96 protein-coding genes, 3 tRNA genes and 10 pseudogenes (2 of these 109 cut by a window edge) are annotated in these 115,343 nt (G+C 71.0%); 64 read left to right on the top strand and 45 right to left on the bottom strand.

Features of this window, described 5'->3' with window-relative positions; all coding sequences use genetic code 11:
* The 4 genes from OG559_RS13045 to OG559_RS13030 form a co-directional block, all read right to left on the bottom strand.
* Positions 1–3,135, bottom strand: partial view of a LamG domain-containing protein gene (locus tag OG559_RS13045; RefSeq protein WP_405115520.1) — the 5' portion only. 99 nt of this gene lie to the left of the window's left edge; the window shows 3,135 of its 3,234 coding nt (coding positions 1–3,135); it begins with the start codon at positions 3,133–3,135; its stop codon lies off the left edge, out of view.
* Positions 3,132–6,884 carry a hypothetical protein gene (locus OG559_RS13040; RefSeq protein ID WP_405115518.1) on the bottom strand — a complete coding sequence of 1,251 codons (3,753 nt, stop codon included), beginning with the start codon at positions 6,882–6,884 and terminating at the stop codon, positions 3,132–3,134. Before OG559_RS13040 ends, OG559_RS13045 begins: the two co-directional genes overlap by 4 nt.
* Before the next feature lie 1,476 nt (positions 6,885–8,360).
* Positions 8,361–9,281 carry a serine protein kinase RIO gene (locus OG559_RS13035; RefSeq protein WP_405115516.1) on the bottom strand — a complete coding sequence of 307 codons (921 nt, stop codon included), beginning with the start codon at positions 9,279–9,281 and terminating at the stop codon, positions 8,361–8,363.
* Between the two features lie 247 nt (positions 9,282–9,528).
* Positions 9,529–9,681 (bottom strand): hypothetical protein, encoded by a 153-nt coding sequence (locus OG559_RS13030; RefSeq protein ID WP_405115514.1) that lies wholly within the window; start codon positions 9,679–9,681, stop codon positions 9,529–9,531.
* Between the two features lie 82 nt (positions 9,682–9,763).
* Here OG559_RS13030 and OG559_RS13025 point away from each other — a divergent pair, with 82 nt between their 5' ends.
* The 3 genes from OG559_RS13025 to OG559_RS13015 all read left to right on the top strand — a co-directional run bounded on the left by OG559_RS13025 (position 9,764) and on the right by OG559_RS13015 (position 15,603).
* Positions 9,764–10,363, top strand: coding sequence for a putative immunity protein (locus tag OG559_RS13025; RefSeq protein WP_405115512.1), 600 nt, complete (start codon positions 9,764–9,766; stop codon positions 10,361–10,363).
* A gap of 277 nt (positions 10,364–10,640) precedes the next feature.
* Positions 10,641–13,340 (top strand): IPT/TIG domain-containing protein, encoded by a 2,700-nt coding sequence (locus tag OG559_RS13020; protein WP_405115510.1) that lies wholly within the window; start codon positions 10,641–10,643, stop codon positions 13,338–13,340.
* A gap of 265 nt (positions 13,341–13,605) precedes the next feature.
* Positions 13,606–15,603 (top strand): hypothetical protein, encoded by a 1,998-nt coding sequence (locus OG559_RS13015; protein WP_405115508.1) that lies wholly within the window; start codon positions 13,606–13,608, stop codon positions 15,601–15,603.
* Positions 15,604–15,673: 70 nt separating this feature from the next.
* Here the strand turns inward: OG559_RS13015 and OG559_RS13010 are convergent, their stop codons facing one another.
* Positions 15,674–18,193, bottom strand: a complete 2,520-nt coding sequence (locus OG559_RS13010) for a tetratricopeptide repeat protein (RefSeq protein WP_405115506.1) — start codon at positions 18,191–18,193, stop codon at positions 15,674–15,676.
* A gap of 224 nt (positions 18,194–18,417) precedes the next feature.
* Between OG559_RS13010 and OG559_RS13005 the strand changes: the two are divergent.
* Positions 18,418–18,736: pseudogene (locus OG559_RS13005) on the top strand (transposase); the annotation flags it as partial.
* 125 nt (positions 18,737–18,861) lie between these two features.
* Here the strand turns inward: OG559_RS13005 and OG559_RS13000 are convergent.
* Positions 18,862–20,016: a PrsW family intramembrane metalloprotease gene (locus OG559_RS13000; RefSeq protein WP_405115504.1), complete on the bottom strand. Its 1,155-nt coding sequence runs from the start codon at positions 20,014–20,016 to the stop codon at positions 18,862–18,864.
* Between the two features lie 72 nt (positions 20,017–20,088).
* Between OG559_RS13000 and OG559_RS12995 the strand changes: the two genes are divergently transcribed.
* From OG559_RS12995 to OG559_RS12960, 8 genes and pseudogenes are all read left to right on the top strand, one after another.
* Entirely contained in the window at positions 20,089–20,445 is a 357-nt protein-coding gene (locus tag OG559_RS12995; RefSeq protein ID WP_405115502.1) for a hypothetical protein, read from the top strand.
* Positions 20,446–20,802: 357 nt separating this feature from the next.
* Positions 20,803–21,084, top strand: a complete 282-nt coding sequence (locus OG559_RS12990) for an NAD-dependent epimerase/dehydratase family protein (protein WP_405115500.1) — start codon at positions 20,803–20,805, stop codon at positions 21,082–21,084.
* The gene (locus OG559_RS12985) at positions 21,081–21,290 is read left to right on the top strand and encodes a hypothetical protein (RefSeq protein WP_405117141.1); all 210 of its coding nucleotides are present in this window, start codon (positions 21,081–21,083) and stop codon (positions 21,288–21,290) included. The genes OG559_RS12990 and OG559_RS12985 overlap by 4 nt, the downstream gene beginning before the upstream one ends.
* Entirely contained in the window at positions 21,194–21,478 is a 285-nt protein-coding gene (locus OG559_RS12980) for a BBE domain-containing protein (RefSeq protein WP_405116624.1), read from the top strand. The genes OG559_RS12985 and OG559_RS12980 overlap by 97 nt, the downstream gene beginning before the upstream one ends.
* Positions 21,479–21,617: 139 nt before the next feature.
* On the top strand, positions 21,618–21,851 hold the full coding sequence (locus tag OG559_RS12975; RefSeq protein ID WP_405115498.1) for a nucleotide disphospho-sugar-binding domain-containing protein: 234 nt from the start codon (positions 21,618–21,620) through the stop codon (positions 21,849–21,851).
* 133 nt (positions 21,852–21,984) lie between these two features.
* A pseudogene (locus tag OG559_RS12970) lies at positions 21,985–22,187 on the top strand (transcriptional regulator); the annotation flags it as partial.
* 376 nt (positions 22,188–22,563) lie between these two features.
* Positions 22,564–22,857, top strand: a complete 294-nt coding sequence (locus tag OG559_RS12965; protein WP_405115496.1) for a transposase family protein — start codon at positions 22,564–22,566, stop codon at positions 22,855–22,857.
* Between the two features lie 33 nt (positions 22,858–22,890).
* Positions 22,891–22,992, top strand: a pseudogene (locus OG559_RS12960) (IS5/IS1182 family transposase); the annotation flags it as partial.
* Positions 22,993–23,100: 108 nt separating this feature from the next.
* Here OG559_RS12960 and OG559_RS12955 read toward each other — a convergent pair.
* A pseudogene (locus OG559_RS12955) lies at positions 23,101–23,290 on the bottom strand (IS6 family transposase); the annotation flags it as partial.
* A gap of 184 nt (positions 23,291–23,474) precedes the next feature.
* Between OG559_RS12955 and OG559_RS12950 the strand changes: the two are divergent.
* The 3 genes and pseudogenes from OG559_RS12950 to OG559_RS12940 all read left to right on the top strand — a co-directional run bounded on the left by OG559_RS12950 (position 23,475) and on the right by OG559_RS12940 (position 27,864).
* The gene (locus OG559_RS12950) at positions 23,475–25,820 is read left to right on the top strand and encodes a chitinase C-terminal domain-containing protein (protein WP_405115494.1); all 2,346 of its coding nucleotides are present in this window, start codon (positions 23,475–23,477) and stop codon (positions 25,818–25,820) included.
* 415 nt (positions 25,821–26,235) lie between these two features.
* Positions 26,236–26,842 (top strand): annotated as a pseudogene (locus OG559_RS12945) (IS6 family transposase); the annotation flags it as partial.
* Positions 26,843–26,916: 74 nt separating this feature from the next.
* Positions 26,917–27,864: a transposase family protein gene (locus tag OG559_RS12940; protein ID WP_405115448.1), complete on the top strand. Its 948-nt coding sequence runs from the start codon at positions 26,917–26,919 to the stop codon at positions 27,862–27,864.
* Positions 27,865–27,957: 93 nt separating this feature from the next.
* Here OG559_RS12940 and OG559_RS12935 read toward each other — a convergent pair whose 3' ends face one another.
* The 3 genes from OG559_RS12935 to OG559_RS12925 all read right to left on the bottom strand — a co-directional run bounded on the left by OG559_RS12935 (position 27,958) and on the right by OG559_RS12925 (position 30,896).
* Positions 27,958–28,737 carry a transposase family protein gene (locus OG559_RS12935; RefSeq protein WP_405116622.1) on the bottom strand — a complete coding sequence of 260 codons (780 nt, stop codon included), beginning with the start codon at positions 28,735–28,737 and terminating at the stop codon, positions 27,958–27,960.
* A 339-nt stretch (positions 28,738–29,076) separates the two neighbouring features.
* A complete protein-coding gene (locus tag OG559_RS12930; RefSeq protein WP_405115492.1) occupies positions 29,077–29,841 on the bottom strand; it encodes an endonuclease/exonuclease/phosphatase family protein in 765 nt (254 codons plus the stop codon).
* A gap of 26 nt (positions 29,842–29,867) precedes the next feature.
* Positions 29,868–30,896 carry a glycoside hydrolase family 43 protein gene (locus tag OG559_RS12925; protein ID WP_405115490.1) on the bottom strand — a complete coding sequence of 343 codons (1,029 nt, stop codon included), beginning with the start codon at positions 30,894–30,896 and terminating at the stop codon, positions 29,868–29,870.
* Between the two features lie 435 nt (positions 30,897–31,331).
* On the opposite strand from OG559_RS12925, the pseudogene OG559_RS12920 reads away from it, so the two are divergent.
* From OG559_RS12920 to OG559_RS12895, 6 genes and pseudogenes are all read left to right on the top strand, one after another.
* Positions 31,332–31,517 (top strand): annotated as a pseudogene (locus OG559_RS12920) (winged helix-turn-helix transcriptional regulator); the annotation flags it as partial.
* A 208-nt stretch (positions 31,518–31,725) separates the two neighbouring features.
* The gene (locus OG559_RS12915) at positions 31,726–32,430 is read left to right on the top strand and encodes a TetR/AcrR family transcriptional regulator (protein ID WP_405115488.1); all 705 of its coding nucleotides are present in this window, start codon (positions 31,726–31,728) and stop codon (positions 32,428–32,430) included.
* 135 nt (positions 32,431–32,565) lie between these two features.
* Positions 32,566–33,705 carry an FAD-dependent oxidoreductase gene (locus OG559_RS12910; protein WP_405115486.1) on the top strand — a complete coding sequence of 380 codons (1,140 nt, stop codon included), beginning with the start codon at positions 32,566–32,568 and terminating at the stop codon, positions 33,703–33,705.
* A gap of 39 nt (positions 33,706–33,744) precedes the next feature.
* Positions 33,745–34,500: an alpha/beta fold hydrolase gene (locus tag OG559_RS12905; RefSeq protein ID WP_405115484.1), complete on the top strand. Its 756-nt coding sequence runs from the start codon at positions 33,745–33,747 to the stop codon at positions 34,498–34,500.
* A gap of 9 nt (positions 34,501–34,509) precedes the next feature.
* Positions 34,510–34,569 (top strand): annotated as a pseudogene (locus OG559_RS12900) (hypothetical protein); the annotation flags it as partial.
* Between the two features lie 13 nt (positions 34,570–34,582).
* Positions 34,583–34,885, top strand: coding sequence for a DDE-type integrase/transposase/recombinase (locus OG559_RS12895; RefSeq protein WP_405115482.1), 303 nt, complete (start codon positions 34,583–34,585; stop codon positions 34,883–34,885).
* Positions 34,886–35,125: 240 nt separating this feature from the next.
* Here the strand turns inward: OG559_RS12895 and OG559_RS12890 are convergent, their stop codons facing one another.
* Genes OG559_RS12890 through OG559_RS12880 form a run of 3 tightly spaced genes read right to left on the bottom strand, consistent with a single transcriptional unit; the run spans position 35,126 to position 37,295 of the window.
* The gene (locus tag OG559_RS12890; protein ID WP_405115480.1) at positions 35,126–36,298 is read right to left on the bottom strand and encodes an MAB_1171c family putative transporter; all 1,173 of its coding nucleotides are present in this window, start codon (positions 36,296–36,298) and stop codon (positions 35,126–35,128) included.
* A 15-nt stretch (positions 36,299–36,313) separates the two neighbouring features.
* Positions 36,314–36,826, bottom strand: coding sequence for a hypothetical protein (locus tag OG559_RS12885; protein WP_405115478.1), 513 nt, complete (start codon positions 36,824–36,826; stop codon positions 36,314–36,316).
* Positions 36,816–37,295 (bottom strand): XRE family transcriptional regulator, encoded by a 480-nt coding sequence (locus OG559_RS12880; RefSeq protein ID WP_405115476.1) that lies wholly within the window; start codon positions 37,293–37,295, stop codon positions 36,816–36,818. Before OG559_RS12880 ends, OG559_RS12885 begins: the two co-directional genes overlap by 11 nt.
* 161 nt (positions 37,296–37,456) lie before the next feature.
* Here OG559_RS12880 and OG559_RS12875 point away from each other — a divergent pair, with 161 nt between their 5' ends.
* The 7 genes from OG559_RS12875 to OG559_RS12845 all read left to right on the top strand — a co-directional run bounded on the left by OG559_RS12875 (position 37,457) and on the right by OG559_RS12845 (position 44,644).
* Positions 37,457–37,678: a hypothetical protein gene (locus OG559_RS12875; RefSeq protein WP_405115474.1), complete on the top strand. Its 222-nt coding sequence runs from the start codon at positions 37,457–37,459 to the stop codon at positions 37,676–37,678.
* Positions 37,679–37,715: 37 nt separating this feature from the next.
* Positions 37,716–37,943 (top strand): hypothetical protein, encoded by a 228-nt coding sequence (locus OG559_RS12870; RefSeq protein ID WP_405115472.1) that lies wholly within the window; start codon positions 37,716–37,718, stop codon positions 37,941–37,943.
* 144 nt (positions 37,944–38,087) lie between these two features.
* Positions 38,088–39,947 (top strand): alpha/beta fold hydrolase, encoded by a 1,860-nt coding sequence (locus tag OG559_RS12865; protein ID WP_405115470.1) that lies wholly within the window; start codon positions 38,088–38,090, stop codon positions 39,945–39,947.
* Positions 39,944–40,510, top strand: coding sequence for a hypothetical protein (locus tag OG559_RS12860; RefSeq protein WP_405115468.1), 567 nt, complete (start codon positions 39,944–39,946; stop codon positions 40,508–40,510). The genes OG559_RS12865 and OG559_RS12860 overlap by 4 nt, the downstream gene beginning before the upstream one ends.
* Positions 40,507–41,277, top strand: a complete 771-nt coding sequence (locus OG559_RS12855; protein ID WP_405115466.1) for a class I SAM-dependent methyltransferase — start codon at positions 40,507–40,509, stop codon at positions 41,275–41,277. The genes OG559_RS12860 and OG559_RS12855 overlap by 4 nt, the downstream gene beginning before the upstream one ends.
* Positions 41,274–43,064: an ABC transporter ATP-binding protein gene (locus OG559_RS12850; RefSeq protein WP_405115464.1), complete on the top strand. Its 1,791-nt coding sequence runs from the start codon at positions 41,274–41,276 to the stop codon at positions 43,062–43,064. Before OG559_RS12855 ends, OG559_RS12850 begins: the two co-directional genes overlap by 4 nt.
* Before the next feature lie 14 nt (positions 43,065–43,078).
* Positions 43,079–44,644, top strand: a complete 1,566-nt coding sequence (locus tag OG559_RS12845; RefSeq protein WP_405115462.1) for a phytoene desaturase family protein — start codon at positions 43,079–43,081, stop codon at positions 44,642–44,644.
* Positions 44,645–44,758: 114 nt separating this feature from the next.
* On the opposite strand, the gene OG559_RS12840 is transcribed toward OG559_RS12845, so the two are convergent.
* Entirely contained in the window at positions 44,759–45,085 is a 327-nt protein-coding gene (locus OG559_RS12840; protein WP_405115460.1) for an integrase core domain-containing protein, read from the bottom strand.
* 20 nt (positions 45,086–45,105) lie between these two features.
* Between OG559_RS12840 and OG559_RS12835 the strand changes: the two genes are divergently transcribed.
* Positions 45,106–46,506: an IS30 family transposase gene (locus OG559_RS12835; protein ID WP_405115458.1), complete on the top strand. Its 1,401-nt coding sequence runs from the start codon at positions 45,106–45,108 to the stop codon at positions 46,504–46,506.
* 7 nt (positions 46,507–46,513) lie between these two features.
* Here OG559_RS12835 and OG559_RS12830 read toward each other — a convergent pair.
* Both OG559_RS12830 and OG559_RS12825 read right to left on the bottom strand, forming a co-directional pair.
* Positions 46,514–46,706 (bottom strand): annotated as a pseudogene (locus OG559_RS12830) (DDE-type integrase/transposase/recombinase); the annotation flags it as partial.
* Positions 46,707–47,486: 780 nt separating this feature from the next.
* Positions 47,487–47,897, bottom strand: a pseudogene (locus OG559_RS12825) (site-specific integrase); the annotation flags it as partial.
* A gap of 854 nt (positions 47,898–48,751) precedes the next feature.
* Between OG559_RS12825 and OG559_RS12820 the strand changes: the two are divergent.
* Positions 48,752–49,663 (top strand): hypothetical protein, encoded by a 912-nt coding sequence (locus OG559_RS12820; RefSeq protein ID WP_405115456.1) that lies wholly within the window; start codon positions 48,752–48,754, stop codon positions 49,661–49,663.
* 302 nt (positions 49,664–49,965) lie between these two features.
* Here OG559_RS12820 and OG559_RS12815 read toward each other — a convergent pair whose 3' ends face one another.
* Entirely contained in the window at positions 49,966–50,808 is an 843-nt protein-coding gene (locus tag OG559_RS12815; RefSeq protein ID WP_405115454.1) for a DUF6597 domain-containing transcriptional factor, read from the bottom strand.
* A 26-nt stretch (positions 50,809–50,834) separates the two neighbouring features.
* Here OG559_RS12815 and OG559_RS12810 point away from each other — a divergent pair, with 26 nt between their 5' ends.
* Entirely contained in the window at positions 50,835–51,227 is a 393-nt protein-coding gene (locus OG559_RS12810) for a VOC family protein (protein WP_405115452.1), read from the top strand.
* A 419-nt stretch (positions 51,228–51,646) separates the two neighbouring features.
* Here OG559_RS12810 and OG559_RS12805 read toward each other — a convergent pair whose 3' ends face one another.
* Positions 51,647–51,871: a hypothetical protein gene (locus tag OG559_RS12805; protein ID WP_405115450.1), complete on the bottom strand. Its 225-nt coding sequence runs from the start codon at positions 51,869–51,871 to the stop codon at positions 51,647–51,649.
* Between the two features lie 29 nt (positions 51,872–51,900).
* Entirely contained in the window at positions 51,901–52,848 is a 948-nt protein-coding gene (locus OG559_RS12800; RefSeq protein WP_405115448.1) for a transposase family protein, read from the bottom strand.
* A gap of 375 nt (positions 52,849–53,223) precedes the next feature.
* Between OG559_RS12800 and OG559_RS12795 the strand changes: the two genes are divergently transcribed.
* The 4 genes and pseudogenes from OG559_RS12795 to OG559_RS12780 all read left to right on the top strand — a co-directional run bounded on the left by OG559_RS12795 (position 53,224) and on the right by OG559_RS12780 (position 61,364).
* The gene (locus tag OG559_RS12795; protein WP_405115446.1) at positions 53,224–59,340 is read left to right on the top strand and encodes a DNRLRE domain-containing protein; all 6,117 of its coding nucleotides are present in this window, start codon (positions 53,224–53,226) and stop codon (positions 59,338–59,340) included.
* 97 nt (positions 59,341–59,437) lie between these two features.
* Complete coding sequence (locus tag OG559_RS12790) at positions 59,438–59,677, top strand: hypothetical protein (protein ID WP_405115444.1); 240 nt, start codon at positions 59,438–59,440, stop codon at positions 59,675–59,677.
* 94 nt (positions 59,678–59,771) lie between these two features.
* Positions 59,772–60,125, top strand: a pseudogene (locus OG559_RS12785) (IS6 family transposase); the annotation flags it as partial.
* Positions 60,126–60,266: 141 nt separating this feature from the next.
* Complete coding sequence (locus tag OG559_RS12780; protein ID WP_405115441.1) at positions 60,267–61,364, top strand: integrase core domain-containing protein; 1,098 nt, start codon at positions 60,267–60,269, stop codon at positions 61,362–61,364.
* Between the two features lie 579 nt (positions 61,365–61,943).
* Here OG559_RS12780 and OG559_RS12775 read toward each other — a convergent pair.
* The 3 genes from OG559_RS12775 to OG559_RS12765 all read right to left on the bottom strand — a co-directional run bounded on the left by OG559_RS12775 (position 61,944) and on the right by OG559_RS12765 (position 63,190).
* Positions 61,944–62,016 (bottom strand) — tRNA-Arg (locus tag OG559_RS12775).
* A gap of 35 nt (positions 62,017–62,051) precedes the next feature.
* Positions 62,052–62,142 (bottom strand) — tRNA-Ser (locus tag OG559_RS12770).
* Between the two features lie 493 nt (positions 62,143–62,635).
* Positions 62,636–63,190 carry a hypothetical protein gene (locus OG559_RS12765; protein ID WP_405115438.1) on the bottom strand — a complete coding sequence of 185 codons (555 nt, stop codon included), beginning with the start codon at positions 63,188–63,190 and terminating at the stop codon, positions 62,636–62,638.
* Between the two features lie 22 nt (positions 63,191–63,212).
* Here OG559_RS12765 and OG559_RS12760 point away from each other — a divergent pair, with 22 nt between their 5' ends.
* Positions 63,213–63,929 (top strand): hypothetical protein, encoded by a 717-nt coding sequence (locus tag OG559_RS12760; protein WP_405115436.1) that lies wholly within the window; start codon positions 63,213–63,215, stop codon positions 63,927–63,929.
* 75 nt (positions 63,930–64,004) lie between these two features.
* Here the strand turns inward: OG559_RS12760 and OG559_RS12755 are convergent, their stop codons facing one another.
* Positions 64,005–64,775, bottom strand: coding sequence for a CPBP family intramembrane glutamic endopeptidase (locus OG559_RS12755; RefSeq protein ID WP_405115433.1), 771 nt, complete (start codon positions 64,773–64,775; stop codon positions 64,005–64,007).
* Between the two features lie 144 nt (positions 64,776–64,919).
* Here OG559_RS12755 and OG559_RS12750 point away from each other — a divergent pair, with 144 nt between their 5' ends.
* Positions 64,920–66,038: a globin domain-containing protein gene (locus OG559_RS12750; RefSeq protein WP_405115431.1), complete on the top strand. Its 1,119-nt coding sequence runs from the start codon at positions 64,920–64,922 to the stop codon at positions 66,036–66,038.
* Positions 66,039–66,201: 163 nt separating this feature from the next.
* Here the strand turns inward: OG559_RS12750 and OG559_RS12745 are convergent, their stop codons facing one another.
* Entirely contained in the window at positions 66,202–67,731 is a 1,530-nt protein-coding gene (locus OG559_RS12745) for a peptide deformylase (protein WP_405115429.1), read from the bottom strand.
* 327 nt (positions 67,732–68,058) lie between these two features.
* Here OG559_RS12745 and OG559_RS12740 point away from each other — a divergent pair, with 327 nt between their 5' ends.
* Positions 68,059–68,835 carry an IucA/IucC family C-terminal-domain containing protein gene (locus OG559_RS12740; RefSeq protein WP_405116620.1) on the top strand — a complete coding sequence of 259 codons (777 nt, stop codon included), beginning with the start codon at positions 68,059–68,061 and terminating at the stop codon, positions 68,833–68,835.
* A gap of 26 nt (positions 68,836–68,861) precedes the next feature.
* On the opposite strand, the gene OG559_RS12735 is transcribed toward OG559_RS12740, so the two are convergent.
* On the bottom strand, positions 68,862–70,712 hold the full coding sequence (locus tag OG559_RS12735; RefSeq protein ID WP_405115426.1) for a hypothetical protein: 1,851 nt from the start codon (positions 70,710–70,712) through the stop codon (positions 68,862–68,864).
* Between the two features lie 211 nt (positions 70,713–70,923).
* On the opposite strand from OG559_RS12735, the gene OG559_RS12730 reads away from it, so the two are divergent.
* The gene (locus OG559_RS12730) at positions 70,924–71,634 is read left to right on the top strand and encodes a class I SAM-dependent methyltransferase (protein ID WP_396671998.1); all 711 of its coding nucleotides are present in this window, start codon (positions 70,924–70,926) and stop codon (positions 71,632–71,634) included.
* Between the two features lie 107 nt (positions 71,635–71,741).
* Here OG559_RS12730 and OG559_RS12725 read toward each other — a convergent pair whose 3' ends face one another.
* Positions 71,742–72,275 (bottom strand): YbhB/YbcL family Raf kinase inhibitor-like protein, encoded by a 534-nt coding sequence (locus tag OG559_RS12725; RefSeq protein WP_405115423.1) that lies wholly within the window; start codon positions 72,273–72,275, stop codon positions 71,742–71,744.
* A 17-nt stretch (positions 72,276–72,292) separates the two neighbouring features.
* On the opposite strand from OG559_RS12725, the gene OG559_RS12720 reads away from it, so the two are divergent.
* Together OG559_RS12720 and OG559_RS12715 are read left to right on the top strand one after the other, a co-directional pair.
* Positions 72,293–72,961 (top strand): hypothetical protein, encoded by a 669-nt coding sequence (locus OG559_RS12720; protein WP_405115421.1) that lies wholly within the window; start codon positions 72,293–72,295, stop codon positions 72,959–72,961.
* 145 nt (positions 72,962–73,106) lie between these two features.
* Positions 73,107–73,358 carry a hypothetical protein gene (locus OG559_RS12715; RefSeq protein ID WP_405115419.1) on the top strand — a complete coding sequence of 84 codons (252 nt, stop codon included), beginning with the start codon at positions 73,107–73,109 and terminating at the stop codon, positions 73,356–73,358.
* A 119-nt stretch (positions 73,359–73,477) separates the two neighbouring features.
* On the opposite strand, the gene OG559_RS12710 is transcribed toward OG559_RS12715, so the two are convergent.
* Together OG559_RS12710 and OG559_RS12705 are read right to left on the bottom strand one after the other, a co-directional pair.
* Entirely contained in the window at positions 73,478–74,011 is a 534-nt protein-coding gene (locus OG559_RS12710; RefSeq protein ID WP_405115416.1) for a GNAT family N-acetyltransferase, read from the bottom strand.
* A gap of 197 nt (positions 74,012–74,208) precedes the next feature.
* Positions 74,209–74,295, bottom strand: a tRNA-Ser gene (locus OG559_RS12705).
* Positions 74,296–74,742: 447 nt separating this feature from the next.
* On the opposite strand from OG559_RS12705, the gene OG559_RS12700 reads away from it, so the two are divergent.
* Positions 74,743–75,720: an NAD(P)H-quinone oxidoreductase gene (locus OG559_RS12700; protein ID WP_405115413.1), complete on the top strand. Its 978-nt coding sequence runs from the start codon at positions 74,743–74,745 to the stop codon at positions 75,718–75,720.
* On the opposite strand, the gene soxR is transcribed toward OG559_RS12700, so the two are convergent.
* Complete coding sequence (soxR, locus tag OG559_RS12695) at positions 75,707–76,180, bottom strand: redox-sensitive transcriptional activator SoxR (RefSeq protein WP_405115411.1); 474 nt, start codon at positions 76,178–76,180, stop codon at positions 75,707–75,709. The two genes, OG559_RS12700 and soxR, sit on opposite strands and share 14 nt — an antisense overlap.
* 46 nt (positions 76,181–76,226) lie before the next feature.
* Between soxR and OG559_RS12690 the strand changes: the two genes are divergently transcribed.
* Together OG559_RS12690 and OG559_RS12685 are read left to right on the top strand one after the other, a co-directional pair.
* Entirely contained in the window at positions 76,227–76,940 is a 714-nt protein-coding gene (locus OG559_RS12690) for a transketolase (protein WP_405115409.1), read from the top strand.
* An 8-nt stretch (positions 76,941–76,948) separates the two neighbouring features.
* Positions 76,949–77,836, top strand: a complete 888-nt coding sequence (locus tag OG559_RS12685) for a transketolase family protein (protein ID WP_405116618.1) — start codon at positions 76,949–76,951, stop codon at positions 77,834–77,836.
* 6 nt (positions 77,837–77,842) lie between these two features.
* Here the strand turns inward: OG559_RS12685 and OG559_RS12680 are convergent, their stop codons facing one another.
* Positions 77,843–78,550, bottom strand: coding sequence for a glycosyltransferase family 2 protein (locus OG559_RS12680; RefSeq protein WP_387022683.1), 708 nt, complete (start codon positions 78,548–78,550; stop codon positions 77,843–77,845).
* Between the two features lie 124 nt (positions 78,551–78,674).
* Between OG559_RS12680 and OG559_RS12675 the strand changes: the two genes are divergently transcribed.
* Positions 78,675–80,900 carry a hypothetical protein gene (locus OG559_RS12675; RefSeq protein ID WP_405115408.1) on the top strand — a complete coding sequence of 742 codons (2,226 nt, stop codon included), beginning with the start codon at positions 78,675–78,677 and terminating at the stop codon, positions 80,898–80,900.
* Between the two features lie 96 nt (positions 80,901–80,996).
* Here OG559_RS12675 and OG559_RS12670 read toward each other — a convergent pair whose 3' ends face one another.
* On the bottom strand, positions 80,997–81,506 hold the full coding sequence (locus OG559_RS12670; protein ID WP_405115406.1) for a hypothetical protein: 510 nt from the start codon (positions 81,504–81,506) through the stop codon (positions 80,997–80,999).
* A gap of 331 nt (positions 81,507–81,837) precedes the next feature.
* Positions 81,838–83,010 (bottom strand): thiolase family protein, encoded by a 1,173-nt coding sequence (locus OG559_RS12665; RefSeq protein ID WP_405115404.1) that lies wholly within the window; start codon positions 83,008–83,010, stop codon positions 81,838–81,840.
* Positions 83,011–83,125: 115 nt separating this feature from the next.
* On the opposite strand from OG559_RS12665, the gene OG559_RS12660 reads away from it, so the two are divergent.
* Complete coding sequence (locus tag OG559_RS12660; protein WP_405115402.1) at positions 83,126–83,575, top strand: PH domain-containing protein; 450 nt, start codon at positions 83,126–83,128, stop codon at positions 83,573–83,575.
* Positions 83,576–83,608: 33 nt separating this feature from the next.
* On the opposite strand, the gene OG559_RS12655 is transcribed toward OG559_RS12660, so the two are convergent.
* Positions 83,609–84,520: a rhomboid family intramembrane serine protease gene (locus OG559_RS12655; RefSeq protein WP_405115400.1), complete on the bottom strand. Its 912-nt coding sequence runs from the start codon at positions 84,518–84,520 to the stop codon at positions 83,609–83,611.
* Between the two features lie 64 nt (positions 84,521–84,584).
* Positions 84,585–85,115, bottom strand: coding sequence for a peptidylprolyl isomerase (locus OG559_RS12650; RefSeq protein WP_405115398.1), 531 nt, complete (start codon positions 85,113–85,115; stop codon positions 84,585–84,587).
* An 84-nt stretch (positions 85,116–85,199) separates the two neighbouring features.
* Here OG559_RS12650 and OG559_RS12645 point away from each other — a divergent pair, with 84 nt between their 5' ends.
* Positions 85,200–86,039, top strand: a complete 840-nt coding sequence (locus tag OG559_RS12645) for a hypothetical protein (protein ID WP_405115396.1) — start codon at positions 85,200–85,202, stop codon at positions 86,037–86,039.
* 133 nt (positions 86,040–86,172) lie between these two features.
* Here the strand turns inward: OG559_RS12645 and corA are convergent, their stop codons facing one another.
* Positions 86,173–87,315, bottom strand: coding sequence for a magnesium/cobalt transporter CorA (gene corA, locus OG559_RS12640; RefSeq protein WP_405115394.1), 1,143 nt, complete (start codon positions 87,313–87,315; stop codon positions 86,173–86,175).
* Between the two features lie 372 nt (positions 87,316–87,687).
* Complete coding sequence (locus OG559_RS12635; RefSeq protein WP_405115391.1) at positions 87,688–88,782, bottom strand: PLP-dependent aminotransferase family protein; 1,095 nt, start codon at positions 88,780–88,782, stop codon at positions 87,688–87,690.
* A 238-nt stretch (positions 88,783–89,020) separates the two neighbouring features.
* Here OG559_RS12635 and OG559_RS12630 point away from each other — a divergent pair, with 238 nt between their 5' ends.
* Positions 89,021–89,851: a 3'(2'),5'-bisphosphate nucleotidase CysQ gene (locus OG559_RS12630; protein ID WP_405115389.1), complete on the top strand. Its 831-nt coding sequence runs from the start codon at positions 89,021–89,023 to the stop codon at positions 89,849–89,851.
* Positions 89,852–89,930: 79 nt separating this feature from the next.
* Entirely contained in the window at positions 89,931–91,064 is a 1,134-nt protein-coding gene (locus OG559_RS12625; RefSeq protein WP_405115387.1) for a hypothetical protein, read from the top strand.
* 3 nt (positions 91,065–91,067) lie between these two features.
* Here OG559_RS12625 and OG559_RS12620 read toward each other — a convergent pair whose 3' ends face one another.
* From OG559_RS12620 to OG559_RS12605, 4 genes are read right to left on the bottom strand one after another with little or no spacing between them, the layout of a single operon-like run.
* Positions 91,068–91,991, bottom strand: coding sequence for a glycosyltransferase family 2 protein (locus tag OG559_RS12620; RefSeq protein WP_405115385.1), 924 nt, complete (start codon positions 91,989–91,991; stop codon positions 91,068–91,070).
* Entirely contained in the window at positions 91,988–92,953 is a 966-nt protein-coding gene (locus OG559_RS12615; RefSeq protein WP_405115382.1) for a sulfotransferase family protein, read from the bottom strand. The genes OG559_RS12620 and OG559_RS12615 overlap by 4 nt, the downstream gene beginning before the upstream one ends.
* On the bottom strand, positions 92,941–93,477 hold the full coding sequence (locus OG559_RS12610) for a glycosyltransferase (RefSeq protein WP_396672083.1): 537 nt from the start codon (positions 93,475–93,477) through the stop codon (positions 92,941–92,943). The genes OG559_RS12615 and OG559_RS12610 overlap by 13 nt, the downstream gene beginning before the upstream one ends.
* A gap of 56 nt (positions 93,478–93,533) precedes the next feature.
* Entirely contained in the window at positions 93,534–93,974 is a 441-nt protein-coding gene (locus OG559_RS12605) for a UDP-N-acetylglucosamine--LPS N-acetylglucosamine transferase (protein ID WP_387022801.1), read from the bottom strand.
* A gap of 248 nt (positions 93,975–94,222) precedes the next feature.
* On the opposite strand from OG559_RS12605, the gene OG559_RS12600 reads away from it, so the two are divergent.
* Complete coding sequence (locus OG559_RS12600; RefSeq protein WP_405115379.1) at positions 94,223–95,191, top strand: sulfotransferase; 969 nt, start codon at positions 94,223–94,225, stop codon at positions 95,189–95,191.
* A 53-nt stretch (positions 95,192–95,244) separates the two neighbouring features.
* On the opposite strand, the gene OG559_RS12595 is transcribed toward OG559_RS12600, so the two are convergent.
* Positions 95,245–96,174: a hypothetical protein gene (locus OG559_RS12595; RefSeq protein ID WP_405115377.1), complete on the bottom strand. Its 930-nt coding sequence runs from the start codon at positions 96,172–96,174 to the stop codon at positions 95,245–95,247.
* Between the two features lie 204 nt (positions 96,175–96,378).
* Here OG559_RS12595 and OG559_RS12590 point away from each other — a divergent pair, with 204 nt between their 5' ends.
* The 13 genes from OG559_RS12590 (at position 96,379) to OG559_RS12530 (ending at position 111,601) form a co-directional block, all read left to right on the top strand.
* A complete protein-coding gene (locus tag OG559_RS12590; protein WP_405115375.1) occupies positions 96,379–98,211 on the top strand; it encodes a lipopolysaccharide biosynthesis protein in 1,833 nt (610 codons plus the stop codon).
* Positions 98,208–99,200, top strand: coding sequence for a DUF3048 domain-containing protein (locus tag OG559_RS12585; RefSeq protein WP_405115372.1), 993 nt, complete (start codon positions 98,208–98,210; stop codon positions 99,198–99,200). The genes OG559_RS12590 and OG559_RS12585 overlap by 4 nt, the downstream gene beginning before the upstream one ends.
* On the top strand, positions 99,197–100,684 hold the full coding sequence (locus OG559_RS12580; RefSeq protein ID WP_405115370.1) for an O-antigen ligase family protein: 1,488 nt from the start codon (positions 99,197–99,199) through the stop codon (positions 100,682–100,684). Before OG559_RS12585 ends, OG559_RS12580 begins: the two co-directional genes overlap by 4 nt.
* On the top strand, positions 100,684–101,913 hold the full coding sequence (locus OG559_RS12575) for a hypothetical protein (protein WP_405115368.1): 1,230 nt from the start codon (positions 100,684–100,686) through the stop codon (positions 101,911–101,913). Before OG559_RS12580 ends, OG559_RS12575 begins: the two co-directional genes overlap by 1 nt.
* Positions 101,910–102,770, top strand: a complete 861-nt coding sequence (locus OG559_RS12570) for a sulfotransferase (RefSeq protein WP_405115366.1) — start codon at positions 101,910–101,912, stop codon at positions 102,768–102,770. The genes OG559_RS12575 and OG559_RS12570 overlap by 4 nt, the downstream gene beginning before the upstream one ends.
* Positions 102,758–104,293: a lipopolysaccharide biosynthesis protein gene (locus OG559_RS12565; protein ID WP_405115363.1), complete on the top strand. Its 1,536-nt coding sequence runs from the start codon at positions 102,758–102,760 to the stop codon at positions 104,291–104,293. The genes OG559_RS12570 and OG559_RS12565 overlap by 13 nt, the downstream gene beginning before the upstream one ends.
* A 79-nt stretch (positions 104,294–104,372) precedes the next feature.
* Positions 104,373–105,422: a glycoside hydrolase family 26 protein gene (locus OG559_RS12560; RefSeq protein ID WP_405115361.1), complete on the top strand. Its 1,050-nt coding sequence runs from the start codon at positions 104,373–104,375 to the stop codon at positions 105,420–105,422.
* A 222-nt stretch (positions 105,423–105,644) separates the two neighbouring features.
* On the top strand, positions 105,645–107,660 hold the full coding sequence (locus OG559_RS12555) for a hypothetical protein (protein ID WP_405115359.1): 2,016 nt from the start codon (positions 105,645–105,647) through the stop codon (positions 107,658–107,660).
* Between the two features lie 157 nt (positions 107,661–107,817).
* The gene (locus tag OG559_RS12550; RefSeq protein ID WP_387022614.1) at positions 107,818–108,267 is read left to right on the top strand and encodes an NUDIX hydrolase; all 450 of its coding nucleotides are present in this window, start codon (positions 107,818–107,820) and stop codon (positions 108,265–108,267) included.
* Entirely contained in the window at positions 108,264–109,034 is a 771-nt protein-coding gene (locus OG559_RS12545; RefSeq protein WP_405115357.1) for a hypothetical protein, read from the top strand. Before OG559_RS12550 ends, OG559_RS12545 begins: the two co-directional genes overlap by 4 nt.
* Before the next feature lie 80 nt (positions 109,035–109,114).
* A complete protein-coding gene (locus OG559_RS12540) occupies positions 109,115–109,846 on the top strand; it encodes a sugar phosphate nucleotidyltransferase (RefSeq protein ID WP_405115355.1) in 732 nt (243 codons plus the stop codon).
* Positions 109,834–110,901, top strand: coding sequence for an iron-containing alcohol dehydrogenase family protein (locus tag OG559_RS12535; RefSeq protein WP_405115353.1), 1,068 nt, complete (start codon positions 109,834–109,836; stop codon positions 110,899–110,901). Before OG559_RS12540 ends, OG559_RS12535 begins: the two co-directional genes overlap by 13 nt.
* Positions 110,876–111,601 (top strand): CDP-alcohol phosphatidyltransferase family protein, encoded by a 726-nt coding sequence (locus OG559_RS12530; protein ID WP_405115351.1) that lies wholly within the window; start codon positions 110,876–110,878, stop codon positions 111,599–111,601. Before OG559_RS12535 ends, OG559_RS12530 begins: the two co-directional genes overlap by 26 nt.
* Here OG559_RS12530 and OG559_RS12525 read toward each other — a convergent pair.
* The 3 genes from OG559_RS12525 to OG559_RS12515 all read right to left on the bottom strand — a co-directional run bounded on the left by OG559_RS12525 (position 111,598) and on the right by OG559_RS12515 (position 114,567).
* Complete coding sequence (locus OG559_RS12525) at positions 111,598–113,625, bottom strand: ATP-binding protein (protein ID WP_405115349.1); 2,028 nt, start codon at positions 113,623–113,625, stop codon at positions 111,598–111,600. The genes OG559_RS12530 and OG559_RS12525 overlap by 4 nt on opposite strands.
* Positions 113,626–113,780: 155 nt before the next feature.
* A complete protein-coding gene (locus OG559_RS12520) occupies positions 113,781–114,338 on the bottom strand; it encodes a DUF6879 family protein (RefSeq protein WP_405115347.1) in 558 nt (185 codons plus the stop codon).
* A 7-nt stretch (positions 114,339–114,345) separates the two neighbouring features.
* The gene (locus OG559_RS12515) at positions 114,346–114,567 is read right to left on the bottom strand and encodes a hypothetical protein (protein WP_405115345.1); all 222 of its coding nucleotides are present in this window, start codon (positions 114,565–114,567) and stop codon (positions 114,346–114,348) included.
* A 249-nt stretch (positions 114,568–114,816) separates the two neighbouring features.
* On the opposite strand from OG559_RS12515, the gene OG559_RS12510 reads away from it, so the two are divergent.
* Complete coding sequence (locus tag OG559_RS12510; protein WP_405115343.1) at positions 114,817–115,200, top strand: hypothetical protein; 384 nt, start codon at positions 114,817–114,819, stop codon at positions 115,198–115,200.
* A gap of 131 nt (positions 115,201–115,331) precedes the next feature.
* Here OG559_RS12510 and OG559_RS12505 read toward each other — a convergent pair whose 3' ends face one another.
* Positions 115,332–115,343, bottom strand: the 3' end of a protein-coding gene (locus OG559_RS12505) for a DUF397 domain-containing protein (RefSeq protein WP_405115341.1). Its footprint extends 171 nt past the window's final position; 12 of the gene's 183 nt are visible here — the last part of the coding sequence; the start codon falls outside the window, past its right edge; it ends in the stop codon at positions 115,332–115,334.

Below are 115,343 nucleotides of genomic sequence, written 5' to 3'. Positions count from 1 at the left end.
GACGACGCCGGCGTTGTAGATGCTCCGCGCGCCGGTCTTGCGGTACGGCTGGGCCAGCACCTCGATCTTCGGAGCCTCGGTCCACTCCCGGTAGACGACGTACTCGACCCGGGTCAACAGGCGATGGGTGTTCGAGTTGGCGTCGTGTATCAGCACCGTCAGCTCCAGCCACGACGTGCAGTGGTTGGTCAGGTTGTAGAGCTGGTGGCTGCGACTGTCGCCGTCGTTCATCCGGCCGTTGAACAGCATCGTCATCAGGCCGACCGGTGCGCCGTCCGCGCTGATGTTCGTCGAGCCGTGCACGGTCAGCCGGGAACGCGGGTCGGCGTGCCCGAGCGCCATGTTGCCGTCCGGGTTCAGGTGGATCGCGTCGACGATCTTCCCCTGGTTCTGGGTGCGCAGGCGCATGCCCAGCGACGTCCGGCCCGAGTCGTCCCGGGCCTGCACGAACGTCGTACCGTCGCGGCCGTCGCCGTCGTAGGAGTAGAGCCGGACGTCGCCGTGCCCGTAGTAGCCGCCGTCCACGTGCAGCTTGGCCTTCGGGTTCGGGGCACCGACCCCGACGTTGCCGGCCGGTTGCAGGATCACGTGGTCGTCCGGGTCGTTGCTGGTCCCGACGATCAGCCGGGCGCTCTCGCCGGCACCGCCGGTCGCCGCAGCATCCTGGTACTGGATGAAGCCGTAGTCGCTGCCCCGGTTGACCCGGCTGCGGAACACGATGCTGCTGGCGCCGCCGCCGTTGTCGTGGTCGATCAGCAACGAGCCGCTGTTCGGGCCGTGCCCGGTGCCGGTCGTCTCCTGTACGTGCAGCGGGGCGGCCGGGCTGCTGGTGCCCACGCCGACGTACGACCCGTTGGCCACCAGCGGGCCCTTGACCACCGGACAGATGAACTGGCCGTCCTGGTAGCCGGGAACGTTCTCGTAGCGCAGGTAGAGGTTGGCCGGCCCGGAGGGCAGGGAGGAGCGGATCCGGGCCAGCGGGATCTCCACGATCTCCCGCAGGTCCAGGCTGGTCTTGCTGATCGGGGTCAGGACCAGCTCGGTCGCCTCGCCCTCGACCGAGGAGCGTTCCACCTGCCAGCCCGTGCGTACCGCGGCGTTCGCCGGGATGTCGACGTCCTTCAGGTCGCTTCCGGTGCCCAGCGCCCACGGCCGGTCCAGGGTGGCCCGGGTGGTCGGCTCGTGGTCGAAGGCGATGCGCAACCGGGTCGGGCTCTGGCTGGTGTCGCGCGGGGCGAGCGGGATCGGCCCGTCGGCGGCCAGGTTGGCCACGTGCAGCACCAGCATCGACTCGGAGCGGCTGTCGTTGAGCACGCAGTTGCCGCCGGTGAAGCCGGCGTGCAGCGGGATCTCCGGCTTGCCGAGCCGGTTGACGATCTTCAGGATGCGCCGGCGGTGGCCCTCCAACGCGGTGGTCTGGCCGGCGTACCGCAACTGCCGGTAGTGCAACTCCACCCGGGTGGCGCGGGTGCCGCCGGCCACGTCCGCGATCGCGTGTTCGAGGGTGAGGTGCCAGGTCCGGCCCTGCTCCAGGGTGCGGCCCTTGCTGCTGGCCAGGTAGAAGACCACGGTCTGGCTCTCGGACACCGGCTTGCTGATCTGCCACCCGTCGGCGGCGAGCCGGACCAGTTGTTGCGGCTTGGCCGGATCGAGGCAGGACGCGGCCAGCGTGCCGGCCCGGAACCGCAGCGCCAGGTGGTGGTTCGTCGCGGTCGGCGCGGTGGTGATCGGACCCAGCAGGACCGGCTGGTCGGCGCTGTTGGTGATCTCCAGGAAGAGCTGGTGGCCGGTCGGGTCGCTGTCGATCGGCAGCACCGTCTCGTCGTCGCCGTCGAGCAGGTCGAAGACGAGCGGGTGGCTGCGCCGGACCGAGGTGACGGCGGCCTGGTCCGCCGCCATGCCGCGCTGGATCGCCTCGGCGGGCAGCGCCGCCCGGAAGATCCGCAGGTGGGCCAGGCTGCCCTTGAACCGGTAGCCGGACGCCGCACCGTCGAGGTCGCCGGCGAGCAGCAGCGGGGAGATGTTGACCACCGGGGCGCCACCGGTCGGACCGGTCGCGGCGAGCACGCCGTTGATGTACGTGGTCGCGGTCGTACCGTCGTTGGTGATCGCGACGTGGTTCCACGCGTTCCAGGCGATGCTGTTCGGCGGGGTGTCCGGGGCGCCGGTGTTCCAGTTGCCGCCGGCATTGAACCGGTGGTGGATGTGACCGGCGCGGTTCAGCCAGATGTTGAAGTTGCGGCCGGGCTTGCCGACGATGCCCTGCCAGGGCGTGGCTGGCGGGCCGTCGGGCTTGAGCCAGATCGAGACGGTGTACGTGCCGAGCCGCAACGCCTCGGCCTCGGGCATGGTCAGCATCTCGTTCGTTCCGTCGAACCGCAAAGACCGTCCGAAGACCTCGTCGAGCACGGTCGAGGGGGTGCCGGTCGCGCGGGCGGCGAGGGTGGAGCCGGCGGCGTCCACCGCCGCGTTGTCGCGCAGTTCGTCCAGCGGCAGGTGCAGTACGAGTTTCGCCAGGTCGATCTGCATGAGCTGGCGGATCTGGTCCTCGGTCAGCGCCCGCCGGTAGATCCGCAGCGAACCGATCCGGCCCTGGAAGTATGCGCCGGTCTTCCGGCCGCCGATCCACGCGCCGGTCAGGTTCACCTCGGCCGTCTTCCCGTACTGCCGGGTCTCGGTGAGCTTGCCGTCGACGTACAGGGAGATCCGCTGGTCCCGGCGGCTGTAGGTGACCGCCAGGTGGTACCAGCGGTTCGCCGTGAACGCGTACCCGAAGACCTGGTCCCCCGGCTCGCCTCCGGTCAGGTTCACCTTCAACCTGGTACTGACGAACTCGATCAGGAGGTTGCCGGTCGGCCAGTCGGCGCAGGCGAGCACCGTGCGGGTCCGGTCCAGCGCGTCAGCGCGGACCCACAGCTGGACGGTCACCGCGTCGGCACGACCCAACGGCGGGATCTCCACATAGTCGGTGGTCCCGTTGAACTGGTAGCACCGGCCCAGGGTCGGATCGTCCACCGGCTGCGACGTGCCCCGGGCCGTACCGTTGTTGCCGTTGCCGGAGCTGTCGACGACCGTGCGCTTGTCGTCCTGGGTGAGGGTCAGGTGCAGGGCCAGCCCGCGGTCCAGAGCGGTCATCGTGTCCTCGCATCGTCGCTGCGCGCCCGCGCTGGGCGGAGGGTGAGCCAGCCTTCCCGGATCTCCTGGGGGCCGGTGAACAGGGCGTCGGCGCGCATCGCGGCGATGCCCGACTGGTACAGGTCGAAGATCAGCCCGATCCGCGCGGCGAGCCCGGCGAACGGTCCGTCCAGGTCCGGCGGCTCGGCCCGGTTCTCGGCCGGGGCGTCCACCACGGCGCCCGGTCGCTGGTCGGCCGGCACGATCCTGGCCCGGACCGGTTCGCCGTCCAGCGGCGTCAGCCAACCGGTCTCCGGCCGGACCAGGTGAGCCCAGACGTCCGCCGCTGCCGGCAGCGCCGCGCCGAGCCGGGCCTGGGTGACCGGAGCGGCCGGCGCCGCACCGGTCGCCTGGTCGATGCCGAGTACCCGGTCGGCCCACTGCTCCAGGCCGGCGAAGTCACCGGGCAGCGCGGCGCTCTTGCGCTGCGCCGGCGCCAGCACGGTCGCACCGCCCGCGCCGGCCGGCACCAGCCACCGGGTCTGCGGGTCGAGCAGTTCGGTCCACAGCGCCGCCGCGGTGGGGAAGTGGGCCAGGAAGGCGGTCCGGGTGATGGTGGCGTCGGCCTCGGTCTCGACCCACACCGGCCCGTTCGGCGCCGGCTCGGGCGCCAGCCAGGACCAGCGGTACCCCGGCTCCTCGCCGAGCGAGATCCGGACCTGGTCACGCGGGGTGATCAGCGGCGCGGTCAGGAAGGTGACCTCGATCGCGGCCAGCGCGGCGGTGAACTGGTCCGGCGGGATGTCGATCACCTTGGTGGGCAGTACGCCGCTGCTCGCGTGCACCTTGCCCCGGGGATCGACCAGCAGGGTCAGCTCCTCGGGCGGGTCGTCGATCGCCTGCCCGACGAGGGCGGCCGGGCTGTCGTACGGCACGATCCGGGCATGGTCGGACGGCTCGTCCAGCGCGGCGTAGAACGTGTTGTCGGCGTACCCGTCCCCGGTCTCCTTCCAGAAGCCCAGCAGGCCGTCGTCGAACTGGTCCCGGGCGCCGATCCGGACCGGGAACCGGACCCGGGTGAAACCCTGCGAGTCCCGGGTACCCCGGCGCAGGTCCTGGTCGAAGGAGGGCCAGCTCTGGCTGACCGCCGGTAGCCCGCACAGCTCCAGGTTCACCCTCGCCCGGACCACCGCGACCGGGCGACCGAACAGCAGCCCGAGGCCCTGCTGCTGGGCGGCGCTCTCCGGGGCGACGGCGTCCAGCGCCGACTCGATCACCTCCAGGAACTTCGCCAGGAAGCCGACCTGCCCGGTGTCCGGCGCGCCCGGCGCCCGGGTGAGCTGGGCGGCGACCCGGCGCAGGTGCGGGTTCATCCCGGCGAAGGCCGGGTCGTGGACCTGTGCGGGGCTCACCGGGGCAGTCGCGCCCGGCGCCGGCTCCCAGCTCGCGGACTGGTCCACCTGCCCCAGGGCCGCGCCGCTCCGGTCGTAGAACATCAGGCTGTCGTCGAGATGGTTGGGCAGGATCCAGCCGCAGATCGGGGTGCTGACCGCGTGCGCACCGGCCTCGACGTGGTCGGCATCGGCCGCCAGCCAGCGCAGGTTCAGCCGGGCCGGCTGGACCAGCCGGGGCGGCAGCCCGATCCAGGTGGTGTTGTCCGGCTCGGCCAGCGGCTCCGGCCGGACCAGCCGGTCCCAGGTGAGGTCGCGTACCTGCCCGAAGCTGTCCACCAGGCGCAGCCGGCGGATCTGGAGCGCGCCGGCCCGGATCGGGTTGAAGTCGTCCATCGGCATCGGCGCGCTGTGGTTGCCGCGCTGCACCGCCGCCCGTACCCGGCTGGTGAAGTCCGCGTCGTCGGCGAAGGCCAGCGGGTCGGCGACCGGTAGCTGCATGGTCTGCCGGTGGGCCAGCAGCGCCTCATTGAACCCGCTCAGCGCCTGCGACAGCGCGGCGAAGTCGGGGCCGAGCCGCCGGTACGCGGCCACCACGTTGGCGACCGGGTCGTCCGGCCCGTCCGGGCGGTACCGCTGGGCGTACCAGGTCACCACCTGGTCGATGTCCTGGAGCAGGAAGTCGGCGGTCCGGTCCTCCTCGGCGATCTGCACCGCGGCGAAGAACTGCTCGTGATCGCGGTGCAGCACCAGGTCGACCAGGTACCGGCCGATGACCGTGCGCATCTGCTCGGCGGCGAACGAGGTGAGAATGCTGCTGCCTTGGTAGAACCGGGCGCCGACCGCGAGGTGCTGCCGGTCGTCGCGCAGGGCCAGCTCGACCGAGTCGCCGTCCAGGTGGTAGTTGGTGTTGATGTAGTCCGGGTCGTACGCGCCGTCGCGGTTGACCTGCTCGGCCCGGGGGAAGAACTCCACCTCCCAGTCCAGCAGCACCGGATGCCAGGGCTGCCGCCGCCAGAGCGCGAAGCCGACCGTCCCGTGCCCGGCGGACACCGCACCGGCGAGCTCCCGCCACACCGCGTCGACGGCCTGCCAGAGCGCCTCCGGTTCGGCGAAGTCCACCTCGGGCAGCAGGCGGGTGTCGAGCATGTCGTCCGGTCGCAACCGGTGGTCCTGGCCGTAGCGGGTGGAGGGGCGTACCGCGTCCCCGGCCAGCAGCAGCACCGGCTCGGTGGGCTGGTAGTAGCGCGGGCCGGCCACCTTACGCAGCGTGTAGCCGGCCCGGTCCGTGCCGGTGACCCGCTCGGCCAGGCTCCGGCGGATCTGTCCGGCGGCCTGGTGCCGCTGCTGGTCGAGCCGGGCGGCGGCGACCACCTGCTCGTCCAGCGTCGCGAGATCCGACTCGATCAGCACCCGGACCGTGTCGGCGTCCGGGTAGTCGTCCACCTCGTCGTGCGGCGGGTAGCTGCACAGCAGGTACTTGTACCAGTCGGAGAAGATCTGGCGGCGGGTCGACTCGATCCGCTGCCGGGTCCGGTCGTACGCGTCCTGGAGGTGGTTCAGCTCGGTGAGCGCGGCGGAGATGTCCGGCGGCAGGTCGGCGAGATCCTGCTCGGCCGCGGCGTCGGCGGTGCCGGCCGCGAGCTGCGAGCTGACCGTCCAGCGGGACTCGCCGTCGACCGGCCGGAAGGTCCGCTCGTGGTACGCCTCGGCGAGCTTCGCGTTGGTGTCCAGCACCCGCTGCTGCGCCCCGGTCAGCTCCAGCACCGCGGCGAGCTGCCGCTCGACGGCGGCGGCCTGGTCCGGCCCGGCCGCGTCCGCGTCCGCCAGGTACGCGGCGAGCGCCTCGGCACCGCTGTTGCCGACCGCCAGGGTCAGGCCGGGAGCCTCGGTGGCGTTCGTCGGGGCGAACCGCAGCCGGGCGTGACAGGCGACCCGCTCGGGCGGAATGTTCCCGAGCACGGTGATGGCGGCGTCGTCCAGCAGTTGCCCGACCCGCTCCGCCGCGTCCTGGAACGGCGTGCTCAGCAACCGTCCCGCACGCCAGCTGGTGATCGTGGCCAGCGCCGTCTGGTTGTCCACCGGTGCCAGCCAGTCCCTGGCCAGCAGCTCCCGCCAGAGCGGATCGGGATCCGTGGATATTGCACGCAATAGGTCCTTGGTAACGGTGACCCGGGGGGTCCAGCCGTATTCCTCGGCCAGTCCCTCGAGCAGCGGACCGGGCGCGACCGTAGCCGGCGAGGCCAGTTCGAGTTCGGTGGCGAGTTGGCGGACCAGTCGCCCGACACAGTCGTTACCGGACGCCCGGTACCAGCCGATCACGTCATACTGCAGATCCGGGCCGAGTGATCCCGGCTCGGGATCGTGAAAACCGAACACGCTGTGGCAGTTTGGATAGATGGCGGCAAAGGCGGGGTGTCCGTATCCGGCTGCGGTCAGCTTGTCGAGATATTCTGGCGCCCGCCCGGCATCGCGGTCCGGATCGAGCCACTGGGCCAGCGGCATGGACCGCCCCAGGAACCGGAACGGATGGATTTCGGAATCGTCCAGATGGGCAGGCACGGGGAAGGCTATGGCGCCCGACAATGCTCCCTCACCGGCTGGGTGCAGGTAGTCGCTCTCCACCACCCAGCGCCGCTCGACCACGCTGTCTCCGCTGGCGGCAAGCCTGCTGCGGGTTACCAGCCAGCGGGTTGGCACGGCAGGGAAGTCGGTGCCGTCCGCTGTGTGTCCCCCCTTCGTCAAGGCGTCCGGCAGCGCCCAGTGCAGATGCACGCCGGCCTTGAGAATGAGGTTCTGGTCATGGAACGGCGTCGCGACAATCGATTCGCTCAGGTAGGCGACCTCGGGATTGATGTCGCGAGTTCCGTCGAAATAGGGCAGTTTTGAGAAGTCTGCTGCGCCCTCGGTGACCGCGAGATCTCCGGTGAGATGCAGTGCATCAAGATGAATCGGGACAAGCAGTGCCGACCCCATACCACTCCGTTCGGGTTGTGGGATGCGGAATGACGTGGGAATGCCGCACGGCGCGAACGGCGGACAGGCGCTCGCGGCCCCCGAACCCTAGCGAGTGACGACGCTGCACAGGAAGCCCTGCGTGCTGTCCAGGAACTGACGTACGTCTGATTTTCCGAGATGCCGAATCAGCCCCGTCGATTGGTCCCGGGGCGGAAAATCATCGGAGCGCGGTCGGCCGAGCCGAGGTGGTGCCGCGTTCGAGCAGGGTAGGCGCGGTCCTGGTCCATTCGGGTCGATGGGCAGCGGTGGATCGGCCGTGTCTGCCAACGGCGACCGCCGGTCCGTGTCGGCCGGCAGTCCGTGCCGGCCATCGATGAGTCGGAAACCTGACCCGGGCCGGAACACCCTGGATCGCCGCCCCGCGCTGTCAGGCCTGGCTCCTTCTCCGCACACGGCCAGGCGGGCACCGGATGGAACATGTACAAGATCGTCGTCTGAGCTGGCCCAGACGACCGCCCGCGGACGCCATCACGCGACGGGGGCGGTTCGTCATATCAAGCTCAAGACCGCGGCGCTCGGTGAGACGGTCTCCGGCGACGACGCCAACGAGAGTGCCCTTCTCTACCTGGCAGGCTCCGCTGACCAACACGACGCGGGCGTCCGCCAGCGCGGCGTTGACCTGCGCTGCGGCACGGCGCGGAATCAGGCGTAGCGTGGGCATAACCCCATATAGCGGATTTCGGTTAGCGAGGGTTTGGCTTTGCACCCGCCCTGGGCTGCGGGCGCGGTTGCGTCGTGTAGTGCTGCCACCCCGGGCCGGGAGTCCAGCTGGACTCCCGGCCCGGGGTGGCAGCTCGGCCAAGCATCGGCTGAGGGACCGCGTTCTGCAGAAGGCGATCAGAACACCATCGTGAGCAGGTCGGCGAACAGCTCCTGTTCGTCGATCTCGAGCCCGCGGTTCGTGAACCACGTGGCCATGTTGTGGCAGTCGCGCATCAGGAAGTCCATGCCCTTCGGGTTGCCGACGATGTCGACGACCTGGGGCAGGTCGATCATCACGATCCGCTCGGCCTGCGCGAGGACGTTGTACGGCGAGAGGTCGCCGTGCGCGAGCCCCGCCCGGGCCAGTTCACGCATGCCGTTGCGGAGCTGCTCGAAGTACACACCGAGCAGCTCCTTCGACGGCCGGACCTGGGCGAGCCGGGGCGCGGCACCGTCCTCGCCGTCGTCGATGAACTCCATCAGCAGCTCGGTGCCGTCCACCTGCACGGGATACGGCACCGGGACGCCGGCCTTCCACAACAGGTTGAGGGCGTCCCATTCGGCGTACGCCCAATGAGCGGCCGCGACACTGCGGCCGTGAGAGGTCTTTTTCGCCATCGCCCGGCTGTCGCGGCTGTTGCGGGTACGGCGGCCTTCGACGTACGACGTACTGCGGTGGAAGGACCGGTGTTCCTCGGTGCGGTACCGTTTCGCGGCCAGCAGCGAGGACTTCGCCGGGTTGTCGCCGATGGCTTCGACGGCCCGTTCGAGCAGGAAGACGTCGGCTTCCTTGCCGGTTTTGAGGACGCCGAGTTCAGTATCGATCGCAGCCTGTTCCGTGACGACCCACGAGGGGCGTGGTTCCGGGCCGCGAGAGCCGCGCTCGACGTCCAGCCAGGTGGACCACCGCTGATCCGGGCCCAGCTTCTCGTCGACCGAATGGAACTTGAAGACGAAGGCCTCGGCCGGATCTGGTTGCGGCTCGTCACCGCCGAAATCGGACCTGCGGGAGTCGAGGCCGGAGTAGGTATCAGAGAGTTCGTACTCGGAAGACAACGGGTGTGCTCCTGAACAAAGAGGTGGGACTGATGCGGACATGCCGCAGCACAGTGATGGCCATCCGTCAGCCCTCCTTAGTCCAGGCAGCGTTCGCCGCCGCTCGATCAACCCAGCATGCCCGCCCGTTCCGGACCCCGCAACGTATTTACCGGAACTGGGACCGCGCGGTCGCGGCTCAGCCGGAGCTCCTGCATCGGCTTCGCGGACCGGCAGTACAGGCAGCACGTGCTCCCTGTACTGCCGGTCAGGCCATGCCGCCGTAGAGCCGTGGCGTCGGGGCGGTGATCCAGCGCGCCTCCGAGCCATACAGGAAGGCGACCAGCGGCACGATGTCGTCGATCTCGCCGTGGCGGTTGCCCGCCATCCAGTTCTTCGCGCCGGCTACCGGCGGCCGCATGTGACCTGCGATTGAGGGTTCCGACGTAGGTGAGCAGAGGATCGGTCGCAGAGCATCAACCGAGAGTTCAAGGATACGATTCATGGACATGGCACAGAGCACGCGCACCGTATCTGGAGACTTCGACCTGACGATGGACGAGCTGCGCGTCGTGGCGCGTTACGTGGTTCGGCATGCCGAGGACGTCCTGTCGGCCTTCGAGCTGGCCGTCCCCGATGATCCGCGCCCCCGTGCGGCGATCGACGCGGCTTGGGCGTTCATCTACGGCGCCAATAGGACGAAATTGCAGCGTGTTACGTCCCTCGAGGCTCATCGAGCCGCCCGGTCCGCCCCCTCCGAGGCTGCGGGACTGGCTGCGCGATCCGCCGGCGACGCCGCATCGGCCGCATACCTGCACCCCATTGCCAGGGCCAGCCAGGTCGGCCACATCCTGCGAGCCTCGGCAAGCGCTGCGCGCATCGGGGAGATCGAGGCGGGCGGTGACCCCGCGATCGGGGATGCCCTGCTGGAACGGTCACGGCAGCGTGCGACACCGGTGCTCATCGACGTTCTCAGCCGCTACCCCCTCGCGACAGGCGGCAGCAATCGTGTCGCCCAGTTGATGAGCACACTGGACCGTTCCCTGCGGCAGGCGGCTGACCGACCACCAGGGCACCCAGCGCGTGGGGGGGACTCTCACTGACGCCGCGCGGAGGAGACTGCCGCGTCGGCGGCTGTCAGGGCGACGGTCCCGCCCCGTGCTCTCGCATCATCGGCCGCTGACCCTCGACGGCCGGCGGCTGGGCCGATCGGCCACCGGTGCCGCCTGACCGTCCCTGATCGAAAAAGCGGGTCTCGTCGATGCAGCCGCCCGTGCGATCCTTCCTCCACGGGCGCTCGTCATGTTGCCCGCCATCATCACGGGGAGGACCGGCATGCGTGCCCACGCGCGCGCTTCTCGGCGCTTTTTGTCAACTGCCATGGCCCTTGCGATCTGCTGCGGGACGGTGGTCGGCGCGAACGCCGCCCCGGCCGCCGCCGATGTCGGCGGGCCGACCGAACTGACCGCCGCCGGCCAGGCGTGCGCCACGCAGGCGCCCGGGCCCTACCTGAGCCCGGACCGTCTGAACGACGCCCACGCCGTGGTGCTTCAGGGCTCCTGGACCGATGCGCCCCAGAGCGCCGACCCGCAGGCCGACTTCCAGGTGTGGGACGTCACCAGGCCGGACGAGCCGCAGCAGTGGCGCGACGGGGTCGACCAGCGCAACAACCGGGTCTACATCCAGCTCGAGGACCCCGCCCGCCAGCTCGACGGCGTCACGTACGCGTGGCGGGTCCGCGTCCTCGACGGTGCGGCCACGTCGCCGTGGAGTGACACCTGCTACTTCACGCTCGACCGCACCGGCGGTCCGGCAACGGCTGTCGCCTCGACGAAGTACCCGTCCGGGGACTGGGACAACGCCGGCGGTGCGGTCGGCACCCCCGGGGACTTCATCTTCACCTCGGCCTCCGACGACACCGTGAGCTACCGCTACCGGTTCTACTCAGGGGAGGCCGGTGGCGACGACGACTACTCGACGGTGCCGGCGACGAGCATCGGTGGCCCGGCGACCGTCGCCTGGACGCCGAAGGGCGCCAGCTACCACTCGGTGACCGTGTACGCCGTCGACCGCGCCGGGAACAGGTCCGACCAGACGGTCTACGAGTTCTGGGTACGGGAGACGCGGCCCGCCGTTTTCTCCGCCGCGTATCCGGACTGGACCACCAACCTGGACTACGGCGTCGGCGTACCCGGAGCGTTCGAGCTCACCACCAACGTCCCGGGCACGGAGTCGTTCGCCTGGCGCATCGACGGCGACGGCCCGTCCGGCTCGGTCGCGGCCGACGCCGACGGCAAGGCCACCGCGATGATCGCCCCGACCCGGGCCGGCCGGCAGACCGTGTACGTGCGCAGCGTCACCAGCGACGGCGCGACGCACCCGGAGCGGGCCTACACGTTCGTCGTCGACAACGCGCCCAGGGTCACCGGCGACGTCGACCGGAGCGTCATCATCGGGTCGTCCCTCCGGTTCCACCTGGCCCCGCGCATGCCCGACGTCGAGTCCTACCTCTACTGGCGACGCGACTACAACGGGAACGAGCCCGACCAGAAGACCGTCCTGCCGGCCGGCGCGGACGGCACCGCGGACCTGACCTGGACCGCCACCAACGAGAACATGAACACGCAGGCGCTACTGGTGCAGAGCCGCAGCGCCGACGGCACCCTGTCGGAGCCCCGGTTCATCTCAATCTCGGTACAGGACGCCAGGCCGTACGTGACCCGCAGCGGCGGCGACGTGCTGGGGTCGACGGCCACCTTCACGGCACGCACCGAGATGGCGAACGTCGCGGAGTACGAGGTGCTCCTCAACCACGACCCCGCCACCCGGCAGGTGCTGCCGGCCGCCGCCGACGGCACGGTGACGTTCCAGTACACGCTCACCAAGCGCGGCTACACCGCCGTCACCGTGGTCGCCCGGAACGCGGCCGGCGTGCGGACGGGCGAGGGCGGCGTCTCCTGGTCGGTCACCGACTCCCCGGTGGTCGTCTCCACCGACTTCCCCTCGTCGGGCTCCGGCAGGATCGCGCCGGGCACCTTCACCTTCAAGCCGCGGCAGCCCGGCGCGGTGAAGTACGCGTACCGGGTCTCCGGTGCCGAGGACACCGTCGCGGCGGCGGCGGCGGACGGCACGGCGACGATCACCTGGACGCCGCCGGACTCCGGCTACCACACGCTCTACGTGAGGAGCCTGACGACGGAAGGCGTCGAGTCGTTGCAGACCTCCTACTCCTTCTACGTGGCACCCGACCCGCTCACCGTGACGTCGGTGTCGCCGGCGTCGGTCGCGGCCGGCGGCGTGCGCACGATCACCGTCACCGGCACCGGATTCCACCAGGAGGACCAGGTCACTGTCACCCCGACGGGTGGCGCGGCGCTGACCGCGACGGTGCGGAGCGTCTCCGCCGACCACCGGACTCTCACCGTCGAGGTGGACCTGACGTCCGCCGCCGTGGGCAAGGCGTCCGTCTCGGTGCGGCCCAACGACTGGAGCGATGCGGTGTCGCTCGCCGACGCCTTCTCGATCACCGGTTCACAGGCCATCCGGTCGGTGACCCCGCCGACCATCACCGGCACGGTGGCCGTGGGGGCAACGGTCCGCGCCTCGACCGGGCAGTGGAGTCCGGCCGCCACGGCGTACACCTACCAGTGGGCGGCCAACGGCACCGCGATCAGCGGGGCGACCGGCTCGACGTACGTGGTCCCGGCGTCCCGGCTGGGCAAGCGGCTGACCGTGACGGTCACCGCGACCAAGCCCGGCTACTCGCCGGCGCAGGCGACGTCGAAGGCCACCGTACCGGTCGCCAAGGGCGCGGCGCCGCAGGCCACGGTGAAGCCGACCATCACCGGTACGGCACGGGTCGGCCAGACCGTGCAGGCGACCACCGGCACCTGGACGCCGTCCGCCGACTCGTACCGCTACGAGTGGCGGGTGGGCGGGGTGCTGTCCGGCACGACGACGAAGACGCTGAAGCTGACGGCCGCGATGCGCGACAAGACGGTCACCGTGACCGTGGTCGCGGTGAAGGCGGGCCACGCCGACGGCCGCGCCACCAGCGCACCGGTGACCGTCCGCGCATAGCACGGCAGACCGGCCGGTGCGCCACCTCGCCGATCCGTCCCGCGGGACGGCGAGAGGGCGCGCCGGCCCGGTCCGGGCGACGATTCTCCGGGTGGGCGGCTCAGGTCTCGATGATGTTGTATGGGGTTCCCCCGCACGGCCTGGCATCGCGCGACGCTCATCAGCCAGGCCCGTCCTGAGGACGGGCGCCAGGCGATTCCACCTGCGGTGGGAGGGAACGATGATGAGGTTGCTACCGCGAGAACGCCAATCACAATCCAGGCTGGTGGGCATCACGATCGCGGCGGTCCTGCTGGGGATGGGGGTACATGCCAGCGGAGAGGAGAAGTCACCGGTCACACAAGGGGATCTTCAGGCCTGGCATTCGAGGATGGTGAAGGTACCGCGGCCGTCGGCGCAGGGGTGCTTCACCGCGGCCTATCCCGAACTGGTGTGGCAGGAGACCGGGTGTGTGGCCCCGCCGTCGGCCCCGATGGCCCCGAACCTCGAACAGGCTCCGCGGCGGGACGTGGGTGGCGGGATCGGGATCGTGACGGGAAGGCCTACGGGGGCCGGTCCCATCACTCGCGCATACGGCAGCTTCGAGAAGGTGAACCAGCAGAACCTGTTGAGCGTGACCAGCGTCCCGCCCGCTGCCCTGCCCGGGGAGCCACCCAGCGGGCCGACGATGCCGGGCAGCTACTCGTTCCAGCTCAACACCAACCACCTCCGGGTCCAGGAATGCAACGGTTCACCGACCGCTGGGCTGTGTCGGGGCTGGAAGCAGTTCGTGTTCGCCAACGACGGCACCAAGGGTGGCAATCCCAATCCCGATCCCAGTCCCAGCAGGCTCTACGTCGAGTACTGGCTGCTGCACTACAACCCGGACCCGAGCCAGGGCCAGCGATGCCCGTCAGGGTGGACCGAGGTGCCGGACGACGCGGAGATCCACTGCTCGCGGAAGACCGAAGCGATCGAGCTTCCCTACCTACCGATCCAGAGCATAGCGAGGCCGGCCCTGCGACTGGACGGCTCGATCACGAAGGCAGCCAACGGGCAGGAAACCGACACCGCTACCTTCAACGATGGGTTGGGAAGAATCTACTCGTCTACGGGGCTGGGTATCCTCCACGTCCTACCACCGAATCCTCAGGAGCCCGGGTCGGAGTGGACCCAGGTCGAGTTCAACGTGTTCGGCTGCGGTCGCGGCTCCACGGCCAGGTTCAATCCTGAGGCGAGCTTCAACGTCCGCACGACGATCGAGGACGGCAGCCCGGTCAAGCCCGACTGCCAGAACTTCGGTTTCAGCAGTGAGAGGAACAACCTCAACTTCGGACCTCGGGGCTCGGTCCCGTCGAGCCCGGCTCCAGCCGTCGTCATCAACGAGTCGGTCCAGGGTCCGGCGCCGGCATCGGCCTGCCGCATCGCCGCGATCATCGGCGACACCCACCAGTACACGTTCGGCGGTCTGTTCTACGACTTCCAGGCCACCGGCGACTTTGTCGAGGCACAGGCCGGTTCCACGTTCGAGGTGCAGACCCGCAAGGTGTCCGGTGCCCCGAACTGGCCCAACACCTCAGTCAACCGGTCGGTCGCCCTGCGGATGGGCAACTCGAGGCTGGCGCTGTGCGACGGGACGCGTCTGGTGGTGAACGGCACCACCACCAGCCTGCCGACCGGCGAGTCACTGCTGCTGCCCAACGGGGTGGCGATCGATCGCGTCAACAACGTGTACACCTTCAAGGACCCGTCGGGCAACAGCGTCCGCGCCACCGTCAACACCGGGTACCTCGACCTGGGCGTCGGCGTCGGGCCCGGGGCAACGACGGTGCGCGGCCTGCTGGGCAACCCCAATGACGATCCCCGCTACCTTGAGGCCAAGGACGGCAGCGTCCTGCGCGTTCCGCTCTCCCATGCCGACCTCTACGGCAGGTTCGGCAGCAGTTGGCGGGTCAGCCCTTCCGCCACCCTGCTGCAACCCTGCACCACCGTCGCCGTGGGTAACCCGACGGCGCCGTTCTACGCCGGCAACCTCAACTCGAACACCCGCATGATGGCGCAGGAGCTCTGCCGTATCAGGCAGGTCACCACGCAGTGGCTGGACACGTGCGCCCTGGATGTCGCCGTGCTCGGCGCGTCCGCCGCCACTGTCTATGTCGGACTTCAGCGACCGGAGGTCGACGCCAACCCCGTGCAACCGCCGGCCTGCGTACCTGGAAACACCCATCCGACCTGCCCGACACCGACGTGTTCCCCAGTGGGATGTGGCAGGGCCGGCGGGTAACCCAGCCTCCACGGAACGTGCGATCTCCGGGGATGATCCACCAACCCGGGCATCCCCGGAGATCTCGCTGTCAGGTGCGGGTGCCTGCGTTGTCGAGGGCGGCGAGACAGGTGCGGATCTGGCGGGCTTCGGGGGTGCCGAGCTCGGTGTAGATGGTCAGGGCGTGCTGGTAGTGGTCACGGGCCCGATCGCGCTGGTCGAGGGCGCGGTGTGCGCTGGCAAGCCCGGCCTGGGCCCGGGCCCGCTGGTCCCGGGCGCCGATCTCGGCGGCGATGGCGTGGGCGGCGGTGTGATGGGTGAGCGCGTCGGTGGCGTGGCCGGCGGCGAGCGTGGCCTCGCCGAGCCCGTTGAGCGCCCATGCTGCGCCGTGCCTGTCGCCGGTCATCTGCAGGATCGTAAGGGCCTGCTGGTGATGCCGGGCTGCCTCGGCGGGCTGTTCGAGGTGGCGGTGGAGGGTGCCCAGCCCGTCCAGGGTCCAGGCTTCGCCGTTGCGATGACCGGCCTGACGGAACAGGACGAGCGCCTGGGCGAGGTTCTCAGCAGCCGCCTCGTACCGGCCAGATCGCGTGTCGACCTCCGCGAGGTTGGCCAGCGACACCGCCTCGCCGGCCTGGTCTCCGCTCTGTCGGTACAGGGTGAGCGCCTGTCGGAGGTGCGTGGCGGCCCTGCGGTAGTGGCCCAGCCGCTGTTCGACGTCGCCGAGGTTGCTCAACGCGCGGGCTTGACCAATCTGGTCCCCGGCCCGCAGGTGCGCGGTCCGGGCCTGCGCGAAGTGGGCGGCGGCCTTGCGGTAGTGGCCCAGCCGCTGTTCGGCGACGCCGAGGTTGGTCTGCGTCCGGGCCTGCCCGAACCCGTGCCCGGTCTGGCTGAACAGGTGCAGGGCCGCTGTGAAGTGTTCGACGGCAGACTCGTACCGGCCGACCCAGAGGTGGGCCACGCCGAGGTCGGTCAGGGCGTGGGCTTGCTCGGTGACATCGCCGGTGTGCCTGGCCGCGTCGTGGGCGTGACTGTGGACCGTGACGGCATCGCTGCCATGGCCACCGGCGAAGTAGCGGTACAGGATGCGGGAGAGACGGGTCGTGTGGGTGGGCCAGCCGTGGCTCGCGGTGTGGGCCGCGACGGTGACCAGGGTAGGCCGTTCGATGTCGAGCCAGGCGAGAGCGCTGTCCGGGTCGGCCAGCTCGGGGGCGGGTGTGCCGGTCGGGGGAATGTGGGGGCGAAGATGCGCCTGGGCGGGGTGGAGGGCGTTCATCGCGGCGGCGGCCGTGGCGAGATAGTGGTCGAACAGGCGGGTCAGAGCTTCCCGGCGGTCGGCGGGGCGGACCTCGTCGTGCGCGCGGGTGATGGCGAATGCCCGGACGAGGTCGTGCAACGTGTACCGGCCCGAGGCGGACTGCTGGAGGAGGTGGTCGCGGCACAGGTGGTCCAGGTGGGCGCGGGTGGTGTCCAAGTCGGCGTCGGTCAGGGCGGCGGCAGCGTAGGCGTCGCTGTCCTGCCCGGGGTGCAGCGCCAGCAGCCGCAGCAGCCGGCGCTGATCGGCGGGCAGGTGATGGTAGGAGAGGTCGAGGGCGAGTTCGACGCCGGTTTCCAGGCGTCGCTGGTGGTGGCGTTCGTCGAGCCGGTCGGCGTGGTCGGTGAGCGTCCAGCCGGATGTGGCCCGCATGTGTCCGGTGGTCAGATCGAGGGCCAGCGGGAGATAGCCGCAGCGCCGTGCGATGCGTGCCGCCGCGGCGGGATCGTCGCCCGTGGGGACATGGCTGACGACCTGGGCAAGATAGTCGACGGCCTCGTGCGCGGCGAACACGTCGACCACCAGGTGCGTGGCTGGGCGCAGGTCGGACAGGATTCGCCGGCTGGTGATAAGGGTGAGACAGCCGGGAACCTCGGGGAGGAGCGGCCGGACCTGGTCGACGTCGGCGGCGTTGTCCAGCACGATCAGGGTACGGGTGCCGGTGAGCTGGTCACGGTAGACCGCCGTGCGGGCGTGGAGATCGTGGGGGATCTGGTGGGCCGGTACGCCGAGCAGGCGCAGGAAGCCGTCCAGGACGGCAGCCGGGTCCGCGGGAGGTCGGGCGGGGTCGGGGTGAAATCCGCGCAAGTTGACGAAGAGTGTCCGATCGAAGCGGTGTTCCCGGATCAGGAGGTGTCCGGCGTGGATGGCAAGCTGGGTTTTGCCGACCCCGGCCATCCCCTCGATCGCCGAGACCGCCATCGCCCCGTTGGTGTGTCGGTTGTGGCTGAGGGCGTGACGGAGCTGGTCGAGTTCGGTGGCACGGCCGGTGAACCCGATCAGGTCGGGCGGCAGCCGGTCCTGGACCCGTACCACCGTGGCGGCCTGGGCCGCCCCGCCGACCACTCGTAGCGCCTGGCGCCACTGGTGCACGTACCCCTCGTCCGGGTGCAGTGCCTGCACGACCGCGGTGACGAGGTCGATGTTCAGCCGTCGCCGACCGGGCTTGAAACAGTCCACGACCGTGGGCCGCTTGGTCAACTCGCTGGCCGGGCGACCGGCGGCCCGCCACGCGTTGTTGATCCGGTTGGTGATCCGTTCGTAGGACGGGTTCCCGGCCCAGACCTTCAGGGACCTCAACGCCGCAATGAGCTCATCGAGCGTGCGAGCCCGACCCGGGTCCGGCATCAAGACGGACGCATCGTCCGCTCGGGTAGCGGTCATCGATCAATCTCAAGCATTCATCGGCATGAAGGAATGTAGCTCATCGTATCCGAAAGAACGCGTTGCGCGTCCCCGGGTGGTGGTGTTCAGTGGTGGGGACTCGCCGCCAGCACCTTCTGAACGGTGTTCGGCGCCCCACCGGCACCCTGATCCACTCCGACCACGGGGCCCAGTTTCACGTCATGGGCCTTCACCCGCCGGGTCCAGGAAGCCGGCCTGGCTCCGTCGATGGGGACGATCGGCGACTGCTACGACAACGGCATGATCGAGTCGTTCTGGGGCCGGATGCAGACCGAACTGCTCAACCGCAGGCGCGGGCGCACCCGCATCGAACTGGCCAACGCGATCTTCGAGTACCTGGAGATCTTCCACAACCGGCAACGCCGCCACAGCTCACTGGGCATGCTCACCCCAATCGAGTATGAAAGGCTCCACCCGATTGTCCTGTCCGTCGCATGACGCCAACCAACACGGCTCCGAGAAACCCGGGGAACATCAATTGCGGCGGCGGCGAGCGGGCTGCGGCAGTGGGCCGAGGCAGACGGCGAGGATCTTGTGCGCTGCCGAAGCGGTGGGCGGAATTATCAGGCTCGCAGGCGGGCGATCTCGCTGCGGGCGTGCTCCACTCCCTCGCTGTCGTAACCACGGGCGGCCGCGATCTCCTGAGCGAGATCGTTCGCAGCCGCCAGGATGTGTTTGGCCCTCTGCCGCTCGTGGTGACCGTGCTGCGACTTCCGGTAGGCCCGGCGGGTCCGCCAGCCGCCTGCCGCAGCCGTGACCTCGGCGTCGGTGAGCAGGCCGGAGTCGCTCTCCGGGGCGAGGATCTCGCGCAGCCATGCCTGTTCCTGCGGGACCGCGAGCCGGAACGCGAGCCAGAGCAGCAGCAGGTCGACGACCGGCAGGATCACGACCATCAGGGCGATGACGCCGAAGCCGCCGGCGGCGGTGTAGCCGAGCGAACCGAGGTTGTCCCAGAAGCCGTGCGCGGCCATCGCGGCGATGATCAGCAGCAGGCCGCGCAGCCTGTGCGGGCGCGGTCCGCGGCCGAGCAGCCACATGATTCCGGAACAGAAGACCGCGCTGAACAACACGTGCCCGACCAGGCCGGTCAGGCTGCGGACCAGGAAGATGTTCCAAGCGGACCCGACCTGGTCGGCGCCGAAGCTACCGATCGTGCTGTTGTAGGCGTACAGGACGTCTTCGATGATCTGGAAGCCGAGCCCAGCGTAGGCGCCGATGATCAGGCCGTCGAACGGGCTGCGGACCAGCTTCGGGGCCAGTCCGATCAGCAGGATCAGCGCGAGTCCTTTGCCGATCTCCTCGTTGATCGGGGCGGTCAGGCCGGCGCCCCAGTCGCTGACCCAGGCCGACCCGAACGCCTTGCCGTACAGCGAGAGGAATGCGCCGTTGGCAGGCAGCGAAATCCAGAATGTAGCTGCGGCACCGCCCCAGACGAATGCGGCGAGTAGCAGTTTGCCGGGCAGCCGGGTGTAGCGGTTGTGGTAGGCGAGAAGGATCAGCCAGGGGACGGCGTAGGCGGCGAACGCGAGCACGCCGACGCCGAGGCCGGTTCCGTACGCGCCGGCACCCGGCCCGAAGTAGCGGATCAGCTCGTAGATGCCGCCAGCGACGCCCAGCGCGTACACCCAGAAGCAGAGGTTGCGGGGCTGGAGGAGTCGGAACGGAGAGCCCCAGCCGGAGGCGTCCAGCGCGGTCGCCTGCTGATCGGTCACGGTCACGGCTGCTCCTCCAGGGTGACGCTCCGGAGCAGCGCGTCGATCTGCGTGGCGTGGGCGGCCAGCTGGTTGCCGGTGCCGGTCATCGAGATCGAGATGCCGCGGCCGTCGGTGAGGGTGTACGCCGCGAGGATGCCGTCGCCGGAGGTGCTCGAGAAGTCCTCGCCGACGCCGGTGATGCCGCCGGCGGCCGTGATCGTGGTGCGGTTGCTGGTTACGGTGAACTCCGGCCGGTTGCCGGCCTGGGTGTTGTTGCGATTCAGCTGGTCCAGCAGTGCGTTCGCGTCGCCGGAGAATTTCGCGACCTGGATCTGCGCGCTGACGCCGCCCGTGCTGAACGAGGCGGTCGCCGAGCCGCGCCGGGCTGCACCGTGTTGGCCCCGACCAGGATCCCGTCACCGAGTTGCCATCCGGCCGGTGGCGCGACCGTGAGCCCGTCGTTGAGGTTGAGCCGCTGACCGGCTTTGATCACTGGGCCGCCCGGCACTGCCTGGTCGATCAGCGGGATGACCGACCGGAGCAGGATGGCGATGGCGAACACGACCAGCCCGGGGAGAAGGGTGCGGCGGTCGAGGCCGAGCCAGCGGCGCTCGACCGGTACCCAAGTGTCTTTCAGGAGGTGACGCCCCCCGTATGAGCTGGCCATACAGTCACCCTGACACGCCGGGGTCACCGGTGGGCTACGATGACGTTGAGAGCCGGCTCACGCCAGGTAACCGGTAGCGAGTGGTCACCGCCAGAGGCGTGGTGAATAAGTCTAGATCATCTGATCTGTGGTCTTCGCACCTGATGGCCGAGGCCCGCCGCGCCGGAATACCGGCCTGTGTGTACGTCAGCACCGCTTCCGTCTACGGCCGCGGGCCCCACCGCGGCATCACCGAGAACAGCGTCGCACCGAGCCCGCAGTCCCCGGTCAGCAGCAGCCGGCTGGCTGCCGAGACGCTGATCCGGGCAGCGGGCGGGACCGTCGTTCACCCGCACCTGGTCTACCCCCGAGCCGATCACCGTCCGCCAATGCCGGCGAGGCGCTACGCCGTCATCTCGAAATCACACTGCCGACGACCACCATGACGTACGAGGAGATCCTGCGCCGGCTGCCCGACGGTGTCCGGGAGCGGCACCTCGACATGATCAGTTTCGACCACTGGTACGCGTCACAGCGGTTGTGGCAGTTCACCGGCTGCCGGCCCGGGCGCTCGTTCCCCCAAGACCTCGGCGACGCTGCCACCTGGTATTCCGGCCTAGCGCCGCGGCCGACCAGGTACTGGACCGGCTGAAGACCTGGGACACCGGCTTCCAGCTGCCCGGTTTCCTGCTCGACCACGATTCCGGGCCCGAACAGGTCGCGCGGGCCTACGCCGAACCGGATCGCCGCCGGCTGGCTGAACTGAAGACGGAATACGACCCGGCCAACCTGTTCCGCGTCAACCACAACATCGTCCCGAACCTGCCGCAAGGGCGATAGGCGTCGGCGGCCGTCTGTGATCAACCCAGCAAGCCCGAACCGTAGGAGCTGAGCGTGCGCGTACTCTTCACTGTCTCCTCCTGGTCGACGCACTACGCGGCGATGGTCCCGCTCGTCGATCTGGGCCGGGACGCCGCAGGTGGTACCGACGTTCGCCGCCGAGCAGACGGTGGCCACACGCCGGGTCGCCGCCACCGGCTCCGCCGTACACATGCTCGGCCACCACGCGGACCCGCCGGCCATCCGGGCGGCGATCGAGGACATCCTCGCTGATCAGCAGTACACCGCCGCCGCACACAAACTGCGCGCCGAGATGTCGGACCAGCCGACCCCCGCGCAGTTCGTGACCACCCTGACCGAACTCGCTGGATGACCGCCCCGGCCGGCACGACGGTCGCGCGCCGATCCGGTCAGCGCCCCCGTGGTGCCTCGCTGGTGGGGCGGCACCGCGTAAGGGGTACCGGCAGGGACCTCTTCGGGCCGGACCGAGTGCCTAGCCTGGGTTCATGGACAACCGCAGCGAGGTACGGGCGTTCCTCACCTCCCGCCGGGCGAAGGTCAGCCCGGAGCAGGCCGGGATCTCCGCGTACGGCAGCCGCCGCGTCGCCGGCCTGCGCCGCGGTGAGGTCGCTGCCCTCGCCGGCGTCAGCGTCGAGTACTACACCGCATGGAACGCGGCAAACTCGCCGGCCCCTCCGACAGCGTCCTGCTCCCGCACGTTGCGCGCGACGGTGGGTTCGTAGTCGTCGGGGTACGGGTCGGCGGCCTCGATGCGGTGCACACGGAGCCGGTGCGGCGGCGGGGGAATCGGTGCAGGCGGTGAGCAGCGCGCCGGCCAGGGCACCCCGCAGGATCGTGCGCCGTGGGTGCTTGTTCATCGGGTTCGTCAGAAGATGCCTTCTCGCCGTCCGGCCGTGGTTGGTCAAGGCATCAGCACCTCGACGCCGGTGCCGGCGAGCACCGGGGCCGGCAGCCGCTCCCCCTGGATCTTGATGGCGTTCAGGGCGGTGGTGAACTCCTGCAGCACCTCGCGGCTGCTGTACGCGCAATGCCGCGTCTGCGGTACCCGCCGTGACACTCGGGCGTTGACCTGCTTCTACCAGGCCCTGATGGTGCTCGTCTGGTTCCGCAAGGCCGAGGACACGACCCTGCTGGCAGCCGGGTTCGGTATCTCCCGGGCGACCGCCTACCGCTACCGCGACGAGGTCATCGCGGTCCTCGCCGCCAAGGCCACCGACCTGCACACCGCCCTGCGCCGGGCCGCCGCCGACGGCTGGTCCCACGTCATCCTCGACGGCAAACTGTTCGACTGCGACCGGCTCACCGAGACCACCCTGTCGGTCAAGGGCGACACGATCGACGCCTGGTTCTCGGGATAGCACCGCGACTTCGGCGCGAACATTCAAGCTGTCATGCGCCCGGACGGGCTGCCGATCTGGACCTCCACAGCGATGCCCGGGCACTTGCACGACACCAGCTGCGCCCGTGAACTCGGTGTCACCGCCGCCCTGAACTGGTCCGCCGCCGAACTCGACCTGCCCGCCCTGGCCGACTCCGGCTACGAAAGCACAGGTCACGGCATCAGTGGGTCTCCTCCACAAACCCAACGGTCACCAGGCGAACCGGGCGGCGTCGGCCAGCAGCGGGGTGAAACCGCCGCACCCACCGGTAGACCGTCACGTGATCCACCCCGACACCGCGTTCGACCAGCAACTCCTCCACACCCCGGTACGAGAGGTTGAACCGCAGACACCAACGGACCGCCAGAACGATCACCTCAGGCGGGAACCGGAACCCGACGAACGCCGACATCGGCGGGGACCAGGACCAGACACGAGACGACGACCACACCGGCCAAGCAGACCACAGGCAAGCCGGAGTCGATCATGCCGTCGGCCAACGCAACAGACCCACCCCTTGTGTCGGCATCGATGTCGGCATATATTCGTCTGCATTATTGTTAACTTTCTTTACTGAATATTGGAGGGGCAACCCCATGCGACGGAGGCGACTACCGCATCTCATCGCCACGGCCGCCGCCAGCCTGCTGATGGTGCCGGCGGCCGTGGCACTGGCAGGTCAGGCGAGTTCCGCCGAGGTGGACCACGCGCAGTGCCGACCGGACGGGCTCTACCAGACGCCCGGCGTCACCACGCCCTACTGCGACGTCTACGACACCGATGGCCGCGAGGTCATGGGCGCCGACCACAAGCGACGGATCATCGGCTACTTCACCAGCTGGCGCACTGGCAAGAACGGCGCACCGGCGTACCTGGCGAACCAGATTCCGTGGGACAAGATCACTCACATCAACTACGCCTTCGCCCACGTTGACCCGGCGAACAAGATCTCCATCGGTTCGCCCACCGCGCCCAACAACCCGGCCACCAACATGACCTGGCCCGGTGTGTCTGGCGCGGAGATGGATCCGGAGTATTCCTACACCGGCCACTTCAACCTGCTCAACAAGTTCAAGAAGCAGCACCCGGGGGTGAAGACGCTGGTCAGCGTGGGCGGCTGGGCCGAGACCGGCGGCTACATCGACGCCAACGGCACCCGGATCGACTCCGGGGGCTTCTACCGGATGACCACGACCGGCAGCAACACCATCAACACCGCCGGTATCAACACGTTCGCCGACTCGGTGGTCACCTTCCTGCGCACGTACGGCCTCGACGGCGTGGACATCGACTACGAGTACCCGACGTCGAACAACAAGGCCGGTCACCCGCAGGACTTCGCCCAGGCCGATGCCAAGCGGGCCGGCCTGAACGCCTCCTACCAGGTGCTCATGCGGACCCTGCGGGAGAAGCTCGACGCCGCCGCGGCGGCCGACGGCAAGTACTACATGGTCACCGTCGCCGCGCCCGCCTCCGGCTGGCTGCTGCGTGGCATGGAGTCGTACCAGACGTTGCAGTACCTGGACTACGTCAACATCATGAGCTACGACCTGCACGGGGCCTGGAACCACTTCGTCGGCCCGAACGCGGCCCTCTACGACGACGGGCAGGACGCCGAACTCGCCGCCGGCGGCGTGTACGGGGCGTACCAGAACATCGGATACCTCAACACCGACTGGGCGTACCACTACTTTCGGGGCGCGATGCAGTCCGGCCGGATCAACATCGGCGTGCCGTATTACACGCGCGGCTGGCGGGGCGTGACCGGCGGCACCAACGGCCTGTGGGGCCGGGCCGCGCTGCCCGACCAGACCAAGTGCCCCGCCGGAACGGGAGGGGCGATCGGATCGACCACCCCGTGCGGCAACGGCGCGATCGGCATCGACAACGTCTGGCACGACCTGGAGAACGGTGCCGAGGTGGCGGGCGGAGCCAACCCGATGTGGCACGCGAAGAACCTCCAGGACGGGCGCAGCGGCAGCTACCTGGAGGCGTACGGGCTGACCCCGCAGACCGACCCGACCGACGTGCTGACCGGCAGCTACACCCGCCACTACTCGTCCAGCCTGGTCGCGCCGTGGCTGTGGAACTCCCAGAAGCAGGTCTACCTGTCCACGGAGGACGACCAGTCGATCGCCTCGAAGGCGGACTACGTCGTGGCCAAGGGCCTCGGCGGCATCATGATCTGGGAGCTGGCCGGCGACTACGCGTGGAACGCTCAGCGCGGCGAATATTACATGGGCAACACCATGACCAACCTGGTCTACGACAAGTTCCAGACCGCCAGCCCGTACGGGGAGCGGAAGGCGAAGATCGCCATGCCGACCCAGACGCTGAACGTCGCGGCGACAATCGGCGGCTTCGCGCTCGGCGACAACAACTACCCGATCAACCCCGAACTGCGTCTGACCAACAACTCGGGTGCCACCATCCCCGCCGGCGCCCAGCTCGAGTTCGACTACCCCACCTCCGCACCCGGCACGCTCGGACAGCAGTCCGGGTGGGCGCTGTCCGTGGTGTCCACCGGCCACACCGGCAGCAACGTCGGCGGACTGAAGGGTGACTTCCACCGGGTACGGCTCAACGTGCCGTCGGCCATCGCACCAGGCTCGTTCGCCGAGGTCACCCTCAACTACAGCCTGCCGATCGCCGGCCCATCGAACTTCACGCTCAGCTTCGGCGGCCAGACCTACGCCCTGACGGCCGACCACGCCCGCGGCGCGGTCACTCCGTCGCCCACGGCGTCCCCGTCGCCCACGGTATCGACGTCCCCCACCTCCGGCACCTGCTCCGCCCCGGCGTGGAACCCGACGACCGTCTACACCGGCGGCCAGCAGGTCTCGCACCAGGGACACCGCTACCGGGCCAAGTGGTGGACGCAGGGCGACAACCCGGCCAACAGCGGGCAGTGGGGCCCCTGGGACTCGCAGGGCCCCTGCTGACCGAGGAGCGCTCCTGATCCAGCAGGGTCAGGGCTGATGCGAAGGCGGGTGCCTCCCTGGGGCACCCGCCTTTCACTCACTCCTGCCGGTCGCGCTGGTCAGGCACAGCCGCGCCGCACCACCCACGTGACGCGTCCGGGCCCGGCAGATCGCCTTGTCGCCCCACTGCGCCGTGTCTACGGTGAGGCGATGATCTAGTGACTGCTGGCGCGAACACTGGGGGCGGCACGCCAACCCCTGACCAAAACCCACTCGGACAGGACAACCGCCGGCCGGACAGGGCCGGACGCGAGGCACAAAGTACTTAGTCCGGCCGGGTCTGTTGCGTTGGCCGACGGCATGATCGATTTCAGCTTGCCTGTGGTCTGCTTGGCCGTTGTGGTCGTCGTCTCGTGTCTGGTCCTGGTCCCCGCCGATGTCGGCGTTCGTCGGGTTCCGGTTCCCGCCTGAGGTGATCGTTCTGGCGGTCCGTTGGTGTCTGCGGTTCAACCTCTCGTACCGGGATGTGGAGGAGTTGCTGGTCGAACGCGGTGTCGGGGTGGATCACGTGACGGTCTACCGGTGGGTGCGGCGGTTTCACCCCGCTGCTGGCCGACGCCGCCCGGTTCGCCCGTCACTCGCCTGGTGACCGCTGGTTCGTGGACGAGACCTACGTCAAGGTCAACGGTGTCTGACGGTACGTGTACCGGGCCGTCGACCAGTATGGCCAGGTCATCGACGTGCTCGTCTCGACGCGTCGGGACGCCGCCGCGGCCCGGCGGTTCTTCCACCGGCCGCTGTCCACGCTGAAGGTCACGCCCAGCGAGGTTGTCACCGACGCGAACCCGGTCTGTCCGAGAGTGCTCCAGGACCTGGCCCCGTCGGCGCGGCACCACGTCGAACGGCACGCCAACAATCCGATCGAGGCCGACCACAGCCAGCTCAAACACCGACTCAGACCAATGCGCGGACTACGCACCGACCACACCGCCCAGACGATCATCACCGGCCACGCCTTCGTGCAGAACCTCCGACACGGACACTAACGACCTCGTGCATGGTTGCGAATCCTTGAGTATCGATGATCGTTGTGCGTGCCATGGTAGGTGCTGCGATCATGACGAACCGGCGGTTGACGGGCCTGTCCCGCTCGGTGATTGAGAGCCTGGTCAGCGAGGTGGGGCCGCAGTGGCGGGCACAGCACCGTGACCGGCTCGCCTCGCGGACACGCCGTCGCCGGGTCGGATCAGGAGCCAAGCACCGGTTCGGGTTCGTTGATCGGCTGCTGGCCACGCTGGTGCATCTACGCCACGGGCTGACCCACGATGTGGTCGCTGCCTGGTTCGGGGTGCACCGCTCGACGATTAGCCGCAGCATCGCCGAGGTCCGGCCGCTGCTGGCCGAGCGCGGTTGCCTGGTGCACGACGGCGTCCGGCTCCGGACCCTCTCCGACGTGGTGGCCTACCTCGGGCACCACCCGCAGGCATTGATGGACGCCACCGAGGTGCGGGTGCGTCGGCCGGTGGCCGGCCGTGCGGGTCGGGACCGGTTCGTGTCCGGCAAGGCCCGGCTCAACACCATGAAAGCCCTGGTGATCTGTGATCCGCTCGGTCGGCTGCTGTTCTGCGGCGAGACCCGTCCGGGCTCGATGCACGACATCACCCAGGCCCGCACCGCCGGCCTGGTCGACCTTCTCCTGCAAGCGCCACTCGGCGTGCGGATCCTCGCCGACGCCGGCTACCAGGGCCTCGGCACCGATACCGCTGGCGCGGTCATCACCCCGAGACCCAAGCCACGCAAACGCCAGACCTCCCTACCACCGAGCGTCATCGCCGCACACGAGGCGACCCGCAAACGGCACTCCTCCCAACGCATCCGCGTCGAGCACGCCATCGGACACCTGAAGAACTGGCGGATCCTCGGCCGCTACCACGGCCGACGCGAGTCCTTCGACACCACCATCCGCGCGATCGCCGGTCTCCTGTCCGAGCACCAACATACCGACCGCACCGAGCACAACGCCCGGCGAATCAGGGCCCTACCCGCCACGCCCCAGATTCGATGAGACGGTGCGCTGCTTTTCTACCGTCAACCGTGCACGAGGTCGTAAAGGATGTCTCGTAACTCGGTGAAGGCGTGGCTCGGAACAGTGCTGGTGTCACCCGGCGAGGATGATGTTGTGGAGGTGGGCGATGCCGGAAGCGGTGTCGGCCAATGTGTGGGCGGCGCGTCGGTAGTCGCGCAGGATTTTGAAACACTTCATGCGGGCCAGGGCGTGTTCGACCTGCGCCCGGACGGTGCGGTGCTGCTTGTTCAGGTCTGCCTTCCACTCGGGCAGCTCGCTGCCGTCGGCGGGTTTGCGGTACGGGATGATCACCTCAGGGTTGCCGCGGTAGGCGCCGTCGGCCATCACCGGTCTACCTGCGAGTTTCTGGTCGATGCCGCTGGTGCGGTAGACGATGGTGTCGTTGCGGTTGCCGGGTTGCGGGTCGCCGAGGGCGATGACGAGGCGGGTGTGGGCGTCGATGGCGACCTGCAGGTTCGTCGAGTAGCGGTAGTTCTTGCTCGGGGCGGCCAGCCGGTGGTCCCGGGTCGGGACGAGGGTGCCGTCGACGATGCTGATCTGGTCGACCCGACGTCGGCGCATCGGGGCCAGGGCGAGCAGGGGGCCGAGGGTGTCGATGACCCGATGGGCGGCGGAGTGCGACACCCCGAACAGCGGGCCGATCTGGCGCATCGTCAGGTTCGTGCGCCAGTACGCGGCGACCAGCAGCACCCGGTCGGCGAGGTCGAGAGACCACTGCCGGCCCGGCCGCCCGTCCGCGATCGCATCACCGCCACGCTCGGCGACCAGCCGAACCAACCTGCGGAACTGAGCGGGCTGCAACCCGGTGAACGGGAAGATCCACTCCGGGCGAGCTGCCGAGATCACCTGCACCACGACATGATCCATCATGGACTGACTGCCAAGTTACGAGACGTCCCTTACGAACTCGCCACCGACGCCCCACCCGCGACCCGAGTGGCCGCCGCGTTCACCGAACTCGCCCAAGCGATCTGACCAGTGCCCGCTGACGCGGCCCGGCGTACCCACCGATCCGCCAACGCAACAGCGCCCCTGGCCGGACGCACAGACCCAGACGAATCGACGTTGACCTCCGTGATGGCCTCGTTCGAGTTGATTCGTTAACCGTTCTGGTCATGCGTCGTGGTCTCGGGCCATCCGCCCTCTGACCGGCGGCGGCGCCGCCACGGCCGCCGCGCCGGCCGGCGGGGACTACGCCGTCGGGATCCCGACGTGCATCTGGACCGGCCGGTGGTCGCTGCCGGTCTGTTCGAGGTGGCGCACGTCCCGGGTGGTGATGGCAGGCGAGACGTAGAAGCCGTCGATGCGCAGGCCGCTGTTCGGGCCGCGCGGCTTGAGGCCGGTGCGCGCGCCGATCTCGTTGGGGTCCTGGTCGACGATCTTGTTCCAGTCGGCGCCGAGGATCGTCAGCACGTCGGACCGGTTGGCGAACTCGACCACGTTGTCGGCCATCACGGCATACGGGCTGCCGGGCCCGGACTGGCAGCGCGGCGGCGGCATGTGCAGCGACGCGAGCCGCACCGGTCGGCCGTTGGTGAGCCGCAGGCGCAGCTTGGTGATCCACCGGGTCATGATGGGCTCGCCGCCGCAGGACGCGCCGTCGGTGCCCTTGACCAGCTCGAAGTCGACGATCTCGGCGACCAGCGCGCGGCGGATCGCCACCGCGCTGCCCTGCCGGTCCTCCGCGGAGGTGTTCTGCCGGACGATCCACCCGTCGCCGAGGACGTCGGCGAGCCGGACGTTCTTCGCCTCCTGGAAGAAGACGATGTCGGCGTACGGGCCGATCTTCGTCCAGTCCTGCCGGACGCCGGGGGCCTGGCGGAACGCCAGGTTGGCGGTCACCACCCGCAGCTCCATGGCGGCGGCCGACGCCGGCCCCGTGAACGTCACGATGGTGAGTGCCCCGGCGGCCAGCACGGCGGCCAGCAGGCCGGCGATGCGTGCTCTGATGCGCATGTCGTCCTTTCTTGCTCGGTGGTGGGTCACAGGAACGCGCCGACGCGGGGCGTCGCGCCGTCCCAGCGCAGGATCGCGGCGTACAGGGCGCGGCGGGCCCCGGCGGGCAGCGAGCCGTCGGCCCGCTGCCGGCACGGGGTGGTGCCGGAGCAGACCCAGCCGTGCAGGAAGATCCGCTGCTCGTCCTCGACTAGGGCCGGGACGAGGTCCGCGCCGCCCGGGCCGCAGATGCCGGTGTTGCCAGTGGTGAGCAGCGGGTGCTCCGCCTTGCCGTGGAAGTTCCACCGGTCCGTGGAGGTGAGGTACACCGTGGCGTAGCTGCAGTTGTTGTAGCCGTACCGGGAGGCGAACAGCACGAACGTGGAGCCCCGCTGGCGCAGCACCGGGTTCTCGATGATGCCGGCGCTGCGGACCAGTTCGGCGCTGGGGTTGCCGATCCAGCGGGTGCCGTTGTCGTTGACCCGCAGCATCCGGATCGACGACGGCGTCTGCTGCGTCTTGTACAGCACGAACCGGCGGCCCTCGGCGTCCTCGAACGGCGCCGGGTCGATGACGCCGGCGGCGGCCACCGGCCGGCCCGGCGCGGCGTCGTCGGCGCCATGCGTGCCACCCGGGCAGATCAGCGGGGCGTCGCCAACCGGCTGGTACGTCCCGCCGACGGTGTCGGAGGTCGCGACGCCGATGCACCGCTGCCCGTTCTTGCCCTTGGCCGGGGCCGAGTAGTACAGCACCCAGCCGGCCGGGGTGTGCACCGCATCCGGTGCCCACACCGCGCCACTCTCGGCCCACCCGGGAACCGACCCGAGCACCGTGCCGAGGCTGGTCCACGGCCCCGAAGCGGTGCCGCCGCGGTACGCCGGGGCCCGACCGCCGGTGGCGAACACGAAGAAGTTGTCGTTGTGCCGCACCACCCCGGGGTCGGCGATGCCGCCGGCCGGGGCGTAGACGGGCTGCGGGGTGGCGGCCGAGGCGGGGACGGCGACGGCGCCGACGGCGGCGAGCGCGACCGCCGCGACGGCGGCCAGCAGCGGTCGCCGGAACCTGGGCAGGGGCATGTGAGTCCTTCGGGAGAGGGACGGCGAAGACCGCTGGGGCCCGACGGCGCGGCGAGCGCCGCCATCCGAGGGCACCGGGCATTGACGAGTGTGCCCACCACCCCCAGGCTTGTCAATATCTGCCACTGGCATCCGAACTGTCGTTACTTTTATTCACGCATTGACGACAGCAAATCTGGCAGGCAACCGGTCGCGGGGGGCCGGTGCGGACGTCCGGCCGGCGGCGACGGCCAGGACGACCCGGCCCAGCACGATCCGTCCGGTGGCGTCGCTGGCCCGGAAGACCACGCAGGGCGCTGTTGCGTTGGCGGATCGGTGGGTACGCCGGGCCGCGTAAGCGGGCACTGGTCAGATCGCTTGGGCGAGTTCGGTGAACGTGGCGGCCACCCGGGTCGCGGGTGGGGCGTCGGTGGCGAGTTCGTAGTGTCCGCGTCGGAGCGCGACGGTTTGATCACCCGCACCGTGACGCCAACCGTGCCGGTCACGGTCACGGTCACGGTCACGGTCACGGTCACCTACGAGCTGACCGACCTCGGCCTGTCACTGCATGAAATGATGCGCGACCTGAAGCGCTGGGCCGAGATGCACATGGACGATGTGCTCGCCAACCACGAGACCTAAGACATCCGCGTCGCCTGAACCGAAAGGGCGTTAACTGATGTCTGTGCTCGTCTCCCACTCGCCCGATCCTCACCGGCCTATTTGCGCGGTCTTTCCCAATCAACTGGGCGTAGCGGAGGTTGCCGCGCTGTCAGATTCTCCAGGAACTCGTTCGTCGGGGGTCAGATGCCCGTTTGGCGGCTACGAACATGTTCGCTACGATCGTGCAATGAGTCAGCGTCGCGCTCCCGTCAGCCGCCGTGATCGCCCAGCCAAGCCGCCCCTGAGCCGCGACGGTGTCATCGCGGTTGCGCTGCGGGTCATGCGGGAGGAGGGTCTTGAGCGGGTGACGATGCGCCGGTTGGCGAGCGAGCTAGACACCGGTCCGGCCTCGCTGTACGTCTACATCCGTAACACAGCCGAGTTGCACGGCGCGCTGCTGGACGAGTTGCTGGCGGATCTGGAGCAGCCTGGCGACTTCTCCGTGGAGGGCTGGCGCGGCCGGTTGGTCGACCTGTCGTGCGCGTACACCGTCCTGTTGCTCGGGTACCCGAGCCTGGCGCGTTCAGTGCTGACGCTGCGCCCGTCCGGACCGCGCTATCTGCGGTTGATCGACATGATGCTCGGCCTGCTGCACGCCGGAGGCGTGCCCGCCCGGCAGGCAGCGTGGGGCGTCGACATCCTGCTACAGCACGCGACAGCGACGGCCGCCGAGCAGGGCACCCGGAAGCAGGCCATCGAGGCCGCCGGTGAGGAGGAGGATCTGGCGGCGGCCATACGTGAGGTGAAGCCGAGCGCCTACCCGAACATCGATCGTGTTCGGGACGAGTTACTGTCCGGCACGGGTGAGCAGCGGGTGCGGTGGGCTTTCGCCGCCCTCGTCGATGGCCTGAGCTCCACCGCCGCCTCTGAGGTGAGCGCCGAGAACGCCTGAGCCGGCACTTCCGCCGGGGTCAAGGGGCCGGTTCATCTTCCTGGCCCTTCCGCAGTCAGCTCTCAGAAAAACGAGTTCGTCACGAACGCATTCGATACGGTGGGCGGAGAAGCTCACCAGACTCCAGGAGTACACATGAACACACCGACGGTAACGATCGTGGGCGCTGGCCTGGGCGGGTTGACGCTTGCCCGAGTCCTGCACGTGCATGGCATCCCCGCGACCATCTACGAACTGGAGGCTTCGCCGGAAGCGCGCACCCAGGGCGGCATGCTGGACATCCACGACTACAACGGGCAGGTCGCGCTGCGCGAGGCGGGCTTGTTCGAGCAGTTCGAGGGCATCATTCACGCCGGTGGCGAAGCGATGCGGATTCTGGACAAGCACAACGTCCAGCATGCTGCGGAATCCGACGAGGGCAATGGCACCCGTCCGGAAGTCGATCGCGGGCAGCTGCGGCAGTTGCTGCTGGGCTCGCTGCCGCACGACACGATCCACTGGGGAATGAAGGTCGCCGGCGTCCGCCCGGTCGGCGACGGACGGCAGGAGCTGAGTTTCGTCGATGGCTCGACGGCCACGGCCGACGTGCTGGTCGGTGCAGACGGCGCCTGGTCACGGATCCGTCCACTGCTGTCCGACGCCAAGCCGGCCTACTCCGGGGTGTCGTTCGTCGAGGTCGACCTGTTCGATGCCGACACCCGTCACCCCGGTCCCGCCGCCGTGGTCGGCCCCGGCATGCTGATGGCCCTCGGCGCGGGCAAGGGGCTCTTGGGTCACCGCGAGCCCGACGGCAGCCTGCACCTCTACATCGCGCTCAGGACGACCGAGGAGTGGATCTCCAGCGTCGACTTCACCGACACCGACAGGGCCAAAGCCACCATGCTGGAGCAGTTCGCCGACTGGGCGCCTGAGCTGCGGGCCCTGATCACCGAAGCCGACGGCGCTCTGACCCCACGTACCATCAACTGCCTGCCGATCCAGCACCGTTGGGGCCGCGTCCCCGGGGTCACGCTGCTCGGCGACGCCGCCCACGTCATGTCGCCGTTCGCCGGCGAGGGCGCCAACCTGGCCATGTTCGACGGAGCCGAACTCGGCAAGGCCATCGCCGAGCACCCCGGCGACATCGAGACCGCCCTGGCAGCGTACGAGCAGGCCCTGTTCCCGCGCAGCGCGGATGCCGCGGCGGAGTCCGCCGCCAACCTCGAGATCTCTTTCAATGACAACGCCCCTCAGAGCCTCATAGACCAGTTCGCGAGGTACGCAGACGCCCAGTGACCCGTTGACCTCTGCCTCCCAGAGAAGAGACCCGCGCGTATGAACGCTTTTCCCACCACGAAGGTCCTGCGACTCCGGCCCGGCCTGAACCTCAATGTGCGCGAGGCCGGGCAGGGCGAGGCCGTGCTGGTCCTGCACGGTGCCTCTGGCCCGGACAGCATCGACACCCTGCTCGACCACCTGTCGGTAGGCCACCGGGTGCTGGCCCCGACCCATCCCGGCTGGGGCGGCACGCAGCGACCCGATGAGCTGAGCAGCGTCACCGACCTGGCCGCCACATACCTCGACCTGTTCGACCAACTCGCGGTGACCAGAGCGACCGTGATCGGACCCTCGTTCGGCGGCTGGGTGGCCGCAGAGATGGCAGTGACCGACCGAGCCCATCGCATCGAACGTCTGGTCCTGATCGATGCCATCGGCCCACGGATCCCAGGACACCGCCTCACCATGCCCGGCCCGCCACCGCCCTCCGCCGTGCCCGCCCCAGCCGAGGCGGCGCCACGCGGGCCGTGGCCGGCCGCCCTGGCCGCTCTTCGTGCGTACGGCGGGGAGGCACTGCAGGATCCCACCCTGCTCGGCCGCTTCGGTGATGTACTGACCCCCACCCTGCTGATCTGGGGCGAGAACGATCCTGTGGTCAGCGCCGGCTTCGGCCGCGCCTACGCCGACGCCGTGCCCAACGCGCGGTTCGCGCTGATCCCCGACGCTGGGCACCTGCCCATACGCGAAGCCCCCGACGAGACCTTCGCCGCCATCGACGCGTTCCTCGCCGACGAAACCCTCACAAAGGACTGAGCGCACACCATGAGGTTCGTTTACGAGACCTACGTCAAGGTCAACGGGATCTGGCGGTACATCTACCGGGCCGAGGACCAGCATGGGCAGGTCATCGACGTGCTCGTCTCGAAAGTGTCGGGACACCACGGCGGCCCGGCGGTTCTTCCACCGGCCGCTGACCACACTGAAGGTCACGCCCAGCGAGGTTGTCACCGACGCGAACCCGGCCTGTCCGAGGGTGCTCCAGGACCTGGTCCCATCGGCGCGGCACCACGTCCAACGGCACGCCAACAATCCGATCGAGGCCGACCACAGCCAGCTCAAACACCGACTCAGACCAATGCGCGGACTACGCACCGACCACACCGCCCAGACGATCATCACCGGCCACGCCTTCGTGTAGAACCTCCGACGCGGACACTACGAACTCGCCACCGACGTCCCGCCCGCGACCCGGGTGGCCGCCGCGTTCACCGAACTCGCCCAAGCGATCTGACCAGTGCCCGCTGACGCGGCCCGGCGTACCCACCGATCCGCCAACGCAACAGCGCCTGATGATGCGGTGCAGGGACTCGGCGGCGAGGTAAAACGATGGCGGGCCCGATGCGAGACGACGTATGCGCCTGAACAGAGTCGCTGCGGGTCAGCGGTCCCGGTCGGCGCGGTCGGCCTCGGCGGCGGCGAGCCGGCGGACCCGCTCCACCTCCGCCGAGCCGACGAACTGCCGGGCCACCTGCGCCAGCCAGGCGCTTTCCGAGGCCAGCGAGGCGTCCACGTCCTGGAACGGGTGCTCGACGCGGTAGTTGCGTCCCTGGGCGTGGCCGACGAGGGCGGCGGCGATCATCGCCGCCTCCACGGTGGCCGAGTCCACCTCCGGGCCGAGCCAGCGGGACACGTCTGGATGCGCGTACGGGCGTAGCGTCAACTGCGCGTCGCGGACCTCGATCACCCGCCGGTAGAGCGCGAACTCCGCGCGGGGGAACGGCCAGCCGCCGCTGGTGTCGAGCGCGATGTGCGGCATCGCGGCCCGCAGCGCCTGCCAGAGCGGCTCGATCCGGCGCAGCTGGCGCAGCGCGCGCAGCCAGCGCAGCGGCGCCGTGATCCGGTCACCCCAGGCGGTCAGGGTCGCGCCGATCAGCCAGAGCAGCATGCAGACCGAGCCCAGCGTGGAACCGATCGGCAGTGAGGTGGCCAGGGACCGGCCGGTGACCAGGGTGACCACGGGCCGCACCCCGGACCACGCAGCCCAGACGATGCCGAGCGCGGTGCCTGCGACGACGAGGCTCAGCCCCGTCCGCAGCACCCCGGCGGCAGCGTGCCGTACGTAGCCGCCAACGCTGGCGATGAAGGTGACCAGGCAGACCGCGATGTAGCTGAAGAACACGACGAGGTAGGCGACCACCATCGGGTCCTGCGAGTACACGTTGACGAAGTTCAACGTGAACGTGGTGTCGGCGCTGACCAGCAGTACCCCCATCAGGACGGTCGCGCCGGCCAGCAGGACAACGTGCCGGCGCAGCCAGCGTCGGGTCTCGGCCGGGCGGGCGATGCTCTGGCCGAGCGCGCCAAGGAAGTACGCGGCGAGCATCTCCAGGGCGTTGCCGAGCAGCCGACCGAGGTTCGGCACCGGCTCGACGCGGCTGATCGCCACCAGGACCGGGTGCGCCATCACGGCGAGCCCCAGCCCGATGCAGAGGAAGAAGGCGGAGAGGTAGCGGGTGCCGTCGGGACGACGCCTGCCACCCAGCGGGATGAGCTTGTAGGCCGCGACCACGATGGCGAGCGTCAAGGCGACGAAGTTGAGCCAGGTCAGCACGACGCCCCACCCTGGTCAGCCGGTGTCGAAGATCGAGCCGAGCCGAGCCAGCCCCTCGGCCATCTCGGGGTCGACCGGGCACGTGCCGCCGGTCGGGCCACGGCGGGCGCGCTGGGCGATCATCGAGGCGATCAGCTCGGCCTCCTGCTCCTGCGCCGCCGAGTAGTCGGAGCGGCCGAGCACCCGGCGGACCAGGTCGGCGGAGAGGTTCGGCAGCAGCGCGGGGGGTAGGGCGGTGAGGGAGCGGTCGTCCACGTGGCCGCAGAGCAGGTGCCCGACCTCGTGCAGCAGGATGTGCTCCCGATGCAGCCGGGTGGTGCTGGTGGCGTAGAAGAGGTAGTCGACCTGGTCGGTGGCGACCAGCGCGCCGCACTGGCTCACGTCACCGGGCATCGGCACCAGCTCGACCGGCCGGCCCCGCTGCTGGGCCAGCGCGTCGACGAACCGGTCCGGTTCGAAGGGCGTCGGAATCGACAGCCTGTCGACGATCCGCTGGCACCGGCGCCACATGCTCCGATCAACCGCCATCGCGGCCCGCCGACCCGTCGATGCCGCGCCGGTCGCCGTGACCAGGATGGTCCGCGCCGGCCCGGCGCGCTTCCCGCCGCCCGATGGCGTCGATCATGTCGCTGATGGTGTCCAACCCCTCCGGCGAGAGGGTGATCGCCCGGAGCGCGATCTGTCGTACGGCGCTGTCCCGCAACGCGCCGAGCAGCTCCAGCTCCTCGGCGATGCGGGAGCTCTGCTCGTCGTCGAAGAAGTACGCCGCCGGCACCTGGAAGAACTGGGCGAGGGCCTCCAGGTGCCGCTTGGTGGGGTTGGTCCGCCGGGCACTGCGCAACTGCCAGAGATAGGTGGTGGAGAAGCTCTCGCCGGTGGCCTCGCGGCAGGCGGTGGCCACCTCCTCGTTGCGGTAGTGCTCCCGGTCGGGTCGGCGGATCACCTCGAAGAGTCTATTGATCTTTTCCGCGAGGGTGCCCGTAGGCGATTGGTCCATGTGGTTCCCCTCCCCTCGCCGATCGGGTGGATATCGCTCACCTGGTTGACGCTCATGACTCCAGCGGACATCCTAGCGACTCACCGGTTTTTAGCTGAGATAAATGACGTGCGCGCCGTCATCCACTGTAGCTAATCGACTACCCGAAGGAGGTGAATCAGATGACCGCACTTGTCGACCACACCAACGACATCTCCCTGGAGATGTTCGGCGAGCTCCGCGAGGAGGACCGGGCCGCCCAAGGGCTGGCCGGGCTCACCCCCGTGCTCGCCACCCCAGCGGTGGCGCTCGGCGTCGCCGTCGGCGCCGTGGCCCTTCACGCCGGCTACATGGTGGGTATCGCCCGCAACATGGCCGAGGGCAGGTACCCGAAGCCGCAGTGATTGCCGACAACCGACACTGTCAGTCAGGAGGTGATCCATGTCCGTTCTCGCCATGAGGGTGAACGCGGATCCCGATCTTGCCGCGATCCGAATCGACGCCGACGAGGCGTGCAACAACGTCGGCGGGATGCCCGTGCTGGCCACCCCGGCGACCATCGTCACCGTGGCGGCCGGGGTCGGCCTGGTCGGTTCGGTGGCGGGGCTCTTCGCCGCCGGATACGCCATGGGGCGCGCCATCGGCAGCCCTACGCCCCGCCCAAAGTAACAGGCGGTTAGGCACGCGGCCGGGCGACCGGTTGCCGCCGTACCGGGCCGGTGTGCCGCCGCAACGGCACACCGGCCCACCCGGCCGCCGCCGTCGGACCCTCCCACCCCGGTTCTGCACGCACTGTCAGGAAGCGCTGCCCCCATGAAGAAACCACTCTGGCGTGACCGACGCCGTCAACCCGCCGTCCTCGACCGCTCCACCGTGTTGACCTGGACCGAGCGGATCGGCTCGGTGACCCACCTCTTCGCCAGCCTGGAGTACCTCACCCGGGGCCGGGACCGGCGGCGGGGCGGGGCGAACAACTGGGCGGTGAACCGGCGCACCTTCGAGGCCCACGCCCCCCGCCTCACCCGGGCGCTGGACCTGGTCGCCGACGACCGGGTGGTCACCGCTCTGCACGTCAGCCGGGCCGCCGCGGCGGCCGCGCTCTGGCTTCCGCTCAACCGGCGGCAACGGGTCGCCGCCAACGCCGTGCTCACCGGCAGCCAGGCCGCGCTGCACGCCCAGCACCTGTACGGCAGCGACGGTGCCGACCAGGTCTCCTTCCTCGTACAGGCGCTCACCACCGTCGCCCGCGCCGGCCAGCGTCGCCCCGCCGTCGTGGACGCCTGCCTCTGGTTCGTCTCGCTTCAGTCGGTGCTCTCCTACACGGTGTCCGGCTGGGCCAAGCTGCCCAGTGAGACGTGGCGCAGCGGGCGCGCACTGCCCGGCATCACCCGGACCCTCACCTACGGCGACCCGCAGGTCTGGCAGTTGATGCGCCGCTACCCGAGGCTGACCAAGCTCACCGCCCACGGGGTGCTGGCGATGGAGTGCGCCTTCCCGCTGGCCTACGCAGCCCGGGGCCGCCCCGCGCCGTACCTGCTCGCCGCCGCCGGCGCGTTCCACCTGGTCAATGCGAGGGTCATGGGGCTCGGCCGGTTCTTCTGGGCGTTCACCTCCACCTACCCCGCGGTCGCCTACACCACCCGCCCCCGCGAGCGGACCGGCGACGCCACCGGCGTGCGTCGCGACGACACCCTGCCCGCCATGGCGGCCGCCGCCGGGCTGGCCCTCTTCGCCGCCGGGCAGATCGCCCGGATCCGGCGGCGGCGGATGATCGAGCGGGGACGCGGGGACGAGCGCACCTTCACCACCGCCGCCGGCAACGTCCTCTCCTACCGGTACGCCGGGCAGCCGGCCGATCCGGGCGCCGAAGCGCCGGTGCTGCTGCTGGAGAGCGGCCTGGCCGCCACGGCGGAGCACTGGGAGCGGATCGCCGCCCCGCTGGGAACCCGGTTCACCACCGTGACCTACCAGCGTGCCGGGTACGGCGCCAGCCGCTACAAGGGCGGCGGGGAGTACCAGTTCGAGACCATGGTGGACGATCTCGTCGACCTGACCCGGCACGTGGCCGGCGAGCGCCCGGTGATCCTGGTCGGCCATTCGCTCGGCGGCTACCTGGCCCTGCTCGCCGCCGAGCGACTGGCCGGGCAGGTACGCGGGGTCGCCCTGATCGACTCCAGCCACCCCGCCGAACTTCGCCGCTCCCTGCGTCAGGCCGAGGGAGGCAAGGCGCTGACCAGCACCCTGGCCATCATGCCCGGCTCCCTACGGGCCGGGTTCGGCTCGCTGCTGCCCCGGGCCGCCTGGGTCGACCGGCTGCCGGAGTCGGTACGCCAGCTGGCCCTGGCCCAGTACCGCGACCCCGAACTGTGGGCCGCCGCCCGGCGGGAGTGGAAGGTGGTGCAGGAACGCTTCGAGGACGAGGCCGCCCAGCTGCCCCGGATCGACGTACCGCTGGTGGTGGTGACGGCGGGAGCGACCGCGCGCACCGACGCCGTCCAGGCCGACCTGCACGACGAGTTCGCCGCCGCCGCGCCCCGATCCGAGCGACACGTCGTCGAGGACGCCGACCACGACGAGATCCTCACCGACGCCGCGCGGACCGAAGAGGTTGTCAAGATTCTCACCGCGTTCGTCGACGACGTCATGGAGCCGGGCGTGGAGGGGGACCGGTGAGCCGCCGAGTCGGCTCCGACCTGCGCCCGCTGACCACCGCGATCACCGCCGGCCTGGTCGGCTGGTTCGGGGTGACCGTGCTCAGCCAGCACCCCCAGCAGGTCTTCGACCGGTTCCGCCGCTACGACGTACCCGGGTTGTTCATCGGCAACTGGCGGTTCTTCGCCCCCGAACCGGCGCAGCACGACTTCCACCTGTTGCACCGCGTGCTCACCGCCGACGGCGAGCAGACCAAGTGGGTCGAGACCGTCCTCATCCCGCCCCGGCAGTGGCGGCAGATGGTCTGGTTCCCGGAACGCCGGCAGGACAAGGCGATCTTCGACATCTGCGCCGACCTCATCGGGCACCTGGGCACCCCCGACGTCGACATCACGACCACCACGCCGTACGAGGTGATGCGGGACTTCGTCGAGCACGCCGTACGGCGGCAGCACCCCGGGCCGGACCAGCCCCGGGGGTTCCAGTTCGTGATCGCCCGGGGCACCGGCTACGACGAGTCCCACAAGCCGGACTACCTGCTGGTCTCCCCGTTCGTACCGCTGTCGGAGGGCACCCAGAAATGACCGAGATCGCCGACATCGGCTACGGACGGCAGTTCGTCGACTTCTACGACCGGCTCTTCCCCGGCGGCCCGGCGGTGGAACCGCTCGTCGGCTTCCTCGCCGACCTGCACCCGGGCGGCGGGCAGCCCACCCTGGAGTTCGGCGTCGGAACCGGCCGGATCGCCCTGCCGCTGGCAGACCGGGTCGGGGAGATCGTCGGCGTGGACTCCTCGCCGGAGATGCTCGACGCGCTCCGGTCCGCCCTCACCGACCAACCCCGCCCGGTCACGCCGGTGCACGGCGACATCCGCGACTGGGCGGACGACCGGCGGTACGGGCTGGTCTACTGCGTCTGCGGCACGCTGTCGATGCTGCTGGACCCGGCGGACCAGCAGCGGGTCGTGCGGGCGGCCGCCGCCCGGCTAGCCCCCGGCGGAACCCTCGTGGTGGAGACCCACAATCCGGAGTTCGCGCTGGCCGTGCTCAACCAGGGCCGGGCCCGGGACTCCTTCTTCGTCCCCTATCCCGGGCAGGACACCGGGCTGCTGTCGTACTCCACCATCGACGTGGAGAACCGGATCTGGCACCTGGCGCACATCTGGATCGAGGAGGGCCGCTCCCGGATCGCCTCGGAACTGAGTCGACTCACCACCGCCGACGAGGTCGACGGGTATGCCGAGCAAGCCGGCCTGGTCCGCGTCGCCCGGCACGCCGACTGGGCCGGCAACGAGTTCACCGGCACGGAACCGATGTACGTCAACGTCTACCGCCACCGGGGTGAGCGATGAGCACGACCCCGGCCGGGGACCGGCACTGGCTCCGCATGATCGCCGGGTACGTCCGGCCGCACCGCGGGCCGTTCCTGGCCGCCGCCGCGCTGCTGCTCACGTCGAGCCTGCTGGGGCTGGCCCAGCCGCTGGCGGCCAAGGCCCTGATCGACGGCCTCACCGCCGAGCAGGGGGTGGGTCGGGCGCTGGCCGCGCTGACCGGGCTCGTGCTGCTCGCCGCCGTGCTGCTCGGTTTCGGCAACTACCTGATCCTGCGTACCGCCGAAGCGGTCGCCCTGGACGGGCGGCGTGGTCTGGTCCGGCACCTGCTGCGGCTCACCGTGCCGGCGTTGCAACGGCAGGCCCCCGGTGACCTGCTGGCCCGGGTCGCCGGGGACACCATGCTGCTGCGGCAGATCGCCAGCCAGTCCCTGATCGACCTCTTCACCGGCGGAGTCATGCTGCTCGGCGCGGTGCTGCTGATGGCGGTTGTCGACCTGGCCCTGCTCGGGGTGACCGCGGTGGTGGTGGTGCTGCTGGTGCTGATCATGGGGTTGCTGATGCCCCGGATCCGGACCGCCGCGCTGCTCTCGCAGGAGTCGGTGGGCGACATGGGCGCCGCTCTGGAGCGTGCGCTGGGCGCCTTCACCACCATGAAGGCCTCCGGCACCGAGCCCACCGAGGCGGCCCGGATCGACGAGGCGGCACTCACCGCGTACCGCCAGGGGGTGAGCCTGGCCCGCTGGGGCTCGGTCGCCGGAACCAGCGCCGGCCTGGCCATCCAGGTCGCGTTCCTGGTGGTGCTCGGGGTCGGCGGCGCGCGGGTGGCCAGCGGCGCGATGCCGGTCTCGGCGCTGGTGGCCTTTCTGCTCTACGTGGCCTACCTGAGTCAGCCGGTGATGCAGCTCGTGGGCGCCAGCACCTATCTGCAGGTCGGGCGGGCGGCGTTGACCCGGATCGCCGAGATCGACGCGCTGCCCACCGAGCCGATCGACCTTCCCCCGGCGACGCCGGTCCGGGCCACTGCCGCGGCTGCTACCGAGATCCCCCGGGGCGCGCGACGGGCTGACGGCCCGCCAGCGGAGGTGGTGTTCGAGGGGGTCTTCTTCGGCTACCCGGACCGGGACGAGCCGGCCCTGCGGGACCTCACGCTGACCGTGCCGGCCGGCGGGCTGACGGCCCTGGTCGGTCCGTCCGGGTCGGGCAAGACCACGGTGCTCGCCCTGATCGAGCGCTTCCACGAACCGCGGCAGGGCCGGATCCTGTTCGACGGACGGCCACTGGCCGACTGGCCGCTGGGCGAACTGCGGGCCGCGATCGGCTACGTCGAGCAGGACGTCTCCGTGCTCGCCGGAACGCTGCGGGAGAATGTCGCGTACGCGACGCCCGGCGCCTCCGACGAGGAGATCCGCGCGGTGCTGCGGACCACCCGGCTCGATTCCCTGCTGGAGCGCCTCGGCGGGGACCTGGACACCCCGATCCGGCACCGGGGGCTCTCCGTGTCCGGCGGGGAACGGCAGCGGATCGCGGTGGCCCGGGCGCTGCTACGCCGGCCCCGGCTGCTGCTGCTCGACGAGGTGACCTCGCAACTGGACGCCACCAACGAGGCCGCGTTGCGTGAGGTGATCCTGGACATCTCCCGCCGGACCACGGTGCTCGTGGTGGCGCACCGGCTCTCCACGGTGCTCGCCGCCGACCAGATCGTGGTGTTGGAGAACGGCGAGGCGCGCTCCGTCGGTTCGCATCCGGACCTGGTCCGGACCGATGCGCTCTACGCCAGCCTGGCCGCTGAGCAGGCACTGGTCTGAGGAGGGCGGACGACATGGGATCGGAGACGGATAGCCGGGCGGGGACCGGCGGCACCGGCGGATTGGACGCGGTGGTGGTCGGCTCCGGCCCCAACGGGCTGGCCGCCGCGCTGGTGCTCGCCTCGGCGGGACTGACCGTCCAGGTCTACGAGGCGGCAGACACCATCGGCGGTGGCACCCGCACCGAGGAACTGACCCTGCCCGGGTTCTGGCACGACGTCTGCTCGGCGGTGCACCCGATGGCGCTCGGCTCGCCGTTCTTCCGCGCCTTCGACCTGGCCGCGCACGGCGTACGGCTGCGGCAACCGGAGATCGCGTACGCGCACCCGCTCGACGGTGGCCGGGCGGCGCTGGCCTGGCGGGACCTGGACCGTACCGCCGATGGGCTAGGCCGGGACGGGGCGGCTTGGCTGTCCCTGCTCGGTCCTCTGGTGCGGCGCTGGAAGGGTGTGGTCGACACCGCCATGTCCGACCTGCGTGGGATGCCCGGCGATCCGCTCGCCGCGCTGTTGCTCGGGATGCGCACGCTCGAACAGGGCACGCCGGTGGGGGCGACCCGCTTCCGTGGCGAGGAGGCCGCCGCGCTGATGGCCGGGGTAGCCGCGCATGCCATCGCCCCGCCCCGCCGGCTCGCGCCGGCCGGGGCCGGGCTGTTGCTGGCCACCCTGGGGCACTCGGTCGGCTGGCCGATCCCCGTAGGCGGCAGCCGGACGATCACCGATGCGATGGTGACCCGACTACGGCAGCTCGGCGGTCGGGTGGTGACCGGTGTCCGGATCGACGACCTGGCCGAACTGCCGCCGGCCCGCGCGGTCCTGCTCGACGTCTCGCCCGCCGGGCTGCTGCGCATCGCCGGGAAGCGGCTGCCCGCCGGCTATGCGCGTCGGCTGCGCTCCTTCCGGTACGGCGGGGCCGCGTGCAAGGTGGACTTCGCGCTCGCCGGCCCGGTGCCGTGGGCGGAACCGAACTGCGCCAGCGCCGGCACCCTGCACCTGGTCGGTTCGGCCGCCGAGGCCCAGGCTGCGGAGACCGCCGTGCTGCGCGGTCGGCACCCGGACCGCCCGTACGTGCTGGCGGTACAGCCCGGTGTCGTCGACCCGAGCCGCGCGCCCGCCGGCCGGCAGGTGCTCTGGACGTACGCGCACGTGCCGAACGGCTCGCCGCGCGACGTCAGCGGCCAGATCGTGGCGCAGGTGGAACGTTTCGCGCCGGGCTTCCGTGACCTGATCCTGGCCACGCACGTCGTACCGGCGGCGCGGGCCGCCGCGCACAACCCGAACTACGTCGGCGGGGACATCTCCGGCGGGGCGGTCACGCCGTGGCAACTGGTGATGCGCCCGGTGCCCCGGTGGGACCCGTACCGGACCCCGTTGCCCGGCGTGTACCTCTGCTCGGCCTCGACCCCGCCGGGCCCGGCCGTGCACGGGATGTCCGGCCTGCACGCCGCCGGGCGGGCGCTGCGGCACCGGTTCGGTGTCCGTACCGACCCGCTCGACCTGCTCCGTTGCCCGGCAGGGGAACCGGTCAGGACCGTGAGCAGGCCACCCGTTGAAGAGGCTGAAGGCCCGAAAGTCGATTGACGGGAGGCTGGGATCAATCTCCCGCTCACCGAGGATCTGGTGCAATCCCTCGTACGGTTGCGCCCGCACGTATGGGCTTGACCCGTTTCGACGGACAGGGTCGTTGTGTTGATCTTAGTTAGGCGGCTTGGTCGATCGGTAGCGGTTGTGAGCTGGTGGCCTCGAAAGCCGCAGGGCTGAGGTAGCCGAGTGTTGAGTGTCGGCGGCGGGTGTTGTACAGCTCTCGATGTATTCGAATATGGCCTGGCGGGCGGCTTGGTGGGTGGGCCAGGCCTGGCGGTGCAGGAGTTCGGTTTTGATGGTGGCGAAGAACGACTCGGCGACTGCGTTGTCCCAGCACTGTCCGCGCCGGCCGACGGACAGGCGGATGTCGTGACGGTGTGCGAGGCGGGCGTGCTGGGCGCTGACGTATTGGGCGGATTCAACCGGTCGTCGCAACACCTTGTCGGAGAGGTGGAGGGATGGCGTACGGGCCGAGGCAGAAGCAGGTTCGGGAGTATCGGGGTCAGATCCCCTCGCCGGGACGGCCGACGGTGGCGTGGCGTGAGGACCGGGTCAAGTTCTGGGCTGCGATCCGATCGGGTGTGATGACCGAGGACGCGGCCGCGGCGGCTGGCGTGTCCTCGCCGGTCGGGTTCCGTTGGTTCCGGCACGCTGGCGGCGTGAATCCTGCCTTGCCGCCGACGGTGTCGGGCCGCCATTTGTCGTTCAGCGAACGAGAGGACATCGCTCTGTCGCGGGCGCAAGGCATGGGCGTTCGTGAGATCGCACGCCAGCTCGGCCGAGACCCGTCGACGATCTCGCGCGAGTTGCGGCGCAACGCCTCGACCAGGACGTACCGGTTGGACTACAAGGCCTCGACCGCGCAGTGGCATGCGGAGCGTCGAGCCCGCCGGCCGAAGACCGCGAAGCTGCTGGCCAATGAGCGGCTCCGAGAGTACGTCCAGCAACGGCTTGCGGGCGCGATCCGGACAGCGCACGGCCGGCCGGTCACCGGCCCGCAGGGCCCGCAGTGGAAGGGCCGCAACAAACCCCACCGGGCCGATCGGGCATGGACGACCGGGTGGAGCCCGGAGCAGATCTCCCGCAGGCTCAGGGCCGAGTTCCCGGAGGATGAGTCCATGCGCATCAGCCACGAGGCGATCTACCAGGCGCTCTATGTCCAGAGCCGCGGCGCCCTCAAGCGCGAACTCGTCACCTGCTTGCGGACCGGTCGGGCGCTTCGCGTTCCCCGAGCCCGCACGAAGCAACGCGCATGGGCGCACGTCACCAGCGACACCCTGATCAGTGAACGGCCCGCTGAAGTCGCCGACCGCGCCGTCCCCGGGCACTGGGAAGGAGATCTGATCATCGGGTTGCAGCGCTCCGCGATCGGGACACTGGTCGAGCGGACGACGAGATTCACGATGCTGATCCACCTGCCACGTGAGGCCGGCTGGGGTGTGATCCCGCGGACGAAGAACGGCCCCGCTCTCGCCGGCTACGGGGCCATCACGATGAGCAAAGCCCTCGCCGAGACGATCACCCAACTGCCCGAGCAACTGCGCCGGTCGCTGACGTGGGACCGCGGCAAGGAGTTGTCGGCGCACGCACGCTTCACGGTCGAAACCGGCGTCCCGGTGTTCTTCGCCGACCCCCACAGCCCCTGGCAACGCGGCACCAACGAGAACACCAACGGGCTGCTGCGGCAGTACTTTCCGAAAGGCACCGACCTATCCCGATGGAGCGCCGACGAGATCAACGCCGTCGCCCACGCCCTCAACAGCCGACCCCGGAAAACCCTCGGCTGGAAGACCCCAGCCGAAGTCCTTGACGAACACCTACGATCACTCCAGCAACCCGGTGTTGCAACCACCGGTTGAATCCGCCTTGCGTGCCGCGGTCGGAATGAAACACCAGCCCGGGCTCGGGTCGGCGGCGGGCGAGAGCATCGGCGAGGGCGGCGTCGACCAGGTCGGTCTTCAGGTTTGTCGGCCACGGCCCAGCCGACGACCCGGCGTGATGCGAGATCGATGACGGTGGCCAGGTAGAGCCAACCCTGCCACGTGTTGATGTACGTCAGGGCGGTGGCGGGAATCGGGGCACTCTGGCCGGGCAGACCCTTGCCGGCACCGCACACCAGGTTCTCGAAGTCGATGAACACGGCTACGCGCTCCTGCGCCGGGTAGGTCACAAACGGTTGCGACCTGCGCCATCGCGCCAGCGAAGAGGACTTGCCGTCCAAGCGCGTCAGCCAGTCCGGGCGCACCGGACGCCCGTTCGCGTGGACGAACACTCGCCCCTTCGGATCAACCCTGCCGCGGCGGCGCCGCTGCTCGTGCCACAACTCCCACAACAGCTTCACCGTCGCCTCGTCGAGAGCCAACGTCCGCACCCCCGCCATCGACTTGGGCGGACCGATGTGCTCCCGTCCACCGATGACGATGACCTGCTCCCTGATCGTCAACTCCCCCGCGGCCAGGTCGACATCCTCCCAACGCAGGCCCGCCATCTCGCCCCGACGCGGGCCGCGCAGGGCCACCAGCCACCACAACACGAACAGCGGATCGTCGCGCACCGCCTCCAGGAACCGCGCCAGATTGTTCAGATCCCACACCGCGACCCGTGGGCGCACGCCGGTCTCACGCCACACCGCCTCATGCTCGTCATCCCAGACCACCGCATGCGGGCGCGCACCGTTCGGCAGCCGCAGATTCCGGGCGGGATTGTGGCCAACGATGCCCTGCCGTCTCGCCTCCGACAACGCGCTGCGCAGCACCGCGCGGATCCGGCTCACGCTGCCCGGCGAGATCAGCCGGCCTCCGCGCACGACCTGACGGCAGATCGCGTCCATGGCCCGCTGAACGGTCTTCGTGCGCAGCTTGCTCAACCGGAAGCGGCCCAGGTGCGGGATCAGATACCTGTCCACGACGCTGCGGTAGTTGAGCACCGTCGTGGGCCTCAACCGGCCCTCCAACTCGGACAGCCAGAAGTGCAGCCAGCGTCGCACGGTCCAGGTCCGCGCCACCGCCTCCGGCCCCGGCAATTGGGACAGTTCCCAGCAGGCCCGTTCCGCCTCGGCCAGGGTGGCGAACCCGCCCCGACGGACCCGATCACGGCCACCATCGGCACCGGCGACCTGCACAGAGAAGTACCAGCAACCATGACTGAGGTCCGCCAGCCGCTCGCAGCGCGTGCCGAACTGCTTGCCCGTCGCCTCGTCGCGGCAGCCACACCGCCGGTACACCCGGCCCAAGCCATCCGAGGTGCGCATCAGCACCCACTCCAGCAGCCCGGGCCCACAACAAGCAGAGCCCGCAGCGCCGCCGAACAGACATGAGCCGCCGGAACATGAGAACCGGACGCCAACCCACCGAACGTCATAATCTTCCTCAATCAGATTGAGTCCGACTACAAACGAGAAGTTGGGAGTCCGAGCCCTTCGAGCGCACCTATCTGACGAACCTGTTGCGCCGCCACACAGGTCAGCAGCTCAGGGTTGCCGTGCGAGCCCACGAACGTGTGCCACAGCCATGACTCACACGTGACTCACACGACGACAGGGAAGATAGCCGATCGGCTATCTTCCCTGGTCAAACAAGTGCGCCCGAAGGGACTCGAACCCCTAACCTTCTGATCCGTAGTCACATGCTTCAATGCGTAAAGCGACTTGTCCAGTCAATTCCAGCCCCGTCCACCCCGATCCGAATGCGTTATTGCAGGTACGGGATTAGTGCGGCATTCATCAATATGCCTTCCACTCAGAAGTAGAGTCGAGAATCCGGCTCAGTCCAGTCCGCCTGGGCCAGTTCCCCGACGTCCGAGCACCCACGGAGCACCCCCGATCACCCCGACCAGAGCGGGGTGCGACGGCCACCCTTCGCCATGCTGGGAAGTCGGATCCGGCGAGGGGCGCAGCGGCGTTCTGTTGAAGATCGAGCTTGCCTGGTAGGTCTGACTCTGATAGTCAGGTATCTGGTCACGCGGCCAGGGTCGAACCCTGGCAGGCAGCCGCGAATCTTCCTGGGCACCGGCGTTGTGGACGTACCGCGACGTGCAGCCCCGTCATGCTCTCTCCCTCGCGGAGCCCGCCCGTTGAGTGGGCCCAACCATTAGAAGGACTCCCAGATGAGGACGACCTATCACGGCTTCCTGCCGCAGCACACCGCCAGTACCCACCGGGTGTTCGCCATCGTCGACCACGGCGGCGGGGAAACGGTGGAGGGCCTGGCCACGTTCCCCACTCCGGAGAGAGCTGACACCGTCGCGGATCTGTTGAACCTGATGACCGCCGGGCACCCGCCCAAGCAGACCCGGGACCGGTTGCTGGCCGCGCTCGACGCCGAGCCGGGCCCGGTCCGCGCCGCGGTCACCTCGATCGTCGATGCCCTCGATACCAACCCTCATGCCCTGGCCGTGCACCTGCGACGCCGAGCGACCGCAGGATTCGCCAGCTTCCCGGTCACCGGCTGCCCGACGGGTGGATGCGACACCTGCACGACGTGCGCCGATGGATGCCTCGACTGCACTGCATGCGACAGCGGCGAGTGCGACACCTGCATGCCGCCGGTGATCACCCCACGGACCGCGCTGCTGCTGCACACCGCTGCGGAGATCCTCAGCGACGAGGTCACGGCGGCGTTCGAGGACCCGGATGGCTGGGAGGCGTTCCCGCCGTTCTTCCGGTATCTGTCCCCGGTCGCGGTGGAGCGGTTCCGCACCGCGTTCCTCGACCTGGCCGCGGACCTCGCCCACGGCGTCGAACCCCACCCCCGTACCAACGCCGAAGAGATGGCCCTGCACCTCATGACCGACCGCGCCACCGTCGAACTCGAACTCGGCGCCTTCGACGACGACTTGGAGCAGCTCCCCGAATCCACCGCCGACTACGACTGGGAGGGCATCCTGGACACGCTCTTCCAGGACAGCGACTACGCCATGCTGATGACCAATCCCGGCAAGCTACATGCCAAGACGATCGCCAGCCTGTTCGAACCGTTCGACAACATGCCCGAGCGCCCGTACGCCGCATCCTTCTGACGAGCGGGCGAATGTTCCGCCTCGCGCGGCGCACCGCGTCTGCGGTGCGCCGCCTCGTCGGAATGGTTCGCACTGCCGGGGTTGGACGCCGTGCCGCAGCCTGAACCAGTTCGCTCCCCGCCGACGTGACCCCGCTCCCACCGGTCACCCCACCCTGCCCACCAAGATCAGCCGGAGTAGGGCTCCTTTGGGACCGGACGCCAGGCGTGGGGAACCGGATGAGCGGGGTCACGTGGAGGACCTCAGCGCCGCCACGGCGGTGCTTCCGCCGCGACTGGGGTCGCCTGCCCGACCCAACGGGATCACTGCGGGCGATGTCGGTAGGTGCTGGGCGGGCAGCCGACCAGCGCGGCGAAGTCGCGGCCGAAGTGTGCCTGGTCGAACCACCCATAGGTGGCCGCGAGTTCGGCCAGCGATCCGGCGTACCCCTCGTCGAGGGCGGTGACGACATCGTGCATGCGGTAGCGGGCCAGCACCCGCTTGGGTCCGACGCCGAGGTAGCGCGCGAAGAGCCGCTCGAGCGCGCGACGCCCGATGCCGTGGCGCTCGACGATCTCGTCGACGCGCAGCAGCGATCGGTCGGCCAGCATGTCGGCGACGACTCGCAGCAGCAGGTCGTACGCGGAGTCGGCCTCGGCAGGCAGGAGTCGTTCGAGCGCGGCGCAGGCTGCGGCCGTCGCCTCGGCAGGCGAGATCCCGGCGGCGAGGTTGTCGAGCTTTTCGTGGACGATGATGGGCAGCACTTCCTTGGCGGTGACGGTCCGGTCGACAAGAGCCTTGGCGTCATGGCCGGTCAGCGCGGTCAGCGCTCCCGGCCGGAGCTTGACCCCGTGCACCCAACCGCGACCGTGCACGTCGAAGTCGAAACGGCGGGTCACCACACCAGTCACGAGCACCTCCTCGCCGGCCGCCTCGGGCCGGCGCGCGGCACCTCGTTCGACGGTAACGTTGCACGAAGGGTGCGGCACAACCGAGCTCGTGTACGTGGTGCCGGGTGACAGATCCCAGCACAGCGTCCAGTGGTACTCGACCCACCGCGAGAGCACCGGGGCCGTATCGGTCCGCTCGCTCGAGACGTACCGCGCGAGTTCCTCGGGTCGCAGGATCCCAGCACTCGTGGTCGTCGCGTATTTGCTAGTCGGCACCCGGCCAGCCTAGGGACGATCGGGACATGACCGATACCGCTGTAACCGCACCGACCGCCACCTTGAAGATGACCACGCTGGACGCCGGGGACGTCGCCGCCGAGGCGACGTTCTGGGCCGGCCTGCTCGGCTGGGAGGTGGCCCTCCAGCAGAAGGAGTACGCAATGCTGACGGGACCCTCGGGAGCACCCACGCTGGGGATCGGACTCGTCGCCGATCACCAGCCGCCGACATGGCCCGACGAGGGCGGACGCAAGCAGTTTCACCTCGACCTCGCCTGCGACGACATCCCTGCGACCGAGGACCATGCCCTCGGCCTCGGTGCGACGCTGGCGGACCCCCAACCGGGCGAGACGTGGCGCGTGCTGATCTCGCCAGCCGGGCACCCGTTCTGCCTCACCGACGCTGCGAACTGGTAGCTCCTGGCGGCGCTGGCGAGCGCGCTGCCGACCCGGCGGTCACTCCGTCACGGTCCCGCACGGTCTGTGTCGACATCGTGCGGTGAACCCGCACCGCCGTCCTTTCAGGTGGCGGTCGGGCCGCTACCGCCCACGAACGCGATCCGTGCACCGGAATCTGGGCTCTGTCTCACATTCGGCTCTGTCTCAGGACGACCTAGTCGCCGGCCGATACGACCGGACGGACGACGCCGGCTGGGCGAGGGGTACCAGGCCACCCACGATCCGATGGGCCGTACCCTCTCCGAGGTCGTCTACCTGGGCGACTCGCCGGTCGGCCGGTGGAGGTTCGACGGAGAGATCGACGCGAGCCGCACCGCAGACTCCGTCGGCAAAAGCTCACGGTCGGCCTGCAGGTCGTTGTCGGTCTGGTTGGCCGCTCATTGATCGACGAGCCGGGGTGGAAGCGGGCTTGCGGCGAGGCAGCCCTCGACCACGGTGAAAGCGTCCCGGTTGAACGTGCCCTTGCGGAGCGTGAACCGGTACGGCACCGGCGAAAGCCCTGCTTCGTCGGGGTCGTCGCCGGGATTCGTGACTGCGGGTTTGACCTTGCCCCCTCTGCGGTTCGGCATCGTGTCGATGATCTCAATTACGACCTCGTGCACGGTTGACGGTAGAAAAGCAGCGCACCGTCTCATCGAATCTGGGGCGTGGCGGGTAGGGCCCTGATTCGCCGGGCGTTGTGCTCGGTGCGGTCGGTATGTTGGTGCTCGGACAGGAGACCGGCGATCGCGCGGATGGTGGTGTCGAAGGACTCGCGTCGGCCGTGGTAGCGGCCGAGGATCCGCCAGTTCTTCAGGTGTCCGATGGCGTGCTCGACGCGGATGCGTTGGGAGGAGTGCCGTTTGCGGGTCGCCTCGTGTGCGGCGATGACGCTCGGTGGTAGGGAGGTCTGGCGTTTGCGTGGCTTGGGTCTCGGGGTGATGACCGCGCCAGCGGTATCGGTGCCGAGGCCCTGGTAGCCGGCGTCGGCGAGGATCCGCACGCCGAGTGGCGCTTGCAGGAGAAGGTCGACCAGGCCGGCGGTGCGGGCCTGGGTGATGTCGTGCATCGAGCCCGGACGGGTCTCGCCGCAGAACAGCAGCCGACCGAGCGGATCACAGATCACCAGGGCTTTCATGGTGTTGAGCCGGGCCTTGCCGGACACGAACCGGTCCCGACCCGCACGGCCGGCCACCGGCCGACGCACCCGCACCTCGGTGGCGTCCATCAATGCCTGCGGGTGGTGCCCGAGGTAGGCCACCACGTCGGAGAGGGTCCGGAGCCGGACGCCGTCGTGCACCAGGCAACCGCGCTCGGCCAGCAGCGGCCGGACCTCGGCGATGCTGCGGCTAATCGTCGAGCGGTGCACCCCGAACCAGGCAGCGACCACATCGTGGGTCAGCCCGTGGCGTAGATGCACCAGCGTGGCCAGCAGCCGATCAACGAACCCGAACCGGTGCTTGGCTCCTGATCCGACCCGGCGACGGCGTGTCCGCGAGGCGAGCCGGTCACGGTGCTGTGCCCGCCACTGCGGCCCCACCTCGCTGACCAGGCTCTCAATCACCGAGCGGGACAGGCCCGTCAACCGCCGGTTCGTCATGATCGCAGCACCTACCATGGCACGCACAACGATCATCGATACTCAAGGATTCGCAACCATGCACGAGGTCGCTAGCGTCTCTGCTGAGCATTTGCTAGCGCAGCGATCCGACTAGCCAGTGCAGACAGTCGATGCGCTCGCTTCCACTCGTTACTCAAAGTTTCCTTGCCTTCTACGCTGCGTGGTGTTTAACTTTTGCCGCCGGAGCGCCAACGCCCCGGTGTGACGGGGGATCTCGCGTTGGACTGCTGGCATCATCCTGCCCATGTTCGCTGGTACTCGTCGGCCGGACGTGAACATCTCCCTGTCGCACACCACCGACAATGGAGGCTGAGGTTGCGTCTATCCCGCCCATTCTTCCTGCTAGCACCGGCGTTGCTGCTGCTGGCAGGCGTCGCTTTGCCGGCCACCGGGCCAGCCGCAGCGGCACCACCCCTTCGAGCCCGGGCGCAGCAGTACGCCAGTGAGGCCGCAGACATTCGGTCCGCGCGTCTCCTGGCCCGGCTGTCCGGTAAGCGGGTCGAAGCCCTCTCCGAGCGAAACGAATCCACAACCACATGGGTGAATCCGGACGGTTCGCTCACCTCTGAACTGTCGTCCGGACCTGTGCGGTTCAAGCGCGACGGAAAGTGGGTGGACGTCGACCTCACTCTCCGCAAGGAAGCGGACGGCTCGGTCGCCCCGAAGGCGCACCCAGAGGGCTTGCGGTTCGCCGCCCCGGGCGGCTCCCGGTCCCGATCGCTGGCCGAGGCTCGTAGCGCTGCCGCCCGCCCGCTGGTTACCTTCGGCGAGGGCGACCAGCAGATCGCCCTGCAATGGAAGGGCGGCTTGCCGGAGCCAATGGTGAATGGCACTACGGTGACCTACCCCGACGTCGTCCCGGGCGCTGACGTGGTCGTCGAAGCCACCCGGACCGGCTTCGACCAGTACACCGTGATCAAGCAGCGGCCGGCTGCGGGTGACTGGTCATATACTCTCCCGCTGCGCACCCCTGGCCTGAAGGCGGCCAAGCAGGCCGACGGCAGCCTGCTTTTCACTGACGCGAAGGCGCGTAAGCGCGCGGTCATGCCAGCACCGATGATGTGGGACGCCGCCATCAACCCGGTCTCCGGCGAGCACACTCACAGGGTGCCGGTCGACATGAAAGTCGTTCAGCACGCCGGCTCGATTGATCTGGTGCTGACGCCGGATGCGAAGTTTCTCGCGGACCCGACGACCCGTTATCCGGTTACCGTCGATCCGACCACGGCCGCGCTCGGCAACGTCTTCGACACCCGGGTGCAGCAGGGCGAAACCATCGACTGGTCGGCCGACACCGAGTTGTACTGGGGCAACCCTGGCAGCACCAACCCGGACGGTAGTTCTCGCTGGGCCCGGGCGTTCATCACCTGGAACACGGCAGCGATCGCCGACTCGATCGTGATGGATGCCGACGTCAACCTTTGGAACTTCCACTCCGGCAACTCCGGCTGTGCCCCTGCAAGCTGGACGGTTTGGGACACGGGCGCGCCGTCCACTGCGTCCCGCTGGACCAACCAGCCGACCTGGTATCAGCAGATGGCCGAATCGACGCAGACCAAGGGTCGCTCCGAGTGCGGCGGCGATGGCTGGATTTCGGCTGATGTCACCACGCTCGTTTCGGCCTGGGCCGGCGCCAAGAACAGCCGTTCGCACATGGGCCTGCGCGCGCCGTCCTCCTCCACCAGTGAGTGGAAGCAGGTGAACTCTGGCAACGCAGCGACCAACGTGCCTAAGCTGACCGTGACCTACAATTACCGGCCGCGCACCGGCACCAAGCAGGAAGCTGGCCCGCCATACTTCTCCTACGGCGGCAGTTACGTGGTGAACACAACCACTCCGACGCTACGGGACACCTTCGTCGACTCGAATGGTGACAAGGTTCAGGCTACCTTCCAGGTGTACGACGTGACCACCAACACCCAGGTCGGCGCGAACTACATTTCGAAGTTCGTGCCGTCCGGCCAGGTCGCCTCGGTCGTCGTGCCGGCCGGCGTGTTGACCAACGGCAAGACCTACAAGTTCCGCACCTCTCCGTACGACGGCACGCATTACAGCACCACATGGTCGGCCTTCAAGACCTTCACCGTAGACACCACCCCGCCCTCGGCGCCCACGAGCGTTGTCTCGACCGACTACCCTTCCGGGCAGTGGGTCAAGGGCGTGGGGCAGACAGGCACCGTCACGGTAACCCCGCCGGCCGCCGGCCACAATTGGCTGGAGTGGTCGCTGGACGGCTCAGCCTGGACCAAGGTCGCCACGGGAGGCGCGGCCACGGCCGTCGCCATACCGGTGAGCCCGGCTCGCGACGGCGAACAGACCTTCCAGGTCCGCTCGGTGGACCAGGCGGACAACAAGTCCGAGGCGATCAGCTACACGATCAACGTCGGGCCGGGCGGCTTTGTCGCACCGGACGAGGGTGAGCGCACCGCCCGACGGCTACCGCTGGTCGCTCAGGCCGACGCAGCCAAGTACACCAGCGCCACGTTCTCCTGGCGACGCTCAGCGGCCGATCCGTGGGTAGTCATCCCAGCTGCGCACATTACCGCTGCTGACAACCCTCTCGCCGCGCAGCCGGTGCCGTTGACCGGCGGCCGAACGTCCAACCTGGTATGGAACGCTACCGACACGGTCGACCCGGACGGCAGTGTCCAGATCAAGGCGGACTTTGCCGGCCCGAACGGTGCCGCAGGCAGCAGCAACCCGCTGGCCGTGGTGGTAGACCGCAACGCCGACGTCGCGGCCTCCGAGAATCTCGGGCTCGGCTCGGTTAACTTGCTGACCGGTGATTACACGATCACGCAGACAGACGTGTCGGCGCATGCACTTTCGGCCACCCGCACCGCCTCGTCGCGCACCCCAGACAAGGGTGCCAACCAGGAGGGCCAAGCACCGATCTTCGGCAAGGAGTGGGTGGCTGGCACGATCGCCATGCTTCCGGAGTTCGACGGCACACACATTCGCCCGATCTCCGACACCGCCGTCATGCTCGTGTCCGCCGATGGCGATGAGACCAGCTTCACCGCGAACGCCGCGCGGACTGGCTGGGTACCAGAACCCGGCGCCGAGGAATTCATCCTCACCGGCAGCGTGACCGGCACGTTTACGCTGGTCGACACGGACGGCGTGGCGAGCGTCTTCGCCAAGCCGACCACCGAGTCCGGTACTTGGCAGTTGCAGAAGACGGAACTGGACGGGCTCGCCGACTCCACCACCACCGTGGTCTCCGAGGCCGTGCTCGTAGGTGGCAAGACGGTGGTTCGGCCCAAGCGGGTTGTCGGCCCGACGTCTGCGGTGTCCGCCGCGACCTGCGGGCAAACTCCGACCGCAAAGGGGTGTCGGGTGCTCGAGTACGTCTACGCGACCGCCACCACGGCCGCCGGCGGCACCCTCGGTGACTACCTCGACCAAGTAAGAGAGTTGCGGCTCTATTCGACCGAGCCGGGCGCCGCAGCGGCCACGGCTAAGGCTGTGCAGAGCTACGCGTACGACGCGTCCGGCCGGCTGCGGGAGGCTTGGAATCCGCTGATCAACCCGGCAGTGAAGACCCAGTACACGTACGACGCCGCAGGTCACGTCACCCAACTCACTCAACCCGGTGAACTGCCCTGGGCCTTCGCATACGATTCGGACGGCAAGCTGCTCACGGTTACCCGGCCGACTCTGGCGGCCGGCAGCACCGCGACCGTAGATGGTCAAGCGGTGACCAGCGTCGTCTACGACGTGCCGGTAAGCGGGCCGAAGGCGCCGTACTCGATGGGCGCGACCGACGTCTCGTCTTGGGGCCAGAAGGCGGCCCCGACCGATGCCACCGCGATCTTCCTGGCGGACTCGGTGCCCTCGGCGCACACCGGCGGCTCGCTCGACGCCGGCGACTACGGCCGGGCCAGCGTTCACTACCTGGATGCCTCTGGCCGAGAGTCGAACAGCGCCGCACCCGGCGGACACGTCACCACCACCGAGCACGACCGGTTCGGCAACATGGTCCGCGATCTGACTGCGGCGAACCGCTCGCTGGCGCTCGCCCGCACCATCGAGGACCACGAGGCCCTCGCCGAACTGGGCATAGCCGGACTGCCTACGGCGGAACGCGCCGAGTTGCTCTCCACCCGGTCGCTCTACAACGACACCGGCACCCGGCAGCTGACCGAACTCGGCCCGCTGCGCCGGATCGACTTGACCGCCGACCTGAAGGATGGTGGCACCACGCTGCTTCCGGCTGGCTCATCCGCAGTGGCCCGCACCCGTACCGACAACCAATTCGACGCCGGTCGCCCCACCGACGGCACGGCCAAGGTCCGGGACCAGGTCACCAAGGTGACCACGGGCGCCCAGGTCCTGCAGTACCCAGCGGTACTCGGCGAAGCCCGAGTGACCCAGACCGACTACAACTGGGCGAAGGGTCTGCCGGTCAGGACGATCAAGGACCCGGGCGGGCTGGCTGTCACCAGCACCAGCGACTACGACGCACAGGGCCGAATCATCCGTCAGGTAGCACCAGGCAGCAACGGCACAGATTCGGCTACCCAAATCACCACGTACTGGTCGGCAACCGGTAGCGGGGCCTGCCAGGACCGGCCGGAGTGGGCCGACCAGCTCTGCTCAACCGGACCGGCTGGCGCGGTCACCGGCGGGGGCACCAACCCTGCGGCGATCCCGACCAGCACCACCGAGTACGACTGGTGGGGCAACCCAGCCAAAGTGACCGACACTGCCAACGGCACCAGCAGGGTCACCAGCACCACCTATGACCCGGCCGGTCGTCCGTCGACGGTCACCACCACCGGCGGGACGGGCGCTGCAGTGCCCGCCGTCACCACCGAGTACGACACGGCAACCGGCCGGGCCGTACGGAGTGTGTCGCCGACTGCGGGCACCATCACCAAGGTGTACGACGTGTTGGGCCGGATGCTGTCCTACACAGACGCGGATGGCGGCCGGACCACCACTGAGTATGACCGACTCAATCGGCCTACCAACGTGTCCGACACCGTGCCGTCGACAGTGACATATACATACGACCATACGGCCGAGCCGCGCGGCTTGGCCACCCGAATCATCGACTCAGTGGCCGGCACATTCCAGCCGACGTACGACGCCGACGGATCGGTGACTCAGGAAAAGCTGCCCGGTGGCTATACGCTGCATGTTCGAGAGAATGCCGTCGGTTCAGCGGTGGAGCGGACGTACATCCGGGACAGCGACGGTGCGCTAGTCTTCGCCGACACGGCCACGCGGACGGCCCACGACCAGGTCACGAGCCACACGGGCTGGTCCGGACAGGAGTACAGCTACGACGCCATCGGCCGGTTAACCAGCGTCCGGGACACCTCGAACGCTGTCTGCGTGAGTCGTGGTTACACGTTCGATGGCCGTAGCAACCGCAAGACGGTCACGACCGCGACTGGAACCCCGGACGCCGACTGCCCAACGACCGGTGGCGCAATCACCAGCTACACGTATGACAGTGCCGACCGGCTCGTCGGCTCCGGGTACGTATACGACGCGTTCGGCCGAGCCACCACAGCAAGCGGCAACGGCACGGTCGCGTACTTCGCCAACGACCTACCGCAGCAGCAGGCCGCCGGTGGAAAGCGGCAGACCTGGACCCTCGACCCGGCGCACAGGGTGAGGACCACAGTCGCCGAGACCGGCAGCGGCAGCACATGGACCACGGTCGGCACCAAGATCAACCACTACTGTAGTGAGAGCGACAACCCGCGGTGGATTGTCGAGGACAGCGCGGGTACGGTCACCCGCAATGTCACGTCGGCCGCCGGTGACCTCGCCGCCACTACCGGCAAGACCGGCCAGACCGTGCTTCAGATGTCCGACATTCATGGCGACGTGGCGCTGCTGATGCCGCTGGACACGGCGGTACCACCGGTCGCGCTGGACAACGACGAGAACGGCAACGCTCGACCGCAGCAGACTCCTGTCCGGTACGGCTGGCTTGGTGCCAAGCAGCGCGCTGGCGACACGGTCACCGGGCTGATCATCATGGGTGTACGGCTATACGATCCGGCCATCGGTCGGTTCCTGTCGCTCGATCCGCTCTACGGCGGCGGCGAAAACCTGTACGGTTACCCTGCCGACCCGGTCAACCAGTACGACCTCGACGGCCAAGCTTGGAAATGCAAGGCAAAGTGCGCGTTGGTCGGCAACGACTCCAAATGCACGGGTTACGTCTGGGGGGCCGGCAGCGGCAAGACCGAGAGCGACGCGGTCAAGAACGCCAAGAAGGACGCGTCCAGCCAAGCGCCGCGAGGCTGCCGCACCAAGCACTGCCGGGCGGTGGACTGTACGAAGAGTCGGATCCGCCAGTTTTTCGACGGCGACTTCACGCCACGCGTCATTCACCAGCGCAACCCACCGGACTGGATGCGCCGCTGGAACCGATGGTCCGGCGGCCTGTTCTTCCGCAGCGCGGTCTGGCGGGGTACCTACGGCAGCTTGTGCGGATGTGGGCCCTGATCACTGTCCCCTAGACTGACCCGGGCTTGCATGTGAGGGCCGGTGCCGGCTTGCTAAGCCGGCACCGGCCTCTTGCCGACAGTTGGAGATGCCGCGTATGACCACCCCTGAAACCGATGACGGCCGGGCCCAGCTATGGCGGATCACCATCCCGGTGATCGCCTCAGCCAACGAGGTCGATGTCTTAGCCGATCGTCTGGTCGAGACTCTCTGCCCGGACACCGCCCACGAGGGCCCCTGTTCAACGCCATGGGCGCTACACGTCACCGACGGCAATTCGCTGAGTAAGGCCGAGCAGCGCCGCCTCCGCGAAGAGATAGCCGACACCAACGGCTGAGCACCCGCAGGATTCGCACCATCCTGCGGCGGATCTGTTGCGTTGGGCGGAAGCATGATCGATTTCAGCTTGCCTGGTGTGGTCTGCTTGCCCGGTGAGGTCGTCGTCTCGTGTCCGGCCCTGGTCCCCGCCGTCGTCGGCGTTCGTCGGGTTCCGGTTCCCGCCCGAGGTGATCGTTCTGGCGGTCCGCTGGTACCTGCGGTTCAACCTCTCCTGCCGAGACGTGGAGGAACTGCTAGTCGAACGCGGTGTCGAGGTGGATCACGTCACCGTCTACCGGTGGGTGCAGCGATTCACCCCGCTGCTGGCCGACGCCGCCCGGTTCGCTCGCCACTCACCTGGTGACCGCTGGCACGTTGACGAGACCTACGTCAAGGTCAACGGCATCTGGCGGTACGTCTACCGGGCCGTCGACCAGCATGGTCAGATCATCGACGTGCTCGTCTCGACGCTGTGGATGCCGAAAGCCCCATCCACCCTGGCCACAGCCACGTGATCACCAAGCATTGGAGCGGCCGGTCCTGGCGCGGAGTAGGCCGGGCTGAGTCGCGGCAGTGGTCGCCGTCGTGTGCTGCATGACGATAGGGGTGTGCTGTTTCGACTGGCGTACCTCGGTGTGACCAACGCTCTGGCCCTGCTGCGGCTGTTGCCGATGAGCGACCGCGACAAGGACGCCGAAATCCTGGCGCTGCGGCACCAGATCCTGGTGCTCGAACGGCACCTGCACGGCGACCGGCCCCGGCTCACGCGAGCCGACCGGGCCTGGCTCGCGGCCCTGCTGCACCCGCTGCCACGAACCACACTGAACCACCTACGGCTACTGGTCCGCCCGGAGACCGTACTGCGCTGGCACCGCGACCTGATCGCCCGCCGACACGCCCGGAGTTCCCGGCCACACCGGGCCGGACGGCCACGAACGATCCGGTCGATCCGCCGACTCGTCCTGCGCCTGGCCCGCGAGAACACCACCTGGGGATACCGCAGAATCCACGGCGAACTACTCGTGCTGGGCGTCAAGGTCGCCGCCTCCACGATCTGGGAGATTCTCAAGGACGCCGGTATCGAACCGGCACCCGAGCGCACCAGCAGCACCTGGGCGGCGTTCCTACGATCCCAGGCCCACGCCATCATCGCCGCCGACTTCTTCGAAACGACCACCCTGACCGGCGCCCGCCTCTACGTCCTGGCCGTCATCGAGCACACCACCCGCCGGATCCGGATCCTCGGCGCCACCGCCCATCCCACCGCCGCCTGGGTGACCCAAACCGCCCGCAACCTGGTCATGGACCTCGAAGACACCGGATGCCAGGTGAAATACCTGATCCGCGACAGAGATGGTAAGTACCCGGCACTGTTCGACACCATCCTCACCGACGCCGGGATCGGCGTGATACTCACCGGGGTACGGATACCCCGGATGAACGCGATCATGGAACGCTGGGTACGGACCTGCCGCCGCGAACTCCTCGACCAGACACTGATCCTCAACCAGCGACACCTACAACACGCGCTCCGCGAGTACGAGAACTTCTACAACGAACACCGTGCACATCAAGGCATCGCCAACGCCCGGCCACTCGCCCTGCTACCCGAGCCGATCACCGATCCGAACCGGCTCGCCCACCTGAACATCCACCGACGCGACCGCCTCGGCGGCATCCTCCACGAATACGAACATGCCGCCTGACCTGCCCGGATGATATTTTCGGCAGGTACAGCGTCGCCGACGCCACCCTGCTCGAGCCGCCGGCCCAGCTCCTGTCCACGGTGATCAGCGGATACAAGCAGGCCCGGGTACGCCTGCACGCTCCGAACCGAGCGCCTGGCACCCGGTCGGCCGGAGTGGGCCCGGCTCGGAACTGCGCTGTCCCCATGCCCCCACCGCCTAACTGGACGTCTGCTTCGCGTGCGCGGCAGTAGCGACGGATTCACGTCTCGGCCTCGACAACGCGAGCGGCCTACGACCCGCAATCTTGCCCGGGGTTGGGGCCGGCATCCTCGAACGGCTCGGCAGCCACCCGAGCAGCCGAGGATCATCGTCGGGAGAACACGATGCATCCCGGCATTTGGGCGTTCGGGGCGTGGAAGCCTGCACTCTATCCCATGATCAAAACCCACTCGGACAGGGCAACCGCTGGCCGGACAGAGCCGGACGTGAGGGATGCTCGTCGCACGAGCACCCACCGAGCACCCAACCGTCCACAAGGGACAGAAAAGCGAAGGGGCCTGACTGCCATTCCGGCAGGTCAGACCCCTGGTGATCTTGTGCGCCCGAAGGGATTCGAACCCCTAACCTTCTGATCCGTAGTCAGATGCTCTATCCGTTGAGCTACGGGCGCTTGCTGCTCGACCAGTCTACACACCGGCTTTCGCGCGGAGACTCCGGGATTCGAACCCGGGAGGGGCTTTAAGACCCCAACCGCATTAGCAGTGCGGCGCCATAGACCAGACTAGGCGAAGTCTCCTCGGTGACCCGCAGACCACCGCGCCCGAGAATACAGGTCCGCACCCGTCCGGAGCAAAGCGACTACCGGAGCCGGGGCGAAGGCACCTGAGGAGGACCGCGTGGTCGCCGCTTCCCACCCAGGCGATTCGCCGGTGTGGAACACCCGGATCAGGGCTACGCTTCATCGACATGGAGGAGCAGCCGCCAAGCGACCCGCCCCGCCGCGAGCCTGGTGAGGGCGCGCGCCGCCGCCGTCCTCCGCGCGCGGCCTTCACGCCGCCCGTCCCTTCCGATCCCGCTGCGGCCCCCGCCGACGCCCCGCCTCCAGACGTGACGAGGCCACAGCCACGCCGGGCCCGGGCGGCGGCCCCCACCGTGCTCTTCCAACCGCCCGATCCCCACCGGCCAGCTCCGCCGCTACCGGCCCCCAGATCCGCCGCAGGCCGGCCGGTCCCGGCCACCGAAGCGGCCGAACCGCCTCAGCCGCCGAGGGGCACGGCCAGCCAAGACGGTCAGGAACACAGCGGCACCGACGACGCACCCCCCTCGGCGGCCGAGTCGGAACCGGTCGCCCCGCGCAGCCCCCGTTCCGAGGCTCTTGAGACGGACGTCACCGCCGTCGGCTCGGCCCCCGGGGCACGGGCCACCCGGAGGACCCCAGCTCGGAAGACCCCCGCTCTGAAGGCAACTGCGGCCAAGGAGGCCGCCAGTGCGGCCCCGGCCGAGGAGGACGCCACTCCGACCGCGGCCGGCAGGACCGCCACGCCGAAGAGGGCCGCCACGCCGAGGAAGACGACCACCGCGCCCAGGGAAAGGTCCGAGCCCAGGAAGGCCTTCGAGCCCGAGGAGACCACCATCCTCGGACAGGCCGCCGCCCTGAGGAAGACCGCCGCCCCGAAGAAGCCCACCGGCGTCGCCCAGCCGAAGAAGGCCGCCGCCGCCCGGAGAAAGGCCACCACCCCAGCGGAGCCGGCGACCCCGAAGGCTGCGACCCCGAAGGCTGCGGCCCCGAAGGCTGCGGCCCCGAAGGCTGCGACCCCCGCGAGGGTCACCCCCGAGACAGTCACCGTCGAGACAGTTGCGCCCTCGATGGCTGGTCCGGAGACCGCAGGCATCGAGGCTGGTGCCGGGGCGGGTGGCCGGGCGCCGGGGGCGGCGTCGGCGCGTACCGACGTGGGCGGCCTGCGGGCGGCGGCCGTGCGGGTGCTCGACCACCCGGGCTTCGCCCCGGAGCTGCTGGCCCTGGCGGCGGTCCGGGCGCTGGGGCCGGGGGCGCGCGACTGGGCGGCGTCGCTCCGGGGCGTCTACCCCGACGCGACGCCGGACGGGCTGGCCCGGCTCGCGACCCGGCGGTTCGTCCGGCTGGCTGCGGCGGGCGGGGCGACGGCGGCGCTCGCGGGCCTGTTCGCGCCGGTCGCGGAGCTGGCGGCGGTGCTCTGGACGCAGGCCGGCCTGGTGCTGCACCTGGCGGCGGCGTACGGCCGGGATCCGGCCGACCCGGAACGGGCGGTGGAGCTGCTGGTGCTGACCCGGGTGCATCCGGACGCGGAGAGCGCCCGGGTGGCGTTGGCGGCGGCGGAGGCGGCGACCGACCCGGTCGAGCAGCCGTGGCCCCGGGTGGCTGAGGCTGCCTGGCGGTTGGCCGCGCCGCTGGCCGTGCAGGCCGGGGGGTGGCTGGGGCTGCGGGTGGCGTCCCGGCTGGTGCCGGGCGCGGCGGTGCTGGCCGCCGCGGTGGGCGGCTCGGCCGCCGCCGAGCGGCTGGCCGCGCGGGCGGTCGACGCCTACCGTCCACCGCGTGCCCGCTGACGGCAGCGCCCGCCGGGATGGTCGGGCGGAGCGGAATCGACGCGTGGCGCGGGCGTCGGCTTGCGGGGCGGCCCGTCAGAGCCAGTCGAACCAGGACCTCGGCAGGAGGGCGTAGCCGACGAAGGCGACCACGTCGAGCAGGGTGTGCGCGATGATCAGCGGCAGCACCCGCTTGGTGCGCAGGTAGAAGAAGGAGAACACGACGCCCATCACGGCGTTGCCGAGAAACGCGCCGAAGCCCTGGTAGAGGTGGTAGGAGCCGCGCAGGACGGCGCTCGCGGCGATCACCGCGCCGAGCCGCCACCGGAGCTGGCGCAGCCGGGTGACCAGGTAGCCGACCACGATCACCTCCTCCAGCACGGCGTTCTGCACGGCGGCGAAAATCAGCACCGGGACCGCCCACCAGACCTCCGGCAGGCCGGCCGGGACGAGGGTGGCGTTGACGCCGAGCTGCGCGGCGACCCAGAACAGCGCCAGGCCGGGCAGGCCGATGAGCGCCGCCAGGCCCGCGCCCCGGGCCAGGTCGGAGCCGGGCCGGCGCAGGTCCACCCCGAGGGTACGGACGGGGTCGCCGGGGTCGCGCGCCAGCAGGTGTACGGCGAGCAGCACCGGCAGCAGCGCGAAGACGATGCCGAGGAGCTGGTACGTCAGGTCGAGCCAGGGGCGGGCCGACTGGGAGGTGTTCAGCGCGGCGGTCTGCCTCGACAGCGGCCCGTCGGCGGTCAGCTTCGCGATGATCGACACGAGCGCGTAGACCGCCGACTGCCCGAGCGAGAGCCCGAGCACCAGCAGCGTCTCCGTGCCGAGGACCCGGCGGGACGCCGGCCGGTTGAGCTCAACGGTCACCGCACCACTGTGCCCGACTCCGACGGCCGGCGGGACAACGGGCCGAGGGGCGGCATGAGGAGATCGCACATTCTGTGCGACCGGTGCACACGCTCCGTGGACATTCTATGGGGGCCCGATCCGCCGGTCAGGAGGAGGAGCGTCTTGGACAACGTCGCGCAGCTGCTGAAGGAGAGCTGGACCCTGGTCGAGGAGGACCGGGGCCGGTTGAGCGGTCATTTCTACGCCCGGCTCTTCCTCCTCGACCCCGCGCTGCGCCCACTCTTTCCGGCGGCGATGACCGGTCAGGGCGACCGCATCCTGGACGCGATCGTCACGGCGACCCAGGTGGTGGACGACCCGGAGAGCTTCGACGAGTACCTGCGCTCGCTGGGCCGGGACCACCGGAAGTACCACGTCGACTCGGCGCACTACGAGACCATGGGCGTCGCCCTGCTGGACGCGCTGCGCAGCACCGCCGGGGACGGCTGGAACCTGGAGTACGACCAGGCATGGCGGGACGCGTACGCGGCGATCGTCGAGAAGATGCTGGCCGGGGCGGCGGCGGACGAGAACCCGCCGTACTGGCACGCCGAGGTGCTGACCCACGAGCGGCACGGCCCGGACACGGCGGTCCTGACCGTCCGCGCCCTCCAGCATCCGCTGCCCTGGCGGGCCGGCCAGTACGTCAGCGTCGAGGTCCCCCGGCACCTGCCCCGGGTGTGGCGGACGTACTCGGTGGCGAACGCCCCGAACGACGACAACGTCCTGGAGTTCCACGTCCGGACGCCGTCGGGGGCGGGCTGGGTGTCCGGGGCGCTGGTGCGCCGCACGAGGCCGGGGGACCTGCTCCGCGTCGCCGCGCCGATGGGGTCGATGACCCTGGACCGCTCCTCCGAGCGGGACATCCTGTGCGTCGCCGGCGGGGTCGGGTTGGCCCCGGTCAAGGCGCTGGTCGAGGAGTTGACCGACTGGAACCGGACCCGCTGGGTGCACGTCTTCTACGGCGCCCGGCACGCCGACGACCTGTACGCGCTGGACGGGCTGCGGGCGCTGGTGGCCACCCACCCCTGGCTCTCGGTCACCCCGGCGTGCAGCGCGGAGCCGGACTTCGACGGGGAGCGGGGCGACATCTCGGAGGTGGTGGCCCGGTACGGCCCGTGGACCGCCCACGACTGCTACGTCTCGGGCTCGGCCCGGATGGTCCGGGCGACCCTGCGTGCGCTCGCCGGGGACGACGTGCCGCCTCCGAACATCCGGTACGACACCTTCGGTGAGCTGTAGCACGACGCCGTACCGGCGTTCGGCGAACGCGCCGGGCCGGGCCGGGCCGGGCCGCCGAACATTCCGGACGCCCGGACGAAGACCTTCCTCCCCCCGAAAAGGACCGGGTCGCGTGCCTCCGCCCCCTGGGGCACGCGACCCGGTCCGCCCCCTCGCTCGTCTCTCAGTACCGCCAGGGGTTGCCGGTCTCGCGGTACTCCTCCACCGGCACCAGCGGCACGCCGGGCGTCATCCGGTCGACGTACAGCCGGCCCTCCAGGTGGTCGATCTCGTGCGCGACGAGCCGGGCCATGGCGAACTCGAACGAGGTGATCATCCGGCCGCCGTCGCACTGCGCGTGCTCCACGTCGATGCGCAGCGGCCGGGGCACCAGCCCCCGGTGGTCGAAGAAGGAGAGGCAGCCCTCGTACTGCTCGTCGGTGTCCGGGGACGAGTCGACCACCCGGGGGTTGAGCAGGATCACCGGATCGGCACCCCGGTCGGGCGGGCGGACCACGGCGGCGGCCCAGGCGAGGCCGAGCTGGGGGGCGGCGATGCCGACGCCCTTGCTGAACGGGTGCAGTTCGTCGAGCCGGACCAGCGCCGAGCTGAGCCGGTCGACCACGTCGCGGGCGGTCGCCTCGTCGGCCGGCAGGCCGAACTGGCGGCTGGGCTGGCGCAGCAGGTCCGCGCCGCGCTGCACGATGCCGAGCCCTCGCATCCGGTCGCTGGCCCGGACCCGGCCGCCGCCGACCGGCCCGCCGGAGTCGGACTCGGGCGGGCGGTTGCGGAACCGCCACTGCAACCGGTACCTGGCGTTGAGCGGCGGGTCCTCGGTGGCCCAGTCGAAGATCGCCCGGCCGCCGCGCTCGTGCCGGCTGATCGGGCGGCGCAGCGGCCCCTCCTCGGACGAGAGCGAGGTCTCCACCCCCCATACCTGGGGGGCCAGGTCCGTGGGCAGGTCGAGCCGGACCGCCAGGTGCCGGGTCGGCAGGCGTACGGCGCGCTGGAACCAGGGGCCCCACTTCTCCCGGCTCACCCGGTACGCGTACTCGATGGTGACCCGCTCGCCGGGGTAGAGCGGGAAGCGGCCCTCGTCGTTCTCGAAGAGCAGCCAGATCTCCTTGAACGCGTCCCGGTCGTGCTTGGCCCGCCAGTGCATCGGCTCGGGCTCTCCGCCGTCGTACCGGTACGACAGCAGTTGCAGCTCGGCGAAGGTGAGCGGGTGTTCCCGGTGGTGCCGGTTCGACCGGCCGGGGTCGTTGGGGTACCGGTCGACGGCGACCCGGACCAGGTAGCGGGTCACCGGTTCGGTACCGGCGTTGTAGAGCTCCCGGCGGATGACGCACCGGTAGCCCTCGTCGGTGTGGGTGAGGGTGGCCAGTTCGCCCTCCACGATCAGCCCGGTGCCGGGGGGCATCCACTGGCCGGGGGCGGGGTGGTCCCGATGGGGCGGGGTGGGGCGGCCGTGCCGGAGCTCGTCGTACTCCCGGAAGCGCTGCCAGATCGCGCCGCTGGCCGCCAGGACGGCCTCGGCCCGGCGGGCGAAGTCCTCGGTCGGCCGGTGCCGGCGTCCCTCGACGTGGCTGACGTAGGACGGGTCGAAGCCCATCAGCGTGGCCAGTTGCTTCTTGGACATCCCCCGCTCGGTCCGCTGCCGGGCGAGTTCGGCCGCGAACGAGTCGGCGGCCCGCTCGATGGGAGAGGTCGTCATCAGCTTCCTCAACGCAGGGGAGTATCAGTTTCACTTTCCGTACGTGAACGCGCACGGATTTGGCATCTTGTCGACACTGGGCTTGACAATCCACGCATGAACGTCAATACCGCCGGCGGCCCGACCCCGCCCCGGCCGACCGGCGTTTTCCCCGGTCCCGGCCGGGTACCGCCCCGGCACGCCCCCGAGGCCGGGGAGCCCGCCAGAGTGACGGCCGCCTCCCGGTCGCCGCAGGCCGGGGCTTCCCCTACCCCCGAAGCGTTGGTTAGGCTAGCCTTAGTTCACGGCTCGGAGCTTCGGTCGAGGGGAGATGCGGTGACAGCGGTGATGCCCACGCGGGAGACCACGACGCCCCTCGCCCCCGTGACCGCGACCCTGCGTGCCATGTTCGGCACCGACGACCTGCCCGGGCTCGCGCCGGGCCTGCTGGTGACCGACGACCGGTTCGGCTGGGCCCCGGCCACCACCCTGGTCGACGGGACCCGGCTGCCCGAGCTGCTGCACGCCGCCGCCCTGCTCTGGGGCGGCACCCCGCACGCCTGCGCCGCGCTGGCCTGGAAGTCGTACAGCTACTGGGTCGCCCTGCCGGCCGTGCTCGGCTGGGCGGCGGCCCGCCGGGTGCCGCTGCTCGACCCGGCCGACGTGCTGATCCACTTCGAGGACCACCGCCCGCTGGTCACCCTCGGGCTTCGCCGGTCCACCACCGTCGCGGTGCTCCCCAGCGACCCGCTGGCCCTGGCGGGGCTGCCCGAGGTCCGGGTTGTCGCCGACGAGGCCGCGCTGCTGGCCGTGCTCCGCGCCTCACTGCTCGACGCCCACCTCGCCCCGCTGGTCACCGCCATCCAGGCGGAGGTCCGCATCGGCACCCGTACGCTGCTCGGCTCCGTCGCCTCCGGCATCGCGCACGGCGTGCTGCGGGCCGCCGACGCGCTGCCCGGCCCCGCGACCCGGCACGTCGAGACTCTGCTGCACGCCCTCGACCTGGCGGACCTGGTCGAGCTGGTGCCCGGCCCGGCCGGCGAGCCGACGGTCCAGCGTCGCACCTGCTGCCTGGCCTTCACCCTGCCCAGGCCGAAGGTCTGCCAGGGCTGCTGCCTCCGCTGACACGGACTGGTCCGCCGGCGGCGGGCTCAGTCCGTGAGGGGCCGGACGTCCCAGACCCAGACCCCCCCGGTGTACGTGGGGCGGATGCCGGTCAGCTCGGTCATCCCCCGGCGTAGCGCGTCGGCGTGCTCGTGCGGGCCGAGCAGCACCACCCCGGCCCGCCAGTACCGGAGGTCCTCCAGCGCGGACGCCCGGATCGGCGCGGTGACCGGCGGGACCTGGCCGGTGCGCCGGATGGTGATGAAGAAGCTGCTGGTGGGGCGGGGCGGGGCGGTGAACAGGGCGATCCGCCCCTCAGGTGCCCGCGGTCGGGTATCCGGCCCGAGGAAGTAGCCCCGGGCCAGCGGCAGGTCCAGGCGGGTCGCCGCCGACCAGCGCAGCGGATCGGGGTAGTCGGTGTCCGGCAGCGGCAGGGTCACCACGCTGCGCCCGCCGGCCACGTACGGACGCCAGGCGCCGGAGGTGACGAACTCGGGCACCGGGTCGAGCCGTACCGAGGGCAACGGGGTGGGGAACGCGGGGAGCAGCGCCATGGTCAGCATGGTGGCGGTGGCGAAGCGGATCTGCGGGCGGGCGGCCGGGTGCTCCCGGGCCAGCCGGCGGGCCCGTTCCGCGCCGAACGCGAGCAGCACCCCGACCACCGGGACGGTCGCCAGCGCCCACCGGGTGGGCACCACCGAGTGCAGGATCGGCAGGTTCTCCAGGGCCGCCCAGGGCCCGGCGATCCCGGTCGCCCGGCCCTCGAACTGGATCTCCCGGCCGAGGGAGAGCACTGCGAAGAGCAGGCCGACCGCGGCGAGGCCGAGCACCACGGGGCTGCGCCGCAGCCACCACACCAGGGCACCGACCAGGATGACCAGCGGCCAGCCGAAGAAGCCGTTCTCCTCGGTGGGGTTCTTGACCAACTTGAGGTTGGTCCGCGGGTCGCCGGCGATCGACTCCCGGCCAAACGCGGTGAACGAGGCGAGGTCGGTGCGGTAGCCGCGGATCAGCTCGGACAGACCCTCGTACGCGCCGGGGCCGAAGAACTGCACGTACAGCGGGTACGCCAGCAGCACCACGGCCAGGGCGGCGGCGACCGCCAGCCCGGCGAGGAACGGCCGGGCCCGCCGGCGCAGCTCGGGCCGACCCAGGGCCAGCGCCACGACCACCACGCCGAGCCCGATGGCGGTCATCAGCAGGATCTCCAGGTTGATGAAGGCCTGCCAGACGATCACCAGCCCGAGCAGCACGCCGTTGCGCAGCCACCGGCCGCCGTCGGGCAGCCGCAGGGTGCGCCAGACGATCAGGGGCACCACGAACTGGCTGACGATGTTGGGATGGGCGTTGGCGTGCGAGACCATCGCCGGGGCGAACGCGCAGAACCCGGCCCCGAGCCAGGCTGGCCCCCGGGAGCCGACCAGCACCCGGGAGAGGACGAAGTACCAGGCGGTCGCGGTGGCGATCATGCCGCCGGTGAGAAACACCAGAAAAGCGGTACGCGGCCCGAACAGGACGGTGACCGGCGTCATTGGCAGAGAAATGGATAATACGGACGTGTTGGCCATGAGATTGACGCTGTCCGGCACATTCATCCGGTCCGAGCCGAACGGATAGGCGAAATCGGTCAGCACGCGCGCGCCGTGCGCCATCATCCACTCGAAGAGCGCCTGGTCGGATCGGTTGTCCCGGACCCCGTGCGCCGGGTTCACCCAGAGCCGGACGGTCACCCAGAAAGCGATCAGCGCGAAGCTGAGCACGGCGAGGATGTCCGTCCAGCGCCCCCGCCGGGACGCCGCGGCCCTGCCCGCCCCCTCGTCAGACACATCCGGCACCGGGGGCTCGGCCTCGCCGCCCCCGGGCTCACCATCGGGCCGGTCCGATTGAGGAGTAGTCATGGCAATTCATAGAGTAGTCACGGTATGGCGCTGACGTGACATGTTTCTGGGGACTGGCGTACTATGTGCCGGGTTCGCCGACCGCCGATCTCGTGCCCACCCCCGACCGCAATTCGGCCACCACGATGCCCCGATTTCCCCACCGTCCGCTTCGGATGGTTCACTCTGTCGGTCCCGGGGCAGGTCGAGTCATACCGTGAGGAATCGACGCATGGCAGAAATCACTGGGGATCAGCGTGTCCAGTCCGAGGTGCTGGAAGGCCTCGCGACGGCGGTCAACCACCGCAGGTGGTTCGTCGAACTGGCCGTCCCGCACCTCGGTGACAACCCGATCGAGATCGGCAGCGGGCTGGGTGACTACGCCCTGGCGTGGGCGGACCACTTCCCCAGGTTCACCGCCACCGAGGCCGACCCGGACCGGCTGGTCGCCCTGAAGGAGCGCCTCGCCGCGCAGCCGAACATCGAGGTCCGGCAGATGCTGCTGCCGCACTCCGAGCGCGGGGACTACAGCGCCGCCGTGTCGTACAACGTGCTGGAGCACATCGAGGACGACGTGAGCGCGCTGGCCAGCATGCGCGACCTGGTCCGGCCGGGTGGCGCCGTGGTGATCATCGTGCCGGCGTTCCAGTTCGCGATGGGCCCCGCCGATATCGCCACCGGCCACGTCCGCCGGTACACGAAGAAGACCCTGTCCGCCGCGATGACCGAGGCCGGCCTGACCGTGGAGAAGATCCACTACGCGAACGCGCTCGGCCTGATCGGCTACTTCATGGCGACCAAGGTCTTCCGGCTGATGCCGAAGGAGGGCCCGATGGTGAAGGTCTACGACACCCTCGTCCTCCCCGCCACCAAGGCGGCGGAGCAACTGGTCCGCCCCCCGTTCGGCCAGTCCGTCTTCGCCGTAGCCCGCGTCCCCGCCTGACCCCCACCCCACCCCGACCGACCCCGCGATCTTGCACTTTCGGCCCGGACAATCCGGACATGTGCCGCGAGACGCGGGCCGCAAGTGCAAGATCGCGGGCGGGTGGCTCAGTCCTTGACCTGGTACGTGGGGCGGATGACCGCGCGGGCCAGGGTGTGGAAGGCGAGGTTGAAGCCGACGTACGCGGGGGTGGCGTCCGGGCCCACGTCGAGGCGCTCGACGTCGACCGCGTGCACGGCGAAGACGTACCGGTGCGGGCGGTCGCCGGCCGGCGGGGCCGCGCCGCCGAAACCGGCCGCGCCGTAGTCGCTGCGGACGCTGAACGCGTCGCCCAGGGCGGCCTCGTCGACGCCCCGGGGCAGCTCGGTCACCGAGGCGGGAAGGTTGACCAGCACCCAGTGCCAGAAGCCGCTGCCGGTCGGCGCGTCCGGGTCGAAGCAGGTGACCACGAAGCTCTTCGTCTCGGCGGGGAAGTCCGACCAGGCGAGTTGGGGCGAGACGTTCCCCCCGCCGACGCTGCCGTGGGCGTGCCGGGCGTCCATCGGCTCGCCGTTGTGCACGTCGTCACTGGTCAGGGTGAACGACGCAACGGTCGGCAGCAGCTCGTACGGGTCCGGGGCGATCGGTCGTTCCAGGGACATCGGGGACGGTCCTTCCGGTGAGCGCGACTTTCCTGCGCACCTTCTTACCCCGCCACGACCCGCAATCGACCACCGGCACGTCGGATCAGCGCGAAGACTCTTCTGACTCAGGATGCTCTGGCGTGGCCATGCTGGCGGACACGAACGGTTCCATCAGCACGTGGTACCGCTCGGCCGTCAAGCGGTCGCGCTTCAAAATGCCGCGCGCGGTGATCACCGTGCCGCTGATCGCGCTCGAGCACAGCTCAGGCTGGTGGGCATCGAGTTCCTCCGCTCGCGGCCGGAAGCTCGCAAGCACGGTGTTACGGATCTCGGAGTTTCTGTGCCGCAGAAACCATGGCTGCGTTGCTGGCGTCGCGCCCGCCCTGTTGCCACAGATCGAGGGCACGATCGACTACTCGGGCCGACGCCTCCGGCGCCACCAGCGAAAACCGATCGTCGCCGCGACGATGAGCGGAGATCGGGTAGTTCTTGGAAGATTTCGGCCCCTGGAAGGGCCGTTTGCTTCCAAGATCTACCAGTTCCGAGGTCGGGCGGCCTCCCGGGAACCGCCGGCGGCCGGTTGGGCGCGCAAGATCCGCTCGATCGTGACCGCTGTGCAGACCAGGACCATGTCAGGGGTTCGCCGGGGCCCGCCCGCCCAGGGAGCGGCCCTGAAGCAATGCGGCCGGCGATTTCACGCATGAACCCCCGCGTCTCGTTGTCGAGCACGTCGCTCTCCTCCGGCGGCCGGCATTCGTCGCGCCGAGCTTGGCCGCGTCTGCGAGGACCGGGAGAACGGTGAGACCGACCGAACAGCGTGGGTTCGAACCCACGAAGAGCATCGCCGCCTTGATCTTCAAGATCAACTTCTGGCGGGCAAGTGACCAGCACGTAAGCAAGCCGCCACTGCTGGTCGCCGCTCGGTTGCCGCCGGCCGGGCCGGCAAGGGGCGATGGTCGTTGGCCGCCGCCGGTACAGTGCCGCAGCATGGGCGCACTCAAGCCGTGGCACGTCGCCACGCTCTGCTGTCTCGTCACGTCGGCAGCGCTGCTCGCTGGCCTCATCTGGTTCGTGGCAAGCCGGGCAAGCCGCCGTCGCTAGTGCTCGCCATGCCCCTCCGGCAGCCCTCAGTTGAGCTGCTCGGCCAGTGCGACGATGATGCCCTTCCGAGCGAGACGAAGTGAGACCGACTCACCATACGTAGGGTTCAGTGAAACCACTCAGGGCTGGTCTTCTCGTCGTTTCGCGTCGCCCGCCCGGGTCATGCGGACGTTCGGCAGCCTGTCCCGCCACATCTGCCGCTCGCCGGTGTCTTCGAAGCCGTAGTGCTTGTAGAAGCTGATGGCTCGCTCGTTATAAGCGGTGACCCACAGACTGATGGATTCGTCGTCGGCCCAGGCGAGGAATGCCGCCATCAACTGACGCCCGATGCCTCGGCCCTGTGCCTGTCGCAGCATGTACATCGGCCCGAGGCTGACCGCTTCGGCCCGACGCCCGCACAGGAAACCGACGATCTCGTCCCCGTGGCGCACGACACGACAGAAGCGACGACCGGGCCGGCGCTCGACCTCCTCGATGAACCCCTGCCACTGGGCAATGCCCTCACTGGTGACTACCTCGCCGCGATGCGCCTGGATCCATGCCTCATTGATCCCCGCGTCCCGATTGGGGTAGGTCTGCAGCCAGGCCGCCAGGAGCGTGCGGGCAAGGGCTGGGGCGTCCTCAGCCCGGGCGCTGTCGATCAGGAAGTCCACATGGCATTGTTCAGCCTGATCCGAGTTGGAGCCGGGACCGGTAGAGAAAGGGCCGGATACCGCCGACACGTGAACGACACGACCAGTGAGATCCACCCGCCCCAAGGGGAGACGGAGCGAAACCCGCTCACCATCCATGAAAACGCCCCCTGACCGGCATTCGCGCTGGTCAGGGGGCGTTTCTGCTGTTCCGCGGGCGGAGGGTGTGGGATTCGAACCCACGAAGACATCGCTGCCTTACCGGTTTTCAAGACCAGCGCCATCGGCCACTAGGCGAACCCTCCCGGACCACGCCCGGCTGGACGCGACCGCTGCCTAGTCTGCCAGAAGCCGGCCGGCGGGTGATCCGCTGTCCCACCGTGGCTGAACCGGCGACCGGACGCGGGACACCACCGCCGTCGTGCTGACCAGCGAATCATGGTCGCCGCCGGGTCCACAGTGGCCCGACTGCCGGCCCGCCGGCTCCCCCGCCCGGTGCACCCGCGCGGCGACCTGCTCCGCCGGACGATAGTCAACGACCGGACCGACCCTCGACGTCCGGGCCGACGTCGACGCCCGAACCGACGTCGACGCCCGGACCGACCTCGACGCCCGGACCGACCTCGACGTCCGGGACCGACACGGTCCCGGATCGGGCTGCGGCCGGTCACCCCGGAGCATGCCCCGCAGGAAAGGGTGGACGAGATCCGGTCCGGATGTGGACGGAGAGCAGGATCGGGTAAGACTGGGCCATGCGCGCGATCACGATCCCGGAGCCCGGCGGACCCGACGCACTCGTCTGGGCGGAGGTGCCCGATCCGGAGCCCGGCCCCGGCGAGGTGGTCGTGCACGTGCGGGCCAGCGCGGTGAACCGGGCCGACCTGCTGCAACGGCAGGGGCACTACCCACCGCCGCCGGGCGCGCCCGCGTACCCCGGGTTGGAGTGCTCGGGGGTGATCGGCGCGATCGGTGCGGACGTCACCGGGTGGGCGGTCGGCCAGGAGGTCTGCGCGCTGCTGGCCGGCGGCGGGTACGCCGAGCGGGTGGCCGTGCCCGCCGGGCAGCTCCTGCCGGTGCCGGACGGCGTCGGCCTGGTCGACGCGGCGGCGCTGCCGGAGGTGGCCTGCACGGTCTGGTCGAACGTGGTCCGGCTCGCCGGGCTGGCGAAGGGCGAGACGCTGCTGGTGCACGGCGGGGGCAGCGGGATCGGCACATTCGCCGTCCAGCTCGGCACGGCGCTCGGCGCGACGGTCGTGGTGACCGCCCGGTCGGCCAAGCACGAGCGGCTGCGCGAGCTGGGTGCCGCACACGCGATCGACTACCGGGAGCAGGACTTCGTCGAGGAGGTCCGGCGGGTCACCGACGGCCGGGGCGCGGACGTCATCCTCGACATCATGGGCGCTTCCTACCTGGCCCGGAACGTGGCCGCGTTGGCCACCGGCGGCCGGCTCGTGGTGATCGGCATGCAGGGCGGCCGGAAGGCGGAGCTGGACCTGGGCGCGCTGCTGGCGAAGCGGGCCTCGGTGGCGGCCACCGCGCTGCGGTCCCGGCCGCTGGCGGAGAAGGCGGCGATCGTCGCGGGCGTACGGGAGCAGGTCTGGCCTCTGGTAGCCGACGGGGCGGTCCGCCCGGTCGTCGACCGGCGGCTGCCGATGGCCGAGGCCGCCGACGCGCACCGCCTGGTCGAGTCCAACGACCACGTCGGCAAGGTGCTGCTCACCGTCGACTGACCCCGGCGGGCGGGGGCTGCTCGGCGCGGGGCAGCATGAGCCGGGCGCCGGGGCCCTCGCCCGACAGCTTGTCCTCCAGGTTGTAGAGGGTGCAGCGCTGCAACGACAGGCAGCCGCAGCCGATGCAGCCGTCCAGGTCGTCGCGGAGCTTGGTCATCAGCCGGATCTTCTCGCTCAGCCGGGCCCGCCACGCGGTCGACAGCTCCGCCCAGTCGGCGGCCGTCGGGGTGCGGGAGGCGGGCAGCGAGTCCAGCGCGTCGCGGATCTCCTCCAGCGAGATGCCGACCTGCTGGGAGATCCGGACGAACGCCACCCGGCGCAGCTCGGTGCGGGCGTACCGGCGCTGGTTGCCGCTGGTGCGGTCGGCCCGGATCAGGCCGAGGCGCTCGTAGTAGCGGAGCGCAGACTGCGCGACGCCGCTGCGCGACGCGAGCTGGCCGATGGTCAGGGATTCCTGCATCACGTCGCCTTGAGTTGAAGGGCACTTCAACTTGCAGGCTAGCGGCATGACTGTCACGAGCGCCACCACACGGGCCGCCGAAGGTGGGCCACCCGCACCGCTCGGGCCCCTGCTGGAGCGAATCCGCGCAGGCCGGGAGTTCGGCCCGAACGTGTACTCGACCCTCGACGTCCTCCGGGTGCTCTACGACCGGGTACTGCGGATCACCCCGGCGACCGTCGACGACCCGGACCGGGACCGGTTCCTGCTCTCCAAGGGGCACGCCGTCGCCGGCTACTACGCCGTGCTGGCCGCGAAGGGCTTCGTGCCCGTCGACTGGCTCGACGACCAGGGCGGCCCGGACAGCCTGCTCGGCGAACACCCGGACCGGCTGCTGGTCCCCGGGGTGGAGATCGGCTCCGGCTCGCTCGGCCACGGCCTCGGCCTGGGCGCGGGCACCGCGCTCGGGCTGCGGGCCCAGGGCCTGACGAACCCCCGGGTGTACGTCCTGCTCGGCGACGCCGAACTGGACGAGGGGTCCAACCACGAGGCGATCGCGTACGCGGGCGCGGTCGGGCTGGCGAACCTGACCGCCGTGGTGATCGACAACGACTCGGCCAGCCATGGCTGGCGGGGCGGGATCGCGACCCGGTTCACCGTCAACGGGTGGACCGCCGCGACCGTGGACGGGCGCGACCACGACGCCCTGCACGACGCCCTCACCGGGCAGCACGGGAGCCGGCCGCACGTGGTCGTCGCGGTCGTCCGGGAGGGAGAGTGACCACGATGATGCGGGACGCCTTCGTCGACACGACCACTGCGCTGCTGGCCGAGCAGCCACGCACCGCGCTGGTGCTCGCTGACATCTCGGCCGAGTCGTTCGCCCCGGCCGCCGGGCGGCACCCCGACCGGGTGCTCAACGTGGGCATCCGGGAACAGTTGATGGTGGGGGTGGCCGGCGGGCTCGCGCTGACCGGGCTGCGGCCGATCGTGCACAGCTACGCCCCGTTCCTCGTCGAGCGGGCGTACGAGCAGATCAAGCTGGACCTGGACCACCAGGGCGTGAGCGCGGTGCTGGTCGGCATCGGCGCGTCGTACGACCGGGCCGATGCGGGGCGGACCCACCTGTCCCCGGCCGACGTCGCGTTGATCGACACCCTGGCCGGTTGGACCGTGCACGTGCCCGGGCACGCCGACGAGGTGTCCGCCCTGCTGCGCGCGGCGGTGGCCGGAGACGGTCCGGCGTACCTGCGGCTGTCGACGCTGGGCAACGACCGGCCGCACGGCACGGACGGGTCGCTTGCCGTGGTGCGGGACGCGGGGCCGGGAGCGCCGCTGCTGGTGGCGGTCGGGCCGGTGCTGGACGCGGCGCTGGCGGCGCTGGCCGGCCTGAAGGTGACTGTGGCGTACACCCACCGGCCGCGACCGTTCGACGTGGCCGGACTGCGGGCCCTCGCGGGGGCCGAGGTGATCCTGGTGGAGCCCTACCTGGCAGGGACGTCCGCCCGGCTGGTCGGTGACGCCCTGGTGGACCGGCCGCACCGGCTGCTGTCGCTGGGCGTGGGCCGGGAGGAGCTGCGACGGTACGGCTCCGCTGCCGACCACACCCGCTGGCACGGGCTGGACGCGGCGGGCCTGCGCCGGTCGGTCAGCGCCTTCCTCGAAGCGGGGCGCTGACCCGGGTCAGCGTCGCGGGGTGTCGACGGGACGGCGGCGGGTGCGCTCCCGGCCGAGGATCCAGATCGCCTCGACGCCGTCCTTCCAGGTGATCTTCTTGCCCTCCTCGCGGCCCCGCGCCCGGTAGCTGATCGGCACCTCGTACGGGCGGATGCGCCGGCGCAGCAGCTTGCCGGTCACCTCGGCCTCCATGCCGAAGCCCCGGGAGCGGACGTCGAGGGACCGGTAGAGGGCGACCGGCATCAGCTTGAAGCAGGTCTCCAGGTCGCCGATGTACGAGTTGAACAGCACGTTGGCCGCCATGGTGACGCCCTTGTTGCCCATCACGTACCAGAAGCTGTACGCGCTGTGGCTGCCGAAGGTGCGGTTGCCGTAGACCACCGTGGCCCGGCCGTCGAGCACCGGGGCGAGCAGTTTGGGGATGTCCTGCGGGTCGTATTCCAGATCGGCGTCGAGAATGACCATGTACTCGCCGTCGGCGTTGTCGACCGCCGTCTTGATGGCCGCGCCCTTGCCCGCGTTGCGCTGGTGGGTGATCACCCGCAGCCGAGCGTCGTCGGCGCGGCCGAGGATCTCGCCGGTGCCGTCGCGGCTGCCGTCGTCGACCACGAGCATCTCGATCTCGCACGGGTAGTCGACCGCCAGCGCCTGCTTGAGGGCATCCGCGATGCGTTCTTCCTCGTTGTAGACCGGCATCAGGATCGAGAGCTTCACGGGAAATCTCCACGGTGGCGGCGACACGTCGGCCCCAGCCTAGCCTGGCAGTTAAGACGGCGGTATTCCCCACCGTCGGGCGTGGGGGGCAGCGTATCCAGTCTGATGGTGTTTACTTCGCGCCATGTCGGCAGCCGGCTTCCTGCTCGTGGCGGCCCCACTCGCCGCCGCCCTGTCGCTCACCGTGGCGCTGCGGCCACGCGGGACCGACGAGGTTGCCCCGTTGCGCCTGGCCGTGATCCGAGCCGCCGTGGTCACCGGCGCGTTCGCGGTGCTGACGGTGGAGCTGCTCGGGGCGCTGCGCCTGCTGACCCTGCCCGCCTTCGCGGTCGCCTGGCTGATCTTCCTCGCCGTCGCCGCCGGGGCCGCCGGATGGCGACTCCGCCGCGACGGGACGCCGGGGGCCCCGGCCGCCGCCGCCCGCGCCGGCCTCGCCCGGCTGGCAGGCCGGTGGCGTACGACGGGGCGGGGCGAGCGGCTGCTGGCCGGCACGCTCGGCGGGCTGGTCCTGGTGGAGCTGCTGATCGCGCTGCTGGCTGAGCCCAACAACTTCGACTCGCAGACCTACCACCTGCCCAAGGTGGAGCACTGGGTGGCCCAGCGCGGCCTGGAGTTCTGGCCCACCGCGATCCACCGGCAGGTGACCATCCCGCCCGGCGCGGAGTACCTGCTGCTGCACCTGCGCCTGTTCACCGGCGGCGACGCGCTGCACAACCTGGTCCAGTGGGCCGCCGGGGTGGGCTGCCTGCTGGTCGCCGCCCGGATCGCCGCCCAGCTCGGCGGGGGGCGGCGGGCCCAGCTACTCACCGCGTTCGTGCTGGCCACCACCCCCATGGTGGCGCTCCAGGCGACCAGCACCCAGACCGACCTGGTCTGCGCCGCCTGGGTGGCCTGCGTGGCGACCCTGGCGCTGGACGGGCTGCGCCGGAGGGCCGGGGCCGGCACGCTGCTGCTGCTCGGCGCGGCGACCGGACTGACCGCGGTGACGAAGACCAGCGGGCTGATCGGGGTCGGCCCGTTGCTGCTGCTCTGGGGCATCGGCCAGCTCCGGCTGGCGTACCTGGGCGGACCGGTGCGGGCGGCCGGCGGCACCCCGGGCCGACCGGTGCTGGTCGGGGTCGGGGCGGCCGGCGGTGCGGGGGCGGTCGAGGGCGGTGCGGGGGCGGTCGAGGGCGGTGCGGGGGCGGTCGAGGGCGGGGACCACCCGGTGGCCACGGCCGGGTCGGCCGGGCCGGCGGTGCGCGGCGGCGTCACAGGCCGCCCGGCGGGATCGTCCCGGGTGGCCCGGGTGGCCCGGACCGCGGCCGGATCACTGCTGGTCCTGTTGGTCGCCCTGGCCGTGGTCGGGCCGTTCCTGGCCCGGGTACAGGCCGAGTTCGGTCACCCGCTGGGCCCGCCCCGGCTGCGCGAGTCGATCCCGATGGAGCGGCACGACCCGGCGTCGGTCCTGGTGAACGCGCTGCGCATCGGGCACACCGCGCTGGACACGCCGCTCGCCCCGGTCCGCGACGGCGCGGCCGAAGCGATCATGGCGGGGTCCCGTGCGATCGGGGTGGACCCGCAGGACCGGGCCATCACCTTCGGCCGGGAGGTGTTCCCGGTGCCTGCCTGGTACCCGGACGAGGACCGGGTGGCGTTCCCGCTGGCCGGCGCGCTCGCCCTGGTCGGTGCGGTGCTGGCGCTGGCCCGGCCGGCCCGGGTCGCCCCGGCCGCGGGCGGGGCGTTGCGGGCGTACGCCGTCGTGGTGGTGGCCGCCGTCCTGCTGCACACGGCGATGATCAAATGGCAGCCGTGGGGCAACCGGCTGCTGCTGTACGCCCTGATCCTGGCAGCCCCGTTGGCCGGCCTGTGGCTGGACGCGCTGTTCCGCCGCCGACTCGCGCCGGGCCGACGGTCGGTGGCCGCCGGCCTGGCGGCCACGGTGCTGGCCACCTCCGCCTTGGCCGGGGTGCTCGCCCTGTCGTACGGCTTCCCGCGCCGACTGGTCGGCGCCGGATCGGTCTTCACCACCTCGGAGTGGGACACCCGCTTCCTGCGTCGGCCACAGTGGACGGACGAGTTCCGCGGGGCCGCCGACGCGGTGCGGGCGTCCGGGGCCCGGCGGATCGGGCTGGTGCAGCAGAACGACAACTGGGAGTACCCGTGGTGGCTGCTGCTGCGTGACGCCGACGGCCGCCCGCCCGAGCTGGTGGCGCTGGAGTCGGTGCTGCCGGACCTCCCGCCGGCCGCCCCCGCCTCGACGGACGCGATCGTCTGCACCGGCAGCCGGGCGGCCTGCGTGAAGCTCGTGCCGCCCGGCTGGACGCTGACCTGGCGGGGCTACGTCGGCTACGCCCTCCCGCCCACCTGATCAGGACGCCCCGGGCGGCGGCCGAAGGTCGGCATCGGCCACATACCCGTTCGGCGGGTCGGGCCGATGGTCACCGGGCCCACCGTGCGGACCCGCTCAGCGAATCACCACGGGCCGCAACGCGGTGGGGCGGGCGGCGGGCGGGGCGTCGCCGATGGTGGCCACGATCCGCTCCCGGGCCGTCCGGAGCCGGGTCCGGAACGCGTGGTGCAGCAGGGTGTCGAGCTGCCACACCTGCCTCGGGTGCTGGGGCCGGATGAGGAACCGCTCCCGGACGCCGTCGATGGCGGTGGCGGCCAGCTCGACCGCGGGCAGCCGGGGGTCCGGGCTCCACGTGACGTCGGTCAACTCGCGCAGCTCGGCGTTGAGGTGCAGGCACAGGCGGTGCAGCACCCGGGTCTGCCGGATGACGACGAGTCGCCGGTGGGTCAGCAGCAGGAGGTACTCGCCGACCGGACGCTGCGGCCGGCTGCACCGGGTCACCAGGACGGTGGCGTCGCCCGCGCCGACGCAGCGGCGGAATATCGGTATGTGCCGGCTGACGGTCTGCGCCGCCAGTCCGGTGTCGGCGGCTGCGGGCAGGAACGTTCGGGAGAAGACGTCCATGCCCTGCCCAACGACAGGGGGGGCGGCGTGACATGGGTCACGGCCGATTTGCGGAACTTCCACGTTCCGGCGGCCCGCCGGGGGTCAGGGCGTCCCGGCGCGGCCGGGTGCCGGTGACGGTCACCCGACCGGCTGCGCTCACCGCAGCGGTCGTATGGGTCCGGGCTCAGCCGGCGAGCCCGTGCAGGGACTGGCCGTGCGGACCCGCCCAGGCGACCGGACGGCCGTCGAGGGAGAGCAGGAAACGGGTGGCGTCGCCGGGCGACGGCGCGGGGCGAGGGTTTTCCGGGCCTCCGGCCGGTGGGCGGGGAGCCTCCGGCCGGCGGGACTGTCAGAGCAGCTCGACGATGGTGGCGTTGGCCATGCCGCCGCCCTCGCACATGGTCTGCAGGCCGTAGCGGATGCCGTTGTCCCGCATGTGCTGGAGCATCGTGGTCATGATCCGGGCCCCGGAGGCGCCGAGCGGGTGGCCCAGGGCGATCGCGCCGCCGCGCGGGTTCAGCCGCTCCGGGTCGGCCTCCGTCTCGGCCAGCCAGGCCAGCGGGACCGGGGCGAACGCCTCGTTCACCTCGTACACGCCGATCTCCTCGATGCCCAGCCCCGCGCGGCGCAGCGCCTTCGCGGTGGCCGGGATGGGGGCGGTGAGCATGGCGACCGGGTCGTCGGCGGCGACCACGGCGGTGTGCACCCGGGCCAACGGGCGCAGGCCGTGCCGGCCGGCCCACTCGGAGGTGGTGACGGCGAGCGCGGCGGCGCCGTCGGAGATCTGGGACGCCGAGCCGGCGGTGACCACGCCGTCGGACCGGAACGGGGTCTTCAGCTCGCCGAGCTTCGCCAGCGTGGTGTCCCGGCGGATGCCCTCGTCGGCGGCGAACCTCCCGCCTTCGGGCAGGACCAGGGGGGCCAGCTCGGGATCGAACGCCCCGGCGTCCTGCGCGACGGCGGCCTTCTCGTGGCTGGCCAGGGCGAACTCGTCGAGTTGGGCGCGGGAGAAGCGCCAGCGGGCGGCGATCAGCTCCGCGCCGACGCCCTGGTTGAACGGCAGCGGGGAGTCCTCGGCGAAGCCCTCGACCCCCCGGTAGCGGTCGCGGATCTGGTCGCTGAACGGCGCGGCGTCGCCGACGCTGGAGCCCATCGGAACCCGGGTCATCGACTCGACACCGCCGGCCACCACCAGCTCGGCCTGGCCGGAGGCGACGGTGGCGGCGGCGAAGTGCAGGGCCTGCTGGCTGGACCCGCACTGCCGGTCCAGCGTGGTGCCGGGCACCGACTCCGGCCAGCCGGCGGCGAGCACGCCGTTGCGGGCGACGTTCCACGACTGCTCGCCGACCTGGGACACGCAGCCCCAGACGACGTCGTCGACCTGCGCGGGATCGATCCCGGTGCGCTCGGCCAGGGCGCGCAGCACATGGGCCGAGAGGTCGACCGGATGCACGGAGGCCAGGCTGCCCTTGCGCCGCCCGACCGGGGTCCGTACCGCACCGACGATGACCGCGTCACTCATGTTTACTCCCCGGTAACCTGGCGGGCCTCGATACTACGTCCTGTCCCGGCCGGCCGTCCCCCACACCGGCCGGTGGCGGCAGGCCGAGGCGGCCCCGGCAGGGCATGCTGTACGCATGCGGCCAGAGCGGATCCCGGAGTCGTCGACGGCGGAGCGGCAGTGGCGGGTGCCGGCATCGGTGCCGGTGGTCAAGTTGTTCGGCGCGGCGGTGCTGGTCGGGCTCGGGCTGCTCTTCGCCGAGGGCGACCGGGTGCGGCTGGTGCTGGCCTCGGCGGCCGCCGTCGGGCTCGCCGGTTGGGCGGCGCGCGACCTGCTGGTGCCGGTGCGGCTCGCCGTCGACCCGGCGGGGATCACGGTGGTCCGGGGTTTCGCCGGCCGACGCCGGCTCGCCTGGGACACCGTCGAGGCGATCACCGTGGACCGTAGACCCCGGCTGGGGCTGTCCACCGAGATCCTGGAGATCGACGTGGGCGACTCGCTGCACCTGTTCGGCCGGTACGACCTGGACGCCCCGCCCGGCGAGGTGGCCGAGGCGCTGCGCGCCGCCCACGGCGAGGCCCCCTGACACCACGCTGCGGGCCCCGGCCCGCGTCGGGGGTCAGCCCGTGAGCATCGCCGTGCGGACCACCGCGAGCCCGATCAGCGCCACCAGCACCAGCACGGCGCCGGCGGCCTGGAACAGCCCGCGCCGGGACCGGGGCGCGTACGCCAGCAGCAGGGCCATCACCCCGCCGATCACCAGCCCGCCGAGGTGGCCGGGGATGGAGATGCCCGGCACGGTCAGGGTGAAGACCAGGTTGATCACCAGGATCGGGAGGACCGAGGAGATGCTCCGCCCCATCCGGCGTTCGATCACGATCAACGCGGCGAACAGGCCGAAGACCGCGGTGGACGCCCCGGCCGTGGTGGAGTTCTCGGCGCTGAACAGGTAGGCGGCCACGTTCCCGCCGAGCCCGGCGACCAGGTAGAGGGAGAGGAAGCGCAGCGGCCCGAGGTTGGCCTCCAGCGACCGGCCGAGCACCCAGAGCGCCCACATGTTCAGCAGCAGGTGGATCACGCCGTAGTGCAGGAACATCGCGGTGACCAGCCGGTACCACTCGCCCTGGGCGATGCCGTGCACGCTGCCGTCGGGGAAGAGGGCCTGGCCGAGCACCGAGCCCCAGTCGGTCAGCGGCGTGCTGCCGCCCATCAGGCCACCGAAGCCGGAGCCGCCCGCCACCGCGTCCCCGCCCCGGTCGGAGGCGATGGACAGGACCATGAACAGCACGTTCAGCGCGATCAGGGTCTTCGTGACGTAGCCGTGCCGGCCGACGGTACCGCCGCCGAAGGCGGTACGCGTCGGCCGCACGCTACGGCGTCCCTCGTCCACGCACTCGGGGCACTGGTGCCCGACCGAGGCGTCCCGCATGCAGTCCGGGCAGATCGGCCGGTCGCAGCGGGCGCACCGGACGTACGTCTCCCGGCCGGTGTGCCGGTAGCAGACCGGGGTGGTCGGTGGGGACTCACTCACGGCCGCTGCCTCCCGGTGCCCGCGGGGCGCTCAGTCATGCGAGCAAAGGTACATCGCCACCCGGTCAGGCCGGGGTGCGCTCGATCTCGACCCGCTCGATGACGACGTCGGAGATCGGGCGGTCGCTCGGGCCGGTCGGGGTGCTGGCGATCGAGTCGACGACCTTCGCCGACGCCTCGTCGGCCACCTGGCCGAAGATGGTGTGCCGGTTGGTCAGGTGCGGGGTCGGCCCCACGGTGATGAAGAACTGCGAGCCGTTGGTGCCCGGCCCGGCGTTCGCCATGGCGAGCAGGTAGGGCCGGTCGAAGCGCAGCTCGGGGTGAAACTCGTCACCGAACTTGTAGCCCGGGCCGCCGCGACCGGTGCCGGTCGGGTCACCCATCTGGACCATGAAGCCGCTGATCACCCGGTGCGAGATCGTGCCGTCGTAGTACGGCCCGTTGCCCGGCTGACCCGTACGCGGGTCGGTGTATTCCTTGTTGCCCTCGGCCAGGTCCACGAAGTTACGGACCGTCTTCGGCGCGTGGTTGGGAAAGAGCTCCAGCCGGATCGGGCCAGCGTTGGTGTGCAAGGTGGCGTAGACAGCCTCGGCCACGGGTACTCCTCAGTCGTTGGTCAGTTCCATGCGGATCCTCCCATGTGCCCGATCTGGCAATGCGGAGGCATCCGAAGGTGGAGGATGACGGAGGAACAACTCCCAGGAGGTGGGACCGTGTTTGGAATCGGGCGGCGAAAGACCCAGGGGCAGCGGGCCAAGGTCGAGCTGAACCAGGGCATCGGTCACCTGAAGCAGGCCGCCACGTACGCGGCGAGGGGTGCCAGCGCTACGGTCGGCCCGCGGGTCCAGGCGGCCCGGGGCGCAGTCGCGCCGACCGCCCTCGTGGTGCGGGACCGGGCGTCGAGCAGTCTCGCGTCGACGGTCGCGGCCCTCGCGCCGCTGGCCCTGGCCGTCCGCAACGCCCAGGCCGAGGCGGCCGGCAAGGCCGTCGCCGGCAAGAAGGCCGCCGCCGGGCGGCAGGCCGCGCTGAGCAAGAAGGTCAAGGCGAAGAGCCTGAAGGTCACGCGGAGGAAGCAGAAGAAGTCGTCGCGCGGCACGATGGTCGGCCTGCTGGCCGCCGGCACGGTCGCCGGCCTGGCCGGCGCGATGGCCATGCGCCGCCGCCGGGACCAGCAGGAGTGGACCGAGTACGCCCCGGCCCGCACCCTGGAGCCGGCCCGCGACGAGGTGGACACCCTGATCGTGGAGACCCCGTCGGCGAACGGCGCGAAGGTGGCCGACTCGTCCACCATGTCCGGTGGCTCGTCGGTGGCCGGCGGGCCGACCGGGGCCGGCAGCTCGGCGGTGGCCGGGGGCGACAGCGCCTCCACCAGCACCCTCGACACCCAGCCGGTGATCCACCCGAACGACAAGGTGCCCTCGGTCGCCGAGGGCGCCCGGGACGTCTCCGGCCGTCCGGCCGACGACCTCACCACGGCACTCGGCAAGGAGCACACGGCGCGGTCCGGCGGCCGGCGCTGACCCCTTCGGGCCATCGCCCGCGGCGCGGAGACGACCCCCGTCGTCCCGCGCCGCGGGCGTTTCCGGGGCGCCTGTCCATCGCAGCCGGGCCAGGCCGGTGACGGGTGGTGACGGCGGGTGACGGGCGTCGGGCTCAGAGCCAGCCGTTGCGACGGAACCAGCGGTACAGGGACAGCGAGACGACCAGCATCAGGGCGAGCACGACCGGGTAGCCGTACGTCATCTTCAGCTCTGGCATGTTCGCGAAGTTCATGCCGTAGATGCCGGCGATCGCGGTCCAGACCGCGGCGATACCAGCCCACGCGGCGATCTTGCGCATGTCGTTGTTCTGGTCGACCGTGACCTGGGCCAGCCTCGCCTGGAGGATCGAGTTGAGCAGGTCGTCGTACGAGTTGACCTGCTCGACGGTGCGGCTGAGGTGGTCCTGCACGTCCCGGAAGTAGCGCCGCACCTCCTGCGGGACCTCCCGGTTGACCTGGGCGGTGAGGGTCATCAACGGCCGTTGCAACGGCGCCACCGCCCGCTTGAACTCGACCAGCTCCCGCTTCATCTGGTAGATCCGCTGGATCCGGCCGCTGCTCTGCCGGTCGAAGACGTCGGCCTCCAACACGTCCAGGTCGTCCTCCAGCCGGTCGGCCACCTCCAGGTAGAGGTCGACCACCCGGTCGGTGATCGCGTACGCGACGGCCCAGGGGCCGTGCTCCAGCAGCTCGTGCCTGGCCTCCAGGTCGGCGCGGACCGGAGCGAGCCGGCAGGCGTCCCCGTGCCGGACGCTGATCACGAAGTTCGGGCCGATGAACAGCATCACCTGCCCGGTCTCGACGACCTCCGAGTTCTCGGTCAGCTCGTCGTGCTCGCAGTACCGGGCGGTGCGCAGCACCAGGAAGGTGACCTCGCCGAAGCGTTCGAGCTTGGGCCGCTGCTGGGCCTTGACCGCATCCTCGACGGCCAGCTCGTGCAGGCCGAAGGTATCGGCGATCGCGGACATCTCGGCCAGATCGGGCTCGTGCAGGCCGACCCAGACGAACCCCCGCTCGCGGCGGGCCGCGGCCAGCGCCTCCGCGTAGTGCCACTCACCGGGCTGCCGGCTGCCGTCGACGTAGAGCCCGCAGTCCATCACCGCGCTGCGCCCCGGCCCGACCGGCTCGGGGACGCGCTGGCCCTCGTCGGGGTTGAGGATCCGGGTCATCACCCGCACCGGGGCCCAGGCCCGTGGCTTGATCACCCGCCCGCTGTCCGGCGACGTGGCCCGGCTCCGCTCCGCCCGGTCCGACATGGCGACCCCCTCCCCACGCTGTCGCGGCAGCCGCACGCCGTCGCGGGTTGCAGGGTACGCCCGCGCCCGACGCGGACCGGCCGGCGTCGGCCGCGCCTCAGCGGATGGCCGACAGGTGCCCGGGCGCGGAGTGGGGACGGCGCCGGGGCGGGCCGTGCCGCGTCAGGGGGGTGAGGGACGACACGGCCCACCCGGCGCCCTTGGGGGCGGGGGTTGTGCTGCGCGCACCACCGGTCGGGTGGCCGAGGCCCGCATCGGGGCAGGTCGGCCGGGCGACGTGAGTGGTGCTCGCAGCATTGTGGGCCGCGAACCGGCCGGGCGGGAGACCCGACCCGGCCGGCACCGCCTTTCTGTCAGGAATCCGACAGAAGTTCAGCCTCGGACGGCCGCCACCGCCTCCGCGAGACGACGAACACCCTCGTCGATCTGATCCGCGGTAACTGCCGAGAACGCCAGCCGTAGCGCGTGCTGACCGCCGTCGAGCACGAAGTCGCTGCCCTTGACCACCGCCACGCCCCGCTCGGCCGCCGCCGGGGCGAGCCGGTCCACCAGCACGTCCTCCGGCAGCTCCACCCAGAGGAAGTAACCGCCGTCCGGCTCCACGAACCGGGCCTCGGGAAGGTGCCGGCGCAGCGACTCGGCGAGCACCCGGGCCCGCTCGCCCAGCGCGGTGCTGACCGTCTCGATCGAACGGGTGATGTCGCCGGAGACGCAGAACTGGTGCACGATCGCCTCGGACACCATGCCGGGCGAGATGTAGAGGCTGGTCGCCTTCCTCGCGATGTCGGCGATCAGGTCCGCCGCCCCGATCAGGTAGCCGACCCGCACCCCCGGGCAGACCGTCTTGGTGAAGCTGGAGGCGTGCACCACCACGCCCCGGGTGTCGAGCGAGAGCATCGACGGCAGCGGCTCGCCCCGGAACCGGATGTCGGCGTACGGGTCGTCCTCGAAGATGATGAAGCCGTGCTCGGCCGCCAGGTCGAGCAGCTCCCGCCGCTTCTCCAGCGACAGCGTGACCCCGGCCGGGTTCTGGTAGTTGGGGATGACGTGCGCGAGCTTCGGGCGGACCCCGGACTCCAGCAGCTTGCGCAGCTCGGCGATGTCCAGGCCGTCCGGCTGGATCGTCACGCCGTGGATCTCGCCGCCCATCCGCTGGAGGTTGAGCAGCGTCCGGTCGTACGTCGGGCGCTCGACCACAACCGCGTCGCCGGGGCGGACCAGGTGATCGAACAGGAACGCGTCGGCCTGGAGCGAACCGTTGGTGATCAGCACCTGGTCGGCCTCGACGCCGTGCTTCTCGGCGATCCACTTCCGCAGGGGCGGGTAGCCGACGGAGGTGCCATAGGCCGTGACCCCGGCGGGGTCGGCGTCGAAGGCACGGACGGCGGCGGCCTTGAGCCCCTCGACATCAACGATGTCCAGCGAGGGAGCCCCACGGGCGAAGGAGATCAGCTGCTCGGCGGTCATGCGGACGAGCCTAGGGCCTGGGCCCGGCGGTCCGACCGGCATACACGCCAAGTTCAACATGCGGGCAGTGGACGGGCGGCGGAACGGCCGAGGCGAAAGCGGCCGGAGGTGCGCGACACTCAGGTGTCGATTATCGGACCGGTCCCTGGCCGCGTCCCCACGACCGCCGAAGGATGGGCGTCCGCACGACGCCGACAGACGGCACCAGCACCGGCACCGAAGGAGTGGTGAGATTCACGTGACCGAGGATGGTACGGGTCGGCTCGACGACCAGGCCTTCGCGCAGTGGCTGGCCGGCGAGGCCGGCACGGCGCTGACCGCGCTGCGCGCGGAGCAGGGCTTCGCCGACCCAACGGCGCTCAAGAACGCCGGCGACAAGGTCTCCCACGACCTGATGTCGACCGCCCTGGCCCGGTGGCGGCCCGCCGACGCGGTGCTCTCCGAGGAAGAGGCCGACAGCCGGCGTGCCTGGGCCGGCGACCCGTCCGCCGGGGCCCGTCCCGCACGGCTGGAGGCGGACCGGGTGTGGATCATCGACCCGCTCGACGGCACCCGCGAGTTCTCCGAGTCCGGCCGCGACGACTGGGCGGTGCACGTGGCGCTCTGGCAGCGCTCGGCCGGCCCGGACGGCGCGCTGGTGGCCGGCGCGGTCGGCATGCCGGCCCGTACCGCGCCGGACGGCACGCCGCTGGTTCTGGGCACCGCCGTACCCGCCGCGCCCGCCGTGGCCGGGCCGCTGCGGATCGCGGTGAGCCGCAGCCGGCCGCCCGCGTTCGTGGGCGAACTGGTCGAGGGCATCGGCGCCCGGGCGGTGCCGATGGGCTCGGCCGGGGTGAAGGTCTGCGCGGTGGTGACCGGCGAGGTCGACGCGTACGTGCACGCCGGGGGCCAGTACGAGTGGGACTCGGCGGCCCCGGTCGCGGTCGCCCTGGGCGCCGGCATGCACGCGTCCCGGATCGACGGCTCGCCGCTGCGCTACAACCGGGACGACCCGCGCCTGCCGGACCTGTTGGTCTGCCGCCCGGAGCACGCGGAGTCCCTGCTGACGGCCATCGACCGCCACCGTTGACCGACGGATCCGCCGCCCGGCGGGCGCGGTCGTGGTGCTCCCGCCCGGTCCCATCGACACCGCCGACCCGAGGAGGGTCATGAGCTCCGGCCCCACCACCGCACCCGCCCTGCCCCCTGCCCCGGCCGAACCCGGCGGCCCGCGCCGCCGGCTCGGCCGGTGGCTGCTGCTCCCGGTGGCCGCCAGCGCGGTGGCGCTGGGCACCACGGTGGCCCTGGCCACCAACGGGGACCTGCCCGGGCGGCCGGCCCCGACGGTCACCGACGCCGCGTCCGAGGGTGCGGGCCTCGGCCCGGCCGCCCCCGGCGCCCGGCCGACGCCGAGCGGGGACGAGGGCTTCGGCAACAGCCCGAAGTCCGCCTCGCCGAGCCCGAGCGTCAGCGGCGGGACGGAGGCCGGCGTGTTCCCGGGCGGCCGGAACACCCTCCCGGGGGCCAGCATCCACCTCAAGGACGGGGAGAACTTCGCCGCCGGGTTGGCCCGGTCCGACCGCAGCTACGGGCCGCTGCGCATGGTCCGGGTCTTCTACCCCGGCCTGCCGCCGTCCTGGTCCGGCAGCCGCGCCGACGCCGCCGACCGGACCGTGGTGGTCTCGTTCAAGGCGCCGCCCGGCGAGGTGGCCGCCGGCCGGCACGACTCCCGGCTCGCCGCCTGGTTCCGCTCCGTCCCCCGCAACCTGGACGTCTACTGGTCGTACTTCCACGAGCCGGAGAACGACATCGCCCAGGGCTCGTACACCGCCGCGCAGTACCGGGCCGCGTGGCAGCGGCTCGCCGGGATCGCCGACCGGGCCGGCAACGCCCGGCTGCGGGCCACGCTGATCCTCATGTGCTGGACGCTCAACCCGAGCTCGCGCCGCACCTTCGAGGACTACTGGCCGGGCGGCGACGCGATCGACGTGCTCGGCTGGGACTGCTACAACAGCGGCGGCAAGTTCAACCGGTACACCGACCCCGCGCAGGTCTTCACCCCGATGATCGCCAAGTCGAAGGCGCTCGGGAAGCCGTGGGGGCTCGCCGAGACCGGCAGCGTCCGGATCGCCGGGGACAGCGGCGCGGGGCGGGCCGCGTGGATCCGGGCGATGAGCCGGTACCTCGACGGCCAGCGCCCGCTGTGGGTGGCCTACTACGACTACCAGGTCGCCGGGGGCGACTTCCGGCTCACCGACGCGCCGAGCCAGGAGGCGTGGCGGGCCTGGTGCGCCGCCTCCTGACGCTCAGATCCCCCGGCCGCGTTTGTGCAGCGTACGCAGGACGCGGTCGGGGTCGACGGCCCGGCTGGCCACGGCTAGGGCCAGGTACGCGCGCGGCTCCCGGGGGTTGCGGGACAGCGTGCGCCGGGCCCAGCGGACCGCCTCGCCCCGGTTGCCCATCGCCGCCTGGGCGAAGGCGATCTGCCCGCTGACCCGGGCCTCGCCGGCCGGCACGGTGGCGAACTCCGGGTACCGGCCGAGCAGCCACTGCAACGCCGTGGCGATGGTCTCCCAGCGCTGGGCGAAGAACGACTGCTTGTGCCAGCGCACCGTCACGTACGGCTCGACGACGTTCACCAGCGGGGCGTGCCGGGCGGCCCGGAGCAGGAACTCGTAGTCCTCCGCGTAGCTGCCCGGGATCTCCTCGTCGACCAGCCCGATCCCGGCGAGCAGCGCGTCCCGGCGGATCAGGAACGTCGACGGGTGCAGCTCGGTGTGCCGGTCCCGCAGCAGGGCGGCCAGCGGCACCCGGTCCACCGAGAGCACCCGGTCGACCGGGGGACGGCCGTCGTAGTCGACCCGGATGCCACAGCTCACGAACGCCCCGTCCGGGGCGGCGCGCAGCGCGGCCACCTGCGCGGCGAGCTTGCCGGGCAGCCACTCGTCGTCGTCGTCGCAGAACGCCACCAGGTCGCCCGTGGCGGCCAGGATGCCCGTGTTGCGGTTGCCGGCCAGGCCCGGGGTGCGCTGGTTGACCAGCACGGTGACCCGGGGGTCGTCGGCCAGCGAACGATCCGGCTCGGACTGGTCGTAGACGACCACCACGTCGACCGGGCCGGGGTATTCCTGGCCGAGGATCGCGTCGAGGGCCTTGCGCAGCAGCTCCGGGCGGTCCCGGGTGGGGACCACCGCGGTCACCGACGGGTGCTCGTTCAACGGCTCGGTCATGGTGCCTCCGTGGAGCCCGGGCGGCCGAGGCCGACGTATCCGTACCGCAGCCGCAGCGGCAGCGTCGCGACGCTCACCACCGCCCGGCTGCGCGAGGGCAGGGCCGTGCGCCAGGCATCGTCCTGCCGGACCCGCAGCGGCCCCGCATTGAACCGCAGCGGGTTGCCGGCGATGCTGTGCGCCCGGACCAGCGGTGTGGGCGTCGGGTCGAGCACCCGCAGCGCGTCCGGGGTGTCTGCCAGGCCGGCGAAGCGACGGACCCGGGCGACGGTGCCGCGCGGGTCGGCGGTGAAGTCCTCGTAGCGCAGCCGGATCACCGGCGCCCGGGTGGCGAGCAGGTGGAACGCGGCGTTCTGCGCCGTCCACAGCTTGCTCACCGTGAACGGCGAGAAGGTCGGCATGTACGCCTCGGCGTCCACCACCTCGGGCCGGCGCACCTGCTTCGCCCACGAGTGGGCCACCGCCCGGCTGTCCCGGACCAGGTGCAGCACCCGCAGGTCGAGGTCGTCGGCCCAGCGCAACGCGAACGCCGTCGAGGCGTGCTTGCTGGAGTCCACCACGACCTGCGCCCCGGTCACCGCCATCGCGGCGGCGTAGATCCGGGTGTAGAAGTCGGCGTAGCGACGCACCTGGGCCAGCTCGGCGGCGGGCAGGTCGCCCCGGGCCAGCCGGGGGATGTGCCGGGTCCGGTCGACGGTGGCCTTGAGCGCGAGCACGTCGTCGCGGTCGACGGCCGACCAGCCGCCGAACGCGTGCTCGCCGACCCGCTGCCAGAAGTCGCAGGCGGTGAACCGCTCCCCGCAGCCGCACCGCTCGTCGCCGCCGAGGGCCCGCTCCCACAGGTGGACCACCTCACCGACGGCGCAGACGTCGGGGTGCTGGGCGAGGATCAGCTCCAGCAGCGTGGAGCCGCTGCGGCCGAGGCCGCCGACGAACAGCACCCGGGCGTTCACCGCCACCACCTGCGCCGCCCCGGCTCCCGGCTGGTCCGGACCAGGTCCTCGACGATCCGGCCCACCGCCGTGGCGGCGGCAACGCGGGGGTCGGGCCGGCCCGGGTCGGCAGACAGCGCGTACGCCCGTGGGTCGGCCACCCCCCGGTCGAGGGCCGCGACCAGGTCGGCCTCTGACTCGGCCAGCCGGACCATCCCGGCCACGCCGAGGCGGCGGGAGAAGAGCTGCTGGTGGTCGTCGACGTGCTCGTTCCTGGTCGGGTCCCGGGGCACCACGATCGGCAGGTGCCCGTGCCGGCGCGCCTCGGTGATGGTGGCCGGCCCGCCGTGGCAGACCACCAGGTCGGCCTCGGTCATCGCCCGCTGGAGCTCGTCGTGGGCCAGGAACGGGGCCGCGTCGGCGAGCCTGGGCGCGCGGCTGCGCCCGTGCTGGACGACGAGGCGAACCTCGGGGGCGAGGGCGTCGCGGCCGGCGTGCCAGCGCTCCAGCCACTCGACCAGCCGGTCGAACCGGTGCACGTCGGTGCCGACCATGGCCAGCACGGTGCGCCGGGCCGGGGTGTTGGTGCGCTGGCGGGGGATGGGCAGGCTCACAGCAGGTTTCCCACTACGGTCGCCTTCGGGTAGAGCCGGCGCTGCTCCTCCCACTGCACGAGCATCGCGGAGAGGAACGGCCGGCACAGCCGGGCCGACAGCGTCGCGGTGTCGATCCGGTCATACACCTCGATGTAGACGGTGGGGATGCGGCGCAGCCGGGCCACCACCACGAACGGCACGGCGACCCCGGCGCCGGTGGTGACCACAGCGGCGACGTCCCGCCCGCGGAACACCCGGACGGCGAGCCACATGTTGCGGGCCAGGTTCTTCACGTTGCGGGTGGTCGGGTGATGTGCCCAGACCACGTCCTCGCCGTCGAGCAGCGACCGGGCGTCCGGGGTGTCGAACGTGACCCAGGAGTGGGCCCGGTCGCGATACCACGGTTGCAGCGCCACCAGCTGGGCGAGGTGCCCGCCGCTGGATCCGACGAGCATGACTTCACCAGACTCCACGTCACCCGCCTCCCACGGCCCCGGCCGCGCCCCGGGACACGCCCAACGGGGCGGTCGACCGGACGGCACGACGCCGCAACAATGTATCGGCCACCCGGCCGGGAACATAAGTGGCTCTCACCATCATCGGACCTGTCGGATGATCGGCTGCGGCCCTTCCGCCAGTGCCTCACTCCGCCGTCCCGTGCCTAGACTGCCTGCTGACAGCAACCCGGGCGAGAGGATGGCGGATGACCGACACGGCCGAGGCGGCGCAGGGCGGCGGCAGTCGGGCGGTCACCGTCCTGTATGTCTGCGGTATGCCGCGCAGCGGCTCGACCCTGCTCGACCTGATGCTCGGCCAGTTCGTCGGGCACTGCGACGTCGGCGAGCTGTTCTACCTGTGGCAGTCCGGCGTCGAGCGGAACTTCCGCTGCGCCTGCGGGGAGCACTTCGACGCCTGCCCGTTCTGGGGCGAGGTCGGTCGGCGGGCGTACGGCGGGTGGACCCAGGTCGACGTGGCCGACGTGCGGGCGTTGCAACGCCGGGTCGACGCCACCGGAAAGCTGCCGCTGATCGTGAACTCCCGGATGTCCCCGGCGTTCCGACGGGACCTGGACCGCTACACCGAGCTGCTGACGAAGCTCTACCGGGCGGTGGCCGACGTGTCCGGGGCGAAGGTGGTGGTGGACTCGACCAAGCGCCCCTCGCTGGCGTACATCCTGGCCCGGGCCCCGCAGATCGACCTGCGGCTGGTGCACGTGCTGCGCGACCCGCGCGGGGTGGCGTACTCCTGGAGCCAGGTCGTCGAGCTGCCCGAGGGCACCTCGACGAAGGGCCGGATGAACCAGCGCTCGGCCCGGCTGACCGCCCGCCGCTGGGTCACCGTCAACGCGATGGTGGCCGCGCTGGCCCGCCGTGGCGTCCCCCGGGTCACCGTCCGGTACGAGGACCTGGTCCGCGACCCGCGCGCCGAGCTGGGCCGGATCGCCGCGCTCACCGCCGACGTGACCGGCGTCGTGGACCCGTTGGAGTTCCTGCGGGACAACGAGTTCGACCAGGCCGGCTCGCACGCGGTCGCCGGTGGCCGGATCCGGATGCGTAGCGGTCCCATCACCCTGGCGCTGGACGAGAAGTGGCGCCGGGAGTACGCCCCGGGCCACCGCCGGCTGGTCGGCGCGCTGACCTGGCCGCTGCGCCGCCGCTACGACTACCGCTGACCCGCCCGCCGCTCCCCGCCGACCCCGTGCGTGGCTCGACCCGGGCGGCGGGCTCAGGGGCGGGCGGCGGCCAGGTGGGCGTCGAGGGTGTCCAGCAGCTCCGGGGCGCGCTCGTAGTCGAACTTGCGGGCGAAGTGCGCCCCGCTGGCCAGCGCCCGGGGCAGGTCCTCGGCGGTCAGCGACTTCGGGTGGTTGAAGGTGCTGTCCCGGAAGTCGAAGTACCGCTTGCAGTCCGGCACCAGGTTGAACAGCCCGGAGCTGCACGCGATGGTCTGGAAGACGGCCTCCACCGGGGAGAGGCAGCGTCGGAAATACGACACCACGTCCGGCCGCCGGTCGAAGTACTCCCGCAGGTACGCCACCACCGGCCAGCTCAGGGAGGTGAACGCCGACCCGCCGTGCAGGCGCAGGTCGGGCCCGAACGGGGTGCGGGCCCGGCGGCCCACCGCCAGCCCGTACGACACGTGCACCCGGACCAGCGGCTGCACCCGGTTGATCGCCTGGATCGGGCGGAGCAGCTTCTTGCCCCGGGGGGTGAGCGGGAGCAGTCGGCGGTGCTGGAAGTGGTAGCGGGACCGGACCCGGCGGCTCGGCCAGTGGCTGTCCGGGCCGAACGCGTCCCAGTACTCCATGAACCCGTCCGCGCCCGAGTCGACCAGCTCCGCCTCGCACTCGCCGAGCGGCCGCAGGGGGTAGTCCTGACCGGTGATGTTCACCAGCCAGTCGACCTGCACCCCCTCGTCGTTCAGCCAGTCCACGGCAGCCATGTAGCGGTCCACATGACTGAAGTCACCATAACCGCCCTCGTGTGTCTGCACGACGACGTCGGGCAGCGAGCGCAGCTCGGTGAGGTCCAGCGGGGGGCCGTTGACGTCGTGGCTGATGTGCACCACGCTGTCCGGGCTGTACCGCTTCACGGCGTGGACCAGCCGGTTCATCTGTTCGGGGGACCGGTGGCTCTGGATGTGGTAGCAAAACCGCACCCCCCCATCCTGCCTCCCGAACCCGGCTGCGGAGAAGCGGACCTTCGTCGGCTTCCCCTCACCGCCCGGATCGGGGAGACTCAGGGTTCCGCCATGGTGCCGCCCGCTGCGGCCGACTGGCCGGTCCCGGTCCACAGGAAGCGACACAGCCCGATGCCCTCGCCTCACCACGCCGATCTGCGCGATTCAGACGGTCCCACGCTGATGACCTACCTCGAGTGGCTGCGCCGCCGGTGGTGGATCCTCGTGGTGGCCGCGCTGCTGGGCGCGGGCGCCGGCATGCTGGTCAGCCAGGTGCAGACCCGCACGTACGTCTCGACGACGTCGCTGCTGGTCCGCCAGGTCGGCCAGGACGCCAACCAGGGCACCAAGGTCAACCTGGACACCGAGGCCCAGGTGGTCCGCTCCCTGGTGGTGGCCGAACGGGCTCGGGCCCTGCTGAAGACGGCCATCCCGCCGGAGGACCTGGTCCGCTCACTGTCGGTAACCGTGCCGCCGAACAGTCAGGTGCTCCAGATCGTGTACGAGGCGCAGAGCCCCGAGGCTGCGCAGGCCGGGTCACACTCTTTCGCCCAGGCGTACCTGGACCTGCGGCTGGCCACCGCCACCCGGTCGTTGGAGAACGAGACGACCGCGCTCAAGCAGCAGATCACCGAGACCAACAAGCAGCTCGCCGCAGTCGCCGGGAAGATCGCCGGGACCCCGTCCAACTCGGTCGAGCGGGCCCGCGCCGAGGCCGACCGGAACGTGCTGACCAACCAGCTCGCCAGCCTCAACAGCCGGCTGAGCCCGCTGCTGAGCATCGTGCTCGACCCCGGCGAGATCATCTCCGACGCCGCGCTGCCCCGAAAGCCCAGCTCCCCGAACACCACCCTCAACCTGGCCAGCGGCCTCGGCGCCGGGCTGCTCTTCGGGATCGTGGTCGCCCTGGTGCTGGACCGGCTGGACACCCGGGTCCGGCGCGGCCGGGACGTGGCCGAGCGGCTCGGCCTGCCGATGCTGCTGGAGCTGCCGCCCCGGCCGACCGGGCTGACCGTCCTGCCGGCGGCCCACGAGGTCTCCCGGGAGCTCGGCCGGCTGCGCAACGTGTTGCAGTCCACCATGCCCGAATCGCGGCCCGGGCGGGGCCGTCTGCTGCTGCTCACCGACACCTCCCCCGGCCCGGCCGCCGGCTTCGTCGTCGGCAACCTCGCCGCGGCGTACGCCCGCACCGGGGCACAGGTCGCGGTGGTCACCACCAAGCCGGACTCCCCGCTGGCCGGGATGCTCGACGGGGTCCGGCCCCGGCACACCCTCGCCGACGTGCTGCGCCACGACGTCTCGGCGCTCACCGCGCTGACCCCGGCCCCCGGCCTGAACCAGCTCCGGGTGCTGCTCCCGGGCAACCTCGACACCGAGGTGGAGCTGCCCGTCGCCACCATGCTGGAGATCCTCGCCGAGTTGGCCGCCCGCTTCGACCACGTGCTGATCGAGACGGCCCAGCCGACGGCGGCGGTCGAGGCGCAGGCGCTGGCCCGGCACGTGGACGGCGTGATCCTGGTGGTCGAGGGCGGGCAGACCCGCAGCAGCGAGATCACCGCCGCGATGCGGCAGTTCGAGCAGGTCGACGCGCCGGTCCTCGGCGCGGTGCTGACCCCCCGGCTGACCGACCGGGGCCCGACGGTCCGGCCGGCCCCGCCCACCTCGCCGGCCCGCCGGGAGGGCCCGCCGTCGCCCCGCCCGCGGCCGACGCCCGCCGGGCGGCCCCAGCCGGGCGCGCCGAACTTCGAGTCCACGATGATCCTGCCCCGAGCCGGCGCGGGTGCCCGGGACACCGCCGCCAGGCCGGCCCCCGCCCCGCCCGGCACGGGCAAGTCGGGCCCGGTCCCGCCCGGCATGGCCAAGTCGGGCCAGGCCCCGCCGCCCGGGCCGCCGAAGCCGGCGGCCCAGCAGAAGCCCACCGGCAAGTCCACCGTCTACCGCTCCGCCCGGGACACCGACGGCCCCGACCCCAGCCGGTACTCGATGGCCCTCGACCCGGTCGAGGAGCGGGAGTGACCCGCCGGCGGACGCTGGGCACGACGCTCGCGGTCGTGCTCGTCGCCGCGCTCGGCGCCGGCTGCGCCGAGGAGCAGGCGCCCGGCGCGACGAACGTGGTGGACCCGGGTTCCCCGGCACCCCGGCCCAGCCCCACCCCGAGCCTGCCGGCCGCGCCGCTGTCCGGAAAGCCGGTCGCGGCGGCGACGGCCGCCCGCCAGGCCGTGGTGGTGCCGCTGCGGGTGACCGCCGGCACCAGCCCGGCCGGGCTGGCCGAGGCCGACCTGGTCTACCAGGAGTTCGCCGAGTCGGAGAGCCTGCACCTGACTGCGGTCTACCAGTCCCGGGACGCCGCCCGGGTGGGACCGGTCGCCGAGATCCGGCCGGTGGACATCCGCACGGTCGGCGTGCTGCGCCCGTTCGTCGGCTACGCCGGCGGGCCCACCGGGTTCCTCCGCCAGTTCGAGGCGGCGGACCTGCCGGGGGTGACCCCGGCGCAGCGCTCGGCCGCGTTCCCGTCCGGCCAGGCGTCCGTCGCCGCGCTGCGGCAGGCGGCCCCGAAGGGCGGCCCCGCGCCGACCCGCGTCTTCGACCACGCCATCCCGGGGACTGCGCTGGCCAGTCAGGGCGTCACCCCGGCCGGCAGGCTGACCGTCACCGCGCCCGGCCACCCCGGCCAGACCTGGACGTACGACGCGGCCAGCTCGTCGTGGCGCGGCCGGGTCGGCAAGGCCACGGTGAGCGTCGCCTCGGTGGTCGTGCTGACGATGGAGTACCGCACCATCGACGTCCGCAAGCCCAGCCCCCGTTCCCTGCCGGGGGCGAACGTGTACGGGTCCGGGGCCGCGGTGGTGGTGTCCGGGCCGTCCAGCGCGAAGGCGCAGTGGAGCAAGCCCGGGCAGAAGCTGGTGTGCAACGTCACCGACACGGCCGGCTACCAGATCCGCCCGCAGCCCGGACCGGCCTGGGTGATCTACGCCCCGAAGACCGCCAAGGTCAGCGTGACATGACCACGGCCGCCCCGCTCCGGCCCAACCCCGGGCCGGAGCCGGCGCGGGCCGGTCGCCGTCCGGCCGACCCGCCGCAGAGCCCGCCGGCCGGCGGGGCTCGCCGCTGGTCGCTGCGGCTGCCCGTCGCCTGGCCGGTGACCGCGCTCTTCGTGCTGTACCCGCTGTGGTGGGCGCTCGGCCTGCCCTCGTTCATCTTCGCCATCCTGGCCGTCCCGATGGGCTTCCAGCTCTACCGGCGCGGCGCCGTGCGGGTGCCGCCGGGCTTCGGCATCTGGCTGATCCTGCTGGCCTGGGTGGTGCTGTCCGGGCTGATGCTCGACATCACCGCCCCCAACACGCTCACCCCGAACGGGTCCGGCCGGTACATCGGCTGGGGCATCCGGGTGATGAACTACACCGCGCTGACCGTGACGATGCTGTACGTGCTCAACCTCAGCGAGCGCGAGCTGCCCCGCAAGCGGCTGGTGAAGCTGTTCGGCTTCATGGCCGTGATCACCGTCGTCGGCGGGTACGTCGGCGCGCTGTTTCCCCAGCTCAAGTTCGTCGCGCCGCTGAACTACATCCTCCCCGCCGCCATCGCCAAGGAACCGTTCGTCAACCGGTTGATGCACGTCGAGGTCGCCCAGGTGCAGGAGGTGCTCGCCGGGGAAGCCAGTTCGCCCCGCCCGGCCGCCCCCTTCGAGTACACCAACACCTGGGGCGAGAACATGGCGATCCTGCTGATCTGGTTCATCGTCGGCTGGGTGGTCCTCGGCCGGGGGCCGCGCAGGCTCACCGGGTACCTGGTGGTGGCCGCCGCCATCTTCCCGATCGTCTACTCGCTCAACCGGGGGCTGTGGATCGGCCTGGTGATCGGCGCGGTGTACGTGGCGGTGCGGATGGCGCTGCGCGGCCGGATCGTCGTCCTGGTCGGGTTGGCGCTGGCCACCGGCCTGGTCGGGGTGGCGGTGCTCGCCTCGCCGTTGGGTGCCCTGCTCAACGAGCGGATGGCCAACGGGCACAGCGACGACATCCGGTCCACCCTGTCCAACGGGGCGGTGGAGGCGGCGAACCACTCACCGGTGCTCGGCTACGGCGGCAACCGGGCGCTGATCGGCAGCAACCGGTCCATCGCGATCGGCAAGTCGGCCGACTGCAAGCAGTGCGGCAACCGGGAGTTGGGCAGCAACGGCCAGCTGTGGAACCTGCTGACCGGCCAGGGGTGGGTGGGCGCGTTCTGCTACAGCGCGTTCTTCCTCTGGTGCCTGTGGCGGTTCCGGCACGACCACACCCCGATCGGCATCGCCGGCAGCCTGGTGCTGATCCTGATGCTGTTCTTCCAGTTCCTCTACGGCTCGCTCAACACCACCCTGGCGTACGGGCTGATCAGCGTGGCGCTGCTCGCCCGCAACGACCTGCACCTGCGCGAACTGCGCCGCGAGGCCCGGCTCGCCGCACTGGAGACGACGGGCCCGCGCGCGTGGCCGGAACGGCGGTCCCACTGATGCTCACCCCACCCCCGGGCGCGGACGCCCGCGGCGCGTACCTGCCCGAGCTGGCCGGCGTGGTCTGGCCGGCGCCGGCCCGACCGGCGCTGCGGCGCGGCGGCCGGGCCGGTTTCGCGGTGGTCCCGTCGGCCGCGCGACCCCGGCTGCTGGTCCCGGCCGGCTCCCGGCGGGCGGCGGCGGGCGCGGTCCGGCACTCCACCGAGGCGCAGGGGGCGAAGGCCCGGCTGCGCCGCGCGGTGCTGGCGGCGGCGTTCCGCACCGGGCTGGGCCGGCTCGCGTTCCGGGACCGGCTGGTGGTCGACGCCGCCGCCGACGCGCTCGACGCGCACCTCGCCGCCGTGCTGGGCCGGCCGGCGCTGCTGAGCATCCACATCGGTCCGGCCCGGGCCAACCGCAAGCCGGTGGTCCAGCTCCTCGACGCTGTCGGCGACCCCATCGGGTACGCCAAGCTCGGCGTCGACCCGCTCACCCGGGCCCTGGTCGACGCCGAGGCGGCGGTGCTGGGCCGGCTGGCGACGCTCGACCTGCCCGGAATCGCAGCGGCCGAGGTGCTGCACCACGGCACCTGGGGCGGGCACGCCCTGCTGGTGCAGAGCGCCCTGCCGGTGGGCCTGCCCCGGGCCGCCCCCGCTCGGGCCGCCGAGGCGGAGCGGGCCGCCATGGTCGCGGTGAGCCGCTGCGTCGGCGTCGACCGCCGGCCGTACGGCGAGAGCGCCCATGCCCGGCGACTCGCCGGCGAGCTGGCGGCGCTCGGCGACCGCCCGGAGGCGGCCCGGCTGCGCGCCGTGCTGGCCGAGGTTCGCCGCGCCGACCCGGTGCTCGACCTCGGCGCCTGGCACGGCGACTGGAACGGCGGCAACAGCGCCGCCCTGGCCGACGGCCGGGTGCTGGTCTGGGACTGGGAACGGTTCGCCGACGACGTGCCGGTCGGCTTCGACGCCCTGCACCGTCGGGTGCAGACGGCGATCACCCGGGCCGGCGTGGAGCCGCGGGTGGCGGCCGGGCGGCTGATCGCCGACGCGGCCGGGGCGTTGGCGGAGTTCGGGCAGCCGGCCGGGGTGGCCGATCTGGTGGCGGTGCTCTACCTGGTCGAGCTGGCCGCGCGGTACCTGCGCGACCGGCAGGCCGAGGCGGGCGCCCGGCTGGGACACGTGGCCGCCTGGCTGTTGCCGGCGGTGGAGGATCACCTGGCCGGTCGGCCGGGCGCGGGAGGAGTGGCGAAGTGACGTTGGTAAAGGCACAGGCGCGGCGCGCGGTGCGGTCGGTGAGTCGGACGTACGGCCGGTGGACCGCCGGGTCGCGGCTCGCCCCCGACTTCCTCATCGTGGGTGCCCAGAGGTGCGGCACGACGTCGCTGTTCAAGACCCTCTCGCAGCACCCGGCGGTGCTGCCGGCGAACTACCACAAGGGCGTGCACTACTTCGACACCGGCTACGACCGGGGGATGGACTGGTACCTGGGGCACTTCCCGACCGTCCGGCAGGCCGAGGCGGTCCGGGAGCGGGCGGGGGTGCGCGGGGTGACCGGCGAGTCGAGCCCGTACTACATGTTCCACCCGCTGGCCGGCGAGCGGATCGCGAGGGACCTGCCGGACGTGCGGCTGCTGGTGCTGCTGCGCGACCCGGTGGAGCGGGCGTACTCGGCGCACTCGCACGAGGCGGCCCGGGGCTTCGAGCCGGAGGGCTTCGAGCGCGCCCTGGAGCTGGAGGAGGAGCGGATCGCCGGTGAGCGGGAGCGGCTGCTCGCCGACCCGACCGCGCACAGCAACCACTACCAGCACAACGCCTACCTGACCCGGGGACGCTACGTCGAGCAGCTCGAACGGCTGGAGTCGATCTTCGGTCGGGATCGGCTGCACGTGGTCGACGCGGACGACTTCTTCGCCGACCCCCGGCCGGCGTTCGACGCGGTCTGCGACTTCCTCGGCCTGCCGCACTGGGCGGGGATCTCGTTCGGCAAGCACAACGCCCGGTCCCGCTCGCCCATGGACCCGGCGCTGCAGGCCCGGCTGGAGGAGCACTTCGCCCCGTACGACGAGCGGTTGAGCGCCTGGTGGGGACGCGTGCCGTCGTGGCGACGGTAGCGCCGGCCCGGTCACCGGGCGGCGAGCTGGGCGGGGCGGCCCGGCACGGGGTGGCGAACCTGCTCGGGGTGGCGGTCGCGGCGGTCGCCGGGTTCGGCCTGAACATCGTCGTCACCCGGGCCTGGTCCATGGCGGACGCGGGCCTCTTCTTCGCCGCCACCAGCGCCTTCATGATCGCGTACGCGGCGGCCCGGCTGGGCACCGGCGTCGGCTCGGTCTACTTCCTGAGCCGCTACCGCACCCTCGGCCAGCCGGAGCGCATCCGCGCGTCGGTGCTGGTCGGGCTGCTGCCGGTGGTGCTGTTCGGCACGCTGATCGCGCTGGCCGGCTGGTGGGCCGCCCCGCGGATCGTGGCGCTGACCTTCGACGAGCCGGTGCCCGGGGCGGTGCGGGCGCTGCGGGTGCTGCTGGTCTTCGTGCCGGTGGCCGCGCTCTGCGACTTCGCGTTGGCCGCCTGCCGGGGGTTCGGCAAGATGCGCCCGCTGCTGCTGGTCGAGCGGCTCGGTCGGACCGGGCTGCAACTGGTCGGGGTGGGCCTGGTCGCCCTGTTCGGTCTCTCCGCCACCACCGCCCTGCCGCTGGCCTGGGCGCTGCCCTACCTGCCCGCAGCGCTGCTCGGCACCGTGTGGCTGGCCCGGCTGGTCCGGCGGGCCGAGCGGGGGGCGCAGGCCCCGCCGGTGTCGCTGCGGGAAGAGTTCTGGCCGTACTGGCGCTACAGCGGCCCCCGGGCGCTGAGCGGGCTGGCCCAGATGGCGGTGCAGCGGCTCGACATCGTGCTGCTCGGCGCGCTGCGCGGGCTGTCCGAGGCTGCGCTCTACACGGCGGCCACCCGGTTCCTGGCCCTCGGGCAGCTCTCCGGGCAGGCGCTGTCCACCGCCGTGCAGCACCGGCTGGCCGAGCACCTCGTCCGCGACGACCGGGCCGCCGCCGGCCGGCTCTACCAGGCCGCCACGGGGTGGCTGGTGCTGCTGGCCTGGCCGGCGTACCTGCTCTTCGCGGTCTTCGCCGAGCCGATGCTGCACCTGTTCGGCGACGGGTACGCCGCCGGCCAGCGGGTGACCGTGTTCCTGGCGCTGAGCATGCTGGTGGCCACCGGCTGCGGCATGGTCGACACGGTGCTCAACATGGCCGGCCGGACGTCCTGGACGTTCTACAACGCGCTGGCCGGCACGGTCGTCAACGTGGTGCTCAACGTGCTGCTCATCCCGCGCTTCGGCATCATGGGGGCGGCGGTCGCCTGGTCGGCGTCCATCCTGATCACCAACCTGGTGCCGCTGGCCCAGCTGCACCACGCGTACCGGCTGCACCCGTTCGGCCGGGGCACGCTCGCCGCCGCCGGGCTGGCGGTGGCCTGCTTCGGAGTGCCGGCGCTGCTGGCCCGCACGGTGGCCGACGTCGGGCCGGTCACGTTGGCCGTGCTGGCGGTGCTCGGTGCCGCCGGGTACGCCGCCGGGGTGTGGCGGCTGCGCCGGGTGCTCCAACTCGACGCGCTGCGGGCGCTGCGCCGGGGTCGGCGGCGCTGAGGTCCCGACCGCGGGCCTGTCCACTGAACGTCCGCCATCGGCACGCCGGTGGCCTCAGCACGGGGAAGGTACGGCAACGATGAAGCGGTTCCAGACGGCGGTGGTGCTCCTGCTCGGATCGGCGCTGGCCGTGTCGGCGTGCTCCAAGCCGGCTCCGGACTTCGTGCCGCCGCCGGCCACACCGACCGGCACCGCGCCGGGCCCGAGCCCCCGCCCGGCGGACGGCCTGCGCACCACCGGGCGCGGCCCCGAACTGCCCGGGGAGGGCGTCTGGCTGGGCGCCTGGGTGAAGCCGGACTGGCAGACCCCGGAGGGTCGGGTCGAGGCGCTGACCGCGTTCGGGGAACAGACCCGTGGCAAGGTCGTCCTTGCGCACATGTTCCACGACTGGGAGGACGACTTCCCCGGCCCCACCGAGCACGCGTTCCAGGCGGCCGGGAAGCTTCAAATGATCTCCTGGTCCGGCGCCGACACCCGGTCCATCCGGGACGGGGTGTACGACCAGCTGATCCGGCAGCGGGCCGAGAAGATCAAGCAGTTCGGGGTGCCGCTGCTGCTGCGCTGGCGGTGGGAGATGGACCGCCCCAACCTGACCCAGAGCGTGCACTCCCCGGAGGACTACGTCGCCGCCTGGAAGCGGATCCGGGGCATCTTCACCGAGGTGGGGGCCACCAACGCCGGCTTCGTCTGGTGTCCGCACGTGCAGGGTTTCGTCGACGAGAAGCGCAACGCCGCCGCGTACTACCCGGGCGACGACCAGGTCGACTGGCTCTGCACCGACGTGTACCCGGGCAAGGAGTTCGACGGCTTCGCCGAGCAGATGGACACCTTCATGGCCTTCGCCGCCAAGCACCCCCGGCCGGTGGTGATCGGCGAGTTCGGGGTGACGTACCCGGGCGGGCCCGGCCAGCGCGCCGCCTGGCTGAGCGAGGCCCGCGACTACGTCAAGCGGCACCCGCAGATCAAGGCGGTGGTCTACTTCGCCGCGAAGCAGAACACGAAGCCCGTGTACGACAGCACGTTCAACGACGACCCGGAGGGGCTGGCCGCGTACCGGGAGCTGACCGCCGACCCGTGGTTCGCCGCGCCGCCCCCGCCGGTCCCGGTGCACGGCCCCCGTACCGAGTGACGCCGTCGGCTCGCCCGGTTGGGCCGGACGGGCCGAAAAAAGCGACAATGACGACAGGCACATCGGACACCCCGGGGTAGACGCCGCGCGTCCGATACGACATCGTGTCCTCAGACTTTTCGTCGCCGGTCGTCGCCTCCCCGACCGGCAGTGACCGACCGGGTCCGCCCGGTCACGGAGGCATTCCCAAATCAGTTCTCCGCCGTTCCTCCGGAGTTGCCCGTGACCCGTCTTCCGGCGCTCACCCGCCGACCGCTCGCGGTCCTGACCGCCACGCTCACCGCCACCGGCGTGCTCGTCGCCGGCCCGGCACCCGCCGCGCCCGACCACACCACCGTGGTCGGAGCGGTCCCGTCCACCCTCACCCCCGACATCATCGACGGCACCGTCTTCGCCATCCACGACGCCGGCAGCAAGGTGATCGTCGGCGGCTCGTTCACCGGGGTGCAGAACCGCGACTCCGACGTGACCGTCGCCCGCAAGTACGTGCTGGCCTTCGACAAGGCCACCGGCAAGGTGGACACCACGTTCGTGCCGGCGGTCGACGGCGAGGTCTACGACGTGCTCGCCGGCCCCACCGCCGGCACCGTCTACCTCGCCGGCAAGTTCAACAACGTCAACAGCACCGCCCGCCGCAAGCTCGCCCTGGTCAACCTCTCCAACGGCAGCCTGGTCACCAGCTTCCCCAACCTGGCCTTCAACGGCGTGGTCAACGACGTGGCCCGGGTCGGCACCCGGCTGCTGGTGGGCGGCACCTTCACCACCGCCGCCAGCCAGGCGCGCGGCGGCCTGGTCTCGGTCAACGCCACCACCGGCGCGGTCGACGGCTACCTCACCGCCAAGCTGACCGAGCACCACAACTACGACGGGGTCAGCGGCGCGACGGCCGGCGTCGGCGCCGAGAAGCTGGCCGTCTCGCCGGACGGCACCCAACTCGTGGTGATCGGCAACTTCAAGAAGGCCAACGGGGCCCTGCACGACCAGGTGGTCCGGCTCGCCCTCGGCAGCACCGCGGCGACCGTCTCGTCCTGGAACACCAACCGCTACGAGCCGCGCTGCGCCTGGAAGAAGTTCGACTCGTACGTGCGGGACGTGAGCTTCTCGCCGGACGGCAGCTACTTCGTCGTCGCCACCACGGGCGGGCCGTCCGCCGGGACGCTCTGCGACGCCGCGACCCGCTGGGAGACCTCGTCCACCGGCACCGCCGTCCAGCCGACCTGGGTCAACTACAGCGGCGGGGACACCTTGCTCTCGGTGGGCATCACCGAGAAGGCGATCTACGTCGGCGGCCACTTCCGCTGGTTGAACAACACCTCGGCCACCGACTCGGCCTTCCCGGGCGCGGTCGCCCGACCCAGCATCGCCGCGCTCGACCCGCTCAACGGCCTGCCGCTGGCCTGGAACCCGGGCCGGAACCCGCGCGGGTACGGCGTGGCGGAACTGCTGGTCACCCCGCAGGGCCTCTGGCTCGGCTCCGACCAGCCCTGGATCGGCAACCGCAAGTACCGCCGGGAGCGCATCTCGTTCTTCCCGCTGGCCGGCGGCGCCGCCCCGCACTCCACCGCCACCGCCGCCCTGCCGGGCAATGTCTACCAGGCCGGGGTCGGCAGCGGCACGGCGAACACGGTGCAGCGCCGGTCGTACGACGGGACGGGCACCGTGGGCGCGGCCGCATCGGTCGCCAACCCCGACGGCACCACCTGGTCGACGGCCAAGGGCGCATTCTGGGTCGGCGGCACCCTGTTCTACGGGATCAACGGCGCGCTGTGGCGGCGCACGTTCAACGGCACCACGTTCGGCGCCCCCAAGCTGGTCGACCCGTACCACGACCCGCTGTGGGACACGGTGGTGACCGGCGGTGGGCCGGAGGGCCAGACGTTCCGGGGCGCCACCGTGAGCTTCTACCCGGAAATCGCGAACGTGACCGGCATGTTCTACACCAACGGGCGGCTCTACTACACGCTCAGCGGGCAGGCCGGCCTCTTCTGGCGCTGGTTCAACCCGGACAGCGGGACCGTCGGGGCGGACAAGTTCACCGTGGCCGGCGCGACCGGCTTCACCGACTCCGGCAGCGTCTTCGTCTCGGGGTCCCGGATCTACCTGATCAGCCGCACCACCGGCAACCTGTCGTCGGCGAGCTGGGTCAACGGGGCGCCCTCGGGTGCCTGGACCGTGCGCAGCGGCCCCGCCGTCAACGGGGTCGACTGGCGGGCCCGGGCGGTCTTCACCGGCCCGTAACCGTCGTCGCAAGGCGGGGGACGACCCCGCCCGACCGGCCTCCACCGACGGCCCGGTCCCCTCGCGGGGGCCGGGCCGTCGGCGTCCCGCCGCCCGCGGGGCCCACCGGCGGTACGGGGGCATCGCCGTACCGGCCCCGGCTCGCTACTGTCGTGACGTGCCCACAGAGCCTCTCCGCTGCGCCGGCGCGCTCATCGTCGACGACGACAGCCGCCTCTTCATCCAGCGCCGGTCCCCGCAGCGGGTCCTGTTCCCCGGCACCTGGGACATCGTCGGCGGCCACCTGGAGCCGGGCGAGGGGGTCGAGGACGCGCTGCGCCGGGAGGTCACCGAGGAGACCGGCTGGACCGTGTCGCACGTCCTCGGCCCGGTCGGCGAGTACCGCTGGACCGGCGCCGACGGGCTGGACCGGATCGAGATCGACTTCCTCGTCCGGGTCGACGGCGACCTGAGCCGGCCCCGGCTGGAGGAGGGCAAGCACACCGAGTTCCGCTGGCTGGCCGAGCGGGACGTCGCCCTGCTGGACGAGCACCGCGACGTCGACGACGGGCTGATCCGGCGGATCGCCGAGGACGCCTTCGCGGCGCTGCGCTCGATCGGTCTGTGAGCGACGACGTCGAGCTCGCGCCGCACCGGTTCGCGGGGCTGGTCGCCCCGCCGGTGGACCGGGTCTTCGTCGCCGGCATCCTCGCCGGCCGCGACGGGGGCGGCGCGGAGCTGAGCCAGCGGTACGGCGGGCCGGCGGCCACCGGCTTCCTGATCGAGTTCCGCACCCGGCTGGCCGCGCCGGGCGGGACCGTCGACCCGGCGGGCTTCGCCGCGGTGACCCGGTACCGGGACCCGGGGTCCTGCCAGCGGGCGCTGGACAAGCAGGTCGCCTACGGCATGCTGCACCGCCGCCCCGACGGCTGCTTCTCCGCGACGGAACGCGGGCAGGCCTTCCTCACCGAGATCTACCAGGTGCACGCCGAGGTGACCGAGGAGCTGTGGGCCGGGCACGACGACCGGGTGCTCCGGCTGGTCGAGGCGCTCGGCCGGCTGCTCACGTACGCGATGGTCGCCGCCGAGGAGGAGCCGGGCTCGGCCGGCGACGCGTTCGCCGTGATGGCACCTCCGCACGAGCCGGACGGCGCCTCGCCGGGGGTGCTGCTGCTCAACCGGCTCGGCACGCTGCGCTACCACCGGGCCGACGCGCACGAGGCCGCGTGGACGGCGGCCGGGCACACCGCGCTCAGCATCACCGAGCTGCCGGACGGCCCGGAACGGCTGGCCATCGAGCAGGAGACGGACCGGCGGGCGGCGGGCCCGTACGCGGTGCTGACCGCCGACGAGCGGCTGGCCGTGCTCGCCGACCTGGCCGCGCTGCCGGGGTGAACCCCGGTTGACGGCGGGCGTGTTCCGTCCCGGCGCTATCCTCCACCGGTGACCCGGAGTCGTACGAGGGAGAACGTCGCATGATCGGTATGGTGCTCGCCGCCGGTGCGGGGCGTCGACTGCGCCCGTACACCGACACCCTGCCCAAGGCGCTGGTGCCGGTGGACGGTGAGACCACCATCCTGGACATCGCGCTGCGCAACCTCGCCGAGGTCGGGCTGACCGAGGTGGTGATCGTCGTCGGGTACGCCGCGGACGCGGTCGTCTCCCGCCAGGCGGAGCTGGAGAAGCGCCACGGCGTCACGATCAGCCTCGTGCACAACGACAGGGCCGAGGAGTGGAACAACGCGTACTCGCTCTGGCTGGCCCGGGAACACTTCGCCCGGGGCGTCCTGCTGGTCAACGGCGACACCGTGCACCCGGTGAGCGTGGAGAAGACCCTGCTGGCCGAGCGCGGCCCGGGCATCCTGCTCGCGGTGGACACCATCAAGGCGCTGGCCGAGGAGGAGATGAAGACCACCTTCGACGCCGCCGGCCAGCTCACCCGGATCACCAAGCTGATGGACCCGGGCGAGGCGTACGGGGAGTACATCGGCGCGACGCTGATCGAGCCGCAGGTGGCCGACGCCCTCGCCGACGCCCTGGAGACGACCTGGCGGCGCGACCCGAACCTCTACTACGAGGACGGCTACCAGGAGTTCGCCGAGCGGGGCGGGGAGGTGCGGGCGGCGCCGATCGGCGACGTCTCCTGGGTCGAGGTCGACAACCACGCCGACCTGGCCCGGGCGCGGGAGATCGCGTGCCGCTGCTAGCCCGAACGGTCCTCACCCCGCTGCACATCGACGTGCGGCGGGGCGCGGTGGCGGACCTGGCCGCGATCCTCGCCGACGGCCGGATCTCCGCCGGGGGCGACGTGGCCGTGGTGGTCGGGCCGGGGCAGGGCGGGCAGATCGCCGAGCTGATCCGCCCCTCGCTGCGCTCGGCGGACGTGTTCACGGTGACGGGCGGCACCCTGGACGCCGCCGACGACCTCGGCGGGAAGCTCCGCGCCCGCTCGTACGACGCGGTGGTGGGCATCGGCGGCGGCAAGACCATCGACGTGGCGAAGTACGCGGCCACCCGGCGCGGGCTGCCCATGGTCACGGTGGCGACGAGCCTGGCCAACGACGGCATCGCCTCCCCGGTGGCCTCGCTGATCACCGAGGGGATCAAGGGCTCCTACGGGGTGCACATCCCGATCGCGGTCATCATCGACCTGGACTTCGTGGAGGCCGGGCCGGAGCGGCACAACCGGGCGGGCATCGGCGACGTGGTGAGCAACATCAGCGCGCTGGCCGACTGGGAGCTGGCCCGGCAGGTACGCGGGGAGCCGGTCGACGGCCTGGCCGCCTCACTGGCCCGGATGGGCGCGGAGGCGGTCCTCGCGCATCCCGGCGACATGACCGACGACGCGTTCGTCACCGTGCTCGCCGAGGCGTTGATCTCCAGCGGCCTGGCGATGGCGATCTGCGGCACGAGCCGCCCGTCCAGCGGCGGTTGCCACGAGATCATGCATGCCGTGGACGCGCTCTTCCCGGGCACCGCCTCGCACGGCGAGCTGGCCGGGCTGGGCGCGCTCTTCTGCACCTGGCTGCGGGGAGACCTGCGCCGGTTCCGGGAGATGTCGGCCTGCCTGGCCCGGCACGGCCTGCCCCGGCTGCCGGCCGACGTGGGGCTCAACGACGACCAGTTCGTGGAGGCGGTGCAGTTCGCGCCCCGGACCCGGCCGGACCGGTACACCATCCTGGAGCACCTGGCGATGTCGCCTTCCGAGACGCGGGAGCGGCTGGCAGACTACGCCGGTGCACTCCGCGACCACCTTGACTGATTCGTCCCGCCCCTCCGTAGCCGACTTCCACCGGGTCAACCGGGGCGGTGGCCTGTTCAGTGAGTCGGTCAGCCAGTGGCTGGGCGCGGTGTTCGCGCTGGTCGCCCAGCGGCTCGGGCTGCGCCCGACCGCGCTGACCATCGCCAACCTGGTGCTCGGCCTGGCCACCTCGGTGACGGTGGTGGCCCTCGCCGGCCGGGTCGCCGCCGGGGACGTGCCGGCCTGGGTGGTCGGCCTGGCCGCGCTGGTCGGCTGGCAGGTCGCGTACGCCCTGGACTGCGCCGACGGGCAGCTCGCCCGGGTGACCGGGCAGGGCAGCGCGGCCGGCGCGCGGGTGGACGTGCTCTGCGACGTGGCCGCCCAGATCGCCCTGGTGGCCGCGCTGTCCGCCACGGCCGTGGCGCAGCGCCCGGAGACGCCGTCCTGGCTGGTCGCCGTCTTCGCGGGCACCTGGATGGTCAACCTGGTGACCTCGGTGATGCAGGCCGGCCCGAACGCGGCCAGCATGGTCACCTCGACCTCGCTGCCGGTGCGGCTGGCGAAGCTGGTCCGCGACTACGGCGCGGTGATCTTCGTGGCCGGGCTGGTGCTGGCGTTCGCCCCGGCCCTGGTTTTCTGGGTGATCGTGGCGTTCACGATCGTCAACGGCGGCTTCCTGCTGGCCAGCATCGCCTTCTCGGCCCGCGCCTCGCTGCGCTAGTACGTTTCGTCGGAGCTGTCCTGTTGTGCGACGAGGCGGCGGACAGCCTCTGCGTGGGGATCGCCGAGTGGGTCGAGGATCTGGAGTGCCTGCTGCCAGCAGCGCTGTGCATCGTCGCGTTGGTCGGTGGCATGGAAGGTGTCGCCGAGGGCGGCGAGGGTGAGTCCTTCGCAGCGTCGGTCGTCGAATCTGCGGAAGAGTTCCAGGGCCCGCTCATGCTGTTCGAGGGCTTCGTCGAGTTGGCCGGTCTGCTGGTAGGCCAAGCCGAGGGGGTAGGAGGCCCAAGCGACGCTCCATTGGTCGTTGATGCCGTCGAGGATGGTGACCGCTTGCCGGTAGTGGTCGATGGCGGTGTCGAGGTGTCCGCGTGCGCGGTGGCAGTTGCCGAGACTGAGCAGCGACATGCCTTCGCCTCGGGTGAGGCCGTGGCGCCGGAAGACCTCCCGTGCCTGGCTGTAAAGGTTGAGGGCCTCTTCTATTCGTCCGAGTTCCTCGTGGATGAGGCCCAGGCCCCGGAGGCAGAATCCTTCTACCCAGTGGTCGTTGACGTCGCGGCTGGCGTCAACGCCTTGGCGGTAACAGTCGAGCGCGGCCTCGCGCTGCTCCGTCCGCCAGTAGGCGTCGCCGAGGCAGCGCAGGTTGGCGGCCTCGCCGAGGCGTGACCCGGCGGACCGGGCGGCACGTAGGCCGGTGAGGTGGACGTCGCACCAGTCGGACCAGTACGACTTGAGTTCGAAGAAGCCGTCACTGACCACGGGTAGCTGCCAGGCGATGTCGTGGTCACCCAGCTGGTCTGCTTGTCGAACGTTGTCGAGGAGGTTCAGGCGTTCCCGCTCGAACCATGCCATTGCCTCGGCCACCGCGCTGGGGGGAGTGAACGGCACGTCGGGTCCGGCTGGGGGGAGAGGGATGGCGTGGGAGTAGGGGAGGATGACTTTCCGGCCTTCCTCCGCCATCCACAGGTACCAGGTGTAGACGCGGCGTCGCGCTTGGCGTTGCTGCTCGGGGATCTCTTCGGCTTGCGCGCGTTCGAGGGCGTAGGCACGCAGAAGGTCGTGGAACAGGTACCGCTCGCGGGCGGGATTCTGCACGAGGTGCGCTGCGGTGAGCTGGTCGAGCAGCTTGCGGGCTCGGGGGAGGTTCAGGCCGGTGATGGCTGCTGCGGCGGCGGCGGATATGTCGGAGCCGGCGTGCAACCCGAGGAGGCGGAAGAACCGCGCTGTTTCCTCGGGCAGCGCCTGGTAGGACCAGGAGAACACGGCCCGGACGTCGGACAGTTCGTCATCGTCGACGGTGAGGGCGTCAAGTTGATGGTCGACGAGTGCCAGGTCGGCCACGAACTCCGCGAGGGTGGCGTAGGGGGTGTTGGCGATGCGTTCCCCGATGATCCGCAGGGCTAGCGGGAGGTAGGCGCAGCGGCGGGCGAGTTCGGCGGCTGCCTGCGGCTCGGCGTTGACACGGTCGCCGCCGATGCTGTCGCTCAGCAGCGCAACTGCTTCGTCGGGAGACAGGACGTCCAGGGTCATGCGTGACGCTCCTTCCCGCGCGACGAGGCCGGAAAGCCGGCTGCGGCTGGTGATGATCGCCATGCAGCTCGGGGTCGCCGGCAGCAGCGGCCGAACCTGGCCGACCGTGGACACATTGTCCACGACGATCAACACCCGTTTGCCGGTCAGGACGGACCGGTAGAGGGCGGCGCGTCCCTCGGTGTCCGTCGGGATCTGTTCGGCCGGCACGTGGAGTGCGCGCAGGAATGTGTCCAGTGCCTGTCCGACGTCCAGGGCCGGGCCTGGGCCGTAGCCGCGCATGTCGACGTAGAGATCGCCGTCGGCGAACCGCTGCCGGACCCGGTGCGCCCAGTGCACGGCCAGCGCTGTCTTGCCCACGCCGGGGGCGCCCGCGATGGCCGCGACGGTCATCGACTGGCCTCCCGCAGCCGTCGCGTCGTTCTCGACGGGCAGTGCGGCATCCAGTCGGGTGATGGTCTGCTGGCGGTTGACGAAGCGGGTCGCGTCGAGGGGCAATTGTCGAGGCGGTGGAGGAGGAGGTGGAGGTGGTCCCGCACGCCCGACCAGGTTGATGCCGCCGTACACCGTCCCCGCCTGAACGACAGCCTCAGCATCGCCTGACGACTCGTTGTGCGCGGTGTGCACGCTGCTCCTCCCCTGCGAGTTGCGAGCTATGGGGAGCTGGGTTGAAGCTGGGCTGCGTACGTTCGATAGGGGACCGACGCCGCGACGGCGGCGTCACGCCAGAGGTTGGCCTGCACGATCTTGTCCGGCTCGCTGATCAACTCGCCGGAGACGAACCGTCCCTGCTCGTCGTAGTACATCGCCACGAGCCGCGTGGAGTCGAACAACCAGTAGTCGTAGTGCGGCAACGCTGCCGGCCAGCCGTCGCCGGAGACCATGATGAGGCGGACGTCCTCGCCCGCCTCGACCGTGTGTTCGTAAGCCCATCCGCATTCGAACCGGACGTATTCCGAGACTGGTTCGGTGATGACATGGACCCGGTGCATGCGCTTGCCGGCCGACACCGCTGCCCGCACGGTGTCACACCAGGCGGCGATCCCGGGAAACTCCCCGCGAGTCTCGCCCGCCAGGAACCGGGCGAACTCATCCTGCTCGTACGACACGTCGTACCGCTGAAGAGTCTCCAGCCGGTAGGCCGTGTAGCGGAAGTCGCGGAACAACTGGTTGAACTCGGCGTCATCCAGCGACGTGAACGATCGGGTCAACCCTCGCTCACCGCTGCCCGGACTCGCGGTAGCGCTCGATCGCGCCGAGCACCACATCGGCGGAGATTCGCACCGCACCCTCACCGGGAAGGACGTTCTCCAACTCGCCGAAGGTGTCGCCGTCGACCAAGTGCCCCTGGACGACCAGCTCTCCACTGTCCGCGAGGTAGACCGTCGGACAGCCGTTGCCACCCGACCCGGGGTCCTTGTAGAGCTTGGTCAGCTTCACCGCGACCTCCTTCGAGACTGACGCCATTCAGTGCCGTAGGTGAGGACGGTAGTGCGTAGCGTAGTGACCGAACAAGTCGCTATCGTGTATCCGATCTTCGTGACCCGGGGGCACGCAACTCGCCATAACGCCCACGTCCAAAGGGGTCGCAGGGTGCGGACCGGATTGACTGGCCGGATCGCGGATGGGATTCGCCGTCTTGTTGGTTTTCGCGCAGGCCGGAGCCGGCCGTTTGGAGGTGGACCGACGGTGGACCCGCTCATGGTCACCGCGGCGACAACGCTCGTCGCGTGGACGACCACCGAGCTCGCCCAGGGCGGCCGGACGGCAGTGTCCGCGCTGATCGACTTCCTGCGAGACCGATTTCGGCGCGAGCCCGAGGCCCGGGAAGTCATCGAGGGCATGCTCCACCAGCCGTCGCAGGACACCGCTCGCGCCCTTGCCCAATTGCTGGATCGCGAGGTGCGACGCGACCCGGCGTTCGGTGCAGAGTTCCAGGCCCGATGGGAACAGGCCAACGCGGCCGTCGCAGCGGGCCCGGACAGCGTGGCGAACTCCATCTCGGGCGATGTCAGCGGGCCCGTAGTGCAGGCCCGCGACATCCACGGGGGTATCTCGTTCGGCGGGCCGTGAAAGTGGATGGCAGCGGCCGGAGTCGTTCGCCCGCCCCGACCGTCGACCCACACCGAGTCCTCTGGCAGGTGCCCCGGCTCCCGAGAAGGGAGCCGGGGCACCTTACTGCCGCATCGGTACGGGAGGCTGCGTTAGTTGCTCTT

Source organism: Micromonospora sp. NBC_01405 (genome assembly GCF_045040155.1).
GTDB lineage: Bacteria > Actinomycetota > Actinomycetes > Mycobacteriales > Micromonosporaceae > Micromonospora.
This window is presented reverse-complemented; position numbering and strand designations above follow the sequence as displayed.

Excerpts from the sequence above, each read along its gene's own strand:
- OG559_RS13030 (WP_405115514.1), bottom strand. The coding sequence starts at position 9,681 with ATGCGGCCGCCGGTAGCCGGCGCGAAGAACTGGATGGCGGGCAACCGC.
- OG559_RS13025 (WP_405115512.1), top strand. The coding sequence starts at position 9,764 with ATGGACATGGCACAGAGCACGCGCACCGTATCTGGAGACTTCGACCTG.
- OG559_RS13020 (WP_405115510.1), top strand. The coding sequence starts at position 10,641 with ATGGCCCTTGCGATCTGCTGCGGGACGGTGGTCGGCGCGAACGCCGCC.
- OG559_RS12990 (WP_405115500.1), top strand. The coding sequence starts at position 20,803 with ATGGCCGAGGCCCGCCGCGCCGGAATACCGGCCTGTGTGTACGTCAGC.
- OG559_RS12985 (WP_405117141.1), top strand. The coding sequence starts at position 21,081 with ATGACGTACGAGGAGATCCTGCGCCGGCTGCCCGACGGTGTCCGGGAG.
- OG559_RS12950 (WP_405115494.1), top strand. The coding sequence starts at position 23,475 with ATGCGACGGAGGCGACTACCGCATCTCATCGCCACGGCCGCCGCCAGC.
- OG559_RS12940 (WP_405115448.1), top strand. The coding sequence starts at position 26,917 with ATGACGAACCGGCGGTTGACGGGCCTGTCCCGCTCGGTGATTGAGAGC.
- OG559_RS12930 (WP_405115492.1), bottom strand. The coding sequence starts at position 29,841 with ATGCGCATCAGAGCACGCATCGCCGGCCTGCTGGCCGCCGTGCTGGCC.
- OG559_RS12925 (WP_405115490.1), bottom strand. The coding sequence starts at position 30,896 with ATGCCCCTGCCCAGGTTCCGGCGACCGCTGCTGGCCGCCGTCGCGGCG.
- OG559_RS12915 (WP_405115488.1), top strand. The coding sequence starts at position 31,726 with ATGAGTCAGCGTCGCGCTCCCGTCAGCCGCCGTGATCGCCCAGCCAAG.
- OG559_RS12910 (WP_405115486.1), top strand. The coding sequence starts at position 32,566 with ATGAACACACCGACGGTAACGATCGTGGGCGCTGGCCTGGGCGGGTTG.
- OG559_RS12905 (WP_405115484.1), top strand. The coding sequence starts at position 33,745 with ATGAACGCTTTTCCCACCACGAAGGTCCTGCGACTCCGGCCCGGCCTG.
- OG559_RS12895 (WP_405115482.1), top strand. The coding sequence starts at position 34,583 with ATGGGCAGGTCATCGACGTGCTCGTCTCGAAAGTGTCGGGACACCACG.
- OG559_RS12885 (WP_405115478.1), bottom strand. The coding sequence starts at position 36,826 with ATGGCGGTTGATCGGAGCATGTGGCGCCGGTGCCAGCGGATCGTCGAC.
- OG559_RS12880 (WP_405115476.1), bottom strand. The coding sequence starts at position 37,295 with ATGGACCAATCGCCTACGGGCACCCTCGCGGAAAAGATCAATAGACTC.
- OG559_RS12875 (WP_405115474.1), top strand. The coding sequence starts at position 37,457 with ATGACCGCACTTGTCGACCACACCAACGACATCTCCCTGGAGATGTTC.
- OG559_RS12870 (WP_405115472.1), top strand. The coding sequence starts at position 37,716 with ATGTCCGTTCTCGCCATGAGGGTGAACGCGGATCCCGATCTTGCCGCG.
- OG559_RS12865 (WP_405115470.1), top strand. The coding sequence starts at position 38,088 with ATGAAGAAACCACTCTGGCGTGACCGACGCCGTCAACCCGCCGTCCTC.
- OG559_RS12855 (WP_405115466.1), top strand. The coding sequence starts at position 40,507 with ATGACCGAGATCGCCGACATCGGCTACGGACGGCAGTTCGTCGACTTC.
- OG559_RS12850 (WP_405115464.1), top strand. The coding sequence starts at position 41,274 with ATGAGCACGACCCCGGCCGGGGACCGGCACTGGCTCCGCATGATCGCC.
- OG559_RS12845 (WP_405115462.1), top strand. The coding sequence starts at position 43,079 with ATGGGATCGGAGACGGATAGCCGGGCGGGGACCGGCGGCACCGGCGGA.
- OG559_RS12835 (WP_405115458.1), top strand. The coding sequence starts at position 45,106 with ATGGCGTACGGGCCGAGGCAGAAGCAGGTTCGGGAGTATCGGGGTCAG.
- OG559_RS12820 (WP_405115456.1), top strand. The coding sequence starts at position 48,752 with ATGAGGACGACCTATCACGGCTTCCTGCCGCAGCACACCGCCAGTACC.
- OG559_RS12810 (WP_405115452.1), top strand. The coding sequence starts at position 50,835 with ATGACCGATACCGCTGTAACCGCACCGACCGCCACCTTGAAGATGACC.
- OG559_RS12800 (WP_405115448.1), bottom strand. The coding sequence starts at position 52,848 with ATGACGAACCGGCGGTTGACGGGCCTGTCCCGCTCGGTGATTGAGAGC.
- OG559_RS12790 (WP_405115444.1), top strand. The coding sequence starts at position 59,438 with ATGACCACCCCTGAAACCGATGACGGCCGGGCCCAGCTATGGCGGATC.
- OG559_RS12760 (WP_405115436.1), top strand. The coding sequence starts at position 63,213 with ATGGCTGGTCCGGAGACCGCAGGCATCGAGGCTGGTGCCGGGGCGGGT.
- OG559_RS12745 (WP_405115429.1), bottom strand. The coding sequence starts at position 67,731 with ATGACGACCTCTCCCATCGAGCGGGCCGCCGACTCGTTCGCGGCCGAA.
- OG559_RS12740 (WP_405116620.1), top strand. The coding sequence starts at position 68,059 with ATGCCCACGCGGGAGACCACGACGCCCCTCGCCCCCGTGACCGCGACC.
- OG559_RS12735 (WP_405115426.1), bottom strand. The coding sequence starts at position 70,712 with ATGACTACTCCTCAATCGGACCGGCCCGATGGTGAGCCCGGGGGCGGC.
- OG559_RS12730 (WP_396671998.1), top strand. The coding sequence starts at position 70,924 with ATGGCAGAAATCACTGGGGATCAGCGTGTCCAGTCCGAGGTGCTGGAA.
- OG559_RS12725 (WP_405115423.1), bottom strand. The coding sequence starts at position 72,275 with ATGTCCCTGGAACGACCGATCGCCCCGGACCCGTACGAGCTGCTGCCG.
- OG559_RS12700 (WP_405115413.1), top strand. The coding sequence starts at position 74,743 with ATGCGCGCGATCACGATCCCGGAGCCCGGCGGACCCGACGCACTCGTC.
- soxR (WP_405115411.1), bottom strand. The coding sequence starts at position 76,180 with ATGCAGGAATCCCTGACCATCGGCCAGCTCGCGTCGCGCAGCGGCGTC.
- OG559_RS12690 (WP_405115409.1), top strand. The coding sequence starts at position 76,227 with ATGACTGTCACGAGCGCCACCACACGGGCCGCCGAAGGTGGGCCACCC.
- OG559_RS12685 (WP_405116618.1), top strand. The coding sequence starts at position 76,949 with ATGCGGGACGCCTTCGTCGACACGACCACTGCGCTGCTGGCCGAGCAG.
- OG559_RS12675 (WP_405115408.1), top strand. The coding sequence starts at position 78,675 with ATGTCGGCAGCCGGCTTCCTGCTCGTGGCGGCCCCACTCGCCGCCGCC.
- OG559_RS12670 (WP_405115406.1), bottom strand. The coding sequence starts at position 81,506 with ATGGACGTCTTCTCCCGAACGTTCCTGCCCGCAGCCGCCGACACCGGA.
- OG559_RS12665 (WP_405115404.1), bottom strand. The coding sequence starts at position 83,010 with ATGAGTGACGCGGTCATCGTCGGTGCGGTACGGACCCCGGTCGGGCGG.
- OG559_RS12660 (WP_405115402.1), top strand. The coding sequence starts at position 83,126 with ATGCGGCCAGAGCGGATCCCGGAGTCGTCGACGGCGGAGCGGCAGTGG.
- OG559_RS12645 (WP_405115396.1), top strand. The coding sequence starts at position 85,200 with ATGACGGAGGAACAACTCCCAGGAGGTGGGACCGTGTTTGGAATCGGG.
- corA (WP_405115394.1), bottom strand. The coding sequence starts at position 87,315 with ATGTCGGACCGGGCGGAGCGGAGCCGGGCCACGTCGCCGGACAGCGGG.
- OG559_RS12635 (WP_405115391.1), bottom strand. The coding sequence starts at position 88,782 with ATGACCGCCGAGCAGCTGATCTCCTTCGCCCGTGGGGCTCCCTCGCTG.
- OG559_RS12625 (WP_405115387.1), top strand. The coding sequence starts at position 89,931 with ATGAGCTCCGGCCCCACCACCGCACCCGCCCTGCCCCCTGCCCCGGCC.
- OG559_RS12620 (WP_405115385.1), bottom strand. The coding sequence starts at position 91,991 with ATGACCGAGCCGTTGAACGAGCACCCGTCGGTGACCGCGGTGGTCCCC.
- OG559_RS12610 (WP_396672083.1), bottom strand. The coding sequence starts at position 93,477 with ATGGTCGGCACCGACGTGCACCGGTTCGACCGGCTGGTCGAGTGGCTG.
- OG559_RS12605 (WP_387022801.1), bottom strand. The coding sequence starts at position 93,974 with ATGCTCGTCGGATCCAGCGGCGGGCACCTCGCCCAGCTGGTGGCGCTG.
- OG559_RS12600 (WP_405115379.1), top strand. The coding sequence starts at position 94,223 with ATGACCGACACGGCCGAGGCGGCGCAGGGCGGCGGCAGTCGGGCGGTC.
- OG559_RS12590 (WP_405115375.1), top strand. The coding sequence starts at position 96,379 with ATGACCTACCTCGAGTGGCTGCGCCGCCGGTGGTGGATCCTCGTGGTG.
- OG559_RS12580 (WP_405115370.1), top strand. The coding sequence starts at position 99,197 with ATGACCACGGCCGCCCCGCTCCGGCCCAACCCCGGGCCGGAGCCGGCG.
- OG559_RS12575 (WP_405115368.1), top strand. The coding sequence starts at position 100,684 with ATGCTCACCCCACCCCCGGGCGCGGACGCCCGCGGCGCGTACCTGCCC.
- OG559_RS12560 (WP_405115361.1), top strand. The coding sequence starts at position 104,373 with ATGAAGCGGTTCCAGACGGCGGTGGTGCTCCTGCTCGGATCGGCGCTG.
- OG559_RS12540 (WP_405115355.1), top strand. The coding sequence starts at position 109,115 with ATGATCGGTATGGTGCTCGCCGCCGGTGCGGGGCGTCGACTGCGCCCG.